This window comes from Acinetobacter sp. AOR41_HL (assembly GCF_027854645.1).
GTDB lineage: Bacteria > Pseudomonadota > Gammaproteobacteria > Pseudomonadales > Moraxellaceae > Acinetobacter > Acinetobacter nosocomialis.
Map to the genome: position 1 here is coordinate 57672 of NZ_JAKTHZ010000025.1, position 94890 is coordinate 152561.

Consider the following 94890-nt stretch of genomic DNA (forward strand, 5'->3'; position numbering starts at 1 on the left):
ACGAATTACTTCGCCGTGGGCCAGAGAACAAAATCGAAGAACTTCGTATCGAAATCTTTGAAAAAGTAAATGCTCTTGGTATTGGTGCTCAAGGTCTTGGCGGTTTAACGACTGTTCTTGATATTAAAATCAAAGATTATCCATGTCATGCTGCTGGTAAACCAGTGGGTATGATTCCTAACTGTGCTGCGACTCGTCATGCTCACTTCCAGCTTGATGGTTCAGGTGTAGCTCATATTCAAGCACCAAAACTTGAAGACTACCCTTCAGTCACTTGGGACTCTTCACAATCTAAGCGCGTAAACCTTGATACCATTACTCAAGAAGAAATGGATTCTTGGAAACCAGGTGACACATTACTTCTTAGCGGTACAATGTACACAGGTCGTGACGCTGCGCACAAACGTATGGTTGAAATGATCGACAATGGTGAAGAATTACCAGTTGATCTTAAAGGTAAATTTATTTACTACGTTGGCCCTGTTGATCCAGTGGGTGATGAAGTCGTTGGTCCTGCTGGTCCTACAACTGCAACACGTATGGACAAATTCACACGTAAAGTACTCGAGCATACTGGTTTATTCGGTATGATTGGTAAAGCTGACCGTGGTCCAGCAGCAATTGAAGCAATCAAAGACAATAAAGCAACTTACCTGATGGCAGTTGGTGGTGCGGCTTACCTCGTATCTAAAGCTGTTCGTGAAGCTGAAGTTGTAGCATTTGCAGACTTAGGTATGGAAGCAATCTACAAATTCGTAGTTGAAGACATGCCTGTATCTGTAGCAGTTGATGTAAACGGTACTTCAATTCACGCAGTGGCTCCAAAAATCTGGCAAGCGAAAATTGGTAAAATTCCAGTAATCGATGCCGCAGCAGGCTAATAAAGAAAAGCACCGAATTCGGTGCTTTTTTTATGCCTTATAATTTTTTTTGGAAATTGAAAAGAATTGTAACAATTGATTCACCAATCTGTGTTATTAATAAATAACCCCCGCCATATATTGCATATAGGTCATTTCATGACTATCCGCCCTATTCTCAAAAATCTCTCAATCAGCCTCTGCCTAAGCTGTATTACGACAAGCTTATTTGCTTCTCCTGCCAAATTAAGTTCAGTCAAAGAACTCATGCAAATGAGCCAAATTGATTATTTACTGAAAGAATCAATTAATGAATTAACACCTTATTATGATCAACAAGCTGAGCAGATCATTACTAATATTACGGGCATCAAAACTTTAGGCCCGAAAGAAAAAGAGGCCGCAAAAAAGTTAGGCTTACTTTTAAAAGATTCGAGTAACCAGCTCATTAGTAGCCCAAAAACTACGCAAGCCCTACAAGATATTTATTTAAAGACATATACTGAAGAAGAAGTTCAGGCAAATTTAAAATTTTTAAAAACCCCAGAAGGCCAATCGATTACGCGTAAAAACGTACAGATTATGGGGCAAATTTCAGAATATATGATGGAGCTGGGACAACAAACTTTTAATGACCCTAAAGCACGTGATCATATGCAAGAAGAGATGCTTAAAATTATTGCCCCATTGATGAAAGATAAAGAAAAGTCTTAACTTTTCTTTATCTTTTGCAACCCATTACCACGTTAAAGGATTCCATAATTTAAATGGTTTAATCAGATGAACATCTGACTTTTCGTCATATTTGGCTGGTTTTAGCTCTTGTGGTTTATGACGTATTTTTCCTGAAGCATCTTCAGCAACAAAATTATAGCTAGAAGATTTAAGCTCGGTAAATGCAATTTCTCTACGACCGATATTATCTTGCATTAACATAAACGGGCCAGTGTGTTCACCACGGTCCATTTTATTTTCTTCATCGTATTTTAAATAATAAGATGTTCCTGCATCGACCGTAATATCAATATATTTGGGTTCTTGGAAATGAATACCTAATAAAGGACGACTTGCAGAAATACGATAACTTCCTGCTGGCAGTTCAATCCAGTAATAGTGGTTATGCAATAAACTTGGAATTCGCTTGCCATTTACAAACAAATTGATGGCTGCAATTTCCTGACGGTTCCATTTAGTATCTGGCCGATACAGATAGACAACTGCCGCATGTTCATTTTGCGGTTTAATCGGTACAAATGTCTGACCTAGTTTCTGATTTACCCACCCACCCATGCTAAAGCCACCGACATGGTATTGATCAAACACCCCAGGTGCTTTATCTACATCAACTTTCGGTAAAGTCGCAGTCAGCTCACCTGAATTTTTTGCTAAGTGTGATGAACTTTGGCAACCCACAAGTAATGCGGTACAACTTAATGCAATAATTAAATAACGCATGACATCCCTCAAAGCGTTTTCTTTTGATTTTTCTATATCGCAAAACTATGCGTATTTTGTTTTTTTAGATTAACACCACCTACATGAATTGAAAACAAAAAAAGCATGAATCACGAGCGCGATTCATGCTTTTTAGATGAATGAAATCTAAGCAGACTTCGAATCAATTACTTTTAAATCTGCCTTAGCAACACTTTCATGAGTTGCTGCTTCTTTAGGCTGGCGTTCTGGCTTGTAAACAGGCTCAGCTTCACCATTAATCACTGCTTCATTAATGAAAACTGTTCCTACATCTGTACGACTTGGTAAGTCATACATTGTTTCAAGTAAAACATTTTCCAAAATCGAACGTAGACCACGAGCTCCGGTATTACGCTCAAGCGCTCGCTTAGCAACTGCACGTAAAGCTGAATCTTCAAATACAAGGTCAACATTTTCCATATTGAACAAGTATTGGTATTGACGAGTTAATGCATTTTTTGGTTCTGTCAAAATTTGCATTAATGCTTCTTCATCAAGCTCTTCAAGCGTTGCAATAACTGGTAAACGACCAATAAATTCTGGGATCAAACCAAATTTCACTAAGTCAGTTGGCTCAACTTGACGGAACAGTTCAGCAATTTTCTTGCTTTCATCTTTTTTCTTCACGTCAGCTGTAAAGCCAATTCCGCCTTTCTCTTGGCGTTGTTGTACAATTTTTTCCAGTCCAGCAAATGCACCACCACAAATAAATAAGATATTTGAGGTATCAATTTGAATGAACTCTTGCTGCGGATGTTTACGTCCACCTTGTGGTGGAATTGAAGCTACAGTACCTTCAATCATCTTAAGCAATGCTTGTTGTACACCTTCACCAGAAACGTCACGCGTAATCGAAGGATTTTCAGATTTACGTGTAATCTTGTCGATTTCATCGATATAGATAATGCCCTTTTGAGCTTTTTCTACATCGTAATCTGCTTTTTGCAAAAGCTTTTGTACAATATTTTCAACGTCTTCGCCGACATAACCCGCTTCAGTTAAAGTGGTCGCATCTGCCATCGCAAATGGAACATCTAACAAACGAGCCAATGTTTGAGCAAGTAATGTTTTACCTGAACCGGTAGGTCCAATCAGTAGAATGTTACTTTTAGCAATTTCCACATCTTTAGACACATGACCAGATTGCCCGACTTTCAAACGCTTATAATGGTTATAAACGGCAACAGATAATGTCTTTTTGGCAAGATCCTGACCAATCACATATTGATCAAGCGCAGCACGTATTTCATGTGGTTTTGGCAATGCCTTGCTCGCCCAGTCACCTGCTTCAACCTGTTGGCTGGTTTGTACAAGGTCTAAGCAGACATCTACACACTCATTACAAATATATGCGTCCTCGCCCGCAATCAGTTTCCCGACTTCAGACTGCGTTTTACCGCAAAATGAACAATGTTTTTGTCCTTGAGGATGTTCGGACATATTCTCTCCACAAATAGAATCTTAAATATGAGGGCAAGCGATAGGGTTAAATGACTATATGGAGGCGTTTTCTAACAACTCAAGCCACTTAAAAACTCCCCTTATGGACGCTTACTTAATACCTGATCGACTAAGCCATATTCTTTTGCTGCTTGTGCAGTCATAAAGTTATCACGATCAGTATCACGAGCAATCGTGTCATAGTCTTGACCACTGTGTTCTGCCATCAAACGATTCAAGCGTTCTTTAATAAATAGAATTTCACGTGCATGAATTTCAATGTCTGATGCCTGACCACGGAATCCACCTAATGGTTGGTGAATCATTACACGTGCATTTTCAAGGCAATAGCGCTTACCTTTAGCACCAGCATTTAATAAGAATGCACCCATAGATGCAGCCTGCCCCATACAGTATGTCACTACATCAGGTTTGATAAATTGCATCGTGTCATAAATCGCCATACCAGCAGTGACTGAACCACCAGGCGAGTTAATATAAAGATGGATATCTTTATCCGGGTTTTCAGCTTCTAAGAACAACATTTGAGCAACAATCAAATTTGCCATGTTGTCTTCAACTTCACCAGTTAGAAAAATGACGCGCTCACGTAAAAGTCGTGAATAAATATCAAAAGAACGTTCGCCGCGAGAAGATTGTTCAACCACAACAGGAACTAAAGCATTTTCAATTGTTGGAACATACATACGTTATTTATTCCTAAATTTTTTGTGACTTAACCTATGGCAACAATATGCGGGATAATTTCTCAAATTGCAAAAGGTTCGCACTGAAATATTATATTATTTATACCTAAGTACTTAATGACGTACTCAAATTAACCACATACCTAAAAAATGAAAAAGGCGCCTAAAGCGCCTTTTCCTGACTTCTCAAAAGATTAGCCCATACGGCGAGCTTGTTGTTCTTTCAATAAATCTTCGTAAGATACTGCTTTGTCAGTCACTTTAGCAGCAGCTAAGATGTGATCAACAACTTGATCTTCTAATACAACAGCTTCGATTTGAGCACGTTGTTGAGCATCATTTTTGAAGTATTCGATCACTTCAGTTGGATCTTCATAAGAAGAAGCCATGTCGTCGATGTAAGCATCAACACGTGATTGGTCAACTTCAAGTTTAGCATCAGCTAATACTTTGCTTACTAATACACCAAGTTTAACAGAACGCTCTGCTTGTTCTTTGAACAATTCGTCAGGAAGCATACTCTTGTCAAAAGATTGAGCACCAGCGCCACCAAATTGTTGAGTGAACTGTTGAACCATTTGTTGACGTTGACGGTCAATTTCTTGAGCAACCATTGCAGCTGGAACTTCAACTTCGTTCGCAGCAACAAGAGCATCAAATGCCGCTTGTTTAACTTGGTTACGTAAACCATTGCGAACTTCACGTTCCATGTTTTTACGAACGTCAGCTTTTAATTTTTCAATGCCTTCTTCTTCAGTAACACCGAAGATTTTTAAGAATTCAGCATCAATCTCTGGAAGTTTAGGTTTTTCAACTTGCTTCACAGTGATTTTGAATTGAGCTGCTTTACCAGCCAAGTTTTCAGCTTGGTAGTCTTCAGGGAAAGTCACATCAATTACTTTCTCTTCACCAGCTTTCATACCAATGATGCCGTCTTCGAAGCCAGGAATCATACGACCTGAACCTAACACAAGTTTAAAGTCTTCAGCAGAACCGCCTTCGAACTTCTCACCGTCGATAGAACCTTCGAAGTCAAAAGTCACTTGCATATCTTTTTTCGCCATACCCTTGGTCACAGCCCAAGTTTGACGTTGTTTTTGCAAGTTTTCGATCATAGTGTCGACGTCAGCATCTTTAATTTCAGCTGTTTTACGTTCAACTTCTAAGCCGTCAAATGCTTTTACTTCAACTTCAGGATAAACTTCTACAGTCGCTTCAAAAACTAAAGCATCTTCTTTATGTTCAACTTTCTCAATGTTCGGCATACCTACCGCATTGATTTTTTCTTGTTGAATTGCTTCAAATACGCTGTCACGAATGATGTCATTCACAACTTCTTGATAAATACTTGCACCGTATTCGCGACGAACAACGTTTGCAGGTACTTTGCCCGGACGGAAGCCGTTGATCTTCACAGTTTTGGCAGTGCGCTTCAAACGAGCTTCAAATTGCTCGTTAATACGGCTCGTCGGTACAGAAACATTTAAACGACGGGCAACGCCCGAAACCGCTTCAGTCGTTACTTGCATGGCTTCCTCGATAAAAATTAGTTAGTAGGAACAGTTTTTAAAAAAGTGCTGTATTATATGACAACTTTCAAGATATACAAAATTAACCGATCAGATCAGTAAATTGAAGGTGGTTTTTCCAGGAAATTTCACAATAATTTTATGATTTTTTAATTTTTTTTAATTCAACCTTAAGCCAAAGTAATTTTTTAGTTATTCTTCATGAATCTAAAATTACAATTAAATTTCACATTATTATCGATTTTACAAACAGTTAAGAATAATCAATCAATTAGAGAATTTTAGACACAAAAACCTATTAAATCTTTCATATTTTCTTCATAATCCTATCGGCAAATCCAATTAACACAAACTGTACATATAAATAAGAATTATTATTATTCGCATAACGTTTTGTATTTAAGTCCTGAAAGTCATGTCATTGATTAGAACACGTAAAAAAATTGTTTCATCTGCAATCGCTTCATCCCTTTCTATGATTGCAACTACTGCAATGGCACAAGAAGCTGTTTCACAACTACCAACGATTCATACTCAAGCAACACAAGAAGAATCTTTAAAGGTAGATCAATCAGCAAATGCAAAATTCGTTGCTCCCCTTTTAGATACTCCGAAATCAGTTTCAGTGATTTCAAAACAACTTATTGAAGATACAAAAGTAACAACCTTATCAGATGCATTACGTACCGTCCCTGGTATCACGTTAGGTGCAGGTGAAGGTGGCAATCCAAATGGCGACCGACCTTTCATTCGTGGCTACAATTCAGAAAGTTCGATGTATGTAGACGGCGTTCGTAACGCAACTTCTCAAAACCGTGAAATGTTTGCTGTCGAGCAAGTAGAAGTGACCAAAGGTTCTTCATCTGCTTTAAGTGGTGCGGGTGGTTCAGGCGGTAGTATTAACCTGATTACGAAAGTTGCGAAAAAAGGTGACTCTCTTGAAGGTTCTGTTGCCGGGGGCACAGATAACTATGCACGTGTTACTTTGGATGGCAATAAAGACTTCGGCAATGGAGTGGCTGCCCGTGTGATTGTGATGGGACACCAAAATGACAAAGCCGGCCAAAGTAATGGCGCAGAATATAAACGCGCTGGTATCGCACCAAGTATTAGCTTCGGTTTAGATAGTGCTACTCGCGGAACACTGAGCTACTACTATTTAAAAACTGATGATACACCTGATTCTGGTGTGCCTTATCAATATGACGTCATTAAGAAAGCGACTGCTGGTAAACCAGTTGATGTTAAACAAGGTATTTATTACGGTTGGAAAGATCGCGATTTCCAAAAGCAAGAAAACCAGATTGGTACACTTAAACTTGAACATGACTTCAACGATAACCTAACTCTCAGCAATACCGCTGTTTATGGTAAGTCTAAAAATAATTATTTATGGACTCAGCCAGATGACAGCCAAGGTAACATTGTTAATGGTAAGGTTTGGCGCCGTGTAAATACCAATATTACTGATACAGACAGCTTTACTGATCAGCTATCATTAAAAGGTAAATTCAATACGGGTTCTCTTAAGCACAGCTTTAATATTGGTGCTGAATATAGCAAGCAAGATTCAGATCGTGGCACAAACATCGTAACAGATCCAAATACTTCACAAATTGGTGGTAGCGGTACAAACAATGCTTGTTCACTTGCTAACTCAAATGGCTGGTGTACTGACCTTAATAACCCTAATCCAAATGATGCATGGTTGGGTCGTATACAAGCAAACCCAAATGTTACCAACATTACATCTAAAACCCAGTCAATTTACGCATTAAACAACATTGAAATTACACCTCAATGGTTAATTGACTTAGGTGTACGTTGGGACAAATTTGATACTAATGTTAAATATAATAAGGACTCAGGCTCAGGTGCAACGCTCATTAAAGCTGGCACAAAATACAGCTCAAGCAATGACTTCTTTAACTATCAAGCAGGTATCACATTTAAGCCTGTTGAAAATGGTTCTATTTATTTGAGCTACGCAACGTCAGCTAACCCAGTAGGTGTAGATGCTGGTGATGGTTCAGAAGGAATTAGTGTTCCAAACCGTAATACAACCGATGAACAAGCAAGAGCTATTAATAACCTTAAGCCAGAAGAAGTTAAAACTTATGAGTTAGGTACAAAATGGGATGTGTTAAATAACCGTTTAAACTTAACTGCTGCAATCTTCCGTACTGAAAAAACCAATACACGTGCTTTAGGTACTGATGGTTTCACAAGAAATATTGGTGAAACACGTGTTGACGGTATTGAATTAGGTGCGAACGGTAACATTACTGAAAAGTGGGCAGTCTCTGCTGGTTACACCTATTTAGATAGCGAAATCGTTGATGGTGGATATGCTAAAGATAGTAACGGTAACTATGTTCCAAGCCCAACAAACGGTAATCAAGTACAAAACGTAGCGAAAAACTCAGCGACACTTTGGACAACTTATAAAGTATTACCACAAGTGACAGTAGGGGCTGGTGCAGTCGCTATGGATAAAGTATTTGGAGATGCTGCAAATACTAAATACGTTCCTGGTTATGTTCGTTACGATGCTATGGCTCGTTATGACGTAAATAAAAATGTTAATTTACAGCTTAACCTAAACAACTTATCTGATAAGCGTTACTTTACTAAAGCTTATGCTTCTCACTATGCAACAGAAGCAGAAGGCCGTAGTGCAGTACTCGCAATCAACTTTAAATACTAAGTTAGTCTAGAATCCCATAATCTTTTTATGGTTTCTAATATAAAATAGCCTCTATAGTTAGAGGCTATTTTTAATTTTCTACTACTATTACTCGCAGGTATCACCGTGATCCACCATATTCCCAATGTATTGAGTAAAGAACAGGTTCAATATTTTCGTAATGAAATGGATAAAATTGAATGGGTCAATGGCAAAGTAACAGCTGGTACACTCTCTGCAACTGTAAAACGCAATCAGCAATTACCCGAAGATCATCCGCTTACTCACCATCTGAGTAATATTATTCTTGAGGCACTAGGCACTCACCCATTATTTTTATCTGCTGCAATACCACTTGATATTATCCCTCCCCTGTTTAATCGTTATGAAAATCAGGAGTCTTTTGGTTTTCACGTAGACAATTCTATCCGCCGCATACGTGGTACCAATGAACGGCTTAGAACCGATTTATCATGCACTTTATTTTTAAGCGAACCTGAAGAATATGAAGGTGGTGATCTAGTCGTAGAAGACACTTATGGCTATCACGAAGTGAAACTTCCGGCAGGAGATATGATTTTATATCCATCTACCAGTTTGCATGAAGTGACGGCGATTACTTCTGGATGTCGTATTGCTTCTTTTTTCTGGGTGCAAAGTATGGTGCGTGATGATGCTGAGCGACATATGCTTTTTAATCTAGATCAAACAATACAAAACTTAAGAATGCAGCTGGGTGACAATCATAGCGAAGTCATTAAACTGACTAACCTTTACCATAACTTAATGCGTAAATGGGCTGAACTGTAACTCTATTTATTTTTGCCTTATTTGGACTAATTAATTATTTTTATCTCAATAAGGCAAAACAATGAAAATTATTTTCGACAAAACATTAAACAACGCAAAATTAGAAAATTATTTTCTGAACACTAAAATTAAAATGAGTATAAGACTTTTGCACAACGTGTAATCATTGTTTAGATGTGGTATATCTAAACAATAAGCATATTTGCAAACCACCAAACTTACTATTACATGGTCCATAGATGAAAACGAATCACTTGTTTGCCCAGCCTACTCAAGCAAGACATCATCTCGAACTCCTGATGCTGCGCCTCGCGCGCGTATAAATTTTTGTCTGTATTTTAGAGCAGACCTTTTCAAATTCCCTTTAATTTTTCTGTATTAGATACCATATATAACTGTAGAACGTTGCCTTTTATACGATACCTAGAGCAACCGTGCTACGAGATAAGGAGTTTTCTCATGATGTTGGCTGACCCTAGCAAAAAATACCGCCGTATGTACCAGCGAGTCGATTTACCAGATCGCCAATGGCCAAATAATGAAATTACAAAAGCGCCAATCTGGATGAGCACGGATTTACGTGATGGCAACCAAGCAATTTTTGAACCGATGAACATGGAACAAAAGTTCAAAATGTTCAAAATGCTTGTAAAAATCGGTTTTAAACATATTGAAATCGGCTTCCCTTCTGCGTCTCAAATTGACTTCGATTTTACTCGTATGTTGATCGAAGAAAATCATATACCTGATGATGTATACATTGAAGTATTGGTTCAGGCACGTGACCATTTAATTGAGCGTACCTTCGAAGCTTTAGCAGGTGCTAAGCGCGCAATTGTGCATATTTATAACTCTAACTCTCCAACCTTCCGTCAAAAAGTGTTGAATGTAGATGTAAATGGCGCAAAACAGTTGGCAGTGAATGCAGCTCAGAAAGTAAAAGGATATGCTGCACAATATCCTGAAACTGACTGGATTTTCCAGTACAGTCCAGAATGTTTCTCTGCAACTGAATTAGAAGTAGCGAAAGAAGTCTGTGATGCGGTTACAGAAATTTGGGATGCACGCCCAGATCATAAAGTTATTTTGAACTTACCAGCAACTGTCGAAGTTTCTACGCCAAATGTTTATGCGGACCAAATCGAATGGATGCATCGTAATTTGGCACGTCGTGATGGCGTGATTATTTCCGTTCACTGTCACAATGACCGCGGCTGTGGTATTGCCGCATCAGAACTTGCCATTATGGCAGGTGCTGACCGTGTTGAAGGCTGCGTGTTTGGTAACGGCGAACGTACAGGTAACGTTGACGTTGCAGCAATTGCACTGAACATGTACACCCAAGGTGTAGCGCCAGAATTAGATTTCTCTAATATTAATGAAGTCATTGCAACGGTTGAAGAATGTACTGGTTTACCTGTACACCCTCGCCATCCATATGCAGGCGACTTGGTATTTACTGCATTCTCTGGTTCGCATCAGGACGCAATCAAAAAAGGCTTTGAATACCAGAAAAACGAAGAAATCTGGGATATGCCTTACTTACCAATCGATCCGAAAGATTTGGGCCGCGACTATGATGCTGTCATTCGTGTAAATAGTCAGTCTGGTAAAGGCGGTATCGCTTACTTATTAGAATCAAACTATAACGTTGTATTGCCTCGTCGCTTACAAATCGAATTTAGTCAGGTTGTTCAACAATATACTGATGAAAATGGTACAGAGATTAGTGCTAAACAAATCTGGACTTTATTTAAAGACACGTATGTTGAAGTGAAAAACCACCATTACACGGTCAAAAACTATAAGTTATCTGACATTAATGGTACTCAAATTATTGAACTTGAGATTGATGTTGAAGGTGAAACTCAACAATTGCGTGGCGAAGGTAATGGTCCAATCTCTGCATTCTTAAATGCACTTCAATTACCAATTGACGTATTGAACTATGAAGAACGTAGTATTAGTTCAGGCGCAAATGCCAAAGCATTAACCTTAATTGAACTTCAAGTGAAAGGTACAGGTAGAGGCTCATTTGGTGCAGGTGTTCACGACAACACAGTCACTTCATCTATTGAAGCCATTATTGCATGTACCAACCGTTTGATTGATCAAGGTGTTTTAAGTACAGATCAGGTTGTTGCCGCCGCTGTTTAATTAAAAAAAAGACTTTGGAAAGGATACCTAGCTTGGTATCCTTTCTTTTTATTCCTGAAAGATTTAAAAGGCGAAATGTTCCCGTGTCTTTTCCAGCTGACTCAGTGGGGTTAGTCACTCCGCAAAAGTTCCAATTTGAAGAACCCTTACATCTTGAATGTGGCCGTGTTTTACCGCGCTTTGAGTTAATGGTTGAAACTTACGGCACTTTAAATGCAGATAAATCAAATGCGATTTTAATCTGCCATGCCCTTTCCGGACATCATCATGCAGCGGGTTATCACCATGAAGATGATAAAAAAGCTGGATGGTGGGATAGCTGTATTGGCCCGGGTAAGGCAATCGACACAAATAAATTTTTTGTAGTTGCACTCAACAATATTGGTGGATGTAGCGGATCGACCGGTCCAACTTCACCAAACCCTGAAAATGACAATCGCCCTTATGGACCAGATTTCCCATTAGTAACGGTACGCGACTGGGTTAAAACTCAAGCCATGCTTTCTGATCGTTTAGGAGTAAGCGTTTGGTATGCAGTCGTTGGCGGTTCATTAGGGGGCATGCAAGCACTACAATGGTCGGTAGATTACCCTGACCGTTTACAAAAATGTGTCGTTATTGCCAGTGCGCCAAAGCTTTCAGCACAAAATATTGCGTTTAACGAAGTGGCACGTCAGTCAATTCTGTCTGACCCGGACTTCCATCATGGTCGTTATTTGGAAAATGATAGCTATCCAAAACGTGGTTTGATTTTGGCTCGTATGGTCGGCCATATTACCTATCTTTCCGAAGAAGCCATGAAACAAAAATTTGGTCGTGATTTAAAATCCGGCAAGTTTATGTATGGTTTTGATGTCGAGTTTCAGGTTGAAAGTTATCTGCGTTATCAAGGTGAACAGTTTAGCCGTAACTTTGATGCCAATACTTATCTAATTATGACCAAAGCTTTGGATTACTTTGATCCTTCGCGTGAGTACGGCCACTCGCTTACAGAAGCGATGAGTAAGACCAAATGTCAGTTCCTGATTGTCTCGTTCACCACTGACTGGCGTTTTGCACCAAGCCGTTCACAAGAAATTGTAGATGCACTCATTACCAACCATAAGCCGGTAAGTTACCTCGATATTGATGCTGAACAAGGTCATGACTCATTTTTATTCCCGATTCCTCTGTATGTCAAAACACTGCGCGCTTTCTTAGGCGGTGAAGAACATTTAAAATCGACATCACTGGAGGCAAGCTAATGCGTATTGATCAACAACTGGCAGAAAAGTGGATTAAACCCGGCTCTAGCGTACTCGATTTAGGGTGTGGTGACGGTGAATTACTCGCTCATATGAGCCAAAAGCATCAAATTCGTGCTTATGGTTTAGAAATTGATCAAGAAAAGATTGCAATTGCCGTCAGTCGCGGGTTAAATATTATTCAACAAGATTTGAATCTCGGTTTGAGCCGTTTTGCCGACCAGTCTTTTGACTATGTGGTTATGGCACAGGCTTTGCAAGCCGTAGATGCACCCGATGTTTTATTAAGAGACATGGTGCGTGTGGGTAAACAGGCTATTATTACTTTTCCAAACTTTGCGCATTGGAAGACTCGCTCTTTTCTAGCATTAAAAGGAATGATGCCTGTATCGGATGCTCTACCATATATGTGGTATAACACCCCCAACATTCATTTATGTACGTTTAAAGATTTCGAAGCACTATGTGCGGAAAATCAAATACAAATTATTAATCGACTCGCCGTCAATGGAAACCAGCAGGGAAGCCTGTTAAGCAAACATGTTCCGAATTTGTTTGGTGAAGTCGCTATTTATCGAGTGAGTGCACTATGAAAAAGACATTATTTAGCACACTAATTGCAGGACTGCTAAGTATGCAGGCTCATGCAGATTATATCGCCCAGCCACAATCGGTCGCGAGCCAGGCTGCGCGCTTCTCCACAATGGGGATTCATGACCTTCAAAAAGCGGCTCAAGCGGGTCAGGCTGGCGCACAATTTTATCTTGGAACACGTTACCAATACGGTAAAGACGTAGCAAAAGACGATAAACAAGCTTTTACTTGGTTCAAAGCTGCTGCTGACCAAGGTCTTTCACCTGCGCAATTAAATGTTGGCCGTATGTATGCTGATGGTATTGGCGTTAAGAAAGATGAGTCTATGGCTCGTAAGTATTTCGAAAAAGCGGCTAGTAACGGCGATAACCGTGCAAGCTATAACCTTGCGATGATGGAAGAGCAAAAGAAAAACTACGTAGGTGCTTACCAGTGGTATGAGCTTTCAACTCGTGATGGCATGCTCGACAATAAAGTAATTAGCTTATCTGAAGGTAAAAAGACGGCTCTTGCTGCAAACTTAACTCAAGAGCAAATCCGTATGGCACGTGACCGCGCGGATAAATGGATTCAAGCACAATAATAATCCAGCTTATACTTACTCGACTAAAACCACCTTATATCACCTATAAGGTGGTTTTAGTTTTTAAGCTTCTAATTTTATATTCTATTTGTTTTGCTCTATATCCCCTTTCAAAAAACACGTAACATAGCTCACGTTCAATATTGGTTATAAAGTTTGGTTATCTTATGTCTACCCCACATTGGTTTGATCAGGGCTCTTTAGTCCTTGCAAGTAATAACAAAGGTAAAGTCGCAGAGTTTGAAAAACTTTTTGAACAGCTTAAGTTACCTGTAGAAATTATTCCTCAAGGTCGCCTTAATATTCCCGACGCCATTGAAGACGGCTTAAGCTTTATTGAAAATGCCATTATTAAAGCACGTCATGCCTCTAAAATTTCAGGGAAACCTGCTATGGCTGATGACTCAGGTATTTGTGTTCCGGTTTTAGGTGGTGCACCTGGTATTTATTCAGCACGCTATGCTGGAGAACATGGTGACGATGCAGCTAATAATGCCAAGTTATTAAATGATCTTTTGCCATTTCGTAAAAATGGAGAAGTGATTGAAGGCATGTTCGTATGTGTGCTTGCTTTAGTGACTCATGCGGAAGATCCATTACCACAAATTTTCCAAGGCATTTGGCATGGTGAAATTTTAGAAGCGCCACGCGGTGAAAATGGTTTTGGTTATGACCCACTGTTCTGGTTACCAGAGCTACAAGTTTCTAGCGCTGAGTTGTCTAAAGAAGAAAAAAATAAGATTAGTCATCGTGGGCAAGCGATGCAGTTATTTAGAGAGAGCTTGCAGAAGTAAAACTTTATATAGCATTTATTTAACTTAACGTTAAAGCCATTTGCTATCGTGCTAGGCGACATGGATGTCGCCCGTCGAACTGCGACATCAAGGATGTGTCGTCAGTTCGACAAATGGTTTTGTTACTTTTGACGAAACAAAAGTAAATATTGCCTATATACACAAAACAAGCATATAACCACTATTAAAAGGCAGTCTGATCTAAACATCTTACTTAGAAATAAAGATGTAAAAACACTGCATAAATCGCAATACACACACAACTCACTATAGTCCCCGAAGCGATATAAGCCGCAGATCTACCCGTCCCTTGGTAATGTGTTTCTAAGGCTACAATATTAGCTGCTGGTGGCAAGCAAAACATTAAAAACATTACACCAATATGCTGATTTATATTTGGAATCGGTAAAAATCTATAACTTAATCCACAAAGTACAAATCCACAGGCTACTTTAAATGCTTGAGCTTTTGTACTGTAAATTAAATCTTTTGCATAAACTCTGGTACGGCGTAGCCACATTCCAAGCACACACATACCTGCAAAAGTCATCGCAAATTTAGCAACCTCATAAACCCAATGTATAGCAGGGCTTTCGATATGCTGGGCCCCTAACAGTCTGAGCACAACAGCACAAAATATTGATATACAAGGTGGCGACGTTAAAACCTTTTTTAATATATTGAGCTTACTTTGCGGTGCCGTAGTAACGGCAGTCACAGCCCAAGCATTGCCAAAAAGCGACATTCCAATATATAAAGCGACAATTGGAGCAGTTGCTTCAGGGCCAAATAAAGCCATAGCGAACGGAAAACCAAGCCATCCCATATTGGTATAACTGACGCAAAGCGCCAATAAGCGGTCTTTAAATAAAGCCAAATAGGCAAAGAAAATAATAAACGCTGATCCAAAACTAAAGAGCATTAAGCTCAAACTTCCCGATTGATAAAAGACCATGTTGTAAATAATTACAACTGGAATCAGGAGTCGTGCAAGCCAAGCTGAAAGAATAGGTTTTACGGTTTCTGAAATGGAGGTTTGAGCAAGTAGAAGTCCTGTGATAAATGCCAATACAGGCAGTAGTAATGCCACGTTCTCTCCTCTCACTCGTCAAAATCAGCTTGTTATGCTACACCTTTTAATTTTGAAATGTATGGTCTATTTCAAGTAAATTCGTCTAAGAAAGAAGCTCAATAAAACTTAAAAATCCTTCCAAAAAATATCTTTTAAAAACTGATCATAAGTGTCTACTTATAAATATTGTCTTAAAAATGAAATATAAGTGTCACATTCTTGTCATGGCAACCTGTTGAGATAAAGCGAACTAAAAAGAGGTATAAAATTATGGCCGGTTTATCTATTTGGCATGTCGTCATTTTCGCAATTGTAGTTATTTTATTGTTCGGTACATCTAAATTAAAAAATATTGGTAAAGATGTTGGCGGTGCAGTAAGAGACTTTAAAAAATCAGTTCGTGAAGAAGACGAAGCTGCATCTTTAAATACTCCTCGTACAATCGATGCACAAGTTAAAACATCTGAAAGCACATCAGTGAAAAGCTAAAGGTTTGACCCATGCTTGATGTAGGAATGACAGAGCTACTCTGTTTTGCAATTATTGCAATTTTAGTTTTAGGTCCAGATAAGCTTCCCGAAGCTGCACGCTTTGCAGGCCGCTGGTATGTTCGACTAAAACGCTATATTACCAATCTGCAAAACGAGATTGATCAGGAGCTGCGTCTTTCTGAGTTCCGCAAAGAAATGCAAGAGGAACTTAACCGCATCGAAGCATTGGAACGAAAAGTACAGCAACAGCTTGAAGAAATACAAAAACAGCAGATTTCAGAACATTTAGAAGTTACTGAAACGCCTAAAACAACACCAAAGCCTATTCGGAAATGTATTCCTATATCAGACCATTACAAAGTACCGTATGTTGCTAAACCTACGCCTTTAGTGACTCAAACTGATATTGCAGAAACATCTCCTGTTGAATTGAAGATTGCCGTATGAACCAACTGCCTTCAACCACTGTAAATAGTCAAGAAAACTTAGACCAAATGCCAATCATGAATCATTTGGTTGTTTTAAGACGCCATTTATTCAGGATTGTAGGGGTAACATTATTCTTATTCTTTTGTTTATTACCCTTTCGAAATAATACTTACCAATTATTATCTGAGCCTTTAAGGTTACAACTCCCTGCATCATCGTCAATGATTGCAACAGATGTAACAGCAACCTTTATGGCGCCATTTAAACTTAATTTATTTGTCGCACTTATGCTTGCAATGCCATTTATTCTTTATGAAATATGGTCTTTTGTTCGCCCTGCGCTTTATCAAAAAGAACGCCATTTAGCGCTACCGTTACTGATTGGTAGTATTGTCCTATTTTATGCAGGTGTCGCTTTTGCTTATTACATTACCTTGCCTGCGATATTACATTTCTTTATTAGCGTTTCACCTGAAACAGTAGCACCAATGACCGATATTAATAGTTATTTAAGCTTCTGTTTAAAGCTATTTTTGGTATTTGGTGTGACCTTTGAGATTCCTATCGCGACCTTGCTACTCATTTTGATTGGTGTAGTAAATACGCAAAGCCTTGCTGAAAAAAGACGTTTTATTATTGTGGGCTGTTTTTTTGTTGCAATGTTTATTACCCCACCAGATGCGATTTCAATGGTGATGTTAGCTATTCCAATGTGGTTACTTTTTGAAATAGGCCTACTGTTCGGTAAGATTCTTGAGAAGAGAAAAAGCCAGACTGCTGAATAATTTAAAACTTCTCTTTAAAAGCCCGAATATTAAAATTTGGGCTTTTTACTTTTAAATCGTCTTAATTAATCAAACCATAAACTGTCTTCAAAGTGACTTAAAAATGTAAGAAAAGTGTCATTTCCAATCCATAGAATCGACTCAACAAATATACACACAAAAGTTACGGATTTATTATGACAACTGCTTCTAACCACCCAACACGTCGCGATATTTTAAAATGGTTTACGGGGATTCCTTTTCTTCCATTAGGTGCGATGGCTACGGCAGCAACGTTAGCAGGCTGTAATGACAGCAATAATGATTCAGATGTTGTTACTCCACCACCAACAGTAAACTTTAAAAACGCAACCTTTACATCAATGGCAGCGCCATCTTTAGCTAACCCAGCGGCGATGGCAACCACAACTGTTGCATCAAGCCTTTCAATTAATTGGGAAGATGGCTCAAAAACTGACTACACATTAGCGTATAAGCCTTTCTTTACCACAGGTGATTTGGTTGCAGACGGTAAAGGTGGAAAAATTCTAGCGGGTGGATATGTTGATATTAATAATCAACCAATTATTGATAAGTCAAAACCAGGCCAAGAACGTCAATTCTTCTCTGACTGTCCGGACGGAAGCTCTTTAATTAGCTTTAAACAAGCAACAGGCCGTGACTTTACCGATGCAGACAAACAAGCTTTAGGTGTTACTGGCAACCCTGTATTTCACGTAGTTCAATTTGAATATACGACTCGTGACCAAAGCTTAGCATCTATGTATGGTTTACTACCATCTCCAATTGCGATTTTAACTTTAGACCAAGACCCTAAAACTGGTCATTTAACCCTTGTTAAATACCACAATGTTGATACCTCTAAAGTAAACGGTTTATGGATCACGTGTGGTGCAAGTTTATCTCCATGGGGAACTCACCTGTCGAGTGAAGAATATGAACCAGATGCAAACAATGTTGCTGGAAGCTATTTACCAGTATTTAGCAAAAACTTATTTGGCGACAGTACAAAAGGTAATCCTTACCACTACGGTCACTTACCAGAAGTTACTGTAAATACGGATGGTACAGGTTCAATCAAAAAACATTACTGTTTAGGTCGTATCTCTCACGAACTTATTCAAGTTATGCCAGATAACCGCACTGCATTGATGGGTGATGATGCAACAAATGGCGGTTTATTCATGTTTGTTGCAGATAAAGAAAAAGACTTATCTGCGGGTACGCTCTATGTAGCTAAATGGAAGCAAACCTCAGGCGTAGGTGCTGGTGCCGGTGATATTTCTTGGATTAACCTTGGTCACGCGACAAGTGCTGAAGTAAAGAGCTGGGCTGATCAATATAAGATTACCGACCTGATGGATGTAAAAACGTCTGATCCAAAAGATGCAAGCTATACCAAAATCCGTTATAGCGGTAAAGATAACTGGGTAAAACTTGTACCTGGTAAAGAACGTGAAGCGGCTTTCTTAGAAACGCATCGTTATGCAGCCTTGGTTGGTGCAAGTATGGGCTTTACTAAGATGGAAGGCACAACTGTAAATATCAAAGATAAAATCGCTTACTCTGCGATGTCTTATGTACAGTCTTCTATGGTTGATAAAACTACTGATATTCAAGTACAAGGTCCAAAAGCTGGTGCAATTTACGCACATACGTTAAAAGGCAGCCAAGTTGATAACAAAGGTCAGCTTATTAACAGTGAATGGGTATCGACTCATATGGAACCACCTGCAGCTTTAGTAGGTGAAGACCTAACAACTGCTGATGCTTTAGGTAATACTGCAAATGCAGATAAAATTGCCAACCCAGACAACATTAAGTTCTCTGAAAATTTACGTACCCTCTTCATTGGTGAAGATAGTGGTATGCACGTAAATAACTTCTTATGGGCATATAATGTTGATACCAAACAATTAAGCCGTATCTTATCAACGCCTGCTGGCGCAGAATCTACAGGTTTGCACGCAGTTGACTCTGTAAATGGTTGGACTTACATCATGAGTAACTTCCAGCACCCTGGTGACTGGGAATCTCCATTACACGATAAAGTAAAAGCAACGCTTGATCCTCTTGTTCGTGCAAACTACAAAGATCGTTTTGCAGCAGCAGTTGGCTATATTACAGCTGACCCTATCGCACCATCTGTTGTGAAGAAATAATTCTTAGCTCAACTCAAAAGAAGCCTGCTTTATGCAGGTTTCTTTTATTTAAAAGCATTTATAAAAATAAAAAGCCCTTTTCTTTTTTGACTAAACGATCAAATTTTTCATTAAGTTATCATTAAAACGTCAAGACCTCGTCATATTCAAAATTTAAGCTAATCAAGACTTTTAGAAAAAACTTATTTTGAATTAGGAATTTAATATGAACGATTTGACGCCATATCATGAAGATCAGGAATTAGACAACAACACTTCAGACAATATTCACTTTCGTGATGTTTTAGACCAATATGTGAGCCGTCGTAGCCTCATTACTAAAGCAGCAAGCGGTGCTGTGGCATTAACTTTAGCCTCTACTTTAACGGGCTGTAATGATAATAACGATGACTCTGGTTCTAATAACGGTGGAACTGCTCCAGTCGATCCAAACAAAAAGCCTGAAAAACTTACCTTTACGCCAGTTGCTAAAAATTTAAATGATATTGTGACCGTACCAGAAGGTTACGAAGCAAATATAATTTACGCTTTAGGTGATTCTCTTAATCCTTCTTTTGGTGATTGGGACGATAACAATATTCCATCTGGTCCAAGCTTCCAGTTTCGCTCAGGTGACTGCCATGATGGTATGCACTATTTTGGTTTAAACACATTAACAAACCGTTTTGATGACACTGTTTCAGCACAAGGTTTATTGGTGATGAACCACGAATATATCAACCAAACCTTTCTACACCCTAAAGGTCCGACCAAAGTTGATGGACGCCGCCCAGAAGACGAAGTCATTCGTGAAACCAATGCCCATGGGGTTTCTGTAGTTCATATCAAAAAAGACCCTGCTACTCAAAAAGTCGAAGTTGTAAAAAACTCTATTTTTAATAGACGCATTACAGGTTCTACAGTCATGGACTTCGCTGGTGCCGCGGCAGGATCTAACTTACTTTCGACGCGTTTTTCGCCTGCTGGTCGCCAGACTCGTGGTACACACAACAACTGTGGTAATGGCTATACACCTTGGGGAACATACTTAACCACGGAAGAAAACTTCATTGGTTATTTTGCGCGTAGTACAACTGATGATGCGCTACGTACTCCAGAAGAAATTATTGCTCTTAAACGCTATGGTCTTAAAGCAGGATCAAGCTCTCGCTACGGTTGGGAAACCGCAATTGGTCAAGTAGAGGCGCAAGACCTATATGACCGCTGGAATGCCGATGTAAAAGCAGCTCAAGCAACTCAAGATTACCGCAATGGACCAAACACATTTGGCTGGATGGTCGAAATTGACCCATTTGATAACCGCCAAAATCCGGTTAAACGCACATCATTAGGCCGTTTTGCCCATGAAGACAGTGCATGCCGTGCCGTAGCAGGTCAACCAATCGCATTTTATATGGGGGATGACTCTCGTGGCGAATATATCTATAAGTTTGTTTCAACCGCAGTGTGGGACACAAAAGATATAAACGGCGGTTATGCAGCCGGTGACAAATACATGAACTCAGGTAAGTTGTATGTTGCCAAGTTTAATAACGATGGTTCAGGTCAATGGATTGAACTTGCCTACGGTAAAAATGGTTTAAATGAAAGTAACACTACCTATCCATTTAAATCTCAGGCAGAGGTAGTCACTTTTGCACGCTTGGCAGCAGATTCAGTCGGAGCAACTAAAATGGATCGTCCAGAGTGGGCTACAGTTAACCCAATCAATGGCGAAATCTATGTCACACTTACAAACAACTCAAACCGTGGAAAAGATTACCCTACAGATGCGGCTAACCCTCGTAACTATACCGATCTGTATGCAGGCACAAAAGAACAAAAGGGAAATGTGAACGGTCATATCATCCGTTTTAGAGAAGCCGATGACAAAACCACTGCTGAAACCTTCAAATGGGATATTTATCTGTTCGGTGCAGAAGCTTCGATGGCTTCAAATATCAATTTGTCAGGCTTAACAGACAATAACGACTTTTCATCTCCAGATGGTATGTGGTTTGACCCACGCGGTGTTCTCTGGATTGAAACAGATGACGGCGCTTATACAGATGTCACCAACTGTATGATGCTTGCTGCCCTACCAGGACAAATTGGTGATGGTGGTGCGGCAACTACTTCAAATGGTCAGCAAACCATAACAGGTGCTAAAGTTACAGACGCAACATTACGCCGTTTCTTAGTTGGACCAAAGCAATGTGAAATTACTGGTATTGCCATGACACCTGACTACAAAGCTATTTTCATTAATGTTCAGCATCCTGGTGAAGACTCGGCAAGTTATGCAAAACCAGAAAGTAACTGGCCTGCCACACAAAAAGATCCAAGCAACAAAACTGCCCGCCCACGTTCGGCAACTGTAGTTATTACCCGTAAAGATGGCGGTGTTATTGCTGGTTAATTGATTTCTTCCTAGAAAATGCCGATCAAGTGATCGGCATTCTTTTAACGGTTTAGAGGCACCTGCTGCTGTACAATTTGGCCGCTATGTTCGCCTTGCTGGGTCTTTTCCAACCAAATCCATTCATTATTGGTCATTCTTAAAAAATTCGAACACCGGCTTCCATATACTGGACTTTGAATAAAAGTCGATGATAGCAACTCTTCCATTTCTGGTTGAATGCCTGTATTTGGCAACAATGCTGTGGTGACCTTGCGCTCATCTTCTAAAATATCCCACGCTGCATGTTGCAAGCTTAACTCTTTTGTTTTGTGCTGATGCATAGGCAAGAACTCTTGCGTAAAACGTGTGCGTAAATGTCTGGTTTTCTCCCAGTGATCGGACATTAAACCATTCGAAACCACATAAACACCGTTGGCTAATACTTGAGGAGCCTCACCACGATTGCTCATGTAGACCGCTTGATCGGCAGTCCCCATAAACAGGTTAAAACCAGCAAAGTTCTGTTGCCGTTGTTCTAATTGCTGAGCAAAGCGAATCGGTAATAAATCAGACTCTAAAAAAGCCTGAACCAAATGACCACGAGAAGTTTCATATTGTTTTTTATCACGTCCATCACGGAAATTAGTTAACACAGCCCATCGGCCCTGCGGCGTAACACCCATCCAAGTACCACCGGACTGTAAGTCTTGCCCTGCAATGATTGGCGTATGTTCCCATTGATGCAACAATGCTGTTGGTCGGTGATAAAACTCATCACGGTTTGAAATCAGACACAAGGGCATATCATCCAGAACATGCCATGCTAAAGCCACAATACACATTGATTCTTGTTCCCTATGTTTACACATTGAATGTACAACATTTTTCACATCATTCCGCTACAATCTGTCAAAACGTAAGATCAAGGAGCAGCAATGCTGACCTATCCTAATATCGATCCGGTCGCAATACATCTAGGACCTCTTCAAGTCCATTGGTATGGACTCATGTATTTATTGGCATTTTTATGTGCTTGGGGACTCGCTTCCTACCGTGCCAAACAGCGTGATGGCTGGACATCGGACATGGTTTCCGATCTGGTGTTTTACGGCGCCTTAGGGGTTGTACTCGGCGGACGTATCGGCTATGTGCTTTTCTATGAGTTTGATAAATTCCTTGAAAACCCGATCTGGCTCTTCCAAGTCTGGACAGGTGGTATGAGCTTCCACGGCGGCTTCTTAGGCGTCATGATTGCAATGCTATTCTGGTGTAAAAAATATCAAAAAACATGGTTCCAGACACTCGACTTTATTGCCCCTTGTGTACCGACAGGCTTAATGTTTGGACGCTTCGGTAACTTTATTGGTGGAGAATTATATGGTCGTGCGGTTACAGATCCGAATTATCCGTTCGGCATGATTTTCCCAACCGACCCATTACATTTAGTTCGTCACCCTTCTCAAATTTATCAAGCGCTTTGTGAAGGTCTAATTCTATTCATTGTTTTGTGGTGGTTTAGCTCAAAACCACGCCCACGTATGGCCGTATCTGCCCTATTTTTAATGGGTTATGGTGTTGCACGCTTTGTGATGGAATTCTTCCGTCAACCAGATGCTGACCAAGGTTTTATCTTGTTTGGTTGGATGACGAAAGGACAAATCCTCACCGTTCCAATGCTACTCATTGGCCTTTGGATGATGTGGTATGCCTACCAAAAGAAAATTTATGACTGGGGTCCTCAAAAGAACAGTTAACATCTAAATCAGAGGAGTTTCGGCTCCTCTTTTTTATGCTACAGTTTTTATCTCCCAAGAAAGAAGATTCGCCATGCTGGAATTCTGGTTTAACAAGCAAGTCCCGACTTTTAAAAAATTAATGATCTTAATTATTACCCTCTTAATCTGTATTGGGTTATATCAATATCAACCATTGCCTTTAGATACTATTTTAATGTTTACAGGAACTGGGGTTATTTTTTTAATCTGTCGTTACTTTAAATTGCATTTTGCTCAAAGTAACCCAACCGGTTTACTTTACCGCCTATTTACGTGGGTGCCTATTGCCCTCTTGTTTGCACTTATTTTTGTAAAAACCATGCCTAACTTACTGATCTGGGGCGTTCAAGGCATCGCATTTATGGCGCTTGCTGCTTTTATTTTTTCACCCCAATCGTTATTTAACAAATAGGCTCATTTTTTATGTTGGCTTATTGGTATAACGCACCGCGTCACATCAAACTCATCTTCATTATTGTCGTTTGTGCTGCAATTTATGCAGCCAATCAAGTTCAGCCTTTATCGTCGACTTACACTGTTCTTAGCCTCGTGTTAGGGTTCGGGCTTCATTTCGGGCAATATTTACAAACAAAAATTCCAGAGCACAGCTCATATAAATCTAAACTCCAGTTTCTGCTTAGAATTTACCCTCTCATTATTGTTGTTATTGTGATGTGGTTATTGCCCCCTCAACACAATTGGATCGCAACAATACAAGCTTTAGGCTTTGTACTGGTTGGATTTTTTCTTGTTTCAATTTATCAAAATCGTGCCAAGCGTTTTTAAGCATAAAGTTTAGCTCGTTTTTACTATTCCTAAAGCATGCTATTATCTTCCACGGTTTATTGATCCATGAACCGTCTCCCTTTTATTTTATGGAATTAATCCGAACTCGAGAGTGTTATGCGTGCATATTTAGACCTTCTACAACATATCCTTGATAATGGCGGTGACAAAGGCGACCGTACAGGCACAGGAACCCGTTCTGTATTTGGTCATCAAATGCGTTTTGATCTCTCTAAAGGTTTTCCTTTACTCACCACAAAAAAAGTTCACTTTCGTTCTATCGTGATTGAGTTACTTTGGTTCTTAAAAGGCGATACTAACGTTAAGTACTTACAAGACAATAAAGTCACTATTTGGGATGAATGGGCAACAGCAGAACAAACTGCCCGTTTCGGCCGCCCAGAACATGAGCTTGGCCCAGTTTATGGCCATCAATGGCGTAATTTCGGCGCAACCAAGAATGCCGATGGTACTTATAACCAAGATGGTTTTGACCAAATTAAATGGTTAATTAATGAAATTAAAACCAACCCAAATTCACGCCGTTTAATTGTCTCTGGCTGGAACCCAAATGAGGCCGGACAAGTTGCTTTACCGCCTTGCCACACACTCTTCCAATTTTTTGTACAAGACAACAAGTTGTCATGCCAGCTTTATCAACGTAGTGCTGACGTATTCTTAGGCGTGCCATTTAATATTGCCAGCTATGCCCTACTCACCCATATGATTGCTCAGGTGTGTGACTTAGGTGTTGGTGATTTTGTTTGGACAGGTGGCGATACGCATCTTTATGCCAACCATTTTGAGCAGGCAAAACTACAATTGACGCGTGAGCCATTAGCACTTTGCCAATTAAAACTTAATCCGGAAGTTAAAGATATTTTCGACTTCAAATTTGAAGATATCGAGATTGTAGGTTACGAGTCACATCCGGCAATTAAAGCACCAGTTGCAGTATAACGACGGCTTAAATTTCATTAGATTACGGTTTAGAGAATAAGATTATGGCATGGCAAAATGTAGAAGTTGTCCACGTTGTCGCAATGGACAAAAATCACTGTATTGGTAAAGGCAATGCGTTGCCATGGCATATCTCTGCCGACTTAAAACATTTTAAAGAAATCACACAAGGTGGTGTGGTGATCATGGGCCGCAAAACCCTTGAGTCTATGGGCCGTGCTCTACCGAACCGTGTGAACTGGGTAATTACCCGTGACATTAACTGGCATTTTGACGGCGTAAAAATTGCGTATTCAATTGAAGATGCTTTAAATGCTGCTTTAGAAGATGCCAAAAACACCGAAAAGCAAGCTTTATTCATTATTGGTGGCGGTGAAATCTTTAAGCAAACCTTGTCAATTGCAGACCGTCTTGAGCTCACTCATGTTGACTTAGATGTACAAGGTGATGCACATTATCCAACTATACCGAGTGAATTTCATAAAACTGCAAGCGAACAGCAAGTAGATGAAAAATCAGGAACTTCATTCGAATTTGCCACTTATAAAAAATAATTTTCTGGTCGCCTATGCACAATATTGGAACGCGTGAATTTATTATCGCCCTCGCTTTCGGCGCTTTACATAGTTTATTCACGTTGTTTATTGTGCTTTCCAGCATTTGGGTATGCTTAGCCTTATGGGTGCAACAACCTTTTGGCTGGTTAGGCAGCCGTATTATTATCGGCATATGGATTGCCTTTGCTCTAAGTATGGCAGGCTTATATTTTAATGGGCATATCATTAGCCGTCGTACAGACGTTTTAATCTACCTGTTAGCTTTTGCCTGCTCTTTGGTTTGGTACTTTTCGATTACTGCACGTCAAGACCGTGACTGGAACCCTGAAGTTGCCAATATGTTAAGTTACGAAAAACACGGCAGTGTTATTACTTTGCACAATGTCCGTAACTTCAACTGGCATCCAGATGGAACCTATGATGTCCGTTGGGAAACCCGTACTTTTGATCTAAACCAGTTAAATGGCATAAATATCATTACCTCTTATTGGATGGGGCCACAAATTGCCCATACACTGGTCAGTTTCGAATTTAAAAATCAACAACCTTTAGTTTTTTCCATCGAAATTCGAAAAGAAAAGACTGAAGAGTTTTCAGCAATTGGTGGCTTCTTTAGAAAATATGAACTGAGCTTAATTGCATCTGATGAAAAAGATATTGTCTACACACGTAGCAACATTCGTAAAGAGCAAGTTTATAATTTCCCGGTCAATATGCCTCGCTCTGAACAAAAAGCACTATTTTTAGAATATCTTAAAAAGTCAGATGAGCTACGTGCACAGCCAAAATGGTATAACACCCTCACAAGTAATTGCACAACCTTGATTTTTGATATGGTTCAAGCCATTAACCCATATCAACTCCCTAAAGATTATCGGTTAATTGCGTCTGGTTACTTACCTAATTATTTATACGATCTTAAAGCACTTAATCAAAATATTAGTTTAAAACAGTGGTATCAAATCGCACATATCAATCCACGTACTGAGCATTTTGAACAACTTTCAGATCAGAGTAGTGAACACTTCTCTCAAATTGTGCGACAAGGTTTACCCAAAGCTGACTAGAGTCTGCTTGATATTTTATAAACTCATTTTCGCCAAATATTAGAAGAACACTTTGAGAGCATTGAATATGATCTGCAAAAATTACAAAGTAATTCCAAAACTTATTCAATTTGTAAGTTAACCAGTTTTCTAATAAAGGAAAATAATCATGATAGAAAAAATTACACCATTTAGTATTTCTAAAGTATTTAATGCACCTCGTGATCTTGTATTCAAGGTACATACTAATATTAATCACTTACAAAATTGGATGAGTCCAAAAAATTTCAAAATCATTCATACCTCAATGGATTTTAGAGTTGGTGGCACTTATCACTATGGATTAGAAGGACCCGATGGAACACAAATGTGGGGTAAGCAAGTGTTTCGTGAGATTGTACCTAATGAGCGATTAATGTTTATTCAATCTTTTTCAGACAAAGACGGTAACAACACACGACACCCTATGTCACCGACATGGCCATTAGAAATGTTAGCAACCACAACTTTTGAAGATATTGATAATAAAACAAAAGTCACAATTACTTGGCAACCGTGGAACTCTGACGATATTGGTAACTCAACTTTTGATTCTGCACGCGATGGAATGACGCAAGGATTTAATGGAACATTCTCCAATTTAGAAGCTTATTTAAAAACCCTTTAAATATAGAGGATCTGTTGGTGGCTATCGAAAACTAAATAAGTTATTCTCTTTTTCTTTACTTTTTTATACACGCTTTACTTTGTAATCTAGATAGATAGACCCTATTGTAATAGGCAGGAAATAGAGGGAAAAACAATGCAACAGGCATTATTTGGCGGCGGCTGTTTTTGGTGCGTCGAAGCCGTATTTTTACAAATACGTGGTGTAGAAAAAGTAACAAGTGGTTATGCTGGTGGGCATACAACTCAGCCAACTTATGAGCAAGTATGTCAAGGTGACACTCAGCATGCTGAAGTAGTTCTCATCGACTTTGATGAACAACAAGTTACATATTCTCAGTTACTTGATGTGTTCTTTGCAACGCATGATCCAACGACCTTAAATCGCCAAGGTAATGATATTGGTACTCAGTACCGCTCTGTTATTTACTATTTTAATGAAGAGCAAAAACAGGCAGCAGAACACACGATTCAAACGTTAAAAGATGACGATCTTGATATTGTGACTGAGCTGTCTCCTGCCCCGACATTCTATCCAGCCGAAGAATATCATCAGAATTACTATGCAAAGAATCCTTCACAAGGTTATTGCAACTTTGCGATTCCACCTAAGCTATTAAAGCTATATAGTAAATTCCAGCATCTAATGAAAGATCAATAAATTAGAGCAATAAAAAAGCAACCAAGTCGGTTGCTTTTTTATTGAGTAAACTAAATTTTAGTTTTCACTTACAAAGGCAATATCGCTCAGTCCGGCTTCACTGGCGCGAGACATTACCTGAGCTACCGTATCGTACTTCGACTCTTTATCAGCACGAAGTTGAACGGTTGGTTTAACCGCACCTTGACCTGCTTCTTGGAAACGTTTTTGAAGCTCATCAAGACTAATTACTTGAGTATCCCAAGCCACTTCACCATTTGCATTGATACTAATCGTAATTGCTTTTGGTGGTGGATCAATAATTTCAGCAGTTGTTTTAGGCAGTGTTAATGGAATCGATGGGTTGGCAACTGTTGCTGTGACCAAAAAGATGATCATTAACACCAACATAATGTCGATTAGCGGAATGAGGTTCATCTCATTTATGCCACTATCGTGGTCTTCACCCAATTGAAAAGCCATTAAGCTTGACCTCCAACATAACTTTGCTCTGCAGTTTTAACATCAGACTTTACAGTTGAGTCTTGCTGCAACATGGTGTCGATTAACAAACTGTGTGCTTGATCTTGTAAATCATGAGCAAGACCACGATTAGCACGTACACAAATGTTATAAGCCAATACCGCAGGAATCGCAACTGCAAGACCAAGACCAGTCATAATAAGTGCTTCACCTACTGGTGTAGCCACCTGAGCCAAACCTGCTTGTCCGCTCTTACCTACAGCAACCAGCGCGTGGAAAATACCCCATACCGTACCAAACAAACCAACAAATGGTGCAATTGAAGCAATTGTTCCTAAAACAGAAATACCTTTCTCAGCATTGACTTTTTCAGCAGAAATTTGGCGCAATAATGCTTGCTCTGCAACTGCTTTACGCTGTTCAAAACTCAAAGGCTGTAACTTCGCTTTTAGCGAACTAATAGCTTTAGAGAGTTGAGCATAAGCTTGTTGTTTTAGTTGGCGAGTCCCCATCAAACGTAAGATGAAAACTGTCCAGGTAGCAATCGACATTGCCAATAAGATGAAATACAGGGTTTTACTCACTGCATCTGCATGTTGCCAATAGATTGAAAAGTTCATATTCGAACTCCTGATTAAGGTTAGCCGTTGGGACTCAAATTTCGTTTAAGGGGTTAAATCAAACGGTTGCTCTGCTTTAATTGGATAAGCAACACCGTTTTCCATATAAGGTTTAAATTTTGCACCACGTACAGCACGGACTACTTTGTCATCTAGACTTGAGATGCCACTGCTTCGTGTTACGCGCACATTAGTAATCTTGCCTTTTTCATCGGCTTCAATGAGTACAACAACTGAACGCGCTTCGCCTTGTAAATCTTTTGGTGAAACAGTCAAACGTGGTGAGCGACTCCACTGCACACCTGAACCACCAATTGAAACATGTTTTGGTGATGGATCTGGCGCAGGTTGAGCTTTAGGTGCTTCTTGCACCACTGGCTTTGGCTTTTCAACGACTTTTTCAGTCACAGTAGTTGTTGGGGTCACTACTTTTGGTTCAACTTTAGGTTCTGTCTTTACTGCTTGTTTAGGAGTTTCAGCCTTTTTCACCTGCTGAATTTTTTCCACTGGTTTAGGCGGAGTCACAGGTTTCTCAACAACCTTAACTTCTTTCACTTCTTTTTTAGGTTCCGGCTTTTTAGGCGGTTCTTTCGGTTTCGGTGGTAAAGGTTTTGGTTGTTCTTGAATTTTTACAAAGCGGACTTGTAAAGGCTTCTTATCAATTGGCTTTAGTTCAGCAGGCTTAATGTGGCTAACTGCCCATAAGACCCCGATATGACCAATTGCAACCGCAATTAGTGCCGTGATGACTTTCTTTTTCATCGGATTGGGAGAGTTTAAGGCTGCGGAAGATTGACTCATAAGAATCTAATTACCTAATGGATGATGAAGTCGACTTCAATTTATAGAAACGATTTCAAACATCGGATAGAACAATAAAGTGCCACAATAATAAATGAGAAGTGTTTTCATTTGCAACTACTTTTTTGCGAAAACACTTCCCAGTATCGTGCGATCTAACTTCATAAAGTGATATCACTTTACTTTTCTCATGTTTAGACAATGCACTAAAACTTGTTGGTTTCAGATACTACTTATCAAATCGTGCTCAACTTAAAAAAACATTAAGCAGCTATATTGAATGTAATCAATGAAACCTCAAATTATAGTTATGTTATAACATTTTAATTTTATTTTAGCCATAAAAAAGCACACTCAAAAGTGTGCTTTTAAAAATATGAGGTAATTAGAAAACAACCGTCTTATTACCATCTACAATGATTCGGTCTTCTAAATGCCATTTAACAGCACGAGCTAACACATTACGTTCCACATCTTCGCCAAGCTCACGTAACTGCTCAACATTATAATCGTGGCTTACACGCTCAACGTCTTGCTCAATAATTGGGCCTTGGTCTAGGTCAGCAGTCACATAGTGAGCTGTTGCGCCAATCAACTTTACACCTTTTTCATATGCTTGCTTGTACGGGTTTGCGCCCACAAAAGCAGGTAAGAATGAGTGGTGAATATTGATAATTTTCATTTCCCATTTAGAAACGAAATCTTCACTTAAAATCTGCATGTAACGTGCAAGAACTAATAAGTCATTACCTTGCATCATTTCATGAATTTGAGCATAAGCTTCTGCTTTATTGTCTTTGGTTACTTTAATGACTGTAAATGGAATACCAAAGTTTTCAACTGCTTCACGTAAATCTTCATGGTTAGAAATTACGTGGGTAATTTCACAAGGTAAAGAACCACGTGCATGACGCCACAATAGCTCAAGCAAAGCATGGTCAACTTTAGAAACTAAAATACCAACCTTTTTAACGTCATTTACAAAAGCAAGACGCCATTGCATGCCATAACGTTCAGCAACATTTGCAGCGAAAGTCTGAATTAAAGCATCCTTACGTGACTGTAAATGATCAAGTTCAAATTCAACACGCATGAAATAACGCCCGCCTTGAGCTTCCGTCGCATACTGATCAAGCGCGGTAATGTTTGCACCTTGGTGGTACAAAAAGCTCGATACAGCCTGTACGATCCCAGGCTTGTCTTCACAAGTAATCAGTAAACGGGCTGTATTGGCAGTGGTCATATTCATTTGGTTAATATCACTTAATTGAGACAAAATTTTGATAAGCCGAGTATTCTAGCGCTCTAAATAAACAAGCACAACTATTCATCTTTTAAGGATGACAAGCTTGCAAAAAGATCAGAGGGTCCAAGTGATTCTAACAATTGTTCATAAGTCGCACGGCTTTCACCCATCAAATAAGGCCCTTCTAAGAAAACCATTTGACGTAATGCTTGCCAGACCCATTTCTCTTCAAGGTGATTGTTGTCACTAATATGCCCAGACATATATAGAAAGTTGGTCCAGTTGGTTAAGACAATCCAAAGGTTAATAATTAAAGCCTCAATTTCAGAAGCTGTCATTTTCATAAGGCCTGCATCAACAAAGGCCTGATAAATTCGTTGCCCTTGCTGCATCACCTGCCCCGCAAACCGAGGGTAGATTTTTTTAAAATCTTCGTTACTTTCAACTAAGTGATAAACATCACGATGAATAAAACGATAGTTCCATAACTGACCGCTGAGCACTTGAAAATAGTTAATTTTGTCATTGGTCGTTAATGGTCTGTCTTCAGGTAAAGATAGCATTTCCAAAGTCTCGACCTGATATTGATACATTAATTCTTTAATAATTTCATGCTTGTTTCGAAAGTGATAATACAAGTTTCCAGGACTAATGCCCAACTCTGCAGCAATATGATTGGTAGTGACAGACCGTTCGCCACGCTCATTAAAAAGCTGCAAACTGATTTGTAAAATCCGGTCTTTTGTCTTCAAAGCTTTAGGTAGAGACATTTTAATAACCTTCGTTAATTCATATGGTTAAGACTTGCACACAGAAACCAACTTGACTCTTTAGAGTATTTACTCTAAAAAATAAGTATATCAGTATATTTGGTAAGTACCGATGAACAGTCAAACAAAAACAAATCCAGAGACTCAGGTTCCTTATGATGTTAAGCATTTACAAGATTTGCTTGAGCAGCAAAAGATTGCCTACTTACGTCATCCGGTACCCACTGCTAAAGAGCGTATTGATCGTTTAGCTCGTCTTAAAAGAGTCTTGGTAAAATATCAAGATCAGATTGCCGAAGCAATTAACCTTGATTATGGCAATCGTGCCATTATGGAAACCAAAATTGGTGAGTTGCTTACCTGTCTTGAACAAATCAAATATTACAGTAAGAACCTGACCGGATGGATGAAACCATCAAAACGCCATATCAGTGTATTACATCAGCCAGCAAAAGGTTGGGTACAATATCAACCAATGGGCGTAATTGGCATTATTACACCATGGAACTACCCGTTACTACTGTCTGTTGGACCACTTATTTGTGCTTTGGCTGCAGGTAACCATGCCATGATCAAAATTTCGAGTGCTTCTCCAAATTTTGGACAGGTTCTTGAAAATGCACTTTCTGAAGCCTTCCCACAAGAGCTGGTTGGGGTGGTAAATGGCGGCGGCGTAATTTCTGATGCGTTTAGTCATTTGCCTTTCGACAAAATGATTTTCACTGGCTCGACTTCTGTTGGTAAAACTGTCATGGCAGCCGCAGCTCAAAATCTGGTTCCGGTTATTCTTGAGTTGGGTGGTAAATCCCCTGCTTTGGTACATGCTTCCGTAGATATGAAAGATGTCGCACAGCGTATTGCTGTAGGTAAACTATGGAATGCAGGCCAAACTTGTGTTGCGCCAGATCATATTTTCTTGCCACGCGGAAAAACTGCCGAGTTCATTGAAAACTTTAAATTGATTGTGGCCGGAATGTACCCACATTTCCGTAACAACCAAGACTACACCTCTATTATTAATGATAAACAGTACAACCGTATTCAGGGATATCTCGAAAATGCCCGTGATCAAGGTGCGCGTATTGTTGAAGTTAATCCGCAAAATGAAATTTTAGATGATGTCCGCAAAATTGCACCGACTCTAGTGACTGGTGTAACAACTGCAATGGATATTATGCAAAATGAAATTTTTGGTCCTGTTCTACCAATTTTAGAATATGACCAAATCGAAGAGGTCATTGAGTTTATTAATAGTCGCCCGCGTCCTTTAGCAATGTATTATTTTGATTATGATCAGGCACGCGCTGATTATATCTCTCAACATACTCATTCAGGGCATTTCGGAATTAACATGGTGATTACCCATGTTGCGCAAGATGACTTGCCATTTGGAGGAATCGGCGCATCAGGTATGGGTAAATACCACGGACCTGAAGGCTTTTTTGGGCTGTCACATGAACGTTCGGTAATGTCAAATCCAAAACTTTATAGCTTGAAATACATTCTTCCACCGTTCAACAAACCAATTCATCGCTTCATTTCGAAAACCTTGTTGCGTTAACTGATCAAGGCATGATCTGTTACACTAGATCATGCCTCGTTTTTACCAATTTCGCTTGTCTTTTAATCGTATTTTTGGTATAAAACGCCCCTTGAATGAATTCATCCGTTTACATTTAGTATGACTGGCCACAGATTTGCTGTTGGCTAAATCAATGGAGTTACACCATGTCTAAGGTTTGCCAAGTTACCGGCAAGCGTCCAGTCGTTGGTAACAACGTCTCACACGCCAACAACAAAACCAAGCGCCGGTTCGAGCCGAACCTGCACCACCACCGTTTCTGGTTAGAAAGCGAAAAACGTTTTGTACGTCTTCGTTTAACCACTAAAGGTATGCGTATTATTGACAAATTGGGTATCGAAAAGGTTGTTGCAGACCTTCGTGCTCAAGGTCAAAAGATCTAAGGAGTCTGAGCAATGCGTGATAAGATTCGTCTCGTTTCTTCAGCTGGTACAGGTTATTTCTATACCACGACTAAAAACAAACGTACTATGCCGGAAAAAATGGAAATCAAAAAATTTGATCCAAAAATCCGTCAACACGTGATTTTCAAAGAAGCTAAAATCAAATAATTTTAGCGTCGAAAAAAACGACTTCTTAAAGAAGTCGTTTTTTTTTGCATTTTTTTTATACCTGCCTTTTTGTTAAACTTTCTACATATTCCGCCTTGGCATTTTTTATGCTTGTCTTTAGCCTAACTCACGTAAAAGGAGTTTTTAGTGCCGCATGACGTAGATTTAATTATTTTACTTGCTGTTGGTTTCGGTGTTGCCCTCTTTTTTGGCTATATAGCCGCCCGACTACGACTTCCCCCTCTTATTGGCTACCTTATTGCCGGAATTATTATTAGTCCGAATACCCCCGGCATAGAAGCAGATATTCATCTTGCCAACCAACTTGCTGAACTCGGCGTAATGTTCTTGATGTTTGGCGTTGGGATGCATTTTTCATTAAATGATCTTTTACAAGTTCGTCGTATTGCCTTGCCGGGTGCGATTTTACAGATTGCTGTTGCCACTTTACTTGGTATTGGCGTTTCAATGTTATGGGGCTGGAGCTTTGGCTCCGCTCTGGTTTTTGGCTTAAGCCTATCGTGTGCGAGTACTGTTGTCTTATTAAAAGCTTTAGGAGACCGTGGTCTTTTAGACTCTGTAAACGGTAAAATTGCTGTGGGTTGGCTGTTAGTTGAAGACTTAGTGATGGTACTTGTTTTAGTACTTCTTCCAGCTACAGCAGTTTTACTTGGTGGCAAAGCACCAGCAGGCGCAGAAGGCAACATTTGGTTAACGCTTGGAATCACCCTATTAAAAGTGATTGGCTTTATTGCGTTCATGCTCATTGTAGGCAAGCGTGTAGTGCCTATCATTATGCAGTTTGTTGCTCGCTTAGGTTCAAGAGAGCTATTTACGCTGACAGTCGTAGCAGCAGCTGTTTCAATCGCCTATGGCTCTTATGCTATCTTTGGCGTTTCAATGGCCTTAGGGGCCTTCTTTGCGGGTATGGTCGTAAAAGAATCAGACTTTAGCCATCGTGCAGAAGAAGAGACTCTTCCTCTACGAGAAATTTTCTCAATTTTATTTTTCGTTTCGGTAGGAATGTTGTTTGATCCACATATTCTTATCGAGCGTCCACTGCATATTTTGGCAGTTATCGCGATTATTATGGTAGGTAAAACACTTGCTGCAATGGCCTTGGTTTTATTCTTCCGCTATCCAATTAATACTGCTTTGACTGTCGGGGCCAGCCTTGCACAAATTGGTGAGTTTTCATTTATTTTGGCTACACTGGGAGTTTCTTTAGGTCTATTAACCCTAGAAGCGCAAAACCTGATTTTAGCGGGAGCTTTGTTCTCAATTACGCTTAACTCTTTTGTTTTCTCGGCAGTTGAACCTGTACAACGCTGGATTCGTGAACGCTCTCATTTGGCACGACTTCTTGAACGTAGTGGTGACCCACTCGCTATGCTGCCAGATGAAGTCGATCAGGCTTATCTACGCGATCAAGTGGTGATTGTAGGGTATGGTGGCGTTGGACGACGTATTACTGAAAATTTAATTAATCAGAATATTAAAGTCGTAATTGCAGAAGAAAATCGTGAAATTGTAGAAAAGTTACGTCAAGCAAATATTGCTGCCGTAAGTGGTGTAGCAACTGAACCCGGCGTTCTCATTCAGGCTCATATCATGCATGCACGACTATTGGTGATTTCCCCTATGGATATTTTAGATATTCACCGAATTGTGGATATTGCTAAACAATTAAACCCTCAAATTCAGGTTTTAATTTGTGCAGAAAGTAAAGAAGAAGCCGCCGTGATTAGAGACGAACACATTGGTGAAGTATTCTATGCGAAAGAAGAAATGGCGAAGAATATGAGCCATCATATTTTAAATCAAATCGAGCTTGCGCATCAGTCAACACATCATTAACGCATACAAAAAAGCGTACTCAAGAGTACGCTTTTTTTAACTTAGGAATTTAGGCTGCTCATCTACAACTTCAGCCTGCCATTCATTAACCTGCTTCTCTAGCAGTCCAAATAAAGCAGCTTGAATCATATGCTGGGCAACGATAGGCGTTTGCTCGCCTAATATCTCTTTTAGTTCATCACTAAATTGAATTTTAACCAAAGGCTCTTTTTCAGAACCAGCATTACGCAAGGCGAGCTCACCACCTTCGAGTTGGACTAACTCCAACACTGCTTCTTGATTTCCAAATAACTCTTTCAATTGCTGTATAGACATATACTTCCTCCATGTTTCAACATGGTGGCAAAGCACCCTTGCACTTTGCATCTCTCGTCTTATTTATATAGGCGCACTAGGATTAAATTTCAAGCGCTCAGACAGTTTAATTTTAGAACTCGACCATTTCGTTACGAAAACCATCAATTAAATGACTTAACTCTCTATGCCATTCACGCAAAATTTTCACATCAGGTAACCATGATTGTGGCCCCTGAGTCACTTTAATGATCAAATTAGAAGAAGTTTCTTCTTCCGGTGTCGGTTCAGTAGGTTCCGGTGCATATTGGCACATGCGGTAAGCACGCTTTAACTCTGCAACAAAACCATCTTTTGCCAATTGCTGCAATACAGAAACTTCAGGAGAAACTTGTCCTTTTGCCGCCATATGCTCTTCAATCGATTTTAATGTCGGCTGCGAGTCATTTAAACGGTAATAACGTACCAGTTCTTGCAGGAATGCTAACATCGCACCATGCAAGTGAAAGACAGCTGTTTCACGATACGCTTGTACCTGCTGTACATGATCAGTTTGCTCTGCTTGTTGACACGCTAGGCGCGCAAAATAGAGTTTTTGATTGGTACGATCGGCATGATAACGAGCAACACGTGACATAACTAAACTTTCCTGTTCTAAAATTGCCATCAATATGGCTATTCTTAGCTTAACGACTCCATTGATAAAATCAACGTTATTTATGGTAAATCCAGAGAGACTTGATAAATTTTACGTTATCCCTCATCACCATCATTGATTAAAAAATTCTTGTTTTCAACAATGAATAGATCTTTAAGAGGTAACTCTGTAGGCACCCATGAACGGACTTCAAGTGTCTTTACACCTTGGGCTATATAGTTTCCATTTGGAGCAACCACAGAAAGAGCTAAAAATTGTTGCATAAAAGTATTACTCTTCAGCAGCCTTAACGCGAATACCGTAACCTTTTACCTTAAGTGTATTTAGACCTTTGATTGCTTTAATGGCTTCACGCGGATTCGGCATTTCAACAAAGCCAAAACCTTTTGATTTACCTGTATCTTTATCGGTAACAACCACACAAGACTCAACTTTACCATAAGCCTTAAACAGCTCTAAAACTTCAGCTTCAGTCACTGAACGATCTAAATTACGAACTAATATTTTCATTTTCCAACCTTGATTAGCCTTCAAAATAAAGGCCAATATACATTTGATTATTCACAGTGTCTTATACAGTAGTTTAGTCAAGATCGATACCAAAACCTAAGTTTACTGTTCGTGAAGTGTTCCATTGTTTTTTGGCAAATGGCTGTGGAACTTGCCGATGAATTTTTGCCTGTACCAAATGAGCAGGTAGATCATTTAAGAAATAACTTTCGATTTTACGACCTTGTTCGTCATATGTATCTTGTGACCATGTATTGAGATTTTGCTTCGTCAAAATCAATTCATTTTCCGCACGTGTTAATGCAACATACAATACACGGCGTTCTTCTTCGACTTCATCAAAATCGCCCTGCGCACGCGCATAGGGATATTGATTTGGTGAGACATGCGGCACATAACACACCTTCTGTTCTGCACCTTTAGCCGAATGAATTGTAATTAAGGTCACTAAATCATCATCACCCGCTTTTTCAATTTCAGAAATTGAAATTGGTTCAAGCACATATTCTTCAAGGAACTCACCAAGAGATGCATGCTTGCGAGCAAGTTGTTTGACTAAATCAAAATCTCTAGCGCGACGTGACCAATCTTTAGTTTTATAGTTTTGCTCCAACTGTTCACTTAAGGCATCAAGAGCTAGACCAATACTTGCCTCAACATGCTGCTGTAGCACATCAAGCTGCTTCAAAATCAAAATAGCCTGTAAAGGAACTTTTCCATGACGCTCCAAACGCTGGCAACGCTCTTCGACCTCACTAATGCTCATTAACTCTTGTGCTAACTTGCTGGCCCCAACGTCACCAATACCATCCCATAAGGTTAAAAAGCGCATCCAAGCCAAGTCATCCTGCGGGTTACTCACAATACGTAATAAACTGAGCACATCCTTTACATGCGCTGATTCAAGTAACTTTACGCCCCCAATAAAACGATACGGAATTTCCGCAGCAATAAATGCCCCTTCCAAATAGCGAGCGCTGTACCCAGAGCGGACTAACACCATATGATCGTACCAGTTTGCGCCCTGTTGGTGTCGCTCTATTAAGTCTTGTGCAATCCAGTTGGCTTCTTCAAATTCATTACCAAACAAATGGAGTTGTGGCTTTTGTCCTTTGCCACGATGTGCCTGTAACTGTTTTTGATAATCGATTGGACTGTGGGCGAGTAACCAATTTGATAAATCTAATATTTCTTGAGTCGAGCGATAATTTAGATCTAAGGTATGAATTACTGCGTCTGGAATCCGCTCTTTAAACGAATGAATGTTTTCAAAGTCGGCACCACGAAAACCGTAAATCGACTGAGCATCATCTCCCACACAAAATAATTTCACCTTACCAATCAGTGGCTGCAAAAGAGCCCACTGTAAAGGATTGGTATCTTGCATCTCATCAACCAGTAAAGCTTGGCAAAAGCCTGCAACCCAATTCGTCAGTGCTTCCGAGTTTTGTAAATGAACAGCGACGATCGACAAAATGTCATCATAATCTAAAAAATTACGCTCTCTTTTACGCTGTTCATAGGTTTTCATTAACTCAGCAATTTGTGATTTATATTCATATGCTTCAGGTAATTGCTTGAGTAACGCTTCAGACAGCTTAGATTGTGTATTTCGGGCATAAGAATATAAATCACACAGCTCTGCCGCTTTAGGCAAAACATTATCTTTGTCTTTGCCTCTCAATAAGCGAAACATGAGTAACTGATCATCACGATCAATAATACTAAATTGGGTTAAACCAAACGCTTGCGGATTACGACGCAATAAATACATGCAAAAGGTATGAAAAGTAGATGCGCGAAGGCCTTTGGCTTGTGCTCCAACATGCTGTTCAACCCTTGCAACAATTTCACTCGCAGCACGGCGCGTAAACGTTAAAATCTGAATTTGATTGGCTGGCAACCCCTGATCAATTAAATAAGCTGCGCGAGCAACAATGGTTTTAGTCTTGCCACAGCCCGCTCCAGCCAAAACCAAACAGTTTTGTGCTGTAGTAGTTGCTGCTTTTTTTTGCTGAGCATTTAATTCATTAATTAACTTTGCAAGACTCATAACACATATCGCTAAAACACCAAGGCTTAGTTTAACAGACCCATACCATGAGATGGACCTTCACTCACTAAAAACAAAAAAAGGACACTCTAGGTGCCCTTTTGTTCGTTATTTATATTAAGAAACCGTTTTTGAGCTAGAAGGCAAATGTTTAATTGCAGAAGCAAGTCCTAAAAAGTTGATTCCCTGAAATAAAATATCTACTGCTAAAAACATTCCCAACACCCAAAAAGGTGAGTCTTTAGAAACTAAAATTAAAATACCGGTAGCGAGTGTTAGTAACCCGGAAAATAAGGTCCAGCCCCATCCAGCGATTGGTCTCAATAAAAATGCATTTATAGTACGAATTACCCCGGCAATAATCAGGGCAATTGATAATAAGCTAGTTAAAACCACAGCCGTAGTCACAGGCGTAGAAAATGCGTAATAGCCCGCCATTAAATACAGCACACCAAAAAGTGCCCACAGCCATCGGCTACCGCCCTTAAATACACTTATGGCAGCAATCAAATGCAGCACACCACCTATCATCATTAAAATACCAAATAGGAAAACAACCGAAAATGTTGCAAATGGCAGTGAGCTAAATAACACCAAACCGAAAATAATGAGCACAAAGCCTAATATTAGATACCATTTACGATCAGCATGTAGCTGATTACGAACTAAATCATTACCTACAGTTTTCATCATGGCTACTCTTATTATCAGGTATTAGAAAGTTTATATAATGTCATTATAGTGATGTACTTCACATTTATTGTCTGTATAAGATCTGCATCGTTTATTAACAATTGATGGGGATAAAACAGTATTTATCCACAATTTTATTTCAACCATCCAATTTCTTGAGCAGTCGGTAAACCAATTACAGTTTCTTGTAAATCACTTGGCATTTTATTGGTCTGTTCAGATAATGGTGTTCGACCACCCATGATTTCTGCTCGTGTTTGTGGATAAAGAGGGACCTTTTCAGGTTGTGCGTAGCCTAATGGATAAATCGGCTGACTTGTTTTTAAATCATATTTATCTTTTGCGCCAAAGCCATGTAATAGCTCGTGAACGATAACAACATGATTTTGTGGGGCTTGCTCTGGTATAGCAAACAAATTAACGCTACCAATACGGCCTTTTTCTAAAGCAGTCGAATGCACCAAAACTTTTTGATAACTTGGATCATAATAATTTAAATAAAGTTTGAGTGATGCCCCACTATCTTCAGGTTGCTGTTGTCGCCATGCATAAAAACGAAACTTTAAGCTCCACCAAATGACATTCAGGATATTGGCATTTTGAGGAACTACAGGCGGCCTCTGCTGGAGTTGCTGCCCTAAACGAATTTCAAAGTTACTTGATTGTCCACGATAATGCTGTGACCATTCACTTAGGTAGCTTTTAAGCATTTGGAAGTCAGCGTTTTGTAGCTGATGAATATAAGCTTGCGTGGTTTGTAAACCATCCGTATTTATTGGGTGCAATACCACAACAATAGGCTGATTCCAGTCTTGGTTTTGGTCACGCCATGCCTGAACTGCAACGATCAGCAAAATAATCAATAGACACAAAATCCGAATGTTTTTCCACATTCTTATTCCCCATAAAAATTAAATTTTCTTTTCTTGTTCTAGATATAAAAAATGCTAGCTGAGCTAGCATTTTTCATTTGTCTTATTTAGCCTTCAATCCATTTACCGTCTTGGTAAATCAGGCTCCATTTAGTTTGTTTACCTTCTGGTGTTTCAGATCCCACATACTGTGATTGGTTCTTACGACTAAACTTCACAATCGTTGGGTTACCTTCAGGGTCTACATCCGGAGCTTGTAAAATAAACTGGTATTTTGGATCAAGTTGGTCAGCAACACTACGAAGCTCAGCAACTTTTGGTGCACGTGTTTCACGAATTTTCGGGAACTTACTTGCAGCCAAGAACAGACCAGCCGCGCCATCACGTAACACAAAATAATCATCATGTTTGGTCGAGCGCAAATGTTCCATCTTAATTGGTTCTACGCGTGGTGGTGCAGGTTGACCATTTTTCAAGACTTTACGGGTATTATCACAGCTTGTACAAGCGAAATACGGACCAAAACGGCCAGTTTTAAGCTGCATTTCACCATCACATTTATCACATGGAATGGTTGGGCCATCATAACCTTTGATCTTGAACTCACCTTCTTCAAGCTCATAACCATCACAGTCGGGGTTGTTACCACAAACATGTAACTTGCGGCCACCATCAATGACATAACTGTCCATTGCTGTACCACATTTAGGACAACGATGTTTAGACATCAAGTCTGCGGTTTCAGCACTGTCATCATCAGATAACGCTGCTAATGACTCAACTGGTGTTAAGTTCAAAGTTCCTTTACAGCGTTCTTTAGGCGGCAAGTTATAACCTGAACAACCTAAGAATACGCCTGTAGTACCCGTACGAATCTGCATTGGTCGTGAACATTCAGGACAATGTACTGCTGGCACTTCAACTGGTTGATTACGGCGCATTCCCTGCTCACCTTGAGCATTGGTCAGACGCTTTTTAAAATCACCGTAGAATGTATCGAGTAATTCTTTCCAATTACGCTCACCCGTTGCCACACGGTCCAGCTGACCTTCTAAATCTGCGGTAAAAGCATAATTCATCAGGTTATTAAAACTTTCATCAAGACGATCTGTTACGATCTCACCCATTTTCTCGGCAAAGAGACGGCGATTTTCTAACTTAACGTAGCCACGTTCTTGAATTGTAGAAATAATGGCAGCATAAGTTGATGGACGACCAATACCACGTTTTTCAAGTTCTTTTACTAAAGATGCTTCAGTAAAACGAGCTGGTGGTTTAGTAAAGTGCTGACTCGGATCTAGCTTTTCTAATTTTAAAATTTCACCCACTTTAATTGCAGGTAAAATGATATCGTCATCAGATTTGTTAGCACCACGAACTTTAGTGAAGCCATCAAATACAAGCGTACGGCCTTTTGCCTTTAACTCCACATTGCCAGCTTCAACGGTTAAAGTTGAAGATAAATATTCTGCCGGAGTCATTTGGCAAGCAACAAATTGACGCCAAATTAAATCATATAAACGCTGCGCATCACGCTCTACACCTGCAAGTTGATCACCTGTAAGTGCAACATTTGACGGACGAATTGCTTCATGGGCTTCTTGAGCACCCGCTTTGTTACCATAGCGGTTTGGCTTTGCTGGTAAATATTTCTCACCAAACTGGCTTTCAATATGAGCACGGACCATACTTACAGCGTCATCACTCAAGAATGTTGAGTCCGTACGCATATAGGTAATAAAACCAGCTTCATACAAACGTTGCGCCAACATCATGGTTTTCTTTACAGAGAAACCTAAGCGTGTACTTGCCGCCTGTTGTAAAGTCGACGTGATATATGGTGCACTCGGATTCACCTTAGTCGGCTTATCTTCACGCTGTGCAACTTTATATTCAGCGCCCTTTAATACATCCAACAGGGCATCTGTTTCAGCTTTGTTCTTTAATTTAAGTGTTTTACCAGCCTGTTTCACAGCCTCAAGACGAATATCATCTTTTTTAGCTTTAGTGTCTGCAAACACTTGCCAATATTCTTCTGGAATAAAAGCACGAATTTCACGTTCACGTTCAACAACAAGCTTTACCGCTACAGACTGTACACGACCTGCTGACAAACCACGGGCAATCTTTTCCCATAGTAATGGCGAAACCATGAAGCCTACTACACGGTCCAAGAAACGACGCGCTTGCTGTGCATTAACACGGTTTAAGTCTAGGCGAGTTGGCTGTTTAAATGCTTCTTGAATGGCATTTTTAGTAATTTCGTTAAATACCACACGATGATAACGGCTATCGTCACCACCAATCACTTCGCGTAAGTGCCAAGCGATTGCTTCCCCTTCTCTATCCAAGTCCGTTGCGAGATAGATTGCATCTGCATCTTTGGCAAGTTTCTTGAGTTCAGCAACAACATTTTCTTTGCCAGGTAGAACCTCGTAGTGTGCTTTCCAGTCATGTTCCGGATCGACACCCATACGATTAATCAGCGCAGATTGGGCTTTTTGTTCTTTTTCAGCTTCAGTGAGTTTTGTCCGGGCAGCCGGCTTTTTCTCTGTTGATTTGCTGCCGCCTGTTGGCAAGTCACGTACGTGACCTACAGAAGACTTAACAATGTACTGCGAACCTAAATATTTGTTGATGGTTTTCGCTTTGGCAGGCGACTCCACAATCACTAAGGCACGTTTATGTGCAGCAGAGGCAGTAGATGCTGTGCTTTGAGATGCAGAGCGCGAGGTATTCGCCATATAAAATGTTATTCCTATACCAATAAATTTAAAAATCAGGCTTCAGCCAAGGCCAACAGATAAGCCTTCATCTCATCTAATTGCGTGGCTTTTAGGTCCGATTCCTCATCCCAATAAAGGCCTACACAGTTTGCCTGCATATCAATAGCATAAATCCCTTTTAATGCAATGGGAGAATCATTAAATTTCTCATCACCCTGCACTACTTTTAATTTTCCGTCTATAACACGAGCACGCATGAGCGTTAAACGAGCATCGGGGATCAATACACTATAATAAGCAACCATGCTGGCACGCTTTTCAGTCGCCATCGGGACATGTGTCCATTCAGGTGCGGCAATTATACGTGGATGTAGTCCCATTTTACGGGCTTTGTCTCGCATAATACCGAGTGCCTTTTCACGCGGACTCACTCTTAAACCAAAAATGGAGCCCAGCACAAAAAGAACAATGATAACGGTAACCCAAATTCCGATATTGTCCATAGCAAAACCTATTAATCTCTTTTATTAGAGTTGCATAAGCTGACCAGAAAACGCAAGTTACATCATAAAAATAATGTCCAATTAACCGACGAGGTTAAAAACTACAACATTTCCTCATAGATATTCTTAGCAATCTAGGCACAATATTTAGGCGCTCTTTTCAGTTTCAAGAGTAGCTAACTTACCAAACTGATCCAGATGCGCATCTCCCCACGTTTTTAGAGCAAGAAGTATATGCTCAAGCCCACGTCCTAAATCAGTCAGGCTATATTCCACTTTAGGAGGAACTTGAGGATAAACCTCGCGATGAATAATGCCATCTTGTTCTAACTCACGAAGCTGATTGGTGAGCATTCTTTGCGTAATGCTTGGAACTCGTTTACGGATTTCATTAAATCGTAAAGTTCCTTCATTTAATAAATGCCAAAGAATGACGCATTTCCATTTGCCATCAATCAAACTGATCGCGGCTTCAACTGAACAACCCGGTGAGCAGTCAAAACTTGAATGTCGAGCTTTTGCCATTTTACAGTATCCTTTTTGACACTATGAGCGTTATTTGTCTGTAGTCACTATTTTTAAGCTTACGTTATGATCAAACTCTCAACAAGAGGAATCACAATTATGAAAGCTGTCGCATATCAAAAAGCAGGTCCAATTACATCGCCAGAATCACTCGTTGATATTGAACTCGATACACCTGCTGCGAAGGGGCACGATTTACTAGTTCGCGTGCAAGCTATTTCAGTAAATCCAGTCGATACCAAAATACGTAAAAATATAAGTGCCGAATCCGGCTGGAAAGTGCTTGGCTGGGATGCTGTAGGCACGGTAGAAGCTATTGGCGATAAAGTCACTCAATTCAGAGTAGGCGATGTTGTTTGGTATGCAGGTGCTTTAAATCGCCAAGGCAGTAATAGTGAATTGCAATTGGTTGATGAACGTATTGTTGGTCATAAACCAAAAATTTTAGAAGCAACAGAGGCAGTAGCTCTCCCTTTAACTGCAATCACCGCTTGGGAAATGCTATTTGATCGTCTGCAAGTTCCAAAGACTGCACCTGCTAATACAACTATTTTAGTGATTGGTGGAGCTGGCGGTGTAGGTTCAATTACCATTCAGCTTCTTAAGCAATTAACTAATCTAACAATTATTACTACAGCTTCACGTCCCGAAACAAAAGAATGGGTAGAACAACTAGGTGCCGACTATGTATTAGATCATCACGAGCCTTTAGCCCCACAAATCAAGCAATTAGGCTTAAATGCACCTTCATATGTGTTCTCGACCACTCAAACGGATCAGCATTTATCAGATATTGTAGAGTTGATTGCACCACAAGGGCATTTTGGCTTAATTGATGACCCTGAACAGTTAGATATTAAACCGTTTAAATCGAAGTCTGTATCCGTACATTGGGAATTTATGTTTACGCGTTCAATGTTTCAGACTGAAGATATGCAAAAACAAAGTGACCTATTAAATGAAGTCAGCAAGCTGGTTGATGAAGGGAAAATTAAAACAACTGTGACTGAAGTTTTAAGTCCAATTAATGCTGAAAACTTAAAACGGGTTCATCAGCAAATTGAAAGTGGAACAACAAAAGGTAAGATTGTCTTACATGGTTTTTAAGTAAAATTAAAATATCCCCCCTAATAAAAAGGCAAGTATTGAACTTGCCTTTTTATTAATAGTGCGGGGGTTTATTCGTTAAAGGGTCAAAAGGTGCAATGCCTTCTGATAAATCCGAAGATTCCACACGTTGATAAAGCAATTGCATTTGTTTTTTCAAATCAGCTATTTCCTGAGTTTGAATAGCGAGTTGTTGATTTAATTGTTCAACTAAATCATCCAAAAATGTAATTCGCACTTGCAAATCTTCAATGGGTGCGGAAAATGACGCTTGATCATCATGATATGGTGGTTTAGTCATTTAAATCCTCATTTGAGATTCTGGAAAACATTATGGCCTATATTACCCTAAGGGATGTCCAACTTGCTTTTGGCGGACCTGCCCTGCTCGATGGCGCGAACTTTAATCTAGAACGTGGCGAACGAGTCTGTTTAATTGGGCGTAATGGTGAAGGTAAGTCTACTTTACTTAAACTCATCGAGGGAAGCTTATTACCGGATTCTGGTGAAGTTTCTATCCAAAATGGTTTAACGGTTTCCATGTTAGCCCAAGACGTTCCAATGGATTCAGGTAAGGTTGCTGATATTGTAGCAGACGGCGCAGGAGAAGCGGCTGAAGTACTCAAAGCGTATCACCAAGCAACTGATGCTTGTATGCTTGGCGATATGGAAGCTTGCGACCGTATGGGTAACCTTCAGCACAAGCTAGACCAACTAGACGGTTGGGCACTTGAAAATAAGGTGAATGCTCTATTAAGTAAAATGGGTCTCGACCCAAATGCAGATTTGGCAGACTTATCTGGTGGACGTAAACGTCGTGTTTTACTCGCTCGTGCTCTTTTAACGCAGCCAGACGTATTGCTTCTAGACGAACCAACCAACCATTTAGATGTTGAAAGTATTGAGTGGCTAGAAAAATTCCTACTCGATCAAAATAATTTAACACTTCTATTTATTTCGCATGACCGCTCTTTTGTAGATAGCATTGCGACTCGAATTGTTGAACTTGACCGCGGCATCTTACGTGGCTACGAAGGTAACTATTCACGCTATTTGGAGCTTAAAGCTCAGCAAATGGAAGCCGAAGAGAAACAAAATGCTTTATTTGATAAAAAATTAGCTGAAGAAGAGGCTTGGATTCGTCAAGGCATTAAAGCACGTCGTACACGTAACGAAGGCCGTGTTCGTGCATTAAAAGCTTTACGCGAAGAATCGAAAGCACGCCGTTCACAACAAGGCAAAGTGAGCATGGCGACTCAAGAAGCAAATCGCTCTGGTAAATTAGTATTTGATATTGAGCACTTGAGCGTATCTTATGATGGTAAACCACTCATCAAAGACTTCTCTACGCTTGTCATGCGTGGTGACCGTATTGGCTTAGTCGGTGATAACGGTGTCGGTAAAACGACTTTAATTAAAGCTATTTTAGGTGAAATCGAACACGGTGGCTCTGTTAAAACAGGTACTCAATTAGAGATTGCTTATTTTGATCAATTACGTAATGCCTTAGATCTTGAAAAAACAGTCATGGCAAACGTTTCAGAAGGCTCTGACTTTGTGGATGTAAATGGCAACCGTCGTCATATCTACAGTTATTTACAAGATTTCTTGTTCTCACCTGAACGTGCACGCACACCAGTAAAAGCCCTTTCTGGTGGTGAGCGTAACCGTATTTTGCTTGCTAAATTATTGCTTAAACCATCGAACCTAATTGTGATGGACGAACCAACCAATGACTTGGATATGGTAACTCTTGAGCTACTTGAAGAGATGCTTTCTGAATATAAAGGCACGCTATTACTTATTTCGCATGACCGTGCATTTATGGACAACGTTGTCACTTCTACTTGGGTCTTTGATGGTAAAGGTGGTATTGCAGAGTACATTGGTGGTTACCAAGATTACTTACTACAACGCCCAGATGAAAAAGTGGTAGACCAGAAGTCTGATGTTAAGAAAGCTCAGGCAAAAGCTGAAGCTGAAAAAGCTGCTGCTCAAAGTACCGTAAAAAAGGTGAAATTGAGCTATAAAGACCAACGTGAACTTGAGCAACTTCCTGCTGAAATTGAAAAGCTGGAAGTTGAACAAGCCGAGCTTTCTGACAAACTTGCAGATGGTTCATGGTTTGTGTCTGATGCAGATGCTGCGACTCAAGCAAGTCAACGCCTAGCAGAAATTGAAGAATTATTGCTTGAAAAATTAGAGCGTTGGGATGAACTTGAGCAAATGAGTAAAGGCAGTTAATCAATAAAAAGGGCTTTAATTAAAGCCCTTTTTTTGGATTTAGAATTTCTAGTAATGCCATAAAAGGTTTATAAACAAATAAAGAGATGAAGCGAATTAAACGTTCAAATATCTGTAACTGCAAAATCATACAAGTGAGGATAGCCAAAACAAGACTAATGAAAATATTGATCTCGACCGAATATTTAAAACTTAGTTGATGAGTCAAAACAATAATTACAAAACCATGCAATATATAAACTGGTAGCGTTTTTTGGCCTAAATCAATCCAAGGTTGTTTAAAATTTTGAGTGAGTACAAATAAACTCAAAACACCCATAGTCGATAGCAACATAATTACACTGCGAATCAGCATTCCTTGCCAAACATCCACATGTAACTGTAGATAAGATAAACTGCCAAATAACCAGTAATAACTATAATGACTTATAGCCGCTACAGCAGTAATGATTAATAATGTGATAACAGCAAATAACTTTGCATAAGGCAACTGCGATATATACTGAAAAATGGTTTTACCATAAATCGCCCCAGCCATAAAAAAAGGTAGAAATACGAAAATTCGACCCATCGAATAGCTGTAATTATTAATGGGTGAGCATCCAACCAGTAAAGCTAAAACTATTGAAAACAGAACTGGATATGCCGTCTTTTTTAGGAAAAAAGCGAGAACCGTCCAAGCCCCCATACCAAATAAATACCATAACACCCAATAAGGTTTAGCAAACCATACCAAATGAAATGTACCAGTCCAAAGACTTCCGTTATAGAAGGCATCAAGCAATTGAAATAAAAACTGAAATGGCAAATATAACGATAAAAAGTAAATTAATTTTTCTAGTATTTTCTCTTCTTTAAAAAACATGCCCGATATAAAAATAAAAGCTGGCATATGAACAAAGTAAATGCTCCCTAAAATCGCTTGATTTAGAGACTCGTTCCAGCCAATTAACCTTTCAAGGTAATGACCTAATACAACCAGAAAAATTAAGATGCCTTTTGTGGCATCGATATGGAGATTTCTCATAAATTTCTATGAAATCAGGATATTCATATCATACTGAATTATTCTTATTTTTTAATTTAAAAAGACAATGAATAAAGTTTCGCTGTATATAAAATAATTATGATATACCTATCAGTATAATAATATTTAAGGATAATTCCGTGCTAGATCTCTCTCAAATTTTGGCATTCGGACTCATTTGCTTGGCGATGGTACTCACCCCGGGTCCGAACATGATTTATCTTATCTCTCGCTCCATTAGTCAAGGCAAAATAGCAGGTTTTATTTCCCTCGGTGGGGTTGCTGTTGGTTTTGTATTTTATATGCTCTGCGCTTCTTTCGGGATCACAGCGCTTGTTGTGGCAGTTCCATATGCTTATGACACAATTCGTATTGTCGGTGCCATATATTTACTCTGGCTTGCATGGAAAGCATTACGTCCAAATGCAGCGCCTATTTTCAGTGTAAAAGACTTATCTATTGACTCACCATTAAAATTATTTTTAATGGGCTTTTTGACAAATTTACTTAATCCTAAAATTGCAATTATGTATTTGTCTTTATTGCCACAGTTTATACATCCACAACAAGGCAGTATTTTAGCGCAGTCCATTCAACTCGGAACCATACAAATTTTTGTAAGTGTTTCAGTCAATGCACTGATTGTATTTTCTGCAGGTAGTATTGCGCTCTTTCTACAGCAAAAACCGCTTTGGGCAAGCATTCAACGCTGGATTATGGGGACTGTATTAGCCGGACTCGCTGTTCGTATTCTTTTAGAACACCGCCGATAACCATTTTGTTTTCCTCCCCCTGCTCTAAAACTTCAATTTACTCCTGTGTATTACGACGATAAATTCAGTTCGTGATACACTTTTGCCAGTTTTAACTTTTTAAATTCTTTATATCGTTATGAGCCAAAAGCAGCCTTATACGCCCGGTGAGTTTCAATGGTCCTTTTTGTTACCTAAATATTGGGGTGTATGGATTGCGATTACTTTCCTCATGCTTTTGGCTATTTTACCATGGGCGATCCAATGGCGTTTAGCTCACGGGTTAGCAAATATCGCTTGGAAATATTTAAAATCTCGCCGCAAAACCACTATTCGCAATTTAGAAGTTTGCTTTCCCGAGTGGTCATCTGAAAAAGTACAGCAACAAGCAAAACAAGTTTTTGTAGATATGATGCTTGGTATTTTTGAGACCTTAAACGCTTGGTATAAACCTTACTGGTTTAAAAACCGTGTCACAATTGAAGGTTTAGAACACATTACTGATGCTCAAGCTCAGGGCAAAGGCGTTTTATTACTGGGAACTCATAGTACTTTGCTTGATGCCGGTGGTTATGTATGCGCTCAATATTTTGAACCTGATGTTGTTTATCGTCCTCAAAATAATCCACTACTCGATATGCTGATTTATCGCTGCCGCGGCACAATCTACAAAGCACAAATTGATCATGATGATATGCGCGGCTTAATTCGTCACCTTAAAGATGGTGATGCCATTTGGTATAGTCCCGATCAAGACTTCGGGCTTAAACAAGGCGTTATGGCACCATTTTTTGGAGTGCCAGCTGCGACAGTAACGGCTCACCGTCGTTTATTAAAAATTTCCAAAGCGGTTGCTGTCCCTTTATATTTTTATCGTCATGGCGATGTACATGACCCTAAATATCATATCTTGATTGAGCCTGCAGTCGACAATATGCCAAGCGAAGATGAAGTCGATGATGCAACCCGCGTGAATAAGATTATTGAGAGTCAGCTTCGCATCGCACCAACTCAATATATGTGGTTTCATCGTCGATTTAAGACACGTCCTGAGGGATATGAAGAGATCTATTAAATAATCTTTAGTAACGGCCGCACTGTAGTAATAAACATCTAAATAAACACCAGCATGTACTATCGTGCGAAGGCGACAAGGATGTCGCCCGTTGGACTACCTTGCGCTGATTCCTAAAGCAGTGCTTTGGGAATCGCTCAGGATGTGTCGTTAGTCCAACAAATGGTTTTGTTACTTTTGCCAAAACAAAAGTAAGGAGTAAACTCCACCTATTAAATGAATAAACGGTAAAACACTACTTTGCTACAACCTAAAGGCAATAAACAATGAAAGTGATGCAACTTCTCCCAGAACTCAATAGCGGTGGCGTAGAACGCGGCACACTGGAAATTGCACGTGCACTGGTTGCACAAGGCCACAAATCTTTGGTTGTATCAAATGGCGGACGATTAGTGTCTCAACTTGAAGCCGAGGGCTCTAAACACTTAACACTACCGATTCATAAAAAATCTTTATCGAGCTTATGGCAAATCCGCCCTTTACGTCGACTTATTGAAGAGCATCAGCCCGATATTGTTCATGTACGCTCACGTGTTCCTGCATGGCTAACCCACTTCGCTTTAAAAGGAATACCAGCCCATAAGCGCCCTCACCTCATCAGTACAGTACATGGTTTCTACTCAGTCAATCGCTATAGTGCGATCATGACTCAGGCAGAAAAAGTAATTGCCGTTTCTGACAGCGTGGTTAAATACATCACTGACCATTATAAAAACTGTCCACCACAAGATATTGTACGGATTTATCGAGGGATTGATCCAGCTGCTTTCCCGCATAACTACCAACCCTCAGCACAGTGGTTTAATCAAGTTTTTAATGACTTTCCTGAACTCGAAAATAAATTTTTACTTTGTCTGCCTGGCCGTATTACGCGTTTAAAAGGACATGAAAGCTTAATTGAATTGATGCAACAACTTCAGTCGCAATATCCTCAACTTCATGCTGTTGTTGTGGGGGGTGCCGATGCTAAAAAACAGGCCTATTTAAGTGAGTTGCAAAGCACCATTCAAAACAAAGGACTTGCAGATAAGATCACCTTTGTAGGACATCGCTCAGATATACGTGAATGGCTCGCTTTTAGCGACATTGTGCTCTCTCTATCCAATCAGGCAGAAACATTCGGTAGAACAGCATTAGAAGCACTGTCAGTCGGTACGCCAGTGATTGGCTGGAACCGTGGAGGTGTTGCAGAGATTTTATCTCATGTATATCCACAAGGTCTTGTTGAAGCTGAAAATGAAAAAGCCTTAGTAGAAACAGTAAAGTATCATATTGAACAACCGCAAACAGTTGCTCCTGTGACAATGTTCAGTTTAAAAGATATGTGCGACCAGACCCTTGAGCTATACCAAAGTGTATTGAAATAACATAATAAAAAACCCGCGATCATCGCGGGTTTTTTATTAACTAAAAGAAAGCAGTCTTATTTAAATGTTGCTTCATAAGCAGCAGCTTTTTCATAGTCATATTGTTTTTCCCACTTACTGATAACAAGTACAGCAAGCGCGTTACCAACAACGTTCAACGCAGTACGTGCCATATCCATAATACGGTCAACACCAGCAATAAACGCTAAGCCTTCCACAGGAATACCAACACTACCTAATGTCGCTAATAACACCACAAACGATACGCCAGGAACACCTGCAATACCTTTCGAAGTAATCATTAATGTTACAACCAAAATAACTTGTTGGCTGATCGACATTTCAATACCGTAAAGCTGTGCAATAAAGATTGCTGCGATACTTTGATAAAGCGTAGAACCGTCAAGGTTAAAAGAATAACCAGTTGGGATTACAAAACTAGAAATCGCTTTTGGCGCACCATAAGCTTCCATTTTTTGCATAATACGCGGTAAAACTGTTTCAGAACTCGCAGTTGAATATGCCAAGATTAATTCATCTTTCAAAATCTTAAACAAAGTAAAGATGTTGATGCTGAACATTTTTGCAGTTAAACCAAGTACCACTAAAGCAAAGAACAAGATTGCACCGTAAACCAATACAACCAATTTACCTAATGGAATAAGTGAAGCAAAACCAAAGTTTGCAACAGTTACAGCGATTAAACCAAATACACCCACTGGCGCATATTTCATGATGATGTGTGTCACACGGAACATTGTTTCCGATACAGCATGAAATACATTTAATAATGGGTCTTTTGTTGTAGCTGGCAATGAAGATAAGCCAATACCAAAAAGCACAGCAAAGAAAATCACTGGTAACATTTCGCCATGTGCCATTGAACTAATAATGTTCGTTGGGATAAGCGATAATATCGTCTGGATAATACCATGAGACTGTGACTGTACTTCTTCAGTTGTATGCTTATATTGAGAAATATCAGTTTGAACCAGTTGAGACATATCAATGCCTGAACCTGGATGGAAGATATTTGCTGCAACCAAGCCGACCAAAATAGCAATAGTAGTAATAATTTCGAAATAGAGAATGGTTTTAAAACCAAGACGCCCAAGACTTTTTGTACTGCCAACACCCGCAATACCTAAAATCAATGTAGAGAAAACGATTGGAATAACAATCATTTTAATCAGGCTAATAAAGATCTTACCTAACGGCGTAAGAACGTTATTTACAATACTATCTTTGATTTCAGGCTGATTATGTAAAACAGCCCCGACAACTATCCCTAGGATTAAAGCAATTAAAATTTGCCACGCAAGGCTAAATTTAAAATTCTTCATAAGACAATCCTTATGCACCGCAAAGTATCAAATATGAGAGGGAGAAGACCACTATCTTAGAGTGAAACCTCAATATGTACACTAATTTCCAAACAGAAATTTAAATGCACAAGCAAATCACAACCCGCCGATCCGGCGAAGTAAACAACAATGCCTGTTGACGATCCAACATGTCAACGATCGGCACATTCTATTGAGATTTGCCAATTAAACAAGTCCAATTTATGTCTAAATAGACCAAAGCCTATATTTATTCTTCAATAATCTATAAAAACAAAAACTTATCAAAAAAAATTTTTGTATCTATTTTCATCGAAAAAGGCTCGGATATATAAAAAAACTTATGGACAACTACCTATAATTAAATAGATTTTAAAATTAAGATAATCTTAAAAATATTTCTTTAATTTACAAATAATTAAATGGTATTTATATAAAATATCAACCCGAGTTCTGCGTCCTGCAAAACTCGGGTAAATGAGGTTGTGCTTTCAGGGTATATAATTCTTTTTATTGCTTCCGTTCTAACATCTTATCCGTGATGTCGTTCCATATCAGCTTAGTGCATCCTTACTTGGGATTATCCATTCCCGCTTCCGTGTGCCGATGAATGTAGAATACGGGTTTTAGTTCCCCCTGCCTATTGGACCTAGACTCAAATCTTTGTACGATATTGCTTACAACCTGCTTTTATATACTTTTCTCTTTATAAGGCTCTGCAATTTCATCAGTCACTATTTTTTCTTCTTTTTCAGCTTTAGCAATACCTTCTTGTATTGCAGCTTGAGCTTCTTCTTCATCATCTTGAGTTTCTTCAACTTCTTCTTGAATCTCTTCAAATATTCGACCTGTTTGTAAAACGACGTAGACAGGAAAATGATCTGAGCCAATATGAGATAAACGCTGCATTTTTACTAAACCAAAGTCTGTACTATGAAAGATATGATCAAGTGACCAACGCAATAAAGAGTAATCTGCGTGAAAAGTATTAATAAAGTGTCGGCCAACTCGCGGGTCGAGTAATCCACTAATACGCTGAAATAAACGTGTTGTGCGTGACCATGCGACATCATTTAGATCTCCCATCACGATACAACTCTCATCCAGATCTTTAATTTGATCTCCAACAATTAAAAGCTCTGCATCTCGTAGTGTTGAATCTTTTGCTTCAGTTGGACTAGGCGGCTTAGGATGTAAACAGTAGAGCTGAACAGGCATCCCAGAACGTAAGATTACAGTGGTATGAATAGAAGGAATTTCATTACTTAAAATGAACTTGACCTCAGTATTTCTAAGCGGTAATCGACTATATAAATGCATGCCATATAAATTATCTAATGGTACAGGCACACGGTAAGGGTACTCCTCTTCAATTTCTTTTAGAGCATTTTCCCATGTCTTGTCACTTTCTAACGTCAACAATAAATCAGGTTTTAATGTCCGTACATGCTCAAGTAATAAATGATATTTATCATTGGGTGTAAGCACATTAGAAACAATTAGTGAAATCTGTTTTTTAGGATCTACTTGATGTTGCTTTACCTTTTTAACCTGTTTTTTCCAAAACAAGGTATAAGGCAAAACCATTTTAAGTTGATAAGCAATTGCTGCAATGAGTACTGCAAGTAAAAGCTCACGCCATATGTTCCATTCAGACGGCCAAAACAACATGCCAATTAAAGCAATAAAGCCCACAAACAGAATTTGTAAACGTGGAAAATCAGCCCCTCTAAACCACCACTCATCACGAGGGATAAGTGACCAGAAAGTCAACCAAATCACCACCACAGACACAACTTCGATATAAATCATTGAAATTACTCTTTTAAGATGATTTGTTTTTTAATGTTTTTGTCATCTTTATCAATTTTGTATGTAACATAAACAAGATATTCTACTCAATAAAATTGCTGTTTTGATTCTGTAACGCTTGCAGTTGTGAGCACTTTTGATACACTCAACTCCCCCTAACAATTTTAACGCACCGAGGCAAAATGACATGAAAGTAGGTCTGGTCGGTTGGCGCGGGATGGTCGGTTCCGTCCTTATGCAACGTATGGTTGAAGAGAATGATTTTGCTCATATTGAGCCATTCTACTTCTCTACCAGTAATGCAGGTGGTGAAGCTCCTTCATTTGGTGGTAAGACTGCCCCAGCACTTATGGAAGCTACAGACATTACCAGTCTGAAGCAAATGGATGTCATTATTACCTGCCAAGGTGGTGACTACACGTCTGAAGTTTTCCCACAGTTAAAAGCAACTGGTTGGGATGGCTACTGGATTGATGCTGCATCTACTTTACGTATGTCTGATGATGCAATCATCGTTCTTGATCCAGTTAACCTTAACGTAATTAAAGACGGTTTAGCGAAAGGTACTAAAACTTTCGTTGGTGGTAACTGTACCGTATCACTTATGTTGATGGGCGTAGGCGCACTTTTCCAAAATAATTTGGTTGAGTGGATGACTGCTATGACTTATCAAGCAGCATCAGGTGCTGGCGCACAAAACATGCGTGAGTTGTTAACAGGTATGGGTTATTTGTACAACAATACCAAGACTTTGTTAGATGATCCTAAATCTGCAATTCTTGATATTGACCGTCAAGTTGCTGAGTTACAACGTGGTGAAGGCTTCCCTTCTGCGAACTTTGGTGTGCCACTTGCTGGTTCATTGATTCCTTACATTGATAAACAGCTTGAAAGCGGTCAATCTAAAGAAGAGTGGAAAGGTCAAGTTGAAACCAACAAGATTTTAGGTAACTCTCAAATTGTTCCTATTGATGGTCACTGTGTGCGTATCGGTGCAATGCGTTGCCACTCTCAAGCATTAACCATCAAACTGAAAAAAGATGTTCCGCTTGATGAGATCGAAGATATGATTCGTAACTCAAACCAGTGGGCTAAAGTTGTACCAAATACACGTGAAGCATCGATGACTGATCTTACACCTGTAGCTGTGACTGGTACCTTAACTGTACCTGTAGGCCGTTTACGCAAACTCAATATGGGTAAAGAGTATCTCGGTGCATTCACAGTAGGCGATCAGCTACTTTGGGGTGCTGCTGAACCTTTACGTCGTATGTTACGTATTTTAGTAGAATACAAAAGCTCATAATTTGACCTGAATTATTCAGTCAAAATAAAAAGCCGATCACATTTGATCGGCTTTTTCGTAACTGGTTTGTGAAAAATTAACAATTTATTTACATTTCATTATTGTATAATTTTGAACGACTTTACGACTGATCAGGTCATGGATTGAGATGACTGCATATAACAAATTAAAAATTGCCATTTTCACCATTATGTCTTCGCCTTATGTTTATGCGATTACATTAGATCCTATTCAAATTCAATCTGCACCTGGGGAATTACTTTATGCAGAAATGAATTTTCAGCAAGCAGATCCAAATACCCCATTACAAGTCAGTTTAGCCACTCAAGAAGATCTTAATAGTTTGGGAGTCACTCACCAACCTCCTGGTAATCTAAATTTTTATACACGACAAAATGGCCAAGGTACTGGCGTTATTGTGATTACCTCATCTCGTCCTATTATTGATCCTGAATTGAATATTGTCGTAAAAGTCAGTGAGGGTAATGCAACTCGCCTTCAACATATTAAAACTGTTTTAAAGCCATCGCCTATTAAAAAGGTTGCTGCGAATGAAACTCGACTTTCACCACAATTTATCGTAAATGAAAAAGACATTGCGTTAAACCTACCTGAAAGTACTCGGTATACACCTGCTGAGACAGCAACACCTGTAGCCGAAACTACAGCTAATGAGCGCAATCTAAACATTAGCACTGGAACTGCTCCAACTTTAAATAGCTCTGCTCCTATGGCTTCTGTTACAGACCAATCTTCAGCTCAAGCACCACAGCAAACAATAGCAACAATGAGTACAGAACCATCTGCTGTAGACAAGCAACCAGTTGCTCCTCTCAAAACGAACAATGGCAATCAAGCCACTACAGTCAAAAAAGCAGCCCAACCTAAGCCTGCTCAACAAAAAAATCTATTAAGTAAAAACACACAAAAAAAACAAAAAATAGGCACCTATAAAGGTCCAGCACCTACAGGTAAGTATGTCGTACAACGTAATGAGTCTTTATGGAGTATTGCCAATCGTATTGCAGCACAAACTAAACAACCTGTAGCTAAAGTCATGCGAGATATCCAAGCTCAAAATCGACATGCTTTTATCCAAGGCGATGTAAACCGTTTACGTCAGGGAATTTCACTAAATTTAACAGCCGCAAATACAGCTAAAGCGCCTCATACAAAACCTAAATCGACTGAAGCTAACTTAGCAAAACCTACTTCTGGCCGAGCTAAATATCGTTTGCAACAAGCTGAAATGAGCATTGTGGCAGAGAACAGCCCAAATTCTAATCATGGAAGTGCAAAAAAGAGCACACAACAAGGTCAAAACAATACTGAGTTAGCAGTAAAAGTTATGACAACTCGAGAAAAAACCGTTACATTACAAAGGAATGTAACCAAACTAAATCAAACTTTAAGTTTAAAAGACCAACGTATTCAACTTCTGAATGCGCGTTTGGCAGAGTTACAGCAGCAATTAAAAGCACAGCAACAAACTCACAAGCAAAAACACTAAGTTAAAACCAGAGTTAGCTCGCTTTATATTGCAATATTTTATTTTTTAAGGGGAAAGTAATGTTATATGTGATTCCGTTTATCATATTACTCGTGGTTGCTGTTGTTTTAAAAAAGCGCGAGAATGGCCAAAAACAAGAGACCACCTCCCCAAAAAGTATAAGTAAAAAATCGGGCAAAAAAGCAGGTGCCAAATCGAGTAAAAGCTCGCGTGAAAAAAGTAAAACCAATGTAGTTGAAGAAGTCACTCCTGCTCTTCCACAAAGTAGTCCTGTTCCTGAGGCTGTTCGTCAAAATATTCAACAGCTCATTCAAGAAAAACAGTTTTCAGCGGCTGAAGCTCAAGTCAATCAGGCACTAAAAAAAGACAATACCCAGCATGAATTGTATTTATTACTTCTTGAAGTTCATATTGCTCAAAAAGATGAATTCGCGATTCAACAACTAATTAGCCACATTCGCAGTTTGGCATTAAATGAAATCGCGATTAAAGCAGAAGCAAGACAAAAAGAATATGAGTCTGCAAGACAACCCGATGCTATTGATTTTCCTCAAGCTCAATCGTATGAAGAACCGAAAAACACACCTGACACAACTGCTCAGTTTGACCAGTTAACAACAAGTTCTTCTGAAACTTCTTTTGATGACTTGCAGAAAGACTATACACCTGTAAAACAAGAACCAGCACTTGAAGTTGAACCTTTAGAATTTAACTTTTCATTCGAAAAAACTACAGCTACCGAAAATATCAGTCAATCCGTACAGGAACCAGAACAATCAACATCTCAGCAAATACCAGAAGTTTCGTCATCTCAAGAAACAAATGAACTAGCTGATTTAGAGTTTTCTTTTGACTTGGCACCTCTGCATGAAAATGAAGAAAAAACTCAAGCAGTAGAAGTAAAAGCAAATCAAGAAAATAGCCTTAATGCATTAGATTTTAACCTTGACTTAAATCCTTCAATTTCAGAAAAAAAATCTGATGAACAAGTTCCATCATTAGATGAAATTACACTCGTAGAACAAGCACCATTAGAAGCGACCTCTATCGCACCTCTTGAGTTTTCGCTAGATGAACCTGCACTAGTTACAGCACCAGAAATTGAAACTCAAAACCATCTAGATGTAGTAACTAAAGAGGCTACTCAAACTCAAATAGAGGATCCACTACTAGACGCATTTCCAGAATTAAAACAAGTAAATGAAAGTGAGCTCGACTTAAAACTGGCTGAGCAATATATCAAGTTTGGTGAGAACCAAGCAGCGCGCAATTTACTACAGGCTAATGAGCAAAAATTCAACACAGAACAACAACAACATGCGAAAAACCTACTTAATCGCATAGCTTCTTAGAACTGTTCGATTTACCATAAGCAGTCAGAGATGACTGCTTTTTTATGCCTGCAAAAATATGAAAAAAATAGCCTTATTTTACATGGGTGGTACTTTTGGTTGCGTCGGTGAGCCGTTAGCACCTATGCCTTATGACCAATTCTTACCTCAACTTGAGAAAGTGATACCTCCACACTTAACAGTTGACTGCTTTGCGGCACCCAATATTGTCGATAGCAGTGCATGTACGGCTCCTGATTGGTTACGCCTAATTCAACGCATACAACAACTACAACTTGAAGGCTATCAGCATTTCGTTGTTATTCACGGTACAGACACGCTCAGTTATGCGGCTGCGACCCTAGCTCGCATTTTAGGCCAAAGCTGTCATATTGTGATTACTGGTAGCCAATACCCGTTACTCAATGTTCAAGGTGATAATACTCGTGAATTCACTGATGCAATCGAGAACTTATATCTTGCATTAGAACAAGTGATTAGCTTACCTGTAGGTGCTTATCTTGCATTCCATCATCAAGTATTCCATGCACAAACTGCATTAAAAACTCATACAACTGAACTCGATGCATTTTCAGGTTTAAGTAGTGAAGTTGAATTTACGCCTCAACAAAATGAATTGATCGTACAAGATGCTCAAATTGAACGAGCTGCTTCATTTCAGATTTTAAACTGGATGATGCAACCGATTTCAACACAGCACTTGGTACAACAGTTACGTCACTTACTTCCTGCTCCACCGCACTTTTTAGTGTTACAAGGCTTTGGTACAGGCAATATCGCAGTTAACCCTGAACTATTGGCAACATTAGATGAACTCTATGCTCATGGTTGTGTTCCAATCTTGGCAACACAAGTGACATTTGGCGGCATTGACCAACGTTATGCAATTAGTGCATGGGCCAAAACTGCAAAAATTGTCATTAATGATGCACATAGTCATGCAGATCTTTATGCAAAAGCACTTCAAATCTATTTAAAATACCCAACCCCAGAACAATGGCTCAGCCATTGGAATGAAAATTTGCATTAAATAGAGGTAAAGCTATGCAACGTTATGCGGTCGGTATTGAGTTTAGCGGAGTTCAATATCGAGGATGGCAAACACAACAGCCAGGCGTTGCCAGCGTTCAGGAAACTATCGAGCGTGTACTCAGCAAAATCGCAGATGAACCTATTGCACTTCACGGTGCAGGCCGAACAGATGCGGGAGTACATGCAACGAATATGGTGGCACACTTCGATACGAACGCCATTCGTCCAGAAATGGGATGGTTGAGAGGAGCAAATAGCCAGTTACCTAAAGATATTTCCATTCAGTGGATAAAACTGATGGATGAAAATTTTCATGCACGCTTTAAGGCAACGGCTCGACGTTACCGCTATGTTATTTATAACGCTCCTTGTCGACCAGCCCTCTTACATAAACAGGTCACGCACATTTACCAAAAGCTAGATGTGCAAAAGATGATTAAAGCTGCTAGTAAATTTGAAGGTACACATAACTTTGAAACCTTTCGCGCAGCAGCATGTCAGTCCAATAAACCTGTTCGACATGTAACGCATTGTCGTCTATTTGAACATGGCCGCTATTTAGTGTTAGATATTCAAGCAGATGGTTTTTTACACCATATGGTGCGTAATATTGTTGGATGCTTACTCGAAATTGGTCAAGGTATGTATGAAATAGACCATATTGATACGATGTTTGCAGCACAAGATCGTAAAGCGGCAGGAGTCACTGCTCCACCTGACGGTCTCTACTTTATTCAATGTTACTATCCCGAGCAGTTTGACTTACCACAGCCACCACTTGGGCCACATTGGTTAAACCTACCTGAGTAGGCTTAACCCATTTTTATTAGCGGTGCTGTTTACGCTTACGGTACTCAACTGGTGTTTCATTGGTCCAACGTTTAAACGCACGATAGAACGTACTTGGTTCAGAGAAACCCGTTAAATACACAATACGCTCCACACTCTCGCTGGTATTTGCCAAAAGTTTTTTAGCTAAACGACAACGATAGTCAGAAAGTATTTGTTGGAAACTGGTATTCGCTTCACTCAACTGAGTGCGTAAACGACGTGGCGTAATATTTAATTGTGCTGCTACAGTTTCTAGCGTGGTTTCTCCACTTTCTAGTGTTGAACCAATCGCTCGACGAACCTCACCAACCAAATCATAACGAGCCAATTCTTGTAGCTTTTCAATTGCGAGCTGTTCATGCAGTTGCAATAGTTCAGGTTCCGCCTGCCAAAGCTGGAAGTCTAAAATGGCAGGATCAAAATATAGCCTTGTTTCTTTTTGCCCTAAACTTACCGGACAGCCATAAACTCGGAAATATTCATCTTCCGAAGCACCTTCACTAAAGTTAAAATCGATGAAGATAGGATGAAACTGACCTTCGGTAATAAATTTGAAGAATCGAAGCACACCAGAAATCGCACATTCTGAAAAATGACGATTCACAAGGTTATCAGCCCCCACTTGCTCACCATTGGTTAAATAGCAACGCCCATCTTCGACAACCAGCTTTGCATCAAATGCATCACTAATTAGACGTTGATACGCTAAAGCTCTTTTAAGGCCTTCACCAAAGGTTTCACTACTAATAAATAAATGTTCAATCACCTGACCACGGTACAAAGGCAAATGCTCACCTAAATGCAAACCGATGTCTGGATCTTTACTGACTTCCTGAGCTGCAGTCCAAAAGGCATACTGTGCACTTAACGGAGTACGTGCATTTGTATCGACCTGATTTAAAGCGACTCCCGCTTTAGTTAATATTTCTTCTGTTGGCAATCCTGCACGACGAATTGCTTGATAGCCAAAACGTAATACAACTGATGCATCTGTTAGCTGACCCACGCAGTGCCCTTCCATGTAGATACTTCATTGATACTTAGGAGCTGTTGACTCTTTATGCATGAACAGTCCCTAATAACTATGATTTTAGATTAGCGTTGATTGACCAAACTGACAACAGAATTAGAGTTGTTTTGTGAAAAAAATTACATCTTTTTTTACTAGTCATAGTTTAACCAGATGCTTTAACAAGAAGATGTCTATCTTGTTTTTTTTAAATAAATTGACTATAATTTGCGCCTTTCCAATTTGATCATCAGGTAGGCTATGGCCAATAAAGAGGAACTCATTGAGTTCGAAGGCGTTGTCACCGAAACGCTTCCTAATACGATGTTCCGTGTACGTCTTGAAAACGGTCACGAAGTTATTGCACACATTTCTGGTAAAATGCGTAAACACTATATCCGTATTCTTACTGGCGACAGTGTAAAAGTCGAAATGACTCCATATGACTTAACTAAAGGTCGTATTACGTACCGTGCTCGCTAATTAGTGAATGCAAAAAAGCCACTTCATGATGTGGCTTTTTTATTGCTTTATTTATTCACTTAATCGACTAGACTTACATCCAACTGTTTGGCATTCACGCAATCTTTCTTGTAGCCAATGGTTTCTTTCCTGCGTTGTCTGTAAACGACACTGCACGTCTACACTATTTCTATTTGAATCTGTACATTCAGCATCACGTTGACGTATCCACGCAAGCTGAGACTTCTTAAGCGTATTTCTTTGCGTCGCATTCAATTTTGCTCTTAATGCCTGATAATTTTTATTTAGATCCGCATCAGCACTCGCATAGATTTTATTTGTACAATAAATATCATCATAGGTATTACGAGTAGTGTCGCAATTATCGGCATATACCGCTGTTACTCCAAAGCTGCATAAAAGTGCTAAAAGTATTTTTTTCATCATGTTTTCCTTAAGTTTTTTGCAAAATAATTATAAAGCCTTTCAGATATGAGTATGAATTGCTAGATAAACTCATCCTCCATTTATCATAAACTTCCTTTTTTTCTTTACAAGCTAGGCAATCCAACCTACCGTTATCTAACAATAAATATAATTTGATAGAGAGAAAAATGAATATACCGAACTTATGCCGAATAACCTTGCTCTCAGTGATGTCTATTTATTTGAACGGTTGCGCAACTCAACCACGCCAATCTGTCGACTTACAAGAATATTTAAAAGGCTTTCTGGGCAAATCATCGACCACCATTCAACAAGAACTAAACTTACGCGGTCTTGGCTTTCAAATTGCGCATGTTCCACAAAAAACATCAAATCAACTCATCTACACGATTCTACGACCATTAAGTATTCCCATTCCTATGGTGAGTAATGTAGAGATGGGTGGTAATCCAGTTCCTATTCAATCGGGGACATTAGGGAGCAACTCTTACGATGTTAATTTTAATTGCAAAGTTATTTTTCAGCTTAAAAATGACATTGCTGAATCTATTCAATACGAAGGTAAAGCTTGCTAAACACAACCATAAAAAAACGCAGCTTGAAGCTGCGTTTTTTAGCAAAGTAGCGATTAAGCAAGAGCAGCAACGACTGCTTCACCCATCTCGGCTGTACCTACTTTAGTCATGCCTTCAGACATAATATCGGCTGTACGGAAACCTTGATCAAGTACTTGCCCTACTGCATCTTCAATTGCTTTAGCAGCAGCTTCTGCACGGAATGTATAACGAAGCATCATTGCAACAGAAAGAATGGTTGCTAATGGGTTTGCCACATTTTGACCCGCAATATCAGGCGCCGAACCATGACAAGGTTCATACATGCCTTTGCCATTTTCATCTAAAGAAGCTGACGGCAACATACCAATTGAGCCTGTAAGCATTGCTGCTTCATCAGACAAGATATCGCCAAACAAGTTGCCTGTCACGATTACGTCAAACTGTTTAGGCGCACGTACAAGCTGCATGGCAGCATTGTCCACATACATGTGTGAAAGCTTAATATTTGGATAGTTGGCTTGCTGTAAATCCGTGACTGTTTGCTTCCAAAGCTCTGTTACTTCTAAAACATTGGCTTTATCTACAGAACACACTTTACCGCCACGTAATCCTGCAAGTTCAAAAGCAACTTTTGCAATACGCTTAATTTCGCTCTCAGAATAAACGTCAGTGTTATAGCCCTGTTTTTCACCATTTTCGAGTTCACGAATACCACGTGGTTGACCAAAATAGATACCACCTGTCAATTCACGAACAATTAAAATATCTAAACCAGCAACAATCTCAGGCTTTAAGCTAGAAGCATCGGCTAATTGTGGATATAAAATCGCTGGGCGCAAGTTAGCAAACAAGTTAAGTTCACTACGAATTTTTAAAAGACCGCGTTCAGGGCGAATAGAGCGTTCAATAGTGTCCCATTTTGGTCCACCAACGGCGCCTAATAAAATGGCATCAGCTTTTTTGGCTTGCTCACTTGTTACAGCTGGATACGGTTCTCCATGAGCATCAATCGCAGCTCCACCTAACAAGCCATGTTCCCAAGTCAAAGACAAATTAAATTTTTCATTTACTTTATTTAATACTTTTTCTGCTGCCCCAACAATTTCAGGACCAATCCCATCGCCAGCCAAAATTAAAATCTGTTTAGACATGAAGTTTTCCATTTTCAAAGACAAGACAGTGTTATGACTGTCGTGGTGTTAGTTTTTTCTGTTCGAGAAATTCACCGAGTCCTGTGGTTACATCAAATGGTCGACAAAAACGGCGAATTACACGCCCATCCTGCTCTAAGTCAACACATAATGGATCTGGTACAGAAACATTCAGCAAACTACCCGAACGGTTAGATTTGTCTCGGTACATTTTAAACATATAGCGATGGTTGGCTTTGAATTGGTGAATAACATGGATGGTTTCTGCCCGATCTGGAGAAATCGGATAGTAACGAATCACCACTTCATATTGTTTGGCAGGCACAGATAAATACAAACTATTGCTTTGACTTAACACCGAACCATTTAATCTCACAATTCCTTGATGAATTGCCTGATTACTAATACGACGTGTCTGTGCATCAACAACAGTAATATCATTTAGCCGTTCAAATTCGCAACTTTTTGCGCCCGAACAATATATTGCTGCATTCTGCCCCAAATTTTCTTGTTCAGCCTGCTTAATACGAACAGTATCCACTACATTGTAAGTGCTCTGACAAGCACTTAGTGTTATTGCGCACAGGCCCAACAAAAAGCTATGAGTAACGTTCCTCTTCATTGTTCAAGCCCAATCCTCATCTAGTGCATAATTTTAAGCTGTTGTTATGCTTTAGCATGTTAGCAAGAGTTTGAACACGACGCCATGACTATGTTTAAAATGTACCAAAAGGTTAATTTATCTCTTGGAATACCCAAGGACGAACCTGTTTGGTTTTTTCTTCATAAGCGCGAATTGCGTCCGCATTTTGAAGAGTTAAGCCAATATCATCCAAGCCATTTAACAAGCAATGCTTACGAAATGGATCCACTTCGAATTTAAATGCTTCACCTGTTGGTGTACGAACTTCTTGCGCAGCCAAATCAATTGTTAATTGATATCCTTCATTCGCAGCACATTCTTTGAATAATTGATCAACAATATTCTCAGATAAAATAACTGGTAACATGCCGTTTTTAAAACAGTTATTAAAGAAAATATCAGCAAAGCTTGGTGCAATAACGGTACGGAAACCATATTCGTTTAATGCCCAAGGTGCATGCTCACGACTTGAACCACAACCAAAGTTCGTACGAGCAATTAAAACTGTTGCTCCCTGATAACGTGGTTGATTCAAAACAAAGTCCGGATTTTTTGGACGTACCGAGTTATCTTGACCTGGGTAACCTTCATCTAAATAACGAAGTTCATCAAATAAGTTGTCGCCAAAACCAGTACGTTTAATCGATTTTAAAAACTGTTTTGGAATAATTAAATCTGTATCGACATTGGCACGATCTAATGGTGCAACGATACCTTGTTCAACTGTATAAGCTTTCATGGTTTGCTCCAGACCGAATTAAAATGAACGAACGTCAACAAAATGACCTGCAATCGCAGCAGCAGCTGCCATTGCCGGACTTACCAAGTGAGTACGACCACCATTACCCTGACGACCTTCAAAGTTACGGTTTGATGTCGATGCACAGTGTTCGCCCGGTTGTAACTTGTCTGCATTCATGGCTAAACACATTGAACAACCCGGTTCACGCCACTCGAAACCAGCTTCCAAGAAAATTTTATCCAAACCTTCTTTTTCTGCCTGCTGTTTCACTAAACCAGAACCCGGAACAATCATCGCTTGCTTAATGCTAGAAGCCACTTTACGGCCTTTAACCACCTCAGCAGCAGCACGGATATCTTCAATACGTGAGTTAGTGCAAGAACCAATAAATACACGGTCAAGTTGAATCTCAGCCAATGCCTGACCTGCGTTTAACCCCATATATTGATACGCACGTGTCCAGTCACTACGTTGTACGTCATCTTTCGCTTGTTCTAAAGTTGGTACAGCTTTAGATACTGGAATTACCATCTCAGGTGAAGTTCCCCAAGATACCTGTGGTTCAATCTCTGCGCCATTTAACTCAACAACTGCATCAAAAACAGCATCATCGTCTGAATGTAAAGTGTTCCAATAAGCAACCGCTTGTTCCCACTGCTCACCTTTTGGTGCGTAGCTACGGCCTTTTACGTATTCAATGGTTTTGTCATCAACTGCAACCATACCAACACGTGCACCCGCTTCAATCGCCATGTTACATACCGTCATACGTCCTTCAATCGACATATCACGGAAAACTTGACCACCGAACTCAATTGCGTAACCCGTACCGCCTGCGGTACCGATTTTACCGATAATCGCCAACACCACATCTTTTGGTGTTACGCCCTTACCTAAAACGCCATCAACACGAACCAACATATTTTTTGATTTTTTCTGAATCAAACATTGTGTCGCTAAAACGTGTTCAACTTCAGATGTCCCGATACCATGTGCCAAACAACCAAAGGCACCGTGAGTTGCTGTATGCGAGTCACCGCATACCACCGTCATACCCGGTAAAGTTAAGCCTTGTTCAGGACCAACAACATGTACAATACCTTGGCGAATGTCATTAATACCAAATTCAACGATATTAAATGCCTTACAGTTATCATCTAAGGTTTGAACCTGAATACGCGATGTATCATCTTCAATACCTGCAATGCCCTGATCACGCTCTTTTTTAGACGTTGGAACGTTGTGGTCTGGTGTAGCTACGTTTGCGCTTAAACGCCACGGTTGACGACCCGCAAGTTGCAAACCTTCAAATGCTTGTGGACTTGTTACTTCATGCAATAAATGACGGTCGATATAAAGTAAGCACGAACCATCATCACGCTCTGTAACTACGTGGTCATCCCACAATTTGTCATATAAAGTTTTGCCTGCCATGTCGTCTTGCTCCATTGGACTGGGTAATTCTAATCTTTCTTCGATTATAGCCAGAGTTTCACATAAATCTAATTTATCATTTTTATAAATTAGAAAACTTTTAGGAATCATTCCTGCATATCTTAATATCGCTCAAAAATATTTAAATCGGATTTGTTAATGATTATCATTTGCATAATCAATTTTTAATCTTATATTCTTATCTCTATACTAAAAATATCAAATATAGGTAGAGAGAACGATGATGGCTAATATTCAAAAATTCGTTGTAAATAACCAACGTACATTAAAGAAAACCTTAAGTTACTACATTATGCATATTACGGTAGCAATGCTAGTCGCATACTTTGTAACAGGTAACATTTGGATGGCTTTAACATTAAGTATGTTAGAACCGACCGTACAAGCATTTGCATTTTTCTTTCATGAAAAAGTATGGGCAGCAAAAGACCGTCGTATTTCAGCTTTAAACGAAAAAGAGACAACTGCTTAGGTTAAGATTAATACGCCAAATCACAAGTTTATAGAACGTTTGGCTGCAAGCATGATACGATTTTGGCTTGGCGACTTTAGCCTCTCTCGATTTTTCTATCCCAAGTAGAGTTGTATTATGAATCTTGCAGCCTTTGAAGCTTTTGTAAAAGTTATGGAAACAGGGTCTATCTCTGTGGCTGCAGATCAACTCTTTATTACCCAACCTGCTGTTACCAAACGTATTCATAGTCTCGAAGAATATTTCGGCGTAAAGCTATTTGAGTCGGCAGGACGTGGGGTTCAAGCCACTCATGCTGCGCATTCATTATTACCAAAAGTCAAAAGCTGGTTAAATGAACTTAAAGATATTCACCACACGCTAAGTCATGAACAAACACAAATACAAGGCCGTTTAAAAATTGGCACGAGTCATCACATCGGTTTGCACCACTTACCTGCTCCACTTAAACACTTTGTTCAGCAGTTTCCACAAGTCACTTTAGACGTACATTTTGTTGACTCAGAACAAGCCCACGAACAGGTCCTTGCTGGTGATTTAGAGCTGGCATTTTTAACGCTTCCTCCTTCAGGTGATGAACGTCTTAACTACATTACCATCTGGAATGATCCTTTAGTTTTTGTAGCTGCTCCATTTCATCCATTGGCTCAAAAAAAGAATTTAACCTTACAAGATTTAATTGAATATCCAAGTTTGCTGCCTGCCGCACAGACTTATACAGCCCAAATTACTTTGGCCGAGTTTGAAAAACAGGGGCTTAAACCGAAAATTACTATGAGTAATAACCCTCTAGAGTCAATTCGTATGTTGGTCTCTATTGGTTTAGGTTGGTCAGTTTTACCAAAAACTTTATTGAATCAAGATATGCAGCAGCTCGATTTAAATGTCGAGATGAACCGTCAGCTAGGTATGGTATGGCACCCTGCACGTACGCAATCTAGAGCCATGCAAGAGTTGATTAAAATGATGCAAGAATAACGGTATTAATGGCTATATTTTTTAACAAGGATATAAATCAAAGCCGCGAAAGGTAGTAGTAAAAATAGAACGCCCCAACTGAAACATATGGCAGCGAAAATAATTCCGCCAAGTGCACTCATAAACAGTAAAGCAATGATATAAATAAGTAACTCACCAAAAATAGCGGTAATGAGCTGATCTATAAATTCTTGAAAGAAACCATTGCTACCTTTACTTTTAGTGCGCTTATTTTTAGTCATGCTATTTTAATTAATAAAGTTATATATTGATTGGAAATAATACTGTAAATATATACCCTTTACTCTACTATCCTTATACTTTTCGCTTAAGATTCATGATCGTGAAGAATCCATATTCAAATATAATTAAAGTCGGTTTATATATATTTATAACTTTAGCTATCTTAGTTCTAGTTACATTTATTTGGTTTAAACCGATACGTGTTATTTTCGCCCATCACCTTTCATTGTTACATTGTGATGGTCAAGTCTGTGTAGATGATCCAAAGACACAACCTCTTGCGAACACACTTTATAATCAGGCATTACAAGAAACCCAAGATAAATTAGGTGCTTTTCATCAACAGCCCACTATGGTTTTTTGCTCCACTCCACAATGTGCCAATACCTTTGGTATGGAAAAAGCAGCCGCTAAAGCGGTTGGTAATTTGGGGTTATTGGTTGCACCACGAGGCTGGAAAGATTTCTACATCACCCATGAACTTATTCATCATCGACAAGCCGAAGAATGGGGAAATATAGCAATGCTGACTAAACCTAAATGGCTGGTAGAAGGCATGGCTTATAGCTTAAGTGATGATCCACGCCCTACGTTATCGGAGCCCTTTCAGCAATGGCGGGCGCAATTCAAGCTTTGGCATCAACAGAACCCTGACCCAAATATTTGGCATGCCACAGAGAAAGTTAAATAATTTATTAAAGCGCGTCATCTCCGGCGAGCTGAATCTTACTATCAACAATTTCATTCATAAATTGCTGATAGTCGTTTAGATTACGCTCTGCATATTCTTCTGCATAGGTTTGTAATACGTCTACAATCATATCACCCTCTCCAAGATATCCTATAAGTACATCTGCATTTCCCGATTTTGCATGGGCATGCGCTAAAGCCAAGCCACAATCTTCAGCATACTTATAGAAATACTCTTCATCCATATCCTTAAGATTAAAAGAGATTTTCATATCACGTAACTGACGTACATGAAAATGTTGAGTTGATATTGAGGAAAATCCAAGAAATATATCACTTGCGGCCTGCATCAGTTGCTGGCCATGTATTACACGTTCACCTTCGTGATTTACTTGTTCTACAAATAACGGACTAAGAATTGATGGATTCGCTTCTTTCATTTGTAAAATTAATGGTTCCCGATCTGCATCCTGAAATAATGCTATGGCTGATCGTGTACCAACACTTCCGATACCAACCACTTTAAAAGCCACATCTGTACATTGATAACGATCAAAAAGGACTTGGCGATCATATTTCAAAGAGTCACGGTATTGTTTAAAGAATACGTCAACATCTTTACTAAATGGTTCATCTGCATTTGGGTGCCATAATAACGGCGCATCATCTACAAAATGACGCAAGCCTGTATCTTGGTCTTGCTGTGTAAGTTTCGGCAATACAGAGTACACCGTTTTTTTCTGCGCAGAATCAAGATCCTTTTCACTTTTTTTTCTTAGTTTTCGGCATTCAGTATTTTCTAATAAGGTAACGGCATCAATTTTTTCATACCAAACTTGTAGAGGCGAAAGTTTGGCATTTTCTAATAAGTGCTGACGATAACTATTCAGCATTATTTTAACTGCTTTTAAACCCACTTTATCTGCAAGATTAATATCACGTGCTGCAATCACAAAACTGGTTGCTAAACGCTTTACATCCCATTCAAACGGGGCAACTAAAGTTTCATCAAAATCATTAATTCCAAATAACAGGTTACGTTCTGGACTTGCAAAACCACCAAAGTTACTTAAATGACAATCACCACAAATCTGTTGAAATAAACCTGAATTTAGTGGCTCCCACACTTGGTCAAATAGCATCAAAGAAGGCATACCACGATAAAATGTAAATGGTGAAACGCTCATCCGTTTTGCACGAATCGGTTTGAGTTTTTCTAAACGTCCTTGGTTACTCCAATCATAGATCGTTAAAGCAGTTGTTCCTTCTGGCCGTTCAGAAAGTTTTGAAAGTTGTTCAAGCGGTACTTTTTTCCGTTGAGTCTTACCTAATTTAAAACCCTCTCTTTTACTCAGTAATTTTCCTTGATAGCTATGACGTGTTAAATCAATGCTTTGATTATTCCAAAGTTGTTCTGGTAATTTAATCTGTGGTGTTTTTGACATTATTACCTCTTTTTTTAAATTTATTTTTATTGAACTTATCAATATTTATTTTTGGATTAGGATTTTCATGGGATATAAAAAGAACGATTTAAACCTAATGAATTAAGAGTTGGAAAACCTTAAATACCGTATGGGTCTTCCAACTCTACAATCTTAAATCGACCAGTCCTGAATTTCCCAGTTATGCTCTTGAGCTAACTTTTCTAGACGATCATCAGGATTTACAGCAATTGCATGTGTTGCATATTCAAGTAAAAAACGGTCATTGATTGAATCTGAATAAGCCCAAGACTCAGACACACTGCGTCCAGCCAACCAATCGTCAAGACGCGCAAGCTTACCTTTTTGATAACATGCTAAGCCTGCAACTTTACCTGTATATTTGCCATCAACAACTTCGGCATTGGTTGCTAAAATTTCAGTAATGCCAAATTCACGGAAAATCGGCGCCGTAATAAAATCACTCGTTGCCGTAATACCCACAATGGTATGGCCTAAATCTTGATGTTTCTTAATCGCCTCAAAACCTTTAGGACGCATTTGAGGGCGAATTACTTTTTCCATAAACAACTGATGAAGCTCAGTTAAATAGTTATTGTCATGCTTAGTTAAAAAGCCAAAAACAAATTCATTATAAGCATAGGGGTCAAGTTGCCCTGCTTTGTAATCTTCATAAAATTTATCATTCATCTGACGATGATGAACCGGATCAACCAAACCTTCATTGACTAAAAATTCACCCCAATAATGGTCTGAATCGGTATTTAACAAGGTATGGTCTAAATCAAACAACGCCAGTTTCATGAAAATTCTCGTTTAAACTGAAATTTAAGAAAAAAAATGTAAATCTATCTCCGCTAGTCGATAGAAATTCGTTAAGATCGTAACAATTTAAACATTTTACTTTGATCTTTTCGAGCTGGACATAAAAAGTTGTTGGTCCCCGTGGTCAAAGTCAACGATATAGACAAATATTTAGGTAGCCAAATGATCGACTCAGAAGGTTTCCGACCGAATGTCGGGATCATTTTGGCAAACGATGATGGACAGGTTTTATGGGCAAAGCGCATTGGTCACAATGCTTGGCAATTTCCACAAGGAGGCATCCAGTTTGGAGAAACCCCTGAACAGGCACTTTTTCGAGAACTGAGAGAAGAAATCGGCTTATTGCCCGAACATGTCCAGATTATTGCGCAAACCAAGGGATGGCTGCGTTATCGTTTGCCACATCGGTACATTCGGTCAGACTCTGACCCCGTATGTATCGGACAGAAACAAAAATGGTTTTTACTGAAGTTAACTGCGCCTGCAAAAAATATTCAGTTGAACCTCTCTGACCCGCCCGAATTCGATGAATGGCAGTGGGTTAGCTATTGGTATCCTCTTGGTCAAGTGGTGAACTTTAAGCGTGATGTTTACCGCAAAGCCATGGTGGAGTTGTGTACACAGTTGCCTATGCAACAATTACCCTAAAAATCATTTATCTAGCAAATGATTTTTATTAAAAGTGCTGTTATAAATACATTCATAGTCTAAAAAATACTGGAGTATACATCCATGTCAAACATGCAACTCGACACTCTAAGACGCATTGTCCAAGAGATTAATGCGTCCGTGAGTTTGCATGAATCGTTAGACATTATGGTCAATCAGGTTGCTGAGGCCATGAAAGTGGATGTTTGCTCTATTTATTTACTCGATGAACGCAATCAGCGTTATGTCTTGATGGCCTCAAAAGGCTTAAATCCAGAATCTGTTGGACATGTCTCATTGCAGTTAGGTGAAGGCTTGGTCGGTCTGGTTGGGCAACGTGAGGAAATCGTTAACCTTGATAATGCCCCAAAGCATGAGCGCTTCTTGTACTTACCCGAAACGGGCGAAGAAATTTATAACTCATTCCTCGGCGTACCTGTCATGTACCGTCGTAAGGTTATGGGTGTTTTAGTCGTCCAAAATAGACTTCCTCAAGATTTTAGCGAAGCAGCCGAGTCCTTTTTAGTTACGCTATGTGCACAGCTTTCCGGGGTAATTGCACATGCTCACGCGGTTGGAAATATTGATGTATTTCGTAAGCCAAGCAATGGGCCTGCCTATAAAACCTTCCAAGGCGCTTCAGGTGCAGGCGGTGTTGCTTTAGGCCGCGCTATCATTTTATATCCACCTGCCGATTTGGGTGCTGTCCCTGACCGTGAAGCAGAAGATATTAGCCATGAACTTCGCCTTTTAGATCAAGCGATCTCATCAGTTCGTTCAGAGATTCGTTCTTTAGACGAAAAAATGCATGATTCACTCATGGCAGAAGAACGCGCTTTATTTAGTGTTTTCTTAAGAATGCTAGATGAAAATGCATTACCCGCAGAAATTAAAGATCTGATTCGTGATGGTCATTGGGCACAAGGTGCTGTACGTCGTGTAATTGAAAAGCACACTGCCCTATTTGCGCAAATGGAAGATGACTATCTTCGCGAACGCGTTTCCGATCTTAAAGATTTAGGCCGACGTATTTTAGCGTGTTTACAAGAAGAAGATTCTAGCCACCGTGAACTCAGTCCAGACAGTATTTTAATTGGTGAAGAAATTAGTACTGCTGCGCTCGTCGAGTTACCGGTCGATAATATCGCTGCTATTGTAACCTCAGAAGGTGCAGCTAATTCACATATGGTGATTGTGGCACGCGCATTAGGTATTCCAACTGTAGTTGGTGTAACCGAACTGCCTGTAAATACGCTTGATGACGCGGAAATGATTGTGGATGCCTATCAGGGTCGTGTTTTTGTGAACCCTCCACGTCGTTTACGCCAACGCTATAAAGAAATTCAAAAAGAAGACGAGCAAATCGCAAAAGATCTCAAACAATACGAGACCAAAGAAGCGATTACTCCTGATGGGGTTTCTGTTCAGCTTTTTGTAAACACGGGTCTCATGATTGATGTTGTTCGCGGCGTACAACGCGGCGCGCAAGGTGTAGGTCTATACCGAAGTGAAATTCCATTCATGTTACGGGAACGTTTCCCGGGTGAAGAAGAACAACGTGCAATCTACCGCCAACAGTTGAGTCACTTTGCCAATAAACCAGTGGTAATGCGAACCCTCGATATTGGTGCCGATAAAGATTTACCGTACTTCAGTATCGAAGAAGAAAACTCGGCATTAGGATGGCGCGGTATTCGTTTTACACTCGATCATCCGGAGATTTTCTCAGCACAAATCCGGGCAATGCTCAAAGCCAGTATTGGTTTAAATAACTTGCATATTCTATTGCCAATGGTGACAACAGTAAGTGAAGTCGAAGAAGTACTTTATTTACTTGAGCGAGACTGGATAGCCGTGCAAGAAGAAGAGCAAGTTAAAATTACTAAACCAAAAATCGGGATTATGGTAGAGGTACCAAGTGTACTGCTACAAATTGATGAGTTTGCTGAACTTGTCGATTTCTTCTCGGTTGGTTCAAATGACTTAACTCAATACTTACTTGCGGTAGACCGTAATAATCCGCATGTGGCTAGCGTATATTCACACTTCCATCCATCTATTTTGCGTGCGTTGACTCGACTGGTGAAGGAATGTCACAAATACCAAAAACCGGTAAGTATTTGTGGTGAGATGGCGGGTGACCCATTATCAGCAATCTTACTAATGGCAATGGGCTTTAATACTCTTTCTATGAGTTCAAGCAATATCTTGCGTGTGCGTAAAGCAATTTGCCATGTACCAATGACAGATGCGCAAAAGTTACTTGATGATGTCATGAAAATGAATAACCCGCTTATTGTAAAAAGCTGGCTTGAGTATTACTTTAAAACGCATGGTTTGGCGGATATGGTTAAATCTAACCGCCTTGTCACCGTATAAATATTTAAAAAAGGAGAGTTTTAACTCTCCTTTTTAATTGAACTAGTTTTAGTTTTTTCTTTTTTCAAATCCCCATTTACCGTACTCAACAATTTTGCTTAACCCTTAAAATCGATTTTACCTATTAATATAGACAATTTAATCCATTTGAAAAATAAACAATCAAATTTTAGTATATTTAAAGAACGAAATTGAAAGATATTGCGATGTTTCAATGATTAAGGAGCTCATGCCATGCATCATTATTTGCAAAAGTCGAACCATTTTCCCTCTTGTTTTTTAGCCTTCATGCAGTAAATTGAAGGAATAATAAACAAAGGAAACTCATGTATTGTTGAATAAAAATGATGAGCTGACATAACAGTGAAAAATTTTTAAAACGGTTTATCTCACCACTTGTTTCCTCATTTCTTTATTCGATAAGCATCATTTTTTTAACCCAGAAGTCCAGGAAAATGAGCTTTCGGTTCCATTAAGAGCTCAAATAAATATTACCCAGAGAGAATATAATCATGTCAAACGAATCAAAATGTCCTTTTTCAGGTCATAACTCAAAACCGCAAGTAACAGTCGGTGGTGGCACGACTAATTTGCACTGGTGGCCAAATCAATTACGCGTCGACTTACTCAATCAACATTCAGAACGCTCTAATCCACTTGGTAAAGATTTTAATTACCGTGAAGAATTTAAAAAAATTGACTACTACGCACTTAAAGCGGATATCAAAAATGTCTTAACCGATTCCCAAGATTGGTGGCCAGCCGATTGGGGAAATTACACAGGCTTATTTATTCGTTTAGCATGGCATGCTGCCGGCACCTACCGTATGGGTGATGGCCGTGGTGGTGCGGGTCGTGGTCAACAACGTTTTGCGCCTTTAAATAGCTGGCCTGACAACGCAAGTTTAGATAAAGCACGCCGTTTACTATGGCCTGTTAAACAAAAATACGGTCAAAAAATATCATGGGCTGACTTATTTATTCTTGCCGGGAATATTGCACTTGAGTCTTCTGGCTTCCGTACCTTTGGTTTTGGTGCAGGCCGTGAAGATGTTTGGGAACCAGACAACGATGTAAACTGGGGCGATGAAAAAGAATGGTTAGCTCACCGTAACTCTGAAGCTTTAGCTGGCAGTAATCTTGCGGCAACCGAGATGGGACTAATTTATGTAAACCCTGAAGGCCCAGAAGCTAGCGGTGACCCAAGATCAGCTGCGCCTTTTATTCGCGCGACTTTCGGCAACATGGCAATGGACGATGAAGAAATTGTTGCTTTGATTGCAGGCGGTCATACGTTAGGTAAAACTCACGGTGCAGCCTCTGCTGACCATGTTCATGCCGATCCAGAAGGCGCTCCAATTGAGCAAATGGGCTTTGGCTGGGCAAATAGCTATGGCACAGGTGTGGGTAAAGATGCGATCACGTCAGGTTTAGAAGTGATTTGGTCACAGACACCAACACAATGGAGCAATTACTTCTTTGAAAACCTATTCAAATACGAGTGGGTACAAGAACGTTCACCTGCTGGTGCAATCCAATGGGTAGCAGCAGATGCTGAGGCAATTATTCCTGATCCTTTCGACCCGTCAATTAAACGTAAGCCAACAATGTTGACTACAGATTTGACTTTACGTTTTGACCCTGAATTTGAAAAGATCTCTCGTCGCTTCCATAACGACCCTCAAGCTTTCGCAAATGCTTTTGCTCGTGCCTGGTTCAAATTAACTCACCGTGATATGGGTCCAAAAGCACGTTATTTAGGTCCTGAAGTCCCTGCTGAAGATTTAATTTGGCAAGATCCATTACCGGCTGCTAACGCTATTCCATCTGCTGCAAGTATTGCTGATGCAAAAGCAAAAATTGTGGCATTAGGATTATCTGCCGGTGAGTTGGTTTCTCTTGGTTGGGCATCAGCATCAACATTCCGTGGTGGAGACAAACGCGGTGGAGCAAACGGTGCACGTATTGCTTTAGCTCCTCAACGTGGTTGGGAAGTCAATAAAAAAGCTGTTGAGACTTTAACTAAAATTGAAGAACTCAAAGCATCAACTCAATTATCATTGGCTGACTTAATTGTGCTTGCAGGGAACATCGGTGTAGAACAAGCTGCTCAGGCGGCAGGTTTCAACGTTAGCGTACCATTCGCTCCTGGTCGTGTAGATGCATTACAAAGTCAAACTGATATTGAAACTTTCCAATTACTACTCGGCGCTGCTGATGGCTTTAGAAACTGGAAAAAACAGGGAGTCAACACACCAGCTGAAATCTTATTGATTGATAAAGCTCAGCAACTGACTTTGACTGCACCAGAGTTAACTGCATTAATTGGTGGTTTACGTGTACTGGGCACCAATTGGGATGGTTCACAGCATGGTGTATTCACTCAGCAAGTCGGTGTACTTAGCACAGATTTCTTTACAAACTTACTCGACATGTCGAATGTATGGGCACCTGTTGATTCAACAAGTGAAGTATTTGAAGGCAAAGATCGTAAAACAGGTGCAGTTAAATTTACTGCAACACGCAATGATTTAGTCTTTGGTTCTAATTCAATCTTACGTGCATTGGCAGAGGTTTATGCTCAAGCCGACGGTAAAGAAAAATTTGTTAAAGACTTTGTTGCAGCATGGACAAAAGTCATGAATCTTGACCGTTTTGACTTAGCTTAATTTAAGTCGAAATAATAAAAAGCCAGTTCAATTTGAACTGGCTTTTTTAATATAAAAACCATAGGCTTTTAGACAGTCAATTTATGCCCTTCTCGAATACAATAAAAGGGATTAGCAAGTTTTGATGAAGCTTTAATAGCTTGAGCTAAAGCATGTTCAGGGTCTTCCCGATCTTCATCTGTTAACTGAAAAGTTCGATAGTGAATCGCAACAGAACGATGCGCTTGTAAATCCAAATGTGCATGAACTGCATCTTGAGGGTTCATGTGAACGTAGCTCATTAGTTTACGAGGTTCATAAGCTCCAATTGGAAGTAAAGCAACACGTGGTGCGCCATAACGTGCATGTATCTGTTTGAAGTGTGCTGCATAGCCAGTGTCACCAGCGAAAAAACAATGACCTGTTTTTGCTAAAACCGAAAAACCACCCCAAAGTGCTTTATTTTGATCACGTAAGCCCCGCCCCGAACCGTGCTGAGCAGGTGTATAGACAATTCTTAACTCATGATAAGGAATTTCTTGCCACCAATCCATTTCAATGACATGGAAATCTTTAGGCAAGTAAAACCCGTTGCCAAGCCCTGTATAAATCGGCATCGCAAATTTCTTGTGCAACCATTCAAGCGTTGCCAAATCCATATGATCATAATGATTATGGCTCAGTAAGACTCCATGAATAGTGGGCAACTGTTCCAAAGCAAAACCGGCCGGGCATACACGGCGTGGTCCACGCCCATGCAACGGACTCGCATAATCACACCAAACCGGGTCGGTAATAAAGTTATATGGTCCAATTTGAATGAGTACAGTAGCGTGACCTACAAACCATACTTGCCAATCATCTAAATCCGCATGAGGACGGTTCTGTGGTAAGGCAATTGGTGTATTCACACGAGTTTCGTATTCACCTTGAATATCAACATTCCATGTATAAGATTCACGAGTGACTAACCAACGCAATAATTCTTTCGATCCTCGTGCAGGCGATCTAGGCTGCTGATTATAAAAACGGGTGTCGTTTTCATGGCCCAATTCAGGATGACAAAAAGGCGGTTTTATCCATGTATGCGTCCAACAGGACTGAGTCGGCAATTGATAAGTTAATGTCGGCTTGTCTTTCATGGGCTTATTCTATGGTTGTAGCATCAGGAGGATGATTCATTCAATTTTCTATCTTAGCGATTTAAATAAATTAAGCTATGACACTTACACTTATTTATCATATAAATATCCCTTTATTTTTATCGCCGCCGACATACACCAATCTAAAGTGCCACAAAAAAATGTTTAGATGTGTTGAGTTTGTGATTCGTTACTTACAGTTCTTATTAAAAGCTATTGTATAACATAACAATAGTATATAATAAGTAATCTATAGCTAAAGGATGAACTACTTTTATCTTAGTTATTCAATAAATCTTTTAAATTGCTTAATTTTATCAACTTTTATCGATGCTTGATAAACTAAAAAAATAGAGCAATATAAGAGTGATACATTTACTATAAAAATACTTTCCAAAATTTTTCGCTAAAAAAATCAACACCTAAATCTCTGCATTAATAATAGATTTTTTCATAATATGAGAAAACTTTAAGTGATTTTTAAAAAAGAAATTAAAATTTCCTATGAAAATTTAAAAAAAACAGTTAATAATCGGCAATTAATATATTTTATAAATTAATAATTAAGAAAAATTTCATATTAATTTAATAATGATTTATAAATTTTCATTTATTTTATAAATATCTAAAGCATCTTCACGCTATATAGTTTTATGCTTTATACTTTACTTAAATCATAGTAAGACATTTTTTGGATTAGTCTTATGGAATTACGCCATCTTCGATATTTCATCACTGTTGCTGAAGAATTAAATTTTAGTAAGGCCGCTCTAAAACTCTATACTGCTCAACCCTCCCTTAGCCAACAAATTAAAGATTTAGAAGAAGATGTCGGTGTACGACTTTTAAACCGTACAAAACGTAAAGTCGAGTTAACTGAAGAAGGTGAAGTATTTTTAGAACATGCCCGTTTAACACTTGCTCAAGCAGATAAAGCTGTAGCGATGGCACGTCAAGTCTCAAAGGCCAAACAACAATTATTACGTATTGGTTTTGTCCCCATTGCAGAAATGAAAATTTTCCCGTACGTACTTCCAAATCTACGATTACAACATCCTGACCTGACCATTGAACTATCAAGCTTAAATAATACAGAACAACTCAAAGCATTAAAAAGAGGTGAACTCGACATCACCTTCACTCGTGATAATACCGAAACCGATGAAATCCAAAGCCAATTTGTTTTAACAGAACCATTAATTTTTTTATTACCTAGAAACCATCCTTTGGCTAAATATGAACGCATTCCTGTAAAAGCTTTACACGGTATAGATTTTATTATTCCTGCCGCCGAACAATCGAATACGCTGCACAATACTATTTTAGATTTTACTAAAAATCATGGTATTGATCTGAATATCGTACAAAAGGCCGATAGTATTTTACTCAATATTAATTCTATTGGTTCAGGTCTAGGTTGTACGATTTTACCAGCCTATGTTGCACCTCTAGGTGTATCAAATACAGTAGTTCGCCCTTTGGATGTGGATTTACCTTCTTTAGATTTATTTGTCAGTTATCGTAAAAATACAGAATCTGTAGGTGTTAAAAGATTTATTGACCAGCTCAATAAAGTGTTTCATCTTGATAAGAATCTCGATTAAATACGACAAATTAAAGTTAACTTTATTTGGCAATAATAAATTAGTTAGAAAATCTAAATTAAAGTATAAAATAAATGGGCTTAAGATTTATTTTATACTTTTGATCCATTATTTAAATTGCGATAATTTTTTATATTTTAGCTTATCAAAAATATTATTTAAAAAGACAATCAAAAGTATAAACAATATATAAAACTTAATGTTAAATTAACCAAATAGTAAAAAAATAGTTTTTACGGCATAAGGAGAGTCGAGTAAATGTTGGGAATATTAAAGCATTTGGGGCGTAGCGTAAAAAACCGACCTCACTTCTTTATTGCTTTATTCGTTGGCGTTATTGCCGGAATTCTATTGACTTGGTTCACCTCATGGAAATGGTCTACTATTTTATTAGTAAGCTGGAATGGGTCGATTGGCTTATATTTATTGAATGTTTTCAAACTTATGAAAAATGCTGATCACTCTCAAATGCAGCAGCAAGCTAAAAAACAAGATGAAAGCAAATGGGTCATTATGCTGATTGTTTTACTTGCAATTTCTATGTGTCTAGTTGCTATATTAGTACAGCTGTCTCAGCTTCCTTCTGACCATTATGCAAAATTAGGACATGTTGCTTTAGCTTTACTTACCATTGTTTCAGCATGGCTTTTTATGCACACCGTTTTCGCCTTGCACTATGCACATGACTTTTACATGGCTTTATCCAGAAATGAAGAAAGTGGTGGATTAGATTTTCCAGGGACCAAAAATCCAACATATCCTGATTTCTTATATTTTAGTTATATTATTGGTACTTCAGCACAAACAGCAGATGTATCGGTTACCACTAGGCATATGCGTTTGCTAAACTTATTTCATTTCGTTTTGGCATTTGGCTTTAACACGACTATTTTAGCAATTTGTATTAACGTCGCTGCGGGTTTTATTAGCAATTAAAGCTTTTGATTAAAAAACAAAAAGCCACCTTAAAAGGTGGCTCGAAGTAGCATAGGTTTACAATAATCCGCCCATACTGCTTTGTTTTAACCCTTCACGTTGTTTGATCGTTTCAACATAACGTGTAATGGTAGGGTGTGATTCAATCGTGTTCATTTTCAATTGCCATAACAACATCGCGCCCACGCTGACATCTGCTACCGTAAACTGTTCACCACATAAGTATGGATTAGCCTCACTCAGCCCTTGAATCAAAGCTTGGTAAGCATCGTTGTAATCACCATAACTCACAAACATTTTTTGCTCAGGAGATACTTTTATTCCTAGAGCTTTATCAACGCCAGCAGCTTCCCAAGGTCCAGCCATCATAAATAACCAACGATAGTACAAACCACGCTTCGGATCATTCAAGGCTGGTGCCAAGCCTTTGTCACTAAACTTGTCCGCAAGATATGCGCAAATTGCCCCTAACTCATAAATAACAACATCGCCATCTACCAATACAGGTACTTTTCCAAAAGGATTAATTTTTAAATATTCTGGTGACTTCATCTCGGTTCGGTATGCAACTTCAATACGTTCACATTCAACACCAAGCTCGACTAAAAGCCAGTCGATCACTACACCACGCGATTCTTTGTTAGTATAAAGTTTAAGGCTCATTTTTATGGCTCCTTGTTTATCGTGGTTCTAGTCTACAAATATCTTTTGTCAGTTTTTGTCAGTAGTCTGCGATTCTTGTACCCACCACTGCTGGAAGAGTTGCTGCTTAAATGATGGATATAATTCTTGGGTTAAACTTAAGTGTTGAATACGATCCATTCTAAAATGTCGAAAGTCCTGCCTTAGTTCACACCATGCGGCCAACACAATTTTGTCATTAAAGTATCCCAAGGCAAATGGCCACAAGGTTCGAACACTACTTCGTTGTTGTTCATCATGATAATGCATTGTAATTTTGACTTGCTGCCGAATGGCTAAACGTACTTGTTCAACCTGATTTTTATCTACAGGCAGCCATGTGTTAAACGCTCTTAAGGTTGTTTGCTGTAATAAATATTGGCGATGTTCAGGCAGCACAGAATTTAATTTAGCTAAGATTGATGTAGAAGCCGATTGTAAAGATTGATCGGGTACACTCTTCAACCAATACAACGCCAGAAAAATAGCTTCAACTTCATTTTCATTGAGCGTCATTGGTGGCAATACTATGTCTTCTTTAAGCTGAAATCCTAAACCCGCTGATGCATCGATTCTCACACCTTGGGCTCGTAGACTATCAATATCGCGGTAAATACTACGAACACTAATTCCCATACGCTCAGCCAAGACTTGTGCAGTCACTGGATAACGGGATTCACGAAGTTGCTGTAAAAGATTTAATAAACGAATAGAACGGCTCATTTTTCTCGTCTTATTGTTATTGGACATACAATAAGAGGGAATAAATTCCCCCTTCTTATATCATTCTAAATTACGCTACATCTGCATTAGAGAGCTTTGCATACTCTCTTAAAAAGTTGTGCAGTTCAGGTACATCTTTAGCAATCGTTAAAGGCTGGAACTGTTGTAGAACTTCGATCGAATGCACACCATAGCCAACACCAATACGTGGCATACCTAAACGCTGTGCCATCTCAAGATCATAGCTACTATCACCAATCATTATGGCACGCTCGACGCTTACCCCTGTTACATTCAAGATTTCTTGTAACATAAGCGGGTCTGGTTTTGAACGGGTTTCATTGGCTGCTCGAGTAACATCAAACAGATGAGTACTTTGTGTTTTTGCAATCACACGGTCTAATCCACGGCGGTTTTTACCTGTTGCTACCGCAAGTTTTAAACCTTGAGCTTTTAAGTCATGAAGTAACTCAGAAATACCTTCGAACCATGCATCATTTGTCGAGTTGGCAATATAGTGATCGCCATATGCTTTTAAAATCGATTCATGTAGCTCTGGTGTTTCCGGAAATAAAGTTTGCATCACTTCCGGTAAACCTAAACCGATAATACTTTTTGCGGCTTCATCCGTTAGCGTTAACTCATGCTGCTCGGCCGCATGCTGTAAACTTGCCACAATCTGACCAACAGAATTATATAAAGTACCATCCCAGTCAAAAATCACTAATTCGGTTTTCAGACTCATTTTGCTACTCTCAAAGCCTCTAATAACTGGGTCATGTCTTCTGGTAACGGTGCTTCAATCGTTGGATAACCCGGAATATCTAAACGCATGGCATGCAAACACAAACGGCGTGCTTCAGGCCCCGCATAAGCAGTGTTGTGACCATATTTATCGTCACCCAGCAAAGGATGTCCAATACTTAAACCATGTACACGAATTTGATGGGTACGACCTGATAAAGGCGAAGCATGAACCAGTGTGGCATTTTTAAAGCGCTCTGCAACCACCCATTCGGTTTTACTTGGCTTACCTTCTTTAGATACACGTACGCGACGCTCGCCATTTGCTAACTCATAGCGAAATAGAGGAGCATCAATGAGTTGTTTATCAAGACTTACCTGACCTTTTACAATAGCGGCATAGGTCTTACGAATTTTGTGTTCACGCAACATATCTTGTAGCAACTTTAAAGTGCTACGCTTTTTACTAATCATGACCAGACCAGAAGTGTCACGGTCAATACGGTGAATCAGTTCTAAATATTTTTTACCTGTTGCCGCGCGTAGTGCCTCAATCAAACCATACGCTACGCCACTACCACCATGTACGGCAATACCTGAAGGTTTATTTACAACTAATAGGCCTTCATCTTCGTAAACCACACGGCTTAATAAACCTTGAGCTACACTGTCGCTTACAGGAACAGCAGTTTCATCTTTTTGTTCATAGCGAATAGGCGCAACGCGAATCTGGTCCCCAATTGCAAGTTTGGTCTCGGCTTTAATACGTTTTTTATTCACGCGAACCTGACCTTCACGAATCAAACGATAAATTCGACTCTTTGGTACACCCTTCAAACGTGAAAACAGGAAATTATCGATTCGTTGTCCTGCTTGATGCTCATCCACCTCAAACCAAGTGACACTTTGCCATTGCTGTGTAGAATTCATACTAATATTTAAACCTGAAATTTTACGAAATTTGATTAATAAATGACCGATTAGCTTAGTTTTTTCACAAGAAATCTAAGCTTAGCCCATAGGCAGATGCTGCAAGGTTTGATATAGTCAGCGCACGGATACCACCGTAAGTGAACATCTAAAGGGAAATTTCCCTGATTGAAACCTCAATCAAAATGATGCTTTCATCACCAGCTCGGACAGGTCCTAAAGAATTATGCCGACGCCGAAGGCTTATTATATCGGCAAAATGACAAACTGTTGCGTTTAATTCAGTTTGTTCAAAAAAATATGTTACCAACTCTAGTTGGTTATGGAACGTAAACTGATACACATCAGACAAATCGATCCTTAATGTTGCCTTCAGGCTAAAGCGTTGATGCATTGGAACTGCCGAAAGCACCGATACGATGAGCATTCCGTATCAAACTTCCAATAAAGAAGTCACTTCGCGCCCAATGACAGTGAAAGTCATTAACCAATGCACCGCTCACCCGCCAGTGAAGCAAAAGGGAATTCCGATTTAAAGGTTGAAGCAGTATTGCCTACATCACAGACGAGAATCGAAGCTAAGGCTAAATGTAGCCGGTAACAGATGACTCAGACCACAAGTATTTTGAGATCTGGGAAATGATCCGTCATGTTCGATGTTCGTTCAGAACCTTTAAGTTTGTTTGGTTTGTTTGTGTGAGTCACTATTAGGTGTCACACCCATGAAACGTATGTTGATTAATGCAACTCATGCCGAAGAAGTTCGCGTTGCACTTATCACTGGTAATCGTCTTTACGATTTTGATTTAGAGAATCGTACCCGAGAACAGAAAAAATCCAATATCTATAAAGGCCATGTCACCCGCGTAGAACCTTCATTAGAAGCTGTTTTTGTTGAATACGGCGCAGGTCGTCAAGGCTTCTTATCTATGCGTGAAATTGCGAACAGCTATTTTCAGGCAGACCCACGTCAAACTTCAAACATTCGTGAACTTATTACTGAAGGCACAGAGCTTTTAGTTCAGGTTGAAAAAGAAGAACGTGGTAATAAAGGTGCAGCCCTTTCTACTTTTATTTCTCTTGCAGGCCGTTATTTGGTTCTTATGCCAAACAACCCGAAAGGTGGTGGTATTAGCCGTCAAATTTCAGGTTCAGTGCGTGAAGAGTTAAAAGAAATTTTAGCGTCTTTAAATGTACCTCGTGGTATGAGCGTTATTGTACGTACCGCTGGTATTGGCCGTACTCAAGAAGAATTACAACTCGACTTACAACACTTGCTTGACCTTTGGGCACAAATTCAAAGTACAGCAAGCTCAGGCCCTTCTCCGATGCTTGTTCATCAAGAAGCTGGCGTTGTAACACGTGCGATTCGTGATTACTTACGTGATGACGTTGCTGAAATCTTAATTGATAGCGAACAAGCTTATAACGAAGCGTATAACTTTGTTAAAGCAGTAATGCCACGTCAATTAGACAAATTAAAAACTTATACTTTAAACGAGCCATTATTCGCTCATTTTGGTATTGAAAGCCAAATTCAAACTGCTTACGAACGTGAAGTAAAACTTCCTTCTGGCGGTTCAATCGTGATTGACCAGACTGAAGCTTTAGTTTCAATCGACATTAACTCTGCGAAATCAACTCGCGGACATGATGTTGAAGAAACTGCACTGAATACAAACCTTGAAGCGGCAGAAGAAATTGCTCGTCAACTTCGTCTTCGTGACATTGGCGGTTTAGTTGTCATCGACTTCATCGATATGACTAAAGAACGCAATCAACGTATGGTTGAAGCAAAACTTCGTGAAGCAACCCAAAGCGATCGTGCCCGTATTCAGTTCGGTCAGTTGTCTCGTTTTGGCTTAATGGAAATGAGCCGTCAACGCTTACGTCCATCGCTTGAAGAAGCAACAGGTTATGTATGCCCTCGCTGTCATGGTACAGGCATGGTTCGTGACTTACGTTCACTTTCTCTTTCAATCATGCGTAAAGTTGAAGAGATTGCTCTTCGTGAACGTCATGGTGAAGTTCAGGTTGAAGTTCCAGTTGAAATTGCAGCCTTCTTGCTTAATGAAAAACGCCATAGTTTGGTGTATTTAGAGCAAACTTCTGGTGTACGTGTAACTGTATTACCTCACCCGCATTTAGAAACTCCACATTACGAAATTGCTTATAACCCAGATGGTTTTGCTCCATCTAGCTATGAACGTACTGAAGCAACTCGCTCTAGTGAGAAAGAATTAGGTTATGAGTCTTCTGAATGGCATTTAGAAGAAGTAGATCATGCTCATGTAACAGCCCCTGCTTCAAAAAATGGTTCTGCTCAGAAAAAGACAAGCCATACAACTCAACCTGTAGTACAGCAACCTGCAGCTCAAAAAGCAGCAAGTCCTTGTGCATGGTTAGAAAACTTATTTGTTCAAAAACAAGCGCAAACTGTTGATCAATCTCGTTCAGCACAAAACGCTGCTGCTGCGATTGAGCAAATGGTAAATACGGGTGCTGTTAGCCGTGGTCAGTTCGGTCAAGTAGCCGTACCTGCTGTTGCAGAAGTTGCGCCAGTTCAAACAAATAACGCTTATATTTCACAGTCATCTGTGAAACAAGAAGTTCGTGAACATGTTGAAAAAGACGATAAATCTCAGCAACAACGTCAGAACAACAAAAAGCGTAAACATAAAGAGCAACGTGAGCAGCATCACCAATCTCATGAACAGCAACATCAAGTGCATGAAGAAGTGGTTCAGTTGTCACGCCAAGAGCAACGTGAGTTAAAACGTCAGCAAAAACGTCAACAACAGCAAGATCAGCAACATCAAAATAATGATGTACAACAAACTGAAAATGTTGTTCCACGTCGTGATCGCAATAATCAACAGCGTCCGAACCGTCCAAATCGCCACCGCGATCCAAGCGTATTAAATGAAAATCAGAATACGCCGGCACCAGTTGTTGTTGATGAAAAACAAGTTAAAGTTGATGTGATTGATGCACCTAAGCATGATGTCATGAACACTGCTTTAATTATTAATGTTGATCAAGGTCAAAGCGAGATTGTGGCGCTTACACCTGAACGCCAAGTTGAGCGTGTTGAGCCTACTCCTGCTGAAGTTGCTCCAGAGTCAACACCAGCTCCTGTTGCAGAAGAGAAAGCAGTTGTTGCTGAAGCAAAAAATGAAGCTCAGCCAACTGAACAAGCTGCTCAGCCACAAATCCAACGTGCTAGCAATGACCCACGTATGCGTCGTCGTCAGCAACGTGAGGCTAAACAAGCCAAAGCTGCTGCGCCATCTATTGCGCCATCGCAAATACCAACTTTGGCACAACACACGATTGGTAGCTTAATTCGTCATGTATATGGCGAAGACTGTACCGTATTGATTGAACAATTTGGTTTAGTACCAACGTTTAATCGTGCATTGCAAAAGTTTGCAGAACAGTATGCAAGTACTTTAGTGGTTGAAGTAACTTCTGAAACAGAAGAGAAAAAGCCTGTAACTCGTGATGCAGAACTTCCAAGCCATAAACCGGCTGAAGAAGCAGAACCAGCACCAGTACTTCCACTTACTCCATCGCAAGCACCGACTCCACGTGTTGCAAATGATCCGCGTGAACGTCGCCGTTTAGCAAAATTAGCTGCGGAGCAAGCATTTGAGCAAGTGAAACAACAACATTCTGCTCAAGAAGAAGTTGTAACTCCTGCTCCTGTAGCAGAAGAAACTGTTGCTACTGCACCAGCTGAAACACAAGCTACTGCTGAACCAGAACAGCAACCGCTTGAACTTAATCAGTCAACTGAAGTTGCACAGCCTGAAGCTGCCCCTGTAGAAGAAAAAACTACAGAAAAAGTAGCTGAAGCTCCTGTAGCAAAAGAACCTGCGCCATCAAAAGCAGCAAGCAAAGCGAAAGCAGCTCCTGAAGAAACAGCGGCTCCGACTGAAGCGGCAGCTGATGCTGAAACAGAAGACGCTAAAGCCGACAAGGATAAACCAAGTCGTCCTCGCCGTCCTCGTGGCCGTCCGCCAAAAAAAGCTAATCCTGTAGCTGAGTAAGCCATTTGCTCAATTGCAGCTAATTTAAACAAACCTAGTCATTTCGATGACTAGGTTTTTTTTGTTATTTTTAACCAATTAGGTTGATTGCACTAGAAGAAAAGTTTTAAAAGCATGGTGAACCATGAAAACTATTGGACTTTTTGCCCCACAACCTTTTTTGGATTGATCGAAAAATAAATAGGATTGATATGAGCCAGACAACACAGACCGATATCATTACGCTTGGTGATGTTGCCACAAGACTTCCTAGCTTCATTCCCAAAGTACCCCATATCCTAAATGGTCTTAGACAGGCTTATTTAAGAACATCACATACTCCAACAGGTTTGGGTATTGCTTTTGAAAAAGCTGTTAAGCGAAATCCTAAAGGCGCGGCATTATTATTTGAAGATCAAAGTTATTCTTATGAAGCTTTAAATGAATGGGCAAACCAGATTTCCCATTACTATCTCTCCTTGGGAGCACATAAGGGTGACGTCATTGCTGTAATGATTGAAAACCGCTCTGAGCTGATTGCAACAATTGTTGGTTTAGCCAAGATTGGGGTCACGATTGCACTTGTGAATACATCACAAGTCGGTAAGGTTCTTGCTCATAGCATCAATCTGGTAAAGCCAATTGCTGTTATTGCGGGTGAAGAAGTTCGTGCTGCTATTGACGAAATTCGTCAGGATTTAAATGTTCCTAAAGATCGTTTCCACTGGTTCGCAGATCAGGCAACCCGTCAAGATTCGGGTACAGCACCTCAAGGTTATATCAATCTAGCTGACCAAATTGATCAATTTCCAAAATTTAACCCATCCACTACCCACTCTGTGACTGGTAATGATGGCCTGTTTTATATTTACACCTCTGGTACAACAGGTTTACCAAAGGCAGTTATTTTCAAACACAGTCGCTGGACATTAGCGTATGGTACTTATGGCCATATCTTAAACTTAGGCCCAGATGACGTTATGTACGTAACCTTACCGCTTTACCATGCAACAGGTGTGGTGGTTTGCTGGTGTGGTGTAATTGCTGGAAGTGCAACCCTTGCAATTCGTCGTAAATATTCGACTAGCGCATTCTGGAAAGACGTTCAAAAATTTAATGCGTCTGCAATTGGATATGTCGGTGAACTTTGTCGCTACCTAATGGATGCCCCTGTTACGGAACTTGACCGTAACCATCGTGTTACCAAAATGATCGGTAACGGCATGCGCCCAAATATCTGGGACAAGTTCAAACAACGTTTCGGTGTTAAAGAAGTGCTTGAGCTTTATGCATCGAGCGAAGGTAACGTTGGATTTAGCAATATTTTCAACTTTGACAACACAGTTGGCTTCTCTCCTACACCATATGCCATTGTTCAGTTCGATAAAGAAAAAAATGAACCAATCCGCGATAAAAACGGCTGGTGTCAAAAGGTTAAAGCAGGTGAAGTGGGCCTTTTAATTGGCAAAATTACTAGCCGCTCTCCATTTGATGGTTATACAGACCCTGAAAAGAACAAATCAGTGATTTGGAAAGATGTGTTCAAAAAAGGCGACTCTTATTTCAACACTGGTGATTTAGTTCGAGATATCGGTTTCCGTCATGCTCAGTTTGTGGACCGTCTAGGCGACACTTTCCGCTGGAAAGGTGAAAACGTATCGACCACTGAAGTGGAAAACATGGTGTGTGAATACGAAAAAATTGCTGAAGCTGTTGTGTATGGTGTAGAAATTCCAAATACCAACGGCCGTGCTGGTATGGCAGCAATTACGCTGGCAGATGGTGAAGAGTTAAATGATGCAGATTTAACCGAAATGGTCACTGTGTTTAAGAAATGTTTACCTGCTTATGCCGTACCGGTGTTTTTACGTGTACAAAAAAAGGTTGAAACAACAGGCACATTTAAATATCAGAAGAATAAACTGAAAGAAGATGCGTTTAATCCGAGCAAAACTTCTGAACGTTTACTCGCTTTATTGCCTGGCGCAAGCAGTTATTGTGACATCACAACTGAAATTTTTGACAACATTCAGGCATATAAATACCGTTTTTAGTTCATTTTTTAGCTAAACAAGAGGAAATCGTGCTTTTTATAGGCAATCATGCAAATGTTTTTAAATTTCCTCTTGTGTTAGTTGAATAACTTGCTAAAATACGCGACATCAAAACGATACGGGTCGTTAGCTCAGTTGGTAGAGCAGCGGACTTTTAATCCGTTGGTCCCGCGTTCGAGTCGCGGACGACCCACCACTTATCTGTTTTGAACCTATTTGGGTCGTTAGCTCAGTTGGTAGAGCAGCGGACTTTTAATCCGTTGGTCCCGCGTTCGAGTCGCGGACGACCCACCAAATTCTAAAAAGCCTCTCACAATTTGAGAGGCTTTTTTTATTGTTATCTTATTTTCTTTTTATGACTAAAAGATGACGATACATTTTCGATTTAAAACCTCTCCCACCCAATTCATAAAAACTTCTAATCGTTTCGGAATATAAGTCCTGTTGGGATACAAAATATTAAGTGGAAGTGACGGTGCACTATAAGTACTCAGGACCTCAACCAAGATTCCCTGCTCAATTTTATCTTGAACATCATAGTAAGGAACTTGAATAATCCCTAAACCTGCACAGGCCGCAGCACTATAAGCTTCCGTATTATTTACACTTAAAGCACTATCCATCATCACGCTTCCTCCTTGATATACAAACTCACCCTGCTTTTCACCTACGGCTCCCGCATAGTTAATTAGTTTGTGCTGAGATAGATCTTCTAATTGTTCAGGCATACCGTACTGTTCTAAATAGCCTCTACTTGCACAATTCACCATGACCAAATGGCCAATAAATCTTGCAATTAAACTACTGCTATCTAGTTCACCTACCCGAACAACACAGTCAATTCCCTTTTCAATTAAGTCAGTCATGTCATCAGAACTATTAAGCTGCAAATGTATATCTGGATAGCGATGATAAAAATCTGACAGTTCAGGAATAATTACTTGATGCACAATCCGACTGGGCATCGAAATTTTTAATGTGCCTCGGTAATGCTGTTTTTGGGTCTGAATGAGTTGTTCTAATTGTTCATAGTCCAATAAAAGATTTTGGCATTCTGGCAATATTCGCTGTCCATCTTGCGTAAGACTGACTTTACGTGTAGTTCGATGAAATAAACGTACGCCATAGTGAGTCTCAAGCTGTTGAATAGCACTCGTTACTGTTGAGCGCGGTAAATCAAGTCGATGTGCAACCTCACTAAAGCTTTGTCGTTTAGCGACTTCTGTAAAAATAAAAAATTGCTGTAAACGATCCATTTAATTGTTCGTGTTTTCTGAATAGTTAAACCAAACTAGCACAATTGATCAAAAATCACCGCCAATCTAGACTAAAAATACATTAAAACAAGTCATCATAGGAACAATCATCATGACAACTCATAGCCTCAAAGATAAAGTTGTATTGATTACTGGCGGTGCTAAAAACCTCGGCGGACTCATTAGCCGAAAATTTGCAGAACAAGGAGCAAAACTCGCAATTCACTATAATAGTTCAGAAACTCAAGTAGATGCCGAGCAAACACTCGCAGACGTAAAAGCCTTGGGTGCAGATGCAATTCTAATTCAGGCAGATCTAACAGATATCGATAACATCGAGAAGCTATTCTTAGACACTAAGCAGCATTTTGGTGGAATAGATATTGCGATTAATACAGTTGGAAAGGTCTTAAAGAAGTCATTTTTAGAAACGACAGAACAAGAGTTTGATAGCATGAGTGATATCAACTCAAAAATTGCCTATTTCTTTATTCAATCGGCAGGTCGACATTTAAATAACGGCGGAAAAATCTGTTCAATCGTGACGGGACTGTTCTAAATTTTGTGTAAGTACTTAATTTTCATTTATCCTTCAGAGGATAATTACAAAAGGTACTTCACATGGATGAAGCAACAATCAAAAGTATGGCTGCCGAATTGGCTAAAGGTCTAAAAACACCAGAAGACTTAAACCAAATGACAGCAGTCTTTAAAAAATTCATGATTGAAACTGCACTCAATACTGAACTTTCAGACCATCTCGGTTATGAAAAGCATCAGCCCAAGAAAGGCTCAAATAGCCGTAATGGGTTTAGTTCTAAAACCATTACAACTCAAGATGGACAACTGGCTTTAGATATTCCCCGTGATCGAGAAGGTTCATTTGAGCCACAAATTATAAAAAAGCACCAAACACGCATCACCAGTATGGATGACCAAATCCTCTCACTGTATGCAAAAGGAATGACTAATAGGGAAATTGTAGCCTTCTTCAAAGAAATGTACGATGCCGATGTGTCAGCATCTCTCATCAGCAAAGTTACCGATGCTGTGATTGAGCAAGTGACTGAGTGGCAAAATAGAGCCTTAGATAGCCTTTATCCTGTTGTCTATCTTGACTGTATTGTTGTCAAAGTCCGTCAGCACTCCAATGTGATTAACAAGTCCGTATACCTTGCTTTAGGCATCAATATGGATGGGCAAAAAGAATTACTGGGTATGTGGATTGCTCAGACAGAAGGTGCCAAATTCTGGCTGTCAGTCATGACAGAGCTAAAAAATCGAGGAGTACAGGACATTCTTGTTGCCTGTGTAGATGGATTAAAAGGCTTCCCTGACGCGATAGCCTCTGTTTACCCTCATACTGATATTCAACTGTGTATCGTGCATGTTGTACGCAATAGCCTGAGATTTGTAAGCTGGAAAGACTACAAAGCTGTTACGTCGGGTCTGAAAGCGATTTATCAGGCAAGTACAGAGGAAAATGCTTTAAAATCCCTAGACATCTTCTGTGATCAATGGAATCACCAGTATCCCAAAATTGGAGAATCCTGGCGGGCCAATTGGGAAAATATCCGAACGATCTTTAGCTATCCAGCCGAAATACGTCATGCAATTTATACAACAAATGCGATTGAGTCGTTGAATAGCGTAATACGCCATTCAACGAAGAAAAGGAAAATCTTTTCATCTGATGACTCAGTAAAGAAGGTCATTTACTTAGCAACATCAAATGCTGCGAAGAAATGGACGATGCCAATTCAAAATTGGCGTTTAGCAATGAATTGGTTTACGATTCAGTTCGATGATCGATTAAAAGATCATTTATAAAAAATGGAACTTACACAAAATAATTTACAGGCTC

Annotated in this window: 88 protein-coding genes, 2 tRNA genes and 2 pseudogenes (1 of these 92 cut by a window edge); 52 read left to right on the forward strand and 40 right to left on the reverse strand. The window is 39.5% G+C overall.

Translation table 11 applies throughout. The annotated features are described in order from the left end of the window. Both MKL35_RS10045 and MKL35_RS10050 read left to right on the forward strand, forming a co-directional pair. Nucleotides 1-881: the 3' portion of a fumarate hydratase gene (locus MKL35_RS10045; protein ID WP_002053445.1), read on the forward strand. Its footprint begins 646 nt before the window's first position; the window shows 881 of its 1527 coding nt (coding positions 647-1527); its start codon lies beyond the left edge, outside the window; the stop codon is at nucleotides 879-881. Nucleotides 882-1019: 138 nt separating this feature from the next. After that, nucleotides 1020-1574, forward strand: coding sequence for a DUF2059 domain-containing protein (locus MKL35_RS10050; RefSeq protein ID WP_004710671.1), 555 nt, complete (start codon nucleotides 1020-1022; stop codon nucleotides 1572-1574). Between the two features lie 24 nt (nucleotides 1575-1598). Here the strand turns inward: MKL35_RS10050 and MKL35_RS10055 are convergent, their stop codons facing one another. The 4 genes from MKL35_RS10055 to tig all read right to left on the reverse strand — a co-directional run bounded on the left by MKL35_RS10055 (nucleotide 1599) and on the right by tig (nucleotide 6012). Next, the gene (locus MKL35_RS10055; protein ID WP_004710672.1) at nucleotides 1599-2315 is read right to left on the reverse strand and encodes a DUF2846 domain-containing protein; all 717 of its coding nucleotides are present in this window, start codon (nucleotides 2313-2315) and stop codon (nucleotides 1599-1601) included. A 147-nt stretch (nucleotides 2316-2462) separates the two neighbouring features. After that, nucleotides 2463-3776, reverse strand: coding sequence for an ATP-dependent Clp protease ATP-binding subunit ClpX (gene clpX, locus MKL35_RS10060; protein WP_004710673.1), 1314 nt, complete (start codon nucleotides 3774-3776; stop codon nucleotides 2463-2465). 101 nt (nucleotides 3777-3877) lie between these two features. Next, nucleotides 3878-4483, reverse strand: a complete 606-nt coding sequence (gene clpP / locus MKL35_RS10065) for an ATP-dependent Clp endopeptidase proteolytic subunit ClpP (protein ID WP_000289452.1) — start codon at nucleotides 4481-4483, stop codon at nucleotides 3878-3880. Between the two features lie 194 nt (nucleotides 4484-4677). Then, nucleotides 4678-6012 (reverse strand): trigger factor, encoded by a 1335-nt coding sequence (tig, locus tag MKL35_RS10070; RefSeq protein WP_002053278.1) that lies wholly within the window; start codon nucleotides 6010-6012, stop codon nucleotides 4678-4680. A 415-nt stretch (nucleotides 6013-6427) separates the two neighbouring features. On the opposite strand from tig, the gene MKL35_RS10075 reads away from it, so the two are divergent. The 7 genes from MKL35_RS10075 (at nucleotide 6428) to rdgB (ending at nucleotide 14880) form a co-directional block, all read left to right on the forward strand. Then, nucleotides 6428-8719, forward strand: coding sequence for a TonB-dependent receptor (locus tag MKL35_RS10075; protein ID WP_032009845.1), 2292 nt, complete (start codon nucleotides 6428-6430; stop codon nucleotides 8717-8719). 105 nt (nucleotides 8720-8824) lie between these two features. Then, nucleotides 8825-9508, forward strand: a complete 684-nt coding sequence (locus tag MKL35_RS10080; protein ID WP_032009846.1) for a Fe2+-dependent dioxygenase — start codon at nucleotides 8825-8827, stop codon at nucleotides 9506-9508. A gap of 459 nt (nucleotides 9509-9967) precedes the next feature. Then, nucleotides 9968-11665, forward strand: coding sequence for a 2-isopropylmalate synthase (gene leuA / locus MKL35_RS10085; protein WP_032009848.1), 1698 nt, complete (start codon nucleotides 9968-9970; stop codon nucleotides 11663-11665). 83 nt (nucleotides 11666-11748) lie between these two features. Further along, the gene (metX, locus tag MKL35_RS10090) at nucleotides 11749-12909 is read left to right on the forward strand and encodes a homoserine O-succinyltransferase MetX (protein ID WP_002053295.1); all 1161 of its coding nucleotides are present in this window, start codon (nucleotides 11749-11751) and stop codon (nucleotides 12907-12909) included. Beyond that, nucleotides 12909-13502, forward strand: coding sequence for a methionine biosynthesis protein MetW (gene metW, locus MKL35_RS10095; RefSeq protein WP_001217230.1), 594 nt, complete (start codon nucleotides 12909-12911; stop codon nucleotides 13500-13502). Before metX ends, metW begins: the two co-directional genes overlap by 1 nt. After that, on the forward strand, nucleotides 13499-14086 hold the full coding sequence (locus MKL35_RS10100; protein ID WP_000751694.1) for a tetratricopeptide repeat protein: 588 nt from the start codon (nucleotides 13499-13501) through the stop codon (nucleotides 14084-14086). Before metW ends, MKL35_RS10100 begins: the two co-directional genes overlap by 4 nt. 167 nt (nucleotides 14087-14253) lie before the next feature. Beyond that, nucleotides 14254-14880, forward strand: a complete 627-nt coding sequence (rdgB, locus tag MKL35_RS10105) for an RdgB/HAM1 family non-canonical purine NTP pyrophosphatase (RefSeq protein WP_002053259.1) — start codon at nucleotides 14254-14256, stop codon at nucleotides 14878-14880. Between the two features lie 214 nt (nucleotides 14881-15094). Here rdgB and MKL35_RS10110 read toward each other — a convergent pair whose 3' ends face one another. Then, nucleotides 15095-15970 carry an AEC family transporter gene (locus MKL35_RS10110; RefSeq protein WP_031982300.1) on the reverse strand — a complete coding sequence of 292 codons (876 nt, stop codon included), beginning with the start codon at nucleotides 15968-15970 and terminating at the stop codon, nucleotides 15095-15097. Nucleotides 15971-16222: 252 nt separating this feature from the next. Between MKL35_RS10110 and MKL35_RS10115 the strand changes: the two genes are divergently transcribed. The 5 genes from MKL35_RS10115 (at nucleotide 16223) to MKL35_RS10135 (ending at nucleotide 22217) form a co-directional block, all read left to right on the forward strand. Next, the gene (locus tag MKL35_RS10115) at nucleotides 16223-16441 is read left to right on the forward strand and encodes a Sec-independent protein translocase subunit TatA (RefSeq protein ID WP_002053267.1); all 219 of its coding nucleotides are present in this window, start codon (nucleotides 16223-16225) and stop codon (nucleotides 16439-16441) included. A gap of 11 nt (nucleotides 16442-16452) precedes the next feature. Next, a complete protein-coding gene (gene tatB / locus MKL35_RS10120) occupies nucleotides 16453-16890 on the forward strand; it encodes a Sec-independent protein translocase protein TatB (RefSeq protein ID WP_002053452.1) in 438 nt (145 codons plus the stop codon). After that, nucleotides 16887-17657, forward strand: a complete 771-nt coding sequence (tatC, locus tag MKL35_RS10125; protein ID WP_002053474.1) for a twin-arginine translocase subunit TatC — start codon at nucleotides 16887-16889, stop codon at nucleotides 17655-17657. The genes tatB and tatC overlap by 4 nt, the downstream gene beginning before the upstream one ends. A gap of 176 nt (nucleotides 17658-17833) precedes the next feature. Then, a complete protein-coding gene (locus MKL35_RS10130; RefSeq protein ID WP_002053376.1) occupies nucleotides 17834-19819 on the forward strand; it encodes a PhoX family protein in 1986 nt (661 codons plus the stop codon). 205 nt (nucleotides 19820-20024) lie between these two features. Next, nucleotides 20025-22217 (forward strand): PhoX family protein, encoded by a 2193-nt coding sequence (locus tag MKL35_RS10135; RefSeq protein WP_032009852.1) that lies wholly within the window; start codon nucleotides 20025-20027, stop codon nucleotides 22215-22217. 44 nt (nucleotides 22218-22261) lie between these two features. On the opposite strand, the gene MKL35_RS10140 is transcribed toward MKL35_RS10135, so the two are convergent. Continuing rightward, nucleotides 22262-23041, reverse strand: coding sequence for an NRDE family protein (locus tag MKL35_RS10140; protein ID WP_032009854.1), 780 nt, complete (start codon nucleotides 23039-23041; stop codon nucleotides 22262-22264). Nucleotides 23042-23134: 93 nt separating this feature from the next. On the opposite strand from MKL35_RS10140, the gene lgt reads away from it, so the two are divergent. The 8 genes from lgt (at nucleotide 23135) to msrA (ending at nucleotide 28650) form a co-directional block, all read left to right on the forward strand. Then, entirely contained in the window at nucleotides 23135-23953 is an 819-nt protein-coding gene (gene lgt, locus MKL35_RS10145) for a prolipoprotein diacylglyceryl transferase (RefSeq protein WP_002053387.1), read from the forward strand. A 73-nt stretch (nucleotides 23954-24026) separates the two neighbouring features. Continuing rightward, the gene (locus MKL35_RS10150) at nucleotides 24027-24386 is read left to right on the forward strand and encodes a hypothetical protein (protein WP_004710678.1); all 360 of its coding nucleotides are present in this window, start codon (nucleotides 24027-24029) and stop codon (nucleotides 24384-24386) included. Between the two features lie 11 nt (nucleotides 24387-24397). After that, the gene (locus MKL35_RS10155; RefSeq protein ID WP_032009856.1) at nucleotides 24398-24760 is read left to right on the forward strand and encodes a hypothetical protein; all 363 of its coding nucleotides are present in this window, start codon (nucleotides 24398-24400) and stop codon (nucleotides 24758-24760) included. 117 nt (nucleotides 24761-24877) lie between these two features. Continuing rightward, nucleotides 24878-25720 carry a thymidylate synthase gene (gene thyA / locus MKL35_RS10160; protein ID WP_032009858.1) on the forward strand — a complete coding sequence of 281 codons (843 nt, stop codon included), beginning with the start codon at nucleotides 24878-24880 and terminating at the stop codon, nucleotides 25718-25720. A gap of 44 nt (nucleotides 25721-25764) precedes the next feature. Next, nucleotides 25765-26274, forward strand: coding sequence for a dihydrofolate reductase (locus MKL35_RS10165; RefSeq protein WP_000312548.1), 510 nt, complete (start codon nucleotides 25765-25767; stop codon nucleotides 26272-26274). Between the two features lie 14 nt (nucleotides 26275-26288). Beyond that, nucleotides 26289-27344 carry an Lnb N-terminal periplasmic domain-containing protein gene (locus MKL35_RS10170; RefSeq protein ID WP_032009861.1) on the forward strand — a complete coding sequence of 352 codons (1056 nt, stop codon included), beginning with the start codon at nucleotides 26289-26291 and terminating at the stop codon, nucleotides 27342-27344. A 148-nt stretch (nucleotides 27345-27492) separates the two neighbouring features. After that, nucleotides 27493-27990 carry an SRPBCC family protein gene (locus MKL35_RS10175; RefSeq protein ID WP_032009863.1) on the forward strand — a complete coding sequence of 166 codons (498 nt, stop codon included), beginning with the start codon at nucleotides 27493-27495 and terminating at the stop codon, nucleotides 27988-27990. A gap of 135 nt (nucleotides 27991-28125) precedes the next feature. Then, nucleotides 28126-28650 (forward strand): peptide-methionine (S)-S-oxide reductase MsrA, encoded by a 525-nt coding sequence (msrA, locus tag MKL35_RS10180; protein WP_002053439.1) that lies wholly within the window; start codon nucleotides 28126-28128, stop codon nucleotides 28648-28650. A 57-nt stretch (nucleotides 28651-28707) separates the two neighbouring features. Here the strand turns inward: msrA and MKL35_RS10185 are convergent, their stop codons facing one another. The 5 genes from MKL35_RS10185 to MKL35_RS10205 form a co-directional block, all read right to left on the reverse strand. Continuing rightward, nucleotides 28708-29112, reverse strand: a complete 405-nt coding sequence (locus MKL35_RS10185) for an ExbD/TolR family protein (RefSeq protein ID WP_002053449.1) — start codon at nucleotides 29110-29112, stop codon at nucleotides 28708-28710. Next, nucleotides 29112-29732: a MotA/TolQ/ExbB proton channel family protein gene (locus tag MKL35_RS10190; protein ID WP_002053291.1), complete on the reverse strand. Its 621-nt coding sequence runs from the start codon at nucleotides 29730-29732 to the stop codon at nucleotides 29112-29114. Before MKL35_RS10190 ends, MKL35_RS10185 begins: the two co-directional genes overlap by 1 nt. A 45-nt stretch (nucleotides 29733-29777) precedes the next feature. Next, nucleotides 29778-30533: an energy transducer TonB gene (locus MKL35_RS10195; protein ID WP_002053518.1), complete on the reverse strand. Its 756-nt coding sequence runs from the start codon at nucleotides 30531-30533 to the stop codon at nucleotides 29778-29780. A 385-nt stretch (nucleotides 30534-30918) separates the two neighbouring features. Beyond that, a complete protein-coding gene (gene purU, locus MKL35_RS10200; RefSeq protein ID WP_002053369.1) occupies nucleotides 30919-31782 on the reverse strand; it encodes a formyltetrahydrofolate deformylase in 864 nt (287 codons plus the stop codon). Between the two features lie 74 nt (nucleotides 31783-31856). Continuing rightward, nucleotides 31857-32549: a TetR/AcrR family transcriptional regulator gene (locus tag MKL35_RS10205; RefSeq protein WP_002053350.1), complete on the reverse strand. Its 693-nt coding sequence runs from the start codon at nucleotides 32547-32549 to the stop codon at nucleotides 31857-31859. Between the two features lie 112 nt (nucleotides 32550-32661). On the opposite strand from MKL35_RS10205, the gene MKL35_RS10210 reads away from it, so the two are divergent. The 4 genes from MKL35_RS10210 (at nucleotide 32662) to MKL35_RS10225 (ending at nucleotide 36539) form a co-directional block, all read left to right on the forward strand. Further along, entirely contained in the window at nucleotides 32662-34110 is a 1449-nt protein-coding gene (locus tag MKL35_RS10210) for a coniferyl aldehyde dehydrogenase (protein WP_006580455.1), read from the forward strand. A gap of 167 nt (nucleotides 34111-34277) precedes the next feature. Then, nucleotides 34278-34514, forward strand: a complete 237-nt coding sequence (gene rpmB, locus MKL35_RS10215) for a 50S ribosomal protein L28 (protein ID WP_000048256.1) — start codon at nucleotides 34278-34280, stop codon at nucleotides 34512-34514. Nucleotides 34515-34526: 12 nt separating this feature from the next. Further along, complete coding sequence (rpmG, locus tag MKL35_RS10220) at nucleotides 34527-34682, forward strand: 50S ribosomal protein L33 (protein ID WP_001205031.1); 156 nt, start codon at nucleotides 34527-34529, stop codon at nucleotides 34680-34682. 147 nt (nucleotides 34683-34829) lie between these two features. Then, complete coding sequence (locus tag MKL35_RS10225) at nucleotides 34830-36539, forward strand: cation:proton antiporter (protein WP_032009867.1); 1710 nt, start codon at nucleotides 34830-34832, stop codon at nucleotides 36537-36539. 36 nt (nucleotides 36540-36575) lie between these two features. On the opposite strand, the gene MKL35_RS10230 is transcribed toward MKL35_RS10225, so the two are convergent. The 10 genes and pseudogenes from MKL35_RS10230 to MKL35_RS10275 form a co-directional block, all read right to left on the reverse strand. Then, the gene (locus MKL35_RS10230; RefSeq protein ID WP_002053465.1) at nucleotides 36576-36854 is read right to left on the reverse strand and encodes a hypothetical protein; all 279 of its coding nucleotides are present in this window, start codon (nucleotides 36852-36854) and stop codon (nucleotides 36576-36578) included. Between the two features lie 112 nt (nucleotides 36855-36966). Continuing rightward, nucleotides 36967-37470, reverse strand: coding sequence for a DUF6586 family protein (locus tag MKL35_RS10235; RefSeq protein ID WP_004710685.1), 504 nt, complete (start codon nucleotides 37468-37470; stop codon nucleotides 36967-36969). Between the two features lie 122 nt (nucleotides 37471-37592). Beyond that, nucleotides 37593-37754 (reverse strand): annotated as a pseudogene (locus tag MKL35_RS10240) (ASCH domain-containing protein); the annotation flags it as partial. 7 nt (nucleotides 37755-37761) lie between these two features. After that, a complete protein-coding gene (locus tag MKL35_RS10245) occupies nucleotides 37762-38001 on the reverse strand; it encodes an RNA recognition motif domain-containing protein (RefSeq protein WP_000699342.1) in 240 nt (79 codons plus the stop codon). A gap of 73 nt (nucleotides 38002-38074) precedes the next feature. After that, on the reverse strand, nucleotides 38075-40054 hold the full coding sequence (locus tag MKL35_RS10250) for an ATP-dependent helicase (protein WP_000050365.1): 1980 nt from the start codon (nucleotides 40052-40054) through the stop codon (nucleotides 38075-38077). A 117-nt stretch (nucleotides 40055-40171) separates the two neighbouring features. Then, nucleotides 40172-40744: an HdeD family acid-resistance protein gene (locus tag MKL35_RS10255; RefSeq protein WP_006580460.1), complete on the reverse strand. Its 573-nt coding sequence runs from the start codon at nucleotides 40742-40744 to the stop codon at nucleotides 40172-40174. A gap of 137 nt (nucleotides 40745-40881) precedes the next feature. Further along, on the reverse strand, nucleotides 40882-41640 hold the full coding sequence (locus MKL35_RS10260; protein WP_032009872.1) for a hypothetical protein: 759 nt from the start codon (nucleotides 41638-41640) through the stop codon (nucleotides 40882-40884). Nucleotides 41641-41726: 86 nt separating this feature from the next. Further along, entirely contained in the window at nucleotides 41727-44363 is a 2637-nt protein-coding gene (gene topA / locus MKL35_RS10265; protein WP_002053435.1) for a type I DNA topoisomerase, read from the reverse strand. A 35-nt stretch (nucleotides 44364-44398) separates the two neighbouring features. Beyond that, complete coding sequence (locus tag MKL35_RS10270) at nucleotides 44399-44848, reverse strand: hypothetical protein (protein ID WP_002053270.1); 450 nt, start codon at nucleotides 44846-44848, stop codon at nucleotides 44399-44401. 147 nt (nucleotides 44849-44995) lie between these two features. Then, nucleotides 44996-45373, reverse strand: a complete 378-nt coding sequence (locus MKL35_RS10275) for a winged helix-turn-helix transcriptional regulator (protein ID WP_017393951.1) — start codon at nucleotides 45371-45373, stop codon at nucleotides 44996-44998. 99 nt (nucleotides 45374-45472) lie between these two features. On the opposite strand from MKL35_RS10275, the gene MKL35_RS10280 reads away from it, so the two are divergent. Then, on the forward strand, nucleotides 45473-46480 hold the full coding sequence (locus MKL35_RS10280) for a zinc-binding alcohol dehydrogenase family protein (protein ID WP_032009875.1): 1008 nt from the start codon (nucleotides 45473-45475) through the stop codon (nucleotides 46478-46480). Between the two features lie 55 nt (nucleotides 46481-46535). Here MKL35_RS10280 and MKL35_RS10285 read toward each other — a convergent pair whose 3' ends face one another. Beyond that, nucleotides 46536-46781 (reverse strand): SlyX family protein, encoded by a 246-nt coding sequence (locus MKL35_RS10285; protein WP_002053395.1) that lies wholly within the window; start codon nucleotides 46779-46781, stop codon nucleotides 46536-46538. A 32-nt stretch (nucleotides 46782-46813) separates the two neighbouring features. Between MKL35_RS10285 and MKL35_RS10290 the strand changes: the two genes are divergently transcribed. Continuing rightward, a complete protein-coding gene (locus MKL35_RS10290) occupies nucleotides 46814-48724 on the forward strand; it encodes an ATP-binding cassette domain-containing protein (protein ID WP_004710693.1) in 1911 nt (636 codons plus the stop codon). A gap of 19 nt (nucleotides 48725-48743) precedes the next feature. On the opposite strand, the gene MKL35_RS10295 is transcribed toward MKL35_RS10290, so the two are convergent. Beyond that, a complete protein-coding gene (locus MKL35_RS10295; protein WP_032009877.1) occupies nucleotides 48744-49751 on the reverse strand; it encodes an acyltransferase family protein in 1008 nt (335 codons plus the stop codon). 140 nt (nucleotides 49752-49891) lie between these two features. Between MKL35_RS10295 and MKL35_RS10300 the strand changes: the two genes are divergently transcribed. The 3 genes from MKL35_RS10300 (at nucleotide 49892) to MKL35_RS10310 (ending at nucleotide 52945) form a co-directional block, all read left to right on the forward strand. Beyond that, complete coding sequence (locus MKL35_RS10300; RefSeq protein WP_004883388.1) at nucleotides 49892-50524, forward strand: LysE family translocator; 633 nt, start codon at nucleotides 49892-49894, stop codon at nucleotides 50522-50524. A gap of 118 nt (nucleotides 50525-50642) precedes the next feature. After that, nucleotides 50643-51578 carry an LpxL/LpxP family Kdo(2)-lipid IV(A) lauroyl/palmitoleoyl acyltransferase gene (gene lpxL, locus MKL35_RS10305; protein ID WP_032009879.1) on the forward strand — a complete coding sequence of 312 codons (936 nt, stop codon included), beginning with the start codon at nucleotides 50643-50645 and terminating at the stop codon, nucleotides 51576-51578. 266 nt (nucleotides 51579-51844) lie between these two features. Continuing rightward, nucleotides 51845-52945 carry a glycosyltransferase family 4 protein gene (locus MKL35_RS10310; protein ID WP_032009882.1) on the forward strand — a complete coding sequence of 367 codons (1101 nt, stop codon included), beginning with the start codon at nucleotides 51845-51847 and terminating at the stop codon, nucleotides 52943-52945. 56 nt (nucleotides 52946-53001) lie between these two features. Here the strand turns inward: MKL35_RS10310 and gltP are convergent, their stop codons facing one another. Continuing rightward, nucleotides 53002-54288, reverse strand: a complete 1287-nt coding sequence (gene gltP / locus MKL35_RS10315; protein WP_002053256.1) for a glutamate/aspartate:proton symporter GltP — start codon at nucleotides 54286-54288, stop codon at nucleotides 53002-53004. A 690-nt stretch (nucleotides 54289-54978) separates the two neighbouring features. Then, the gene (locus tag MKL35_RS10320; RefSeq protein WP_002053517.1) at nucleotides 54979-56100 is read right to left on the reverse strand and encodes an endonuclease/exonuclease/phosphatase family protein; all 1122 of its coding nucleotides are present in this window, start codon (nucleotides 56098-56100) and stop codon (nucleotides 54979-54981) included. A 187-nt stretch (nucleotides 56101-56287) separates the two neighbouring features. Here MKL35_RS10320 and asd point away from each other — a divergent pair, with 187 nt between their 5' ends. The 5 genes from asd (at nucleotide 56288) to truA (ending at nucleotide 62110) form a co-directional block, all read left to right on the forward strand. Next, a complete protein-coding gene (asd, locus tag MKL35_RS10325) occupies nucleotides 56288-57406 on the forward strand; it encodes an aspartate-semialdehyde dehydrogenase (protein ID WP_002053322.1) in 1119 nt (372 codons plus the stop codon). A gap of 148 nt (nucleotides 57407-57554) precedes the next feature. Continuing rightward, nucleotides 57555-58916 (forward strand): type IV pilus assembly protein FimV, encoded by a 1362-nt coding sequence (locus MKL35_RS10330; RefSeq protein ID WP_032009884.1) that lies wholly within the window; start codon nucleotides 57555-57557, stop codon nucleotides 58914-58916. A 59-nt stretch (nucleotides 58917-58975) separates the two neighbouring features. Then, nucleotides 58976-60268, forward strand: a complete 1293-nt coding sequence (locus tag MKL35_RS10335; RefSeq protein ID WP_032009885.1) for a hypothetical protein — start codon at nucleotides 58976-58978, stop codon at nucleotides 60266-60268. A gap of 58 nt (nucleotides 60269-60326) precedes the next feature. Next, complete coding sequence (locus MKL35_RS10340) at nucleotides 60327-61298, forward strand: asparaginase (protein ID WP_032009887.1); 972 nt, start codon at nucleotides 60327-60329, stop codon at nucleotides 61296-61298. 14 nt (nucleotides 61299-61312) lie between these two features. After that, nucleotides 61313-62110: a tRNA pseudouridine(38-40) synthase TruA gene (gene truA / locus MKL35_RS10345; RefSeq protein ID WP_004710705.1), complete on the forward strand. Its 798-nt coding sequence runs from the start codon at nucleotides 61313-61315 to the stop codon at nucleotides 62108-62110. A gap of 16 nt (nucleotides 62111-62126) precedes the next feature. On the opposite strand, the gene MKL35_RS10350 is transcribed toward truA, so the two are convergent. After that, the gene (locus MKL35_RS10350) at nucleotides 62127-63137 is read right to left on the reverse strand and encodes an AraC family transcriptional regulator (RefSeq protein ID WP_004710706.1); all 1011 of its coding nucleotides are present in this window, start codon (nucleotides 63135-63137) and stop codon (nucleotides 62127-62129) included. A 264-nt stretch (nucleotides 63138-63401) separates the two neighbouring features. Here MKL35_RS10350 and infA point away from each other — a divergent pair, with 264 nt between their 5' ends. Then, entirely contained in the window at nucleotides 63402-63623 is a 222-nt protein-coding gene (gene infA, locus MKL35_RS10355) for a translation initiation factor IF-1 (protein WP_001284370.1), read from the forward strand. 51 nt (nucleotides 63624-63674) lie between these two features. On the opposite strand, the gene MKL35_RS10360 is transcribed toward infA, so the two are convergent. Then, a complete protein-coding gene (locus tag MKL35_RS10360; protein ID WP_079377136.1) occupies nucleotides 63675-64049 on the reverse strand; it encodes a lysozyme inhibitor LprI family protein in 375 nt (124 codons plus the stop codon). A gap of 167 nt (nucleotides 64050-64216) precedes the next feature. Here MKL35_RS10360 and MKL35_RS10365 point away from each other — a divergent pair, with 167 nt between their 5' ends. Next, complete coding sequence (locus MKL35_RS10365; RefSeq protein WP_022575809.1) at nucleotides 64217-64624, forward strand: hypothetical protein; 408 nt, start codon at nucleotides 64217-64219, stop codon at nucleotides 64622-64624. 53 nt (nucleotides 64625-64677) lie between these two features. Here the strand turns inward: MKL35_RS10365 and leuB are convergent, their stop codons facing one another. From leuB to leuC, 4 genes are all read right to left on the reverse strand, one after another. Then, entirely contained in the window at nucleotides 64678-65757 is a 1080-nt protein-coding gene (leuB, locus tag MKL35_RS10370) for a 3-isopropylmalate dehydrogenase (protein WP_032009888.1), read from the reverse strand. 31 nt (nucleotides 65758-65788) lie between these two features. Beyond that, nucleotides 65789-66379 (reverse strand): hypothetical protein, encoded by a 591-nt coding sequence (locus tag MKL35_RS10375; protein WP_004710709.1) that lies wholly within the window; start codon nucleotides 66377-66379, stop codon nucleotides 65789-65791. Between the two features lie 112 nt (nucleotides 66380-66491). Then, nucleotides 66492-67139, reverse strand: coding sequence for a 3-isopropylmalate dehydratase small subunit (gene leuD, locus MKL35_RS10380; protein ID WP_004883413.1), 648 nt, complete (start codon nucleotides 67137-67139; stop codon nucleotides 66492-66494). Between the two features lie 18 nt (nucleotides 67140-67157). After that, nucleotides 67158-68576 (reverse strand): 3-isopropylmalate dehydratase large subunit, encoded by a 1419-nt coding sequence (leuC, locus tag MKL35_RS10385; RefSeq protein ID WP_002053327.1) that lies wholly within the window; start codon nucleotides 68574-68576, stop codon nucleotides 67158-67160. A gap of 244 nt (nucleotides 68577-68820) precedes the next feature. Between leuC and MKL35_RS10390 the strand changes: the two genes are divergently transcribed. Together MKL35_RS10390 and MKL35_RS10395 are read left to right on the forward strand one after the other, a co-directional pair. Further along, nucleotides 68821-69069: a DUF2061 domain-containing protein gene (locus MKL35_RS10390; RefSeq protein WP_031944325.1), complete on the forward strand. Its 249-nt coding sequence runs from the start codon at nucleotides 68821-68823 to the stop codon at nucleotides 69067-69069. Nucleotides 69070-69186: 117 nt separating this feature from the next. After that, nucleotides 69187-70047 (forward strand): LysR family transcriptional regulator, encoded by an 861-nt coding sequence (locus tag MKL35_RS10395; protein ID WP_004710713.1) that lies wholly within the window; start codon nucleotides 69187-69189, stop codon nucleotides 70045-70047. Nucleotides 70048-70052: 5 nt separating this feature from the next. On the opposite strand, the gene MKL35_RS10400 is transcribed toward MKL35_RS10395, so the two are convergent. After that, nucleotides 70053-70289: a hypothetical protein gene (locus tag MKL35_RS10400; protein WP_000164722.1), complete on the reverse strand. Its 237-nt coding sequence runs from the start codon at nucleotides 70287-70289 to the stop codon at nucleotides 70053-70055. Between the two features lie 95 nt (nucleotides 70290-70384). Here MKL35_RS10400 and MKL35_RS10405 point away from each other — a divergent pair, with 95 nt between their 5' ends. Then, nucleotides 70385-70981, forward strand: a complete 597-nt coding sequence (locus MKL35_RS10405) for a hypothetical protein (protein ID WP_017393963.1) — start codon at nucleotides 70385-70387, stop codon at nucleotides 70979-70981. 4 nt (nucleotides 70982-70985) lie between these two features. On the opposite strand, the gene MKL35_RS10410 is transcribed toward MKL35_RS10405, so the two are convergent. Both MKL35_RS10410 and MKL35_RS10415 read right to left on the reverse strand, forming a co-directional pair. Further along, nucleotides 70986-72425, reverse strand: a complete 1440-nt coding sequence (locus MKL35_RS10410; protein ID WP_032009891.1) for a DUF2252 domain-containing protein — start codon at nucleotides 72423-72425, stop codon at nucleotides 70986-70988. Between the two features lie 153 nt (nucleotides 72426-72578). After that, nucleotides 72579-73229 carry an HAD family hydrolase gene (locus MKL35_RS10415; RefSeq protein WP_270913565.1) on the reverse strand — a complete coding sequence of 217 codons (651 nt, stop codon included), beginning with the start codon at nucleotides 73227-73229 and terminating at the stop codon, nucleotides 72579-72581. Nucleotides 73230-73412: 183 nt separating this feature from the next. Here MKL35_RS10415 and MKL35_RS10420 point away from each other — a divergent pair, with 183 nt between their 5' ends. From MKL35_RS10420 to katG, 3 genes are all read left to right on the forward strand, one after another. Continuing rightward, a complete protein-coding gene (locus MKL35_RS10420; RefSeq protein ID WP_000567255.1) occupies nucleotides 73413-73898 on the forward strand; it encodes an RNA pyrophosphohydrolase in 486 nt (161 codons plus the stop codon). Nucleotides 73899-73982: 84 nt separating this feature from the next. Next, nucleotides 73983-76277 (forward strand): phosphoenolpyruvate--protein phosphotransferase, encoded by a 2295-nt coding sequence (ptsP, locus tag MKL35_RS10425; protein WP_004710729.1) that lies wholly within the window; start codon nucleotides 73983-73985, stop codon nucleotides 76275-76277. A gap of 512 nt (nucleotides 76278-76789) precedes the next feature. Beyond that, entirely contained in the window at nucleotides 76790-78946 is a 2157-nt protein-coding gene (gene katG / locus MKL35_RS10430; RefSeq protein ID WP_002053304.1) for a catalase/peroxidase HPI, read from the forward strand. Between the two features lie 68 nt (nucleotides 78947-79014). Here katG and MKL35_RS10435 read toward each other — a convergent pair whose 3' ends face one another. Beyond that, a complete protein-coding gene (locus tag MKL35_RS10435; RefSeq protein WP_004710732.1) occupies nucleotides 79015-80067 on the reverse strand; it encodes an MBL fold metallo-hydrolase in 1053 nt (350 codons plus the stop codon). Between the two features lie 704 nt (nucleotides 80068-80771). On the opposite strand from MKL35_RS10435, the gene hcaR reads away from it, so the two are divergent. Next, complete coding sequence (gene hcaR / locus MKL35_RS10440; RefSeq protein WP_032009893.1) at nucleotides 80772-81671, forward strand: DNA-binding transcriptional regulator HcaR; 900 nt, start codon at nucleotides 80772-80774, stop codon at nucleotides 81669-81671. A 258-nt stretch (nucleotides 81672-81929) separates the two neighbouring features. Continuing rightward, nucleotides 81930-82607: a DUF1345 domain-containing protein gene (locus MKL35_RS10445; protein ID WP_032009895.1), complete on the forward strand. Its 678-nt coding sequence runs from the start codon at nucleotides 81930-81932 to the stop codon at nucleotides 82605-82607. A gap of 57 nt (nucleotides 82608-82664) precedes the next feature. On the opposite strand, the gene MKL35_RS10450 is transcribed toward MKL35_RS10445, so the two are convergent. From MKL35_RS10450 to MKL35_RS10465, 4 genes are all read right to left on the reverse strand, one after another. Next, nucleotides 82665-83270, reverse strand: a complete 606-nt coding sequence (locus tag MKL35_RS10450; protein WP_032009897.1) for a glutathione S-transferase family protein — start codon at nucleotides 83268-83270, stop codon at nucleotides 82665-82667. Nucleotides 83271-83318: 48 nt separating this feature from the next. Next, complete coding sequence (locus MKL35_RS10455; RefSeq protein WP_032009899.1) at nucleotides 83319-84011, reverse strand: helix-turn-helix transcriptional regulator; 693 nt, start codon at nucleotides 84009-84011, stop codon at nucleotides 83319-83321. A gap of 70 nt (nucleotides 84012-84081) precedes the next feature. Then, entirely contained in the window at nucleotides 84082-84756 is a 675-nt protein-coding gene (locus tag MKL35_RS10460) for an HAD-IA family hydrolase (RefSeq protein ID WP_004710739.1), read from the reverse strand. Beyond that, a complete protein-coding gene (locus MKL35_RS10465) occupies nucleotides 84753-85685 on the reverse strand; it encodes an RluA family pseudouridine synthase (protein ID WP_001089411.1) in 933 nt (310 codons plus the stop codon). Before MKL35_RS10465 ends, MKL35_RS10460 begins: the two co-directional genes overlap by 4 nt. A 722-nt stretch (nucleotides 85686-86407) precedes the next feature. On the opposite strand from MKL35_RS10465, the gene MKL35_RS10470 reads away from it, so the two are divergent. From MKL35_RS10470 to MKL35_RS10485, 4 genes are all read left to right on the forward strand, one after another. Next, on the forward strand, nucleotides 86408-89737 hold the full coding sequence (locus tag MKL35_RS10470; RefSeq protein ID WP_032009902.1) for an Rne/Rng family ribonuclease: 3330 nt from the start codon (nucleotides 86408-86410) through the stop codon (nucleotides 89735-89737). Nucleotides 89738-89928: 191 nt separating this feature from the next. Then, on the forward strand, nucleotides 89929-91770 hold the full coding sequence (locus MKL35_RS10475) for a long-chain-acyl-CoA synthetase (RefSeq protein WP_032009903.1): 1842 nt from the start codon (nucleotides 89929-89931) through the stop codon (nucleotides 91768-91770). A gap of 120 nt (nucleotides 91771-91890) precedes the next feature. Continuing rightward, nucleotides 91891-91966, forward strand: a tRNA-Lys gene (locus tag MKL35_RS10480). A 22-nt stretch (nucleotides 91967-91988) separates the two neighbouring features. Next, nucleotides 91989-92064 (forward strand) — tRNA-Lys (locus tag MKL35_RS10485). A 65-nt stretch (nucleotides 92065-92129) separates the two neighbouring features. Here MKL35_RS10485 and MKL35_RS10490 read toward each other — a convergent pair. Then, nucleotides 92130-93026, reverse strand: coding sequence for a LysR family transcriptional regulator (locus MKL35_RS10490; RefSeq protein WP_032009906.1), 897 nt, complete (start codon nucleotides 93024-93026; stop codon nucleotides 92130-92132). Between the two features lie 112 nt (nucleotides 93027-93138). Here MKL35_RS10490 and MKL35_RS10495 point away from each other — a divergent pair. Together MKL35_RS10495 and MKL35_RS10500 are read left to right on the forward strand one after the other, a co-directional pair. Then, a pseudogene (locus tag MKL35_RS10495) lies at nucleotides 93139-93579 on the forward strand (SDR family oxidoreductase); the annotation flags it as partial. A 68-nt stretch (nucleotides 93580-93647) separates the two neighbouring features. Beyond that, nucleotides 93648-94856 (forward strand): IS256-like element ISAba26 family transposase, encoded by a 1209-nt coding sequence (locus MKL35_RS10500; RefSeq protein WP_000343018.1) that lies wholly within the window; start codon nucleotides 93648-93650, stop codon nucleotides 94854-94856. Nucleotides 94857-94890 lie beyond the last annotated feature (34 nt).

Bases quoted from the DNA above. Each gene is read 5' to 3' on its own strand.
- MKL35_RS10295 (WP_032009877.1), bottom strand. From the start codon at position 49,751: ATGAGAAATCTCCATATCGATGCCACAAAAGGCATCTTAATTTTTCTG.
- MKL35_RS10135 (WP_032009852.1), top strand. From the start codon at position 20,025: ATGAACGATTTGACGCCATATCATGAAGATCAGGAATTAGACAACAAC.
- MKL35_RS10500 (WP_000343018.1), top strand. From the start codon at position 93,648: ATGGATGAAGCAACAATCAAAAGTATGGCTGCCGAATTGGCTAAAGGT.
- MKL35_RS10075 (WP_032009845.1), top strand. From the start codon at position 6,428: ATGTCATTGATTAGAACACGTAAAAAAATTGTTTCATCTGCAATCGCT.
- MKL35_RS10435 (WP_004710732.1), bottom strand. From the start codon at position 80,067: ATGAAAGACAAGCCGACATTAACTTATCAATTGCCGACTCAGTCCTGT.
- MKL35_RS10130 (WP_002053376.1), top strand. From the start codon at position 17,834: ATGACAACTGCTTCTAACCACCCAACACGTCGCGATATTTTAAAATGG.
- lgt (WP_002053387.1), top strand. From the start codon at position 23,135: ATGCTGACCTATCCTAATATCGATCCGGTCGCAATACATCTAGGACCT.
- MKL35_RS10235 (WP_004710685.1), bottom strand. From the start codon at position 37,470: ATGTCACGTGTTGCTCGTTATCATGCCGATCGTACCAATCAAAAACTC.
- MKL35_RS10260 (WP_032009872.1), bottom strand. From the start codon at position 41,640: ATGTGGAAAAACATTCGGATTTTGTGTCTATTGATTATTTTGCTGATC.
- clpX (WP_004710673.1), bottom strand. From the start codon at position 3,776: ATGTCCGAACATCCTCAAGGACAAAAACATTGTTCATTTTGCGGTAAA.
- MKL35_RS10150 (WP_004710678.1), top strand. From the start codon at position 24,027: ATGCTGGAATTCTGGTTTAACAAGCAAGTCCCGACTTTTAAAAAATTA.
- thyA (WP_032009858.1), top strand. From the start codon at position 24,878: ATGCGTGCATATTTAGACCTTCTACAACATATCCTTGATAATGGCGGT.
- asd (WP_002053322.1), top strand. From the start codon at position 56,288: ATGAAAGTAGGTCTGGTCGGTTGGCGCGGGATGGTCGGTTCCGTCCTT.
- MKL35_RS10405 (WP_017393963.1), top strand. From the start codon at position 70,385: ATGATCGTGAAGAATCCATATTCAAATATAATTAAAGTCGGTTTATAT.
- MKL35_RS10170 (WP_032009861.1), top strand. From the start codon at position 26,289: ATGCACAATATTGGAACGCGTGAATTTATTATCGCCCTCGCTTTCGGC.
- MKL35_RS10280 (WP_032009875.1), top strand. From the start codon at position 45,473: ATGAAAGCTGTCGCATATCAAAAAGCAGGTCCAATTACATCGCCAGAA.
- MKL35_RS10490 (WP_032009906.1), bottom strand. From the start codon at position 93,026: ATGGATCGTTTACAGCAATTTTTTATTTTTACAGAAGTCGCTAAACGA.
- MKL35_RS10050 (WP_004710671.1), top strand. From the start codon at position 1,020: ATGACTATCCGCCCTATTCTCAAAAATCTCTCAATCAGCCTCTGCCTA.
- MKL35_RS10375 (WP_004710709.1), bottom strand. From the start codon at position 66,379: ATGAAGAGGAACGTTACTCATAGCTTTTTGTTGGGCCTGTGCGCAATA.
- MKL35_RS10395 (WP_004710713.1), top strand. From the start codon at position 69,187: ATGAATCTTGCAGCCTTTGAAGCTTTTGTAAAAGTTATGGAAACAGGG.
- MKL35_RS10400 (WP_000164722.1), bottom strand. From the start codon at position 70,289: ATGACTAAAAATAAGCGCACTAAAAGTAAAGGTAGCAATGGTTTCTTT.
- MKL35_RS10285 (WP_002053395.1), bottom strand. From the start codon at position 46,781: ATGACTAAACCACCATATCATGATGATCAAGCGTCATTTTCCGCACCC.
- MKL35_RS10185 (WP_002053449.1), bottom strand. From the start codon at position 29,112: ATGGCTTTTCAATTGGGTGAAGACCACGATAGTGGCATAAATGAGATG.
- MKL35_RS10055 (WP_004710672.1), bottom strand. From the start codon at position 2,315: ATGCGTTATTTAATTATTGCATTAAGTTGTACCGCATTACTTGTGGGT.
- MKL35_RS10475 (WP_032009903.1), top strand. From the start codon at position 89,929: ATGAGCCAGACAACACAGACCGATATCATTACGCTTGGTGATGTTGCC.
- MKL35_RS10290 (WP_004710693.1), top strand. From the start codon at position 46,814: ATGGCCTATATTACCCTAAGGGATGTCCAACTTGCTTTTGGCGGACCT.
- gltP (WP_002053256.1), bottom strand. From the start codon at position 54,288: ATGAAGAATTTTAAATTTAGCCTTGCGTGGCAAATTTTAATTGCTTTA.
- MKL35_RS10445 (WP_032009895.1), top strand. From the start codon at position 81,930: ATGTTGGGAATATTAAAGCATTTGGGGCGTAGCGTAAAAAACCGACCT.
- msrA (WP_002053439.1), top strand. From the start codon at position 28,126: ATGCAACAGGCATTATTTGGCGGCGGCTGTTTTTGGTGCGTCGAAGCC.
- MKL35_RS10390 (WP_031944325.1), top strand. From the start codon at position 68,821: ATGGCTAATATTCAAAAATTCGTTGTAAATAACCAACGTACATTAAAG.
- MKL35_RS10140 (WP_032009854.1), bottom strand. From the start codon at position 23,041: ATGTGTATTGTGGCTTTAGCATGGCATGTTCTGGATGATATGCCCTTG.
- katG (WP_002053304.1), top strand. From the start codon at position 76,790: ATGTCAAACGAATCAAAATGTCCTTTTTCAGGTCATAACTCAAAACCG.
- MKL35_RS10195 (WP_002053518.1), bottom strand. From the start codon at position 30,533: ATGAGTCAATCTTCCGCAGCCTTAAACTCTCCCAATCCGATGAAAAAG.
- MKL35_RS10165 (WP_000312548.1), top strand. From the start codon at position 25,765: ATGGCATGGCAAAATGTAGAAGTTGTCCACGTTGTCGCAATGGACAAA.
- purU (WP_002053369.1), bottom strand. From the start codon at position 31,782: ATGAATATGACCACTGCCAATACAGCCCGTTTACTGATTACTTGTGAA.
- leuB (WP_032009888.1), bottom strand. From the start codon at position 65,757: ATGTCTAAACAGATTTTAATTTTGGCTGGCGATGGGATTGGTCCTGAA.
- MKL35_RS10450 (WP_032009897.1), bottom strand. From the start codon at position 83,270: ATGAGCCTTAAACTTTATACTAACAAAGAATCGCGTGGTGTAGTGATC.
- MKL35_RS10230 (WP_002053465.1), bottom strand. From the start codon at position 36,854: ATGTCTATACAGCAATTGAAAGAGTTATTTGGAAATCAAGAAGCAGTG.
- MKL35_RS10415 (WP_270913565.1), bottom strand. From the start codon at position 73,229: ATGAAACTGGCGTTGTTTGATTTAGACCATACCTTGTTAAATACCGAT.
- MKL35_RS10210 (WP_006580455.1), top strand. From the start codon at position 32,662: ATGAACAGTCAAACAAAAACAAATCCAGAGACTCAGGTTCCTTATGAT.
- MKL35_RS10340 (WP_032009887.1), top strand. From the start codon at position 60,327: ATGAAAAAAATAGCCTTATTTTACATGGGTGGTACTTTTGGTTGCGTC.
- truA (WP_004710705.1), top strand. From the start codon at position 61,313: ATGCAACGTTATGCGGTCGGTATTGAGTTTAGCGGAGTTCAATATCGA.
- MKL35_RS10330 (WP_032009884.1), top strand. From the start codon at position 57,555: ATGACTGCATATAACAAATTAAAAATTGCCATTTTCACCATTATGTCT.
- leuC (WP_002053327.1), bottom strand. From the start codon at position 68,576: ATGGCAGGCAAAACTTTATATGACAAATTGTGGGATGACCACGTAGTT.
- infA (WP_001284370.1), top strand. From the start codon at position 63,402: ATGGCCAATAAAGAGGAACTCATTGAGTTCGAAGGCGTTGTCACCGAA.
- rdgB (WP_002053259.1), top strand. From the start codon at position 14,254: ATGTCTACCCCACATTGGTTTGATCAGGGCTCTTTAGTCCTTGCAAGT.
- MKL35_RS10250 (WP_000050365.1), bottom strand. From the start codon at position 40,054: ATGAGTCTTGCAAAGTTAATTAATGAATTAAATGCTCAGCAAAAAAAA.
- clpP (WP_000289452.1), bottom strand. From the start codon at position 4,483: ATGTATGTTCCAACAATTGAAAATGCTTTAGTTCCTGTTGTGGTTGAA.
- MKL35_RS10455 (WP_032009899.1), bottom strand. From the start codon at position 84,011: ATGAGCCGTTCTATTCGTTTATTAAATCTTTTACAGCAACTTCGTGAA.
- MKL35_RS10360 (WP_079377136.1), bottom strand. From the start codon at position 64,049: ATGATGAAAAAAATACTTTTAGCACTTTTATGCAGCTTTGGAGTAACA.
- MKL35_RS10100 (WP_000751694.1), top strand. From the start codon at position 13,499: ATGAAAAAGACATTATTTAGCACACTAATTGCAGGACTGCTAAGTATG.
- MKL35_RS10410 (WP_032009891.1), bottom strand. From the start codon at position 72,425: ATGTCAAAAACACCACAGATTAAATTACCAGAACAACTTTGGAATAAT.
- metW (WP_001217230.1), top strand. From the start codon at position 12,909: ATGCGTATTGATCAACAACTGGCAGAAAAGTGGATTAAACCCGGCTCT.
- topA (WP_002053435.1), bottom strand. From the start codon at position 44,363: ATGGCGAATACCTCGCGCTCTGCATCTCAAAGCACAGCATCTACTGCC.
- leuA (WP_032009848.1), top strand. From the start codon at position 9,968: ATGATGTTGGCTGACCCTAGCAAAAAATACCGCCGTATGTACCAGCGA.
- rpmB (WP_000048256.1), top strand. From the start codon at position 34,278: ATGTCTAAGGTTTGCCAAGTTACCGGCAAGCGTCCAGTCGTTGGTAAC.
- MKL35_RS10335 (WP_032009885.1), top strand. From the start codon at position 58,976: ATGTTATATGTGATTCCGTTTATCATATTACTCGTGGTTGCTGTTGTT.
- MKL35_RS10175 (WP_032009863.1), top strand. From the start codon at position 27,493: ATGATAGAAAAAATTACACCATTTAGTATTTCTAAAGTATTTAATGCA.
- MKL35_RS10205 (WP_002053350.1), bottom strand. From the start codon at position 32,549: ATGTCTCTACCTAAAGCTTTGAAGACAAAAGACCGGATTTTACAAATC.
- MKL35_RS10470 (WP_032009902.1), top strand. From the start codon at position 86,408: ATGAAACGTATGTTGATTAATGCAACTCATGCCGAAGAAGTTCGCGTT.
- rpmG (WP_001205031.1), top strand. From the start codon at position 34,527: ATGCGTGATAAGATTCGTCTCGTTTCTTCAGCTGGTACAGGTTATTTC.
- tatB (WP_002053452.1), top strand. From the start codon at position 16,453: ATGCTTGATGTAGGAATGACAGAGCTACTCTGTTTTGCAATTATTGCA.
- ptsP (WP_004710729.1), top strand. From the start codon at position 73,983: ATGTCAAACATGCAACTCGACACTCTAAGACGCATTGTCCAAGAGATT.
- MKL35_RS10115 (WP_002053267.1), top strand. From the start codon at position 16,223: ATGGCCGGTTTATCTATTTGGCATGTCGTCATTTTCGCAATTGTAGTT.
- MKL35_RS10465 (WP_001089411.1), bottom strand. From the start codon at position 85,685: ATGAATTCTACACAGCAATGGCAAAGTGTCACTTGGTTTGAGGTGGAT.
- MKL35_RS10245 (WP_000699342.1), bottom strand. From the start codon at position 38,001: ATGAAAATATTAGTTCGTAATTTAGATCGTTCAGTGACTGAAGCTGAA.
- tatC (WP_002053474.1), top strand. From the start codon at position 16,887: ATGAACCAACTGCCTTCAACCACTGTAAATAGTCAAGAAAACTTAGAC.
- MKL35_RS10270 (WP_002053270.1), bottom strand. From the start codon at position 44,848: ATGGACAATATCGGAATTTGGGTTACCGTTATCATTGTTCTTTTTGTG.
- MKL35_RS10255 (WP_006580460.1), bottom strand. From the start codon at position 40,744: ATGAAAACTGTAGGTAATGATTTAGTTCGTAATCAGCTACATGCTGAT.
- MKL35_RS10310 (WP_032009882.1), top strand. From the start codon at position 51,845: ATGAAAGTGATGCAACTTCTCCCAGAACTCAATAGCGGTGGCGTAGAA.
- hcaR (WP_032009893.1), top strand. From the start codon at position 80,772: ATGGAATTACGCCATCTTCGATATTTCATCACTGTTGCTGAAGAATTA.
- MKL35_RS10275 (WP_017393951.1), bottom strand. From the start codon at position 45,373: ATGGCAAAAGCTCGACATTCAAGTTTTGACTGCTCACCGGGTTGTTCA.
- leuD (WP_004883413.1), bottom strand. From the start codon at position 67,139: ATGAAAGCTTATACAGTTGAACAAGGTATCGTTGCACCATTAGATCGT.
- lpxL (WP_032009879.1), top strand. From the start codon at position 50,643: ATGAGCCAAAAGCAGCCTTATACGCCCGGTGAGTTTCAATGGTCCTTT.
- MKL35_RS10155 (WP_032009856.1), top strand. From the start codon at position 24,398: ATGTTGGCTTATTGGTATAACGCACCGCGTCACATCAAACTCATCTTC.
- MKL35_RS10365 (WP_022575809.1), top strand. From the start codon at position 64,217: ATGAATATACCGAACTTATGCCGAATAACCTTGCTCTCAGTGATGTCT.
- tig (WP_002053278.1), bottom strand. From the start codon at position 6,012: ATGCAAGTAACGACTGAAGCGGTTTCGGGCGTTGCCCGTCGTTTAAAT.
- MKL35_RS10460 (WP_004710739.1), bottom strand. From the start codon at position 84,756: ATGAGTCTGAAAACCGAATTAGTGATTTTTGACTGGGATGGTACTTTA.
- MKL35_RS10190 (WP_002053291.1), bottom strand. From the start codon at position 29,732: ATGAACTTTTCAATCTATTGGCAACATGCAGATGCAGTGAGTAAAACC.
- MKL35_RS10320 (WP_002053517.1), bottom strand. From the start codon at position 56,100: ATGATTTATATCGAAGTTGTGTCTGTGGTGGTGATTTGGTTGACTTTC.
- MKL35_RS10420 (WP_000567255.1), top strand. From the start codon at position 73,413: ATGATCGACTCAGAAGGTTTCCGACCGAATGTCGGGATCATTTTGGCA.